A 110451-nucleotide genomic window follows, 5' to 3' on the forward strand; every position below is an offset into this window, starting at 1 on the left:
CCCTCCCACAGTTTGAATGTGTGAATACATTCAAACTGTGGGAGGGGGCTTGCCCCCGATGGCGCTAGACCAGCCACCGCCAAACTCAGGGATAACCCAGAACCCGCTTGATCTGGTCGAGATTCACCTCGATCCACCCCCGATCAATCGCGCCCCAGTCGCGAATCCGATAGTGCCCGGCATGGTTGCGGGCGCCGTCTTCCTGTTCGAATTCACACACGATATCCAGGTCAGCCAACGCCGCAATCGTGTCCTGCGCCGTTCGCCGGGGCATACCGGTGACGTCGGTCAGCGCCGGCACACTGCTGGCGAGCCCGCTGTCGATCAGGTACGCCACGTACAGGCGGCGGTAGAAGCTGCTTTTGGTCTTGCTCACATCCATGGTCAGTCGCCTTGTGCGGTCAGGGCTTGCCCTGCAGGTCGCGATACGTGAGGTACACCCGCAGGTCGAATTCCACCTGGTGGTAGCCCGGCATCATGTAATCGCAGAGTTTATAGAACGCCTTGTTGTGGTCCGATTCCTTAAAGTGCGCCAGCTCGTGCACCACGATCATGCGCAGAAATTCCGGAGCGGCGTCCTTGAACAGCGAAGCAATGCGGATCTCTTTCTTGGATTTGAGGTTGCCGCCCTGCACCCGCGAAATCGTGGTGTGCAGCCCGAGGGCGCGGTGGGTCAGATCCAGGCGGTTATCGAACAGCACTTTGTCGATCGCTGGCGCATTGCGCAGGTGTTCCTGCTTCAACGCCAGTGCGTAGGCGTACAGGGCTTTGTCGCTCTGCACCGCATGACGCTCGGGATAACGCTGCTCCAGGTAAGCGCCCAACTGGTCCTTGGCGATCAGTTGACGTACTTGCTCCTGGAGGGCTGCGGGGTAAGCCTGGAGGTATTTCAGCGCGGTCATTGAGGTCTGCAACAGGGTTCGAATGGGCGCCAGTGTAGCGAATTCAGCGCAGGCGGGCGCGTGACCAGTCGACCACTTCGTCGGCCATCAGTGGGTGCGCCGCCCACGGTCCCTGGATAAATGGGCAGCCATGGGCTTTGAGCCACTGAGCTTGCACCTGGGTTTCCACACCCTCGGCCACCACCAGTACGTCAAAATGCCCGCACAGTTCGATAATGCTGCGTGCCATCGCTGCGTCCCTCACCGACCCCGGCAGGCGCGCGACTAATTGCGGATCGAGTTTGAGGGTGTCGAACTCCAAGTCACGCAGATGCGCCAGGGAGCATTGTCCCGAACCAAAGTCATCCAAAGCGATGCGCACCCCGATTCGGCGCAGTAACTTGAGCTGCTTGGTGGCCTCTTCCAAGCTACTCATCAGGCAATCCTCGCCGATTTCCACCTCCAACTGCCCAACCTGAAGCCCATGTCGCTCCATCACCTGCTGCAACTGGTTAGCCAGGTTGGGCATATTGAACTGGCTGCTACTCAGGCTGACGCTCAGCACCAATTCATCGTCGAAGGTGCTTTGCCACACCTGACGCTGGGCAGCGACCTGTTGATAAATCCACGCGCTCAGCTGGCTGATCAGTCGCGCTTCCTCCAGCAGCGGTAAAAACAGCCCAGGCGGTACATCGCCGACGCTGGGGTGTTGCCAACGCAATAACGCCTCGACACCGCGCAGGCGCCCATCAGCCAGAGAGACCTGAGGCTGGTAGACCAGGGTGAAATCCTTGTTTTGAATGGCCGTACGCACGCTGTCTTCGAGCATCAGCCGCGAGCGCGCGCGGCCGTTCATTTCCTGGTCGTAATAGCGATACTGCTGACGGCCCGCGCGCTTGGCTTCGTACATGGCGATGTCGGCCGCACGCAGCAAACCATTCAAGTCCGAACCGCAGTCCGGGAAGGTAGCAATGCCAATGCTCACGCCGAGCATCACATCCAAACCGTCAACCTGCTGACAAACAGAGACTCGTTCGATCAGTTTTTCCGAAATTTTTGCCGCCTGCTCTGGGAATTCCAACTCCAGCAGCGCAGTAAATTCATCACCGCCCATGCGGCCGATAATGTCGTAGGAGCGCAAGCCGCCCTGCAATTGCTCCGAAACCCAGCGTAAAACCCGGTCGCCCGCATCATGGCCCAAAGAATCGTTGACGCGCTTGAAACCGTCGAGGTCCAGGTACAGCAACACCAAGGACTGCTCTGTGCGCTCACTGCGCAACAGCGTGTTTTCCACAGCCTGGTGGAAGCCGCGTCGATTCAGCAGCCCGGTCAGCGGGTCGGTAACGGCTTGGAATTCCAACTGCTGATGCAGGTGGCGCACTTCGGACATATCCAGCACCGTCACCACCATGGCCTTCTGTTCGGCGGGCAGCGGCGCGCATGACAACGCCGCCGGCACCTGCTGGCCACGGCCGGTGCGCAGAAGCGCATCGTGCAGGCGCCAGGTTTCGCCCTTGCGGTAACCGGCGTACATCTGCGAATCCAGCCACGTGGGCACATGGGGCTTTTGCATGAAACTCAGGAATTCCTGGCCCTGCAACTCTTGGATCGGGGCATTGAGCAGGCGCGAGATCGCCGGGTTGGCGTATTCGATCACGCCCTCCTCACTCACCACCAGGATGCCCTCGGCGGCGTTATCCAACACCGAGGCATTAAAGGCCCGGGCTGACTCCAGATCATGGCTCAGGCGCTGCAAGGCCCGGCGAATGCGCTGGTGCTCCAGCAACGCCTGGACCTTGGGCTTGAGAATATGCGGGTCGAAGGGTTTGAACAGGTAGTCGATGGCGCCACTGGCATAGCCTTCCAGCACGGCGGCGGGCGACTGGGCGTTGGCACTCAGGAAGATAATAGGGGTCATGCGTGTGCGCTGGTTGCCACGCATCAGGCGGGCGACTTCAAAGCCGTCCATGCCGGGCATCATTACATCCAGCAATACCAGGTCCACTTCATGCTGCAGCAGCACCTCCAGAGCTTCCAACCCGGATTCCGCGGTGACCACCTGCCAGTCATCACGTTGTAGCAGCGCACGCATGCTGATCAGGTTTTCCGGGTAGTCATCGACGACCAGAAGAACCGAACTGCCATCGCCATGAGGTGGAGCGCATTCCATGCTGGGTCTCTTCCTTAGGTCTACTCCGGTCACTTCTGAGAGAAAACGCGGATAAACATTGAGGGCTCACTCTAGCCCTGGATACTGAAAATCAGAAGTGACGTGGATGCCATCATTGCGCCAAAGTTCACTCAGCCGACTAACGGTCAACCTCTACAGCCCACGGTTCATGGGAAACATGGCTTTTTGGCATTCATTTGGCGCCAATAAATTGCCAGCAAATGTTTAACAACAGGCCGGCCACCGCCTATAAAGAACCTGTAAGGCCCACGGGCCAAAGCCTTCACCCCCTGTAAAAGGCCAACGCCATGATCGACCTCTCCACTTGGAACCTGAGCATTCCGGTCGGCTCGCCCCCCGCGACTATCGACACCCCAAAGCTGCTCAGCGGCTTCAACGACCAGTACTTCCAGGCCGAAGGCAGCAACGTGCAGTTCTGGACACCCGTCACCGGCACCCGCACCGAAAACGCCATCTACCCACGCAGTGAGCTGCGCGAAACTTACGCCGACGGGCGCTTGCGTAACTGGACCTACCCCGAAGCCGACAACTTCCTGCGCGCCACCTTGGCCGTGAACCAAGTACCGTCCAGCGGCAAGATCGTCATCGGCCAGATCCACGCCTATGACAGCCAAAAACCGCTGATCAAGCTCGAATACCAGTTCAAGGAAAAGACCCAGACCGGCAACATCGTCGCCAAAGTGCGCATGCGCCCGGATGAAGGTGAAAGCCGCGTGGTCATCGTCGCGTCCAATGTGCCGCTGGAGAAAAGCTTTACCTACGTGATCAACCTCAACAAAGCCGGGCTGCTGAGCGTGTACGCCGCCGACAGTGAGTGGAACGAGCGCATTGGCGCAGCGTGGGGCAGCAAGCCGCTGTACTTCAAGGCCGGCGCGTATGTGCAGGACAACAGCGGGGACAGCAAGGAAGGCGCGAAGGTGACGTTTGCGAAGTTGGATATTGATCACGAGTGAGGCGTGACCCAACGTTTTCGCGATATCACGCATAGCCAAATCATCTTGAAAACTGTCAGGCCTCACAGTCGCCAAGATTAACCTATTGGGGGAATCTAACGCCCATAACCGTGGGCCTCCCCCATGGATCTGGAGTCTTGAGATGCGCATCTCAATGAATGACATCCGTAAAAAACTTCAATCGACGAAGAAATTCAAAATAGACGTCCGCCTGAGCGATAGCTCCGACGAGACCGATGAAGGAGAAGACCCAAGGTTCGACGATAAAAAAGCAGAGCTGACTTACTATCGCTCAGCAGGCGTGTACCGGACCGTCAACCTCAGGACATAAAGACCATTGAGCCGATCAGCGATAACACAAAGTCATCGAACCCTTTGGATTACTGAGCCCGGCATAAACTCGGCAGGTGTTTTCTGTTGCCCCAAGGATGATTCACTGACATCCCCAGCCTCTTAAACAATGCACCAGCTCCTGCGGTAAGGGCACTTGCTACCGCCGGAAGCCGCTGCGCAGTCCAACCGAAGCGCCCTTCCCACACGCAGTTTTCTGTTCGCTCTCTCGATTGACAGCCAACTAATCCGGCCCTTTTTGAATCGATAGCCCATCCGCTATTAACGACCTGCATCTCCCGCTACCTGGACCATCAAGGCGTGGCTGCCTTATAACAGGTGGAGGGCTGGAATTCGCACTAACATACATAGCAAAAAGTCATAAAAAACTGTTAATTATTACAGGTTTCAAAACCATTATTTCAATCCAAACTAATTATCACAAGATGGAAAAAAGGTTTATGCAGCGAACACGCCATCCTGACAAACCATGGCGTCCACCCACTAGTTAGAGCAACATTAAATATCACTTACCCGTACAACTTTGTTGTTCGAAAAAACAAGGAGCATTCAAATGAGCGTCATTACCCCTATCATCGAAAAAATAAACGGCTCTACAGTATCGCCAAGCGCTACAACTATCGTTAACCGCTCTTTCGAAGTCGAAGGCATTGGCTTTCCAAATGGGGAACTAGCGGTACGACTGGGCGCTGCCAGCAGCACGCCAGTGAAAACGATAAAAATCTCAGCGAATGGAACATTTTCAGATAGTGTAATGGCCTCAATCTCAGGCCCTGTTACTTTGACGCTCACTGAAACTGATGCGACCCCGAAACAAGTCTCGATAAATCTTGATATTCAGAAAAAAATCATTGAGAACTTAGTCAATGAAGAATTGAGATTCGCCCTTAATCAAGAATTTGTTACCAATAACAACTTTAAATTCATACACGAGGGCAACATTGAGCGATCTTTCAGCAAATCCATAGAAGCCATGACCACGACTAACCTTAGAAAACATGTAATTAGTGACATTCAGCGCGAAGCACTCTTCGGGCCTAAAGTCTATGTTTTTAGATCAGAGCAGGCCGTGGCCGCATCGGTAAAAATTTCTTTGCGAGGAACAGATGATGTCCCTCTCAATTTCAACAAAATGAGTTTTTCATATATCGCTGTTGGCCCTTTGTCATTCGAATGGTCGGATGGCAAAACCACTACCCCCATAAAAGCAGCAACAGAGGGTTTGGACCGGTTTACCTTCAGCACTTTAAACATGGAGCATATTGTTATAAGGAGCAAGCCAACGGCCTCATTCTATTTTGTAGCAGGAAACTTTGAAGCGGAGCCTGTATAACGTCCAAAATCAGCTAAATATAACAACCCGTCTCACGACGGGTTGTTATATTGCACAACTACAGGACACCGTAAATTTCATGCCCGCGAGCGAGGCTCCAACGAACATTACGCTTGGTCATCAAAAACCCGCATCGCCACGGGTTTATTCACGCCTGAGGCTCAATTCACCTTAGCGTTCAACTCACCTTTCAGGTAACGCTGGTACATCGCTTCCAGCGAGATCGGCTTGATCTTCGAGCCGTTGCCGGCAGTGCCGAAGGCTTCGTAGCGAGCGATACACACATCACGCATCGCGGTTACGGTGGCGCCGAAGAATTTACGTGGGTCGAATTCGCTCGGGTTGGTGGCCATCAGGCGACGCATTGCGCCGGTGGACGCCAGGCGCAGGTCGGTGTCGATGTTGACCTTGCGCACGCCGTGCTTGATGCCTTCAACGATTTCTTCAACCGGTACGCCGTAGGTTTCTTTGATGTCGCCGCCGTACTGGTTGATGATCGCCAGCCACTCTTGCGGGACCGAGGAAGAACCGTGCATCACCAAGTGGGTGTTAGGGATGCGCTTATGGATTTCCTTGATGCGGTCGATGGCCAGTACGTCGCCGGTAGGCGGCTTGGTGAACTTGTAGGCGCCGTGGCTGGTGCCGATGGCGATGGCCAGGGCATCGACCTGGGTCTTCTTGACGAAGTCAGCGGCTTCTTCCGGATCGGTCAGCATTTGGCTGTGATCAAGCACGCCTTCGGCGCCGATGCCGTCTTCTTCGCCGGCCATACCGGTCTCCAGAGAACCCAGGCAGCCCAGTTCGCCTTCAACCGAGACGCCGCAGGCGTGAGCCAGGGCTACGGTTTGCTGGGTTACGCGCACGTTGTATTCGTAGTCGGTTGGGGTCTTGCCGTCTTCGCCGAGGGAGCCGTCCATCATCACCGAGCTGAAGCCCAGTTGGATGGAGCGCTGGCACACGTCAGGGCTGGTGCCGTGGTCCTGGTGCATGCACACCGGGATGTGCGGAAACTCTTCGATTGCGGCGAGGATCAGGTGACGCAGGAATGGAGCACCGGCGTATTTGCGGGCACCGGCCGAAGCCTGGACGATCACTGGGGAGTCGGTCTTGTCAGCGGCTTCCATGATGGCGCGCATCTGCTCAAGGTTGTTGACGTTAAAGGCTGGGACGCCGTAGCCGAACTCGGCTGCGTGGTCCAGCATTTGACGCATGCTGATAAGTGCCATTGTGTTGTCTCTCCCGGTCGAGGGTCGTTAATCGTGCAAGCCTGCCGTAGCGGCGGCTGCTATTCAAGTTATTGCCGGTCAGGTTTTGCATGCCTGGCCTGCTGAATCGTTATTGCAGTGTCCGGCTCGCCATTTGGAACCGAATCAATGTGGGAGGGGGCTTGCTCCCGATAGCGATCTATCAGTCGCTGACTTCGGTGACTGACCCACCGCAATCGGGAGCAAGCCCCCTCCCACATTTGGATCTCAATACATTCGAGACCGTGTTCTGTTTACTGGGCCTTGCAGCCCCGCCCGATCAAATCGTCGGTGGCAACCCAGTAAACCAGGCCTTCCTCACCTTTGGTGTGAAACGCCAACTGGTCGTTGCTGTACAGCACGCCCGAAGCGGCAACGTCCTGTTTAAGGCGGTAAACCTGGTCGGAACCGCCGAGGCGTACATCCACCTCGCTACGGGCCTGGTTGGCAAATCGCCAGTTGACCTCGGCCTTGCTGTTGCAGGTCCAAGTGGTCCACTTATCGGCAGGCTCTGCCTTGTTGAACATGTTCATGCTGCTGCAACCGGCCAATAGGGCCAGGGCTGCCAGGGCGAAAACGCCTTTCATTGCCAATCCTCGCAGCGGCGCCAGAGGCCGCCGATGCTGTCGGTTAGTTGATCAGACCCGTCAAGGGCAACCCTGTTCCTGACCGTTGGGCGCGGAGTCGTATTTCTCCAGCCGTTCGTTGCCGATGCGCTTGTTGATCACCGGCATGGTCTCGGCTTGCCAGTCAGCCTGGTAGCAGCTCTTTTTCTGCACAGGCAACGGCTTTCCAGCCTCCTGCGCCGCGCTTGGCGTGCTGCCGCAGCCGGCCAGAAGGCCCGCTGCGATCAACAGTGCCAACGACTTGATCATGGGAATGCTCCTTTTCCTGATCACGGGCCTTAGCCTTTGGCTCGAGCTTCCAACACTTCAACGGCGGGCAGCACTTTGCCTTCGACGAATTCAAGGAACGCGCCGCCACCGGTAGAAATGTAGGAGATACGGTCAGCCACACCATATTTATCGATGGCCGCCAGGGTGTCGCCACCGCCGGCGATGGAGAACGCCGAGCTTTCAGCGATGGCATTGGCCAGCACTTTGGTGCCGTTGCCGAACTGGTCAAACTCGAACACGCCGACCGGGCCGTTCCACAGAATGGTCTGGGAAGCTTTCAGCAGTTCGGCGAAGTTGGCTGCGGTTTGCGGCCCGATGTCCAGGATCATGTCGTCGGCAGCCACGTCAGCGATGAGCTTGACGGTGGCGGCGGCGCTTTCAGCGAATTCCTTGGCAACCACCACGTCTACCGGCAACGGCACACTGACCTTGGCAGCGATGGCGCGAGCGGTATCCAGCAGGTCCGGTTCATACAGGGACTTGCCCACCGGGTGGCCGGCTGCGGCCAGGAAGGTGTTGGCGATGCCACCACCGACGATCAATTGGTTGCAGATCTGGCTGAGGCTGTTGAGCACGTCCAGCTTGGTGGACACCTTGGAGCCAGCCACGATGGCAGCCATCGGCTGAGCCGGTGCGCCGAGGGCCTTGCCCAGTGCATCCAGTTCAGCAGCCAGCAGCGGGCCAGCAGCCGCAACCTTGGCGAACTTGGCCACGCCGTGGGTGGAACCCTCAGCACGGTGAGCCGTACCGAACGCATCCATCACAAATACGTCGCACAGGGCTGCGTATTGCTGGGCCAGTTCGTCGCTGTTCTTTTTCTCGCCTTTGTTGAAGCGCACGTTTTCGAACAGCACGATGTCGCCGGCCTTGACGTCAACGCCACCCAAGTAGTCAGACACCAACGGCACTGTGCGGCCCAGGGCCTCACTCAGGTAATCGGCCACAGGCTTGAGGCTGTTTTCTTCCGAGAACTCACCTTCGGTCGGACGACCCAGGTGGGAGCAGACCATTACGGCCGCGCCTTTTTCCAGGGCCAGCTTGATGGTCGGCAGCGAAGCCCGGATTCGCGCATCGCTGGTGACAACACCGTCCTTGACTGGGACGTTGAGGTCTTCGCGAATCAGTACGCGCTTACCTTGCAGATCGAGGTCGGTCATCTTCAACACGGTCATGGGTCGCAGTTCCTGAATTGACTTATTTAAAGGGCAGGTTTTGATGAGGCAACGTGCAGATAGTGTTCTGCAACATCCAGCATGCGGTTGGCAAAACCCCATTCGTTATCGAACCAGGCCAGGATATTCACCAGCCTCGGGCCGGAAACGCGGGTCTGGCTGGCATCGACAATTGCCGAATGCGGGTCATGGTTGAAGTCACAACTGGCGTGGGGCAACTCGGTGTAGGCCAGTAAGCCTTTGAGCGGGCCGCTGGTGGCGGCATCGCGCAGAATCCGGTTGACCTCCACCGCATCGGTGTCGCTGACGGTTTGCATGGTGATGTCCAGACAAGACACGTTTACCGTCGGCACCCGTACGGCTTTGGCCTGAATTCGCCCGGCAAGTTCCGGCAGCAGGCGTTCGATGCCACGGGCCAGGCCGGTGGACACAGGAATTACCGACTGGAACGCCGAACGCGTACGGCGCAGGTCTTCGTGGTGATAGGCGTCGATCACTGGCTGGTCGTTCATCGCCGAGTGGATGGTGGTGATCGATACGTAATCGATGCCAATCGCCTGATCCAACAGGCGTAACAGCGGCACGCTGCAGTTGGTGGTGCAGGAGGCGTTGGACACCAGCAGCTCATGGCCGGTCAGGCAATCCTGGTTGATGCCGTAGACGATGGTGGCGTCGACATCCGCCTCGCTGGCCATTGGCTGGGAAAACAGCACACGCGGCGCGCCGGCGTCGAGAAAACGCTGGCCATCGGCGCGGGTGTTATAGGCACCGGAGCATTCCAACACCAGGTCGACGCCCAGCGCCGTCCAGTCGATGCCCTCGGGGGTGGCACTGCGCAGTACTTTTACGCAGTCGCCTTTGATATGCAGACAATCGCCCTCAACCCGCACTTCGCCGGGGAAGCGGCCGTGGGTGGAGTCAAAGCGTGTCAGGTATTCGATGCTGGCCATGTCGGCCAAATCGTTGATCGCGACAATTTCAAACCCGGCTGCCGCCCCTCGCTCGAACAGAGCACGCAAGACGCAACGACCAATGCGGCCGTAGCCGTTGAGTGCAACTTTGTAGGGACGCGGTTGGGGCATGGGGTTCTCGATCAAGGTTAGTTCGGTGCTGAATGCACTATCGCCATCGCGGGCAAGCCCGCTCCCACATTAGACCGCGATCCAAATGTGGGAGCGGGCTTGCCCGCGATAGCGCCAGTTCAGACAACGCAGACTGACTTAGTCTTCCAGCAGCTCTTCAGCCTGACCCAGGATGTTTTCCAGGGTGAAACCGAACTCTTCGAACAAGGCTGGAGCCGGCGCCGACTCACCGTAGGTGGTCATGCCGATCACGCGACCTTCCAGGCCCACGTACTTGTACCAGTAGTCGGCGTGAGCCGCTTCGATGGCGATACGCGCGCTGACCTGCAACGGCAGGACCGATTGCTTGTAGCCGGCATCCTGGGCTTCGAACACGCTGGTGCACGGCATGGACACAACGCGCACGTTACGGCCTTGGGCAGTCAGCTTGTCGTAGGCCTGAACGGTCAGGCCCACTTCGGAACCGGTGGAGATCAGGATCAGCTCCGGCTCACCCACGCAGTCTTTGAGCACGTAGCCGCCACGGCTGATGTCGGCGATCTGTGCGTCGGTACGCACTTGGTGCTGCAGGTTCTGACGGGAGAAGATCAGCGCCGAAGGGCCGTCTTTACGCTCGATGGCGTGCTTCCATGCCACGGCGGATTCCACCGCGTCGGCTGGGCGCCAGCAATCCAGGTTCGGCGTGGTGCGCAGGCTGGTCAGTTGCTCGACCGGCTGGTGCGTCGGGCCGTCTTCGCCCAGACCGATGGAGTCGTGGGTGTAGACATGGATCACACGCTTCTTCATCAGCGCAGCCATACGTACCGCGTTGCGCGCATATTCCATGAACATCAGGAAGGTTGCGCCGTAAGGCACCAGGCCGCCGTGCAGGGACACGCCGTTCATGATGGCGCTCATGCCGAACTCGCGCACGCCGTAGTACATGTAGTTGCCGCTGGCGTCTTCGGCCGAGACACCTTTGCAACCTTTCCACAGGGTCAGGTTGGAACCGGCCAGGTCAGCCGAACCGCCGAGGAACTCAGGCAGCAGTGGGCCAAAGGCGTTCAGGGTGTTCTGGCTGGCTTTACGGCTGGCGATGGTCTCGCCCTTGGCCGCGACTTCGGCGATGTAGGCCGAGGCTTTTTCCGAGAAGTCGGCAGGCAGGTCGCCAGCGAGGCGGCGAACCAGCTCATTGGCCAGCTCTGGGAATTCGGCGGAGTAGGCAGCAAAACGCTGGTCCCACTCGGCTTCGGCCGCCAGGCCTTTTTCCTTGGCGTTCCATTCGGCGTAGATGTCGGCCGGAATTTCGAACGGGCCGTGGTTCCACTTCAGCGCTTCACGGGTCAAGGCGATTTCCGCGTCACCCAGTGGGGCGCCGTGGCAGTCTTCTTTACCTTGCTTGTTCGGCGAACCGAAGCCGATGGTGGTCTTGCAGCAGATCAGGGTCGGCTGCGCGCTCTTGCGAGCGGTGTCGATGGCAGTCTTGATCTCTTCCGGATCGTGGCCGTCGACATTGCGGATCACCTGCCAGTTGTAGGCTTCGAAACGCTTAGGGGTGTCGTCGGTGAACCAGCCTTCGACTTCGCCGTCGATGGAGATGCCGTTGTCATCGTAGAAGGCGATCAGCTTGCCCAGGCCCAGCGTGCCGGCCAGCGAAGCGACTTCGTGGGAAATGCCTTCCATCATGCAGCCATCACCCAGGAACACGTAGGTGTGGTGATCGACGATGTCGTGGCCAGGACGGTTGAATTGCGCGCCCAGGACTTTTTCAGCCAGTGCGAAACCTACAGCGTTGGCCAGGCCTTGGCCCAGGGGACCGGTGGTGGTCTCGACGCCTGGGGTGTAGCCGAACTCAGGGTGACCCGGAGTGCGGCTATGCAGCTGGCGGAAGCTCTTGAGGTCATCGATGGTGACGTCGTAGCCGGTCAGGTGCAGCAGCGAGTAGATCAGCATCGAGCCGTGGCCGTTGGACAGCACGAAGCGGTCACGGTCGGCGAAGGACGGGTTGCTCGGGTTGTGTTTCAGGTAATCACGCCAAAGTACCTCGGCGATATCCGCCATGCCCATCGGGGCACCGGGATGGCCGCTGTTGGCTTTTTGCACGGCATCCATGCTGAGGGCACGAATGGCGTTGGCACGCTCACGACGGCTGGGCATCGCTGTTCTCCTAAGGATTTTGAAGAGTGAATGATTAAAAGAAACGGAAAAAAGGACCGGCATTTTCCCTCAGCCACCGCCTGCGGGCAATGACAGATAGTCACTTGTGGCTGTTTTTCCTGTGCTTTGCGCGGCAATCGCCTGCATTGACCGCCTACTTGTTCGTCTAAAAGTTATAGCGGCTGCTTATAACCGCCACTTATCGATCAATATCAAAACTTTTTGATATTGACCTTGCGAGGATATCCACCCGTCACTAGACTGCTGCCCTTATGAATCTACCCGTGCCCTCACTGCGTCCCGACGACGGCGATGAACTGGCAGCCTTGTGCAAGGCCGCTGGCGACCCGTTGCGTCTGAACGTCTTGCGCGCACTGGCAAACGATTCCTTCGGCGTACTGGAACTGGCGCAGATCTTCGCCATCGGCCAGTCCGGCATGAGCCACCATTTGAAGGTGCTGTCCCAGGCCGACCTAGTGGCCACACGCCGCGAAGGCAATGCAATTTTTTACCGCCGCGCCCTGCCCCACACCGACCTGCTCGGCGGCAAGCTGCACGCCTCCCTGCTCGAAGAAGTCGACAACCTGAGCCTGCCAACCGACGTACAGTCGCGTATCGGCCAGGTTCACGGGCAACGCGCAGCGGCGAGTCAGGATTTTTTCGCACGGGTGGCTGAGAAGTTTCGCGCGCAGCAAGACTTGATCGCCGGCCTGCCGCAGTACCGCGACAGCGTGCTGGCGCTATTGGACAAGCTGAGCTTCAGTGATGAGGCGACCGCGTTGGAAGTCGGGCCTGGGGACGGCGGTTTTCTGCCGGAGTTGGCGCGCCGCTTTCATCAGGTAACCGCGCTGGACAACAGCCCGGCGATGCTCGAACTGGCGCGCCAGTTGTGCGAGCGTGAATCGCTGCGCAATGTGACCCTGCAACTGGCTGACGCTTTGAGCGGCACACAGATCAAAGCCGACTGCGTGGTGCTGAACATGGTCTTGCACCATTTCGCCGCCCCCGCCGACGCGTTAAAGCAAATGGCCGGGTTGCTGCACCCCGGCGGTAGCCTGTTGGTTACGGATTTATGCAGCCACAACCAGAATTGGGCCAGGGAGGCCTGCGGTGATCTCTGGTTGGGTTTTGAACAGGACGATCTGGCCCGTTGGGCCACCGCTGCGGGGCTCGTTCCCGGGGAAAGCCTCTATGTAGGCTTACGTAATGGTTTCCAGATCCAGGTTCGCCATTTTCAGCGACCGGCTGGCGACACTCACCATCGGTAATATCAGGAAAACATCGAGATGAGCGAATACTCCCTTTTCACCTCCGAGTCCGTGTCTGAAGGGCATCCGGACAAAATCGCCGACCAGATTTCTGATGCGGTGCTGGACGCCATCATTGCTGAAGACAAGTTCGCCCGTGTGGCGTGCGAGACTCTGGTGAAAACCGGTGTAGCGATCATCGCTGGCGAAGTGACCACCACCGCCTGGGTTGACCTGGAGCAGATCGTCCGTGACGTGATCACCGACATCGGCTACACCAGCTCAGACGTCGGCTTCGACGGCGCGACCTGCGGCGTGATGAACATCATCGGCAAGCAGTCCCCAGACATCAACCAGGGTGTCGACCGTGCCAAGCCGGAAGACCAGGGTGCCGGCGACCAAGGCCTGATGTTCGGCTATGCCAGCAACGAAACCGACGTGCTGATGCCTGCACCGATCACTTTCTCGCACCAGTTGGTACAGCGCCAGGCAGAAGCCCGCAAATCCGGCCTGCTGCCATGGCTGCGCCCGGACGCCAAGTCCCAGGTGACCTGCCGCTATGAAGGCGGCAAAGTCGTCGGTATCGACGCTGTCGTATTGTCGACCCAGCACAACCCGGACGTGTCCTACGCCGACCTGCGTGAAGGCGTGATGGAGCTGATCGTCAAGCACGTACTGCCGGCCGAGTTGCTGAGCAAAGACACCCAGTTCCACATCAACCCGACAGGCCAGTTCATCATCGGTGGCCCGGTGGGCGACTGTGGCCTGACCGGTCGCAAGATCATCGTCGACAGCTACGGCGGCATGGCTCGTCACGGCGGCGGCGCGTTCTCCGGTAAAGATCCGTCCAAGGTTGACCGTTCGGCCGCTTACGCAGGTCGTTATGTGGCCAAGAACATCGTTGCTGCCGGCTTGGCCGAACGTTGCGAGATCCAGGTGTCCTACGCCATTGGTGTGGCCCAGCCTACGTCGATCTCGCTGAATACCTTCGGTACCGGCAAGATCAGCGACGACAAGATCGTTAAGCTGGTGCGTGAGATCTTCGACCTGCGCCCTTACGCGATCACCACCATGCTCGACCTGCTGCACCCGATGTACCAGGAAACCGCAGCCTACGGCCACTTCGGCCGCACCCCGGAGCAGAAGACCGTCGGCGACGACACCTTCACCACCTTCACGTGGGAAAAAACCGACCGCGCCAACGACCTGCGCACCGCCGCCGGCCTGTAAGCACGCGTTGCACCCAAAAGCCCTGCCGGGTTCGCCCGGCAGGGTTTTTTATTGCCTGCGCGATCACCTTCACATTTTTTGGATCCAAACCTTGCAGGCCCAATGATGGCCCTCTAGAATCCGCGCCCTCTCGGGCCCTCTACCTTATTTGGATATTGCCCTGCGCCAGCCCGGGATAGACACGCGCGCAGGCAATCGAACATTGAGGTTTTTCATGCGCATCTCCACGCTCGCCCCTGCTGCCCTTCTGCTCAGCCTGTTCGCCTTGCCGGCCCACGCCGCCGACCTGAGCGCACTGAGTGGCGCCCTGAGCTCCCAGTTGGGTGGCGGTAACTCCGGCGACTGCCAGAAGCAAGCCGCAGACCTGCAAACCAAGATCGATGCGGCCGAAGCCAGCAAAGACACCTTCAAAGTGAAGGCCTTCAAAGCGGCGCAAGACCAGATCAACAAAGGTTGTGACAAACTGTCTGAAGCCCAGGCCAAAGCCGATGCCAAGCAGCAAACCCAGGAAGCCAAGGCTGACAAGCCGGATGCCGTGAAAGCCTTGGGCGGTTTGTTCAAGTAAGCAGAAACACCCGGTAAAAAGCCCCGCACTGTCGGGGCTTTTTTGTGGCCGGGAGGTTCATTTAGGCTGGGCACCCTTTCCGAGCAAGGATGCTCATGATGCGTTTACTGATTGCTCTGTCACTCAGCGCGTTGCCCTTTTTTGCATGGGCCGAAGCCTGTACCGATGAGGCCAGAACCCAGGTCGACACCCTGGCCGAACAGGTCCGTCTGTGGGACGACAGCTACCACCGCCTCGGCCAATCACCCGTCCACGATGAACTCTACGACCAAGCCCGCCAGCGCCTGGCCCATTGGCGCCAGTGCTTCCCTCAAACCCTCGCAAAACCTGACAACCCGCTGGCCGGCGCTCGGGGCACCTTCCGGCATCCCGTTGCTCATACCGGCCTGGAAAAACTGCTGGATGAACAGGCCGTCGGTGCCTGGCTCGATAGCCGACAAGACGTGTGGATTCAACCCAAGGTCGACGGGGTTGCAGTGACGCTGGTGTATCGTCAGGGCCGGCTGGAGCAAGTGATCAGCCGCGGCGATGGCGCACTTGGTCAGGACTGGTCCGCTTCCGCCCGCAGGATCCCCGGCATTGTCCAGCAACTGCCGGAGCCTATCGACGTGGTACTGCAAGGCGAGCTCTATTGGCGCTTGGACGACCACGTGCAATCGACCACTGGTGGGCTCAATGCCCGCAGCAAGGTGGCTGGCCTGATGAACCGTCGACAGCTGAGTGACGCCGACGCCGCTGGTATAGGCCTGTTTGTCTGGGCCTGGCCGGACGGCCCAAGCGTATTTACCGAGCGCCTGGCCACCCTGGCACGATGGGGTTTCACCGACAGCCTGCGTTACAGCCAGCCCATCCGAACTCTCACCGAAGCCGCGCACTGGCGCATGTATTGGTACAACCACTCACTGCCCTTCGCCAGTGATGGAGTGGTGCTGCACCAAACATCACGAGCGCCCGGCAAACGCTGGCAAGTCAGCGCCCCCTACTGGGCGGTCGCCTGGAAGTACCCGACTTCCAAGGCGTTGGCTCTGGTACGCAAGGTGCAGTTCAAGATCGGCCGCACGGGGCGCATCACCCCCATTCTGGAGTTGGAGCCGGTGCGGCTGGACGATCGGCAGATCCGCCGGGTCAGCGTCGGCTCCTTGAAACACTGGCAAGCGCTGGATATTCGCCCTGGCGACCAAGTATCCATCAGCCTGGCGGGCCAGGTGATCCCTCGGTTGGACCACGTGATCCTGCGCAATCCCACGCGGATCGACCTGCCAGTGCCCGACCCGCGAGACTTTCACGCCCTGAGTTGCTGGCAACTGGACCCAGGCTGCGAAGAACAGTTGCTCGCACGCCTGACCTGGCTGAGCAGCAACCAGGGCCTGGCGTTACCGCACATGGGGCGCGAGACGTGGAACGTATTGATCCAGGCCGGTCTAATCGCAGGCTTTCTCGATTGGTTAACCCTGGATGCGGCAGAGCTTGCTAACATTGATGGCTTGGGTGAGCGCAGCCGCACCCGACTGCTCGACAGCCTTCACAGCGCTCGGCAACGACCCTTTGCACAATGGCTAAAAGCCTTGGGTGTGCCGCCTGCGGCCCGCAGCAACCTGGAAGGAAACTGGCAGACACTGGTTGCCAGAGACACCCAGGCCTGGTTGGAGATCGATGGCATAGGTCCGGCTCGTGCAGCGCAACTGAGCGCTTTTTTTCGCGACCCGCAGGTACAGTCCTTAGCTGAAACATTACGTGTGGCCGGAATAGACGGGTTTTGAACGCGCCCCCAGCCACCTTTAAACCACCGCAGAATTCACCCTGCCCTTTGCGAATCTGGAGCCCCACATGAAATTCCTCGCCCCTTTTGCCCTGCTGACCGTCGCAAGCTTCATGGCCACGCCGCTGCTGGCCGCCGAAGAAGCCACCCAACTCACCGGCTGCGCCGCTAAGCGCCAAGCCATCAGTACCCAGATCGAACAAGCCAAGGCCCATGGCAACAGCGACCAACAAGCCGGCCTGGAAAAAGCCCTGAGCGAAGTCACCGCCAATTGCACCGACGCCTCGCTGAGGAAGGAGCGGGAAAACAAGGTGCTTGACGCCAAGCACGACGTCAGCCGCCGTCAGGCGGACCTCGACAAGGCAATGAAAAAGGGCGACGCGGAGAAGATCAACAAGCGTAAGGACAAACTTGCCGAGTCCCGCAAGGAACTGCAGGACGCCGTGGAAGAACTTGACCAGTAAAACCGGTCAGTGGTCCCGAAACTGTTTATGGCAGGCACTGCAGGCATCTTCGACTTTCTGTACGGCAGGGGAAAGGTTACTGGCCTTGTAGGGCTGCACTTGGCTGGCGATCACCAATTCACCGGTGGCCGCCTCCAGGTCGCGGGCCAACTGCTGGAATTGCGCTTGTTTTTGCCACACGTCATCCTTGGCGCTGGTGTGATCTTCCTCGCGCACGCTCGGAAAGTGTTTCCAAGGTTCATGGGACAACGCATCGAGCTTGACCGCGCCCTCAGCGAATTTCGCGCCGTCGAACGCAATGCGTCCGCGCAACATGCCGCCCAGGTCTTCGCCGGTCTTGAGCATCTGCTTGAAGATCGCCTTGCGCTGGCCCAAGGGCGAATTCGGATCAACACCGCCGCAGGCAGACACTGCCAGGCAGGCCAACAATACAACCGTCAATTTTTTAAAAGTCATGGTGGCTCAGGGTCACGGGAAACGGCGGCCAGTATCCTCGCCCCACCCGCAAAGACCAATAGCCCTATTAATAATAAGGGTTGCCCAACGGCGCTACGGCGCGGGCAACCGTTTCAGGAATTACATGTATGAGTCTCACATTGAAACCCTGGAGCCGCCGCCTGGCATGGGCTCTGCCGATGATTGCGCTGCTGGCCGGCTGCGACGCGGGCAAGGACACCGGCAAAGACACGGCCAAAGATGAAGTTGCCAAACCCCACGCCGTCGCCACCTATGTAAACGCACCTTGGGAAGCACTGCCGGCGGTGTCCGACAGCGACCTGCTGGCCGGCTTTGAGTCCTGGCGCAGTGCTTGCCAGCGCCTGAAGACCGACCCTGTATGGGGCGCGACCTGCGCGGCAGCGGCCAGTGTGCCGGGCAATGCTGTGGCGGTGCGAGGTTTTCTCAAGGAGCGTCTGGATGTGTTCGGCTTGCGCTCGTCCGACAACACCCCTAACGGTTTGATCACCGGCTACTACGAACCGGTCTACCCCGGCAGCCTGACCAAGACTGCCACCGCCCACGTGCCGGTGTATGGCGTGCCGGATGACCTGATCATCGTCAACCTGGAAAGCATTTATCCTGAACTGAAAGGCAAGCGCCTGCGCGGTCGTCTTGAAGGTCGCGTGCTCAAGCCTTATGACGATGCCAGCGCCATCAACGGCCAAGGCTCCACAGCTAAGCCGATCGCCTGGCTGACCAACCCGATGGACCTGCAATTTCTGCAAATCCAGGGTTCAGGCCGCATTCAATTGAAAGACGGGCGCCAACTGCGCGTCGGTTACGGCGACCAGAACGGCTATCCCTACCGCCCTATCGGCCGCTGGCTGGTGGAGCAAGGCGAGTTGAAAAAAGAAGACGTGACCATGGGCGCCATCAGCGCCTGGGCGAAGGCGCACCCGGAGCGAATCCCGGAACTGCTGGCGAGCAACCCCAGCTACGTATTCTTCAGTGCTCGCCCCGACAGCAACGAAGGCCCACGTGGCTCGCTGAACGTGCCGTTGACCGCTGGCTACAGCGTGGCGGTGGATCGCAAAGTCATCCCGCTGGGCAGCCTGCTGTGGCTGTCGACGACAAAGCCCGATGGTTCGCCGATCGTTCGACCGGTCGCGGCCCAGGACACCGGCGGTGCAATTACCGGTGAGGTGCGTGCGGATTTGTTCTGGGGCACCGGCGATGCGGCAGGTGAGCTGGCGGGAAACATGAAGCAGCAAGGGCAAATCTGGATGCTATGGCCCAAGGGCGCAGCGTTGCCGCAGGTGCCGGAGATACTCTAGATCAACTGTGGGGGCGGTTGGACTTGCCGCCCCTCACAAGTGGATCTGCGTCACGGCTCAGATCGAGACAAAGAAGAAACTCGCAATCAACGCCATGCCCACGAACCACACTAGTGAACGCAGGATCGCCCAATCGGCCACGTAGCAAATGATGTACAAGAGGCGGCTGGTGATAAACAGCACGGCCAGTACATTGATGGTCACCAGTTCGGCCGTACCCGCCAGGTGCGCGATAATCACCGCCGCCGCAAATGCCGGGGTGACTTCAAAGCTGTTGAGCTGGGCGTTGTGGGCGCGCCGAGCGAACCCATCGAGAGTCTCCAGAAAAGCGCGAGGGTCATGGTTCTGCCGAGGCCCGAACTTGCCCTGACTGAACTTGGCCAACCCTGTGCACAGGTAAGGCAAGAAAATTGCGATCAACACACACCAGAAAGCTACCGTCATCACTGATTCCCTTTTAGTTTTCTATTTTTAATTTGAAACAGAAATTAGAGTTTTAGCACCAATTCTGGCAAGCCGCACCCACCGCTATGAGCCGCCACACGCCAAAAGGTTCTACCGGTGTTTTGCGCCCTGCCTGCAACCTCAGGCCGCTGCGGCGGTCCATCCACCCACTCATGACTGATCTTTCCCACTCCAAGGACCCCGGATGCTTGAACTTGTCGCCGCCTTCATTTGCCTCACCACCCTGCTCACCTATGTGAACTTCCGTTTTATCGGACTGCCGCCCACCATCGGGGTGATGGTCACAGCCCTGCTATTTTCCCTGATCCTGCAAGGCTTGAGCGTGCTCGGCTACCCAGGCCTTGAGGAGCGTATCCAGCAACTGATCGGCCAGATCGACTTCGGCGACTTGCTGATGAACTGGATGCTGTCATTCCTGCTGTTCGCCGGCGCTTTGCACGTCAACCTCAACGATCTGCGCAGCTACCGCTGGCCCATCGGCCTGCTGGCAACCTTCGGCGTGTTGATCGCCACCGTAGTGATCGGCAGTCTGGCGTACTACATTTTTGCCCTGTTCGGCTGGCACGTGAGCTTCCTCTACTGCTTGCTGTTCGGCGCACTCATCTCGCCCACGGACCCGATTGCGGTACTCGGTGTATTGCGAACCGCCAATGCGTCGAAACCGCTGAAAACCACCATCGTCGGCGAGTCGCTGTTCAACGACGGTACAGCGGTGGTGGTATTTACCGTGCTGCTGGGCATCGCACAATTGGGCGAGACGCCTACCGTGGGCGCCACAGCCATGTTGTTTGTCCATGAAGCCGTTGGCGGCGTGGCGTTCGGGGGGCTGATCGGCTATCTGGTCTACCTGATGATCAAGAGCATCGAACAGCACCAGATCGAAGTCATGCTGACCCTCGCCCTGGTGATCGGCGGCTCAGCGATGGCCACCGAGCTGCACGTCTCCGCCCCGATTGCGATGGTGGTGGCCGGGCTGATCATCGGTAACCTCGGGCGCAAGCTGGCGATGAACGACATGACCCGTCGCTACCTGGACGGTTTCTGGGAATTGCTCGACGACATGCTCAACGCTCTGCTGTTTGCGCTGATCGGCATGGAATTGCTGCTGTTGCCGTTCAATTGGCTGCACGTATTCGCGGCCAGTTTGCTGGCAGTGGCGATCCTGCTCTCACGCCTGCTAACTGTGGCCCCGGCGATCCTGCTGCTGCGCCGCTGGCGTACCGTGCCGCGCGGCACCATCCGTATCCTCACCTGGGGCGGCTTGCGCGGCGGGGTTTCGGTGGCACTGGCGCTGGCCCTGCCACTGGGGCCGGAGCGCGATCTGCTGCTGAGCATCACCTACATCGTGGTGCTGTCGTCGATCCTGCTGCAGGGTTTGAGCATCGGCAAACTGGTCAAACGCGTGACCCGGGACGACCCCCAGGCCACGCCTGACGCTCACTGATCCTTGTCGATAGGTTGCGGATGCCTTGGGTCCGCAGCCTTCTTACCCGGCAAGCTGCCTTCACTGCGAATCTGCGCATGGCTGATCAAGGCAAAGATAAAGCTGCCACCGATGATATTGCCGGCCAGAGTCGGGCCGGCAAACACCAGCCAGAAATCCTTCCACGGCAACTCGCCGGCGAATACCAGATAAGACACTTCCGCAGACCCCACCACGATATGGGTGAAATCCCCCAGCGCCATCAGGTAGGTGATCAGGATAATGATCCACATCTTGGCGCTTTCCATCGACGGGATCATCCACACCATGGTGGCGATCATCCAGCCGGAGACGATGCCTTTGGCAAACATCTGGCCGGTGTCGTTCTCCATGATCTTGCGCCCGATTTCCAGGAAGGCCTGGTCGGTCTTTGTGTCGAAGATCGGCAAGTGCAGCATCACATACGCCACCAACAGGGTGCCGCAAAGATTACCCACCAGCACCACCGACCACAGCCGTAACAGGCGCCCGGCATTGCCAAAGGTCGGCTTGCTCATCACCGGCAGCACCGCGGTCAGGGTGTTTTCGGTGAACAGTTGCTGCCGCGCAAGGATTACCGCGAGGAATCCCGCGCAGTAGCCGAAGCTGGCAATCACCTTGAAGGCTTCACCCTCGGGAAGACGTGAATTGAGCAATCCCATGGCCATCAGCGACAGGCCCATGGTCAGTCCGGCCGCCAGTGCCGACCACCACAAAGCGGCAACACTGCGCTCCAGCTCCTGATCTCCCTGGGTGCGGATAATTTCATGCAGGACCGCAGCGCGGGGCGGCTGGTTGTCGTCGACGTCCTGTTGCTCTTCCTGGGATAAGTTGGGGGTCTTGCCGTCTTGTTGCGTGGCCATGGCGATACCTGAACGGGGGGGCGGTGTTCAGGTACGACCTATGGCCGATCAATAGCGTTCACTGGTCCGACGCAGGATTATTCGCTGACGCCGTCGTCCTGGAACTGGTCTTTGACGTACTTGATCTCGGTACGCCCGTGAGGCGCCGGCAATCCGTCTTCGCCGAGGTTGACGAAGACCATTTTCTCAACCGTGAGGATGCTCTTGCGGGTGATCTTGTTGCGCACTTCACAGGTCAAGGTGATGGAGGTGCGGCCGAACTCGGTGGCGGTGATGCCCAGTTCGATGATGTCACCCTGGCGCGAGGCACTGACGAAGTTGATTTCGGAGATGTACTTGGTCACCACCCGTTGGTTGCCCAGTTGGACAATGGCGTAGATGGCTGCTTCTTCGTCGATCCAGCGCAGCAGGCTGCCACCGAACAGGGTGCCGTTGGGGTTGAGGTCTTCAGGTTTTACCCATTTGCGGGTGTGGAAGTTCATGGTCACTCCAAAGCGTCTTGCCGAATGATGGGCGACATCATGGCAGAGCCCAGGCCCAAGCTCTATGAGCCATTGCCTATCAAGCCCATGAACGATCTTCATGCCGCCGACAGAAAGGCTTGGGAAGTCTGGCGCACACGGCTATAATCGCCCCCGTTTCAAAACGGTCATCTTCGATTGATACCGTTCTCCCGCCACCTGTCCGAGGGGCGCTGCAGCAGGCTAGGCCTGTCAGGCTCGGATGGGGCGTTGTCCGGCCTGATTCCCCTGGCCTGATACTAAACGCACAACGGCGCCCATTCGCACACTACGAATGGAGGCTCTTCATGAGCGCTGTCAACACGCCTGCAGATTTCACCGACTACAAAGTCGCCGACATGTCCCTCGCTGCCTGGGGCCGTCGCGAAACCTTTATCGCCGAATCCGAAATGCCAGCCCTGATGGGTCTGCGCCGCAAGTACGCCGCTGAGCAACCACTCAAAGGCGCGAAGATCCTCGGCTGCATCCACATGACCATCCAGACTGCCGTGCTGATCGAAACCCTGGTTGCCCTGGGTGCCGAAGTACGCTGGTCGTCCTGCAATATCTTCTCGACTCAAGACCAGGCCGCCGCAGCTATCGCCGCTGCCGGTATCGCGGTTTATGCCTGGAAAGGCGAGACCGAAGAAGAGTACGAGTGGTGCCTGGAGCAAACCATCCTCAAAGATGGCGCGCCTTGGGACGCCAACATGATCCTCGACGACGGCGGCGACCTGACCGAGCTGCTGCACAAGAAATACCCGGCGATCCTGGACCGTGTCCACGGCGTCACCGAAGAAACCACCACCGGCGTACACCGCCTGCTGGACATGCTGGCCAAGGGCGAGCTGAAGATCCCGGCCATCAACGTCAACGACTCGGTGACCAAGAGCAAGAACGACAACAAGTACGGCTGCCGTCACAGCCTGAACGACGCCATCAAGCGCGGCACCGACCACCTGCTGTCGGGCAAGCAAGCGCTGGTGATCGGCTACGGTGACGTGGGTAAGGGTTCTTCCCAGTCCCTGCGCCAGGAAGGCATGATCGTTAAGGTCTCCGAAGTCGACCCGATCTGCGCCATGCAAGCCTGCATGGACGGTTTCGAAGTGGTTTCGCCGTTCATCGACGGCGTCAATGACGGCACCGAAGCGAGCATCGACAAAGCCCTGCTGGGCAAGATCGACCTGATCGTGACCACCACCGGTAACGTGAATGTTTGCGACGCGAACATGCTCAAAGCCCTGAAGAAGCGCGCCGTTGTCTGCAACATCGGTCACTTCGACAACGAGATCGACACCGCTTTCATGCGCAAGAACTGGGCATGGGAAGAAGTGAAGCCGCAGGTACACAAGGTTCACCGTACCGGCGCTGGCGATTTCGACCCGCAGAACGATGACTACCTGATCCTGCTGGCCGAAGGCCGTCTGGTTAACCTGGGCAACGCAACCGGCCACCCGAGCCGCATCATGGATGGTTCATTCGCCAACCAGGTACTGGCCCAGATCTTCCTGTTCGGCCAGAAGTACGCCGACCTGTCGCCAGCCCAGAAAGCCGAGCGCCTGACCGTGGAAGTACTGCCGAAGAAACTCGACGAAGAAGTGGCCCTGGAAATGGTCCGCGGCTTCGGCGGCGTAGTGACTCAACTGACCAAGACCCAGGCCGACTACATCGGCGTGACCGTCGAAGGCCCGTTCAAGCCGCACGCTTACCGCTACTGATTTGCCTGTGCCCGCTCTCTATCTTAAGGGGAGCGGGCTTTATGTGGGAGCGGGCTTGCTCGCGAATGCGGTGTTTCAGTCAACTTATTCTTCACTGACATACCGCATTCGCGAGCAAGCCCGCTCCCACATTGGCGGTGTACACACTCCGGCTTCTGAGTTTCAAAGGGTATGACCATGTCCCAAGACCGTCGCTACAGCTTCGAGTTCTTTCCCACCAAGACCGATGCTGGGCATGAAAAACTGATGGCGACTGCCAAACAGTTGGCAAGCTACAACCCCGACTTCTTCTCCTGCACCTACGGCGCTGGCGGCTCGACCCGTGATCGCACGATCAACACCGTGTTGCAGCTGGAAAGCGAAGTCAAAGTTCCCGCCGCGCCGCACTTGTCGTGCGTGGGCGACAGCAAGGACGACCTGCGCGGCCTGCTGACCCAATACAAACAAGCCGGCATTCAGCGCATCGTCGCCCTGCGCGGCGACTTGCCCTCCGGCATGGGCATGGCCAGCGGTGAGCTGCGCTACGCCAATGACCTGGTGAGCTTCATCCGTGAAGAAAGCGGCGATCACTTCCATATCGAAGTGGCGGCTTATCCGGAGATGCATCCTCAGGCGCGCAATTTCGAAGACGATCTGCAGAATTTCGTGCGCAAGGCCAACGCTGGCGCCGACAGCGCGATCACTCAGTACTTCTTCAACGCCGACAGCTACTTCTATTTCGTCGAGCGCGTACGGGCCATGGGTGTGAACATCCCGATCGTGCCGGGCATCATGCCGATCACCAACTACAGCAAGCTGGCACGTTTCTCGGACGCCTGCGGTGCCGAAATCCCACGCTGGGTGCGCAAGCAATTGGAAGCCTATGGCGACGACGTCAAGAGCATCCAGGCGTTCGGCGAACAGGTCATCAGCGAAATGTGTGAACGTTTGTTACAAGGTGGCGCGCCAGGGTTGCACTTCTATACCCTGAACCAGGCTGAGCCGAGCCTCGCTATCTGGAACAACCTTAAACTGCCACGCTAAGCCGGTTTAATAGCAGTTCCCGGCCCTCGTTATCACGGGGGCTTTTTTCGTCTACATGTCCCCGGAAAGGAAGCCAGCAGTAAATGAATACAGCGTCCCCGACTCCTCGCCCCCAGCTGATTTACCTGGTATTCGGCGCCGAGACCTACCATCAGGAAGCCGTATTCAGCATCGCCAGTGCCGTTGCCCAACTGGGCGGGCCTCAGGATATGCCGTTAGACATCCAAGTGTTCAGCGACAACCCGGCCCCGTACCGTGGCTTGCCAGTACAGGTCCACACATTGGACAGCGCCACGCGACAACGCTGGAGCGAACCCCACGGCTACCATTTCCGTACCAAACATGTGCTGTTGCGTCAGGTGCTGGAAACGGCGGAACTGGCGCTGCTGATCGACACCGATACATTTTTCCACGACTCGCCCATGGCATTGTTCGAGCGCGTAACACCGGGCACCGTGCTGTGCAACGCCTTCCAGGCCAAGTATGGCGACAACCGCGAAAGCGTACTGTATGAAGCCCTGGCCAAATACCTGACCGACAAAGGCCTCGCCGACGATGATATGTGGCTGCTCAACTCAGGCGTGATGGGCTTGACCCGGCAAGACGCGCACATTCTGGACCGTTCGATCGAGTTGATGGATGAGCTGTTCCCCATGGCCCACGGCGCCTACACCCTCGAAGAGTTCTGCCTGTCAGTAGCCGCGTACCGCACGCTCAACGTGCGCCAGTGCCCGGACCTGATCCATCACTATTGGAGCCGCAAGCAGTTGTTCCGGGCCAAGGTCAAGGCGTGGGTAACCAAGCATGCCGCCGACCCTCTCTGCACCCAGGCCCTGGCCGATACACGCAAGGTCTCCGCACACCTGCCCCGCCCACCACGCTTGCAGCGCCTGATGTACAAACTGATCACCCTGGCGCTGCCCAAGCGCAAGCAGCAGTTCATCCGTGAGATTCTCTACGGCTGCTACGAGCACGAAAATGAATTCGACAAGGCCTGCGGCCCAGTTTGGTGGGAAAAAGCCCTTCAAAACCAGGAAGAACGCCAGAAATGCCCGGTGGACGCACACCAACTCGAACACTGGTTCGCCAACCCCGTGGTGCGCCTGATTCTGGGGGAGCGACGCGCAGCCATCTATGAACACTTGATGACCTCGCCCACAAAATAGAGCGGCCCGCAGAAGCTTAAGCCAGAGCTTCTCTTTAACGCACGGGCGTCGTAACCTCAGGGCATGCCTGTCATTCTGAAGCTGTTGATCGCCGCGTTTTTCACTTGCCTGAGCCTGGCCGCTTACGGCGAGAAACTGCGCATTGTCACCGAGCCCTGGGCGCCTTATGTGTATGAAGAAGACGGCGCCATGCACGGGCTGGATTACGAAACGACGGTGATCGTATTCCAGCGCCTGGGGGTCGAAGTGCAATGGCAGTTCCTGCCCTGGAAGCGCTGTCTGGCCATGCTTGATCAAGGCCATGCGGATGGCGCGCTGGATATTTTCCACAGCCACGACCGCGACGCCCTGCTGCTGTACCCCAGCGAACCGCTGTCGGAAGTGGAGTTCGTAATGTTCTACGCCAACGACCGTCCGCATCCGGTCCAAAGCCTCGACGACTTGCGTGGCCTCACAGTCGGCACGTCGCCAGGCTACCTGTACGGATTACCCTTCAGCGACTCCACCTTATTCAACCGCGAGCCGGCCCCCAGCCATGAAGCCAACTTCGGCAAATTATTGCTGGGGCGCATCGACCTTGTGATCACCGACCGCCGGGTTGGCCAGCACGTGATCAAGACACTGGGCCTGGAAGGCAAGGTCAGCCAGGCCCCCGTTGTCGTCAGCCGCCAGCAGCAGTACCTCGCCGTACGTCGTGGCGCAGGCATGGACCTGCTGGTGCAACGCTTTGCCGCCGAGCTCAAACGCTTCAAACAGGAGCCGGCCTACACGGCATTGAGCGCCAAATATGGTGGATTCGAAGCGATTACGGCGTCCGGACACACCGTTGAGCAGCAGGAAAGCGGCGCACCGTGATTGCTCTGCTATACTCCGGCCTTCCCGCCAGGCTTACGCCCGGCCGCTGAGGTCTTGAAAAAGGCACCCAACCCCGCTACTGCGCAGCTTTCAGCCCGCGCGAGCCGGTGGAGTGCCCGCCAGACGCAGCAGGACCGGACGGGATTGCGCTCCCCTAAGCGCCATTCACGCCCGGCAAGATTATCCCTTTGGGCCAAGCCCTAACTAAAACAGGATTACTCATGTCCTTTGCTTCCCTCGGTCTCTCCGAGGCTTTAGTCCGCGCCATCGAGGCAGCGGGCTATACCGAGCCTACTCCGGTGCAACAGCGGGCCATTCCCGCCGTGTTGCAAGGTCGCGACCTGATGGTTGCGGCTCAGACAGGTACTGGTAAAACCGGCGGCTTCGCCCTCCCGATTCTGGAGCGGTTGTTCCCCAACGGTCACCCGGACAAATCCCAGCGTCACGGCCCGCGCCAACCACGCGTACTGGTTCTGACCCCTACCCGCGAACTCGCCGCCCAAGTGCACGACAGCTTCAAGCTGTATGCCCGCGACTTGAAGTTCGTCAGCGCCTGCATCTTCGGCGGCGTCGGCATGAACCCACAGGTTCAGGCCATGTCCCGTGGTGTTGACGTGCTGGTGGCATGCCCTGGTCGCTTGCTCGACCTGTGCGGCCAAGGCAGCGTCGATTTGTCCCACGTGGAAATCCTCGTGCTGGACGAAGCCGACCGCATGCTCGACATGGGCTTTGTCCATGACGTGAAAAAAGTCCTCGCCCGCCTACCGGCCAAACGTCAGAACCTGCTGTTCTCGGCAACGTTCTCCCAAGACATCACCGCCCTGGCCGGCAAGCTGCTGCACAACCCGGAGCGCATCGAAGTCACGCCGCCGAACACCACGGTCGAGCGTATCGAGCAACGCGTCTTCCGCTTGGCCGCCAGCCATAAGCGCTCGCTGCTGGCCCACCTGATCACCCACGGTGCGTGGGAGCAGGTGCTGGTGTTCACCCGTACCAAACACGGCGCCAACCGCCTGGCTGAATACCTGGACAAGCACGGCCTCACCGCCGTCGCCATCCACGGGAACAAGAGCCAAAACGCTCGCACCAAAGCCCTGGCTGACTTCAAGGCTGGCAGCGTACGCATCCTGGTAGCGACCGATATCGCCGCACGCGGCCTGGATATCGACCAGTTGCCACACGTGGTCAACTTCGAGCTGCCAAACGTCGATGAAGACTATGTGCACCGTATCGGCCGTACTGGCCGTGCCGGTCGTTCGGGTGAAGCCATTTCCCTGGTTGCACCGGACGAAGAAAAACTGCTGAAAAGCATCGAGCGCATGACCAAGCAGAAAATCGCCGACGGCGACCTGATGGGCTTTGATGCCAGCGCTGTAGAGGCCGAAAAGCCTGAAGTGCGCGAACGTCCTGACGTGCGTAACCCACGCAACCCACGCGGTCCGAAGGGCGATGGCCCGAACGGCGGCGGTGGTGGCGGTGGTCGTCGCGACAAAGGCAAAGACAAAGGCGGCAAGGAAAAAGCGCCAACCAACGGCCGTGGCGAACGCCCAGCCCGTGAGCAGAAGCCTCGTGAAGGTACCCCGGCCCGTGAACAGCGTCAGCCGAGCCAACCGCCGCGCGCTGCAGCCGACCGTGCCCCGGACGAGTTCCTCGACGACGACGTGGATAACTTCGGTAACCGCGTCGACTACGTGCCACAGGCCAAACCGGCCCAAGGCCGTGGCCGTCGTCCAGGTGCCCCAGCACAGGGCGCCGGCGCCGGCACTGGCGCACCCCGTGGCGGCCAGCCACAGGGCGCGCGCCAGAACGGTCCGCGCAACAGCAGCGGCGGCACCACCGGCACCCCGCCTGCCAAACGCAGCGGCCCGCGTAGCGGTGCACCGCGAGACGGCCAGGCCCGCCGCGAAGATTCGCGCAGCAACAACCGCCGCCCAGCCCGTGACGACCAGCCTCGTTCGTCCGAGCCAGCCGTGCAAAACCCGCGCGGTGGCCCAGCGCCGAAGATCATCCACAAGGAGTCGAAAGCTGACCGCTTCCCGACACCTGAGCAGTTGGATCAACTGCCAGGCCGCCCTCGTGGTGAAAAACCAGCGCTGCTGACTCGCAACCGCTGAGTTTCAAAGCTCCATAAAAAATGCCCCGCCTCTTTCGAGACGGGGCATTTTTTTGGACTCAACAAAAACGAATGAGCCCTGCTGTGGGCAGAAATTACTTCTGCTTAACACCTTCCAGCGAGATGTCCAGGTTAACAGTCTGCGAAGACGGGCCCGGGCCTTTGATGCCAAAGTCGTTCAGGTCCAGCGTAGTGGTGGCGTTGAAGCCCGCACGCTCGCCGCCCCATGGATCCTTGCCTTCACCGTTGAAGGTAGCCTTGAAGGTCACAGGCTTGGTCACGCCGTGGAACGTCAGGTCGCCGGTCACGTCAGCAGTTTTTTCGCCGGTGGATTTAACAGCGGTAGATACGAACTTGGCGTCAGCAAACTTGGCAACGTCCAGGAAATCCTTGCTGGCGATGTGCTTGTCACGCTCAGCGTGGTTGGACCAAAGGCTGGCGGTTTTCACGTCGACGGCGATTTTGCTGGCCTCAGGCTTGGCGGAATCCCAGCTGAACGTACCGTCCCAGTCCTTGAAGGTACCGTGGATGTAGCTGTAGCCCAGGTGGCTGATTTTCCAGTCGATGAAGGCGTGTTGGCCTTCCTTGTCGATTTTGTAGTCAGCGGCCATCACCTGACCTGCAGACAGCAGCGCTGTACCGATTGCCAGAGCGGCGAGGGTCTTCTTCAACATGCTTTATATTCCTTGTGAGTCGAGGTTGAACATCAGGCTTTGCGCCCCAGCATTCGCGTGAGGGTCGCATCACGATCGATAAAGTGGTGTTTCAACGCAGCCACGCCGTGCAAGCCGGCGAAAACCACGAGCACCCAGGCCAGGTACAAATGCACCAAGCCCGCGTTGTCTGCCTGGTCCGGTAGACCGGAAACCACGGCAGGAATTTCAAACAGGCCAAACACCGGGATACCGACACCATCGGCGGTGGAAATCAGGTATCCGGCAATCATCACGGCAAACAGCCCGAGATAAAGGAACGCGTGGCCGAACGCGGCACCGATGCGGGTCAAGCGGCTGTAACTGGCCAACGGCGGTGGTGGCGGGCTGATCAGGCGCCAGACGATACGCACCAGCATGATGGCGAACAGCGTGATGCCAATGCTCTTGTGCAGGTCCGGCGCGTCTTTACGCCAGGCGCTGTAGTAGTCGAGCCCAACCATCCACAAACCCAGGGCGAACAGACCGAACACAACCAGGGCCACACCCCAGTGCAAAATCATACTGACCCAGCCATAACGGGCCGGTGAGTTACGTAGCTGCATATACTTAATCCCGTAAGAGCTGCGCCCAAGACTAGAGATTTACCTATCGAATTAAAGCGGAAAATTTTGCTTTGAAATATCGAGAAATACGATCTAGAGCGTATGCACAATAAGTTAACCAAGGATTAAGGACTATCCCTAACAAACGTGACAGTCCGTCCCGCGTTTACTCCGAATTCCCCACAATGGCTTGTGACCCAGGCCTCCATTGCATAGGCTTGCGCGATTGTTTCGCCTGCGCCGTTCGCAGGACCGCTTCGAGGAGATCACCGATGGGCTTGAACAACCAGTGGATGCAACGCGACCTCGCCGTGCTGTGGCATCCCTGCACCCAGATGAAAGACCACCAGCAGCTGCCGCTGATCCCGATCAAGCGCGGGGAAGGCGTCTGGCTGGAAGACTTCGAAGGCAAGCGCTACCTCGACGCTGTCAGCTCCTGGTGGGTCAACGTGTTCGGCCACGCCAACCCACGCATCAACCAACGCATCAAGGACCAGGTCGACCAACTGGAACACGTGATCCTCGCCGGCTTCAGCCACCAGCCGGTGATCGAACTGTCCGAACGCCTGGTCGCGATGACCCCCGAAGGCCTGACCCGCTGCTTCTATGCCGATAACGGTTCGTCGTGCATCGAAGTTGCGCTGAAGATGAGCTTCCACTATTGGCTCAACCGCGGTTTGCCGAACAAAAAGCGCTTCGTCACCCTGACCAACAGTTACCACGGCGAAACCATCGCCGCGATGTCAGTGGGCGACGTGCCGCTGTTTACCGAAACCTACAAGGCGCTGCTGCTCGACACCATTAAGGTGCCAAGCCCGGACTGCTACCTGCGCCCCGAGGGCATGAGCTGGGAAGAGCACTCGCGCACTATGTTCCTGGCCATGGAACAGACCCTGGCCGACAACCATGACACCGTCGCCGCCGTGATCGTCGAGCCGCTGATCCAGGGCGCAGGCGGCATGCGCATGTACCACCCGGTGTATCTGAAGCTGCTGCGCGAAGCCTGCGACCGCTACGGCGTGCACCTGATCCACGACGAAATCGCCGTGGGCTTCGGCCGTACCGGCACGATGTTCGCCTGTGAACAGGCCGGCATCCGTCCGGACTTCCTGTGCTTGTCCAAGGCCCTCACCGGCGGTTACCTGCCGCTGGCGGCGGTGGTCACCACAGATGATGTCTACGACGCCTTCTACGACGACTACCCGACCCTGCGCGCGTTCCTGCACTCCCATAGCTACACCGGCAACCCGCTGGCGTGCGCGGCGGCCCTGGCGACCCTGGATATATTCGAAGAAGACAACGTCATCGAAAACAACAAGGCCCTGGCCCAGCGTATGGCAACCGCCACTGCCCACCTGGTCGATCATCCCCATGTGTCGGAAGTGCGCCAGACCGGCATGGTATTGGCCATCGAAATGGTCCAGGACAAGGCCACCAAAACCGCCTATCCGTGGCAGGAGCGCCGTGGTTTGAAGGTGTTCGAGCATGCCCTGGAACGTGGTGCGCTGCTGCGGCCATTGGGCAGCGTGGTGTATTTCCTGCCGCCGTATGTGATTACGCCGGAGCAGATCGACTTCCTCGCCACCGTTGCCAGCGAAGGCATCGATATCGCGACCAATAGCAAGGTCAGCGTCGCCGTGCCAAAAGACTTCCACCCAGGCTTTCGCGACCCGGGCTGATGGTTCCTACCTAAATTCTTCAGAGAACAGACATGAGACTGTCCCGCTTTTTCACCGACACCCCGCTGAGCCTCGGTGACCATGAACTGCCAGAAGCCCAGGCGCATTACATCAGCCGCGTGCTGCGCATGGTCGAGGGCGACGCCGTGCAATTGTTCGACGGCTCCGGCCTGGAGTTTAGCGGCACATTGCTGGAGGTCGGGAAAAAACGCGTCACCGTACAACTCACCGAAAGCTTCACGGGCCAGACCGAATCGCCACTGCACATCCACCTTGGCCAGGGCCTTTCCCGGGGCGAGCGCATGGATTGGGCAATCCAGAAAGCCACTGAACTGGGGGTCAACGAAATCACCCCGATTTTCAGCGACCGCTGCGAAGTGCGACTCAAGGACGAGCGCGCTGACAAACGCCTGCTGCACTGGCGCCAGGTGGCGATCAGTGCGTGCGAGCAATGCGGGCGTTCGACGGTGCCGGTGATTCACCCACCGCTGTTGCTGGCGGACTGGCTGAAGCAGGTCGAGGCGGATCTGAAGCTGGTGCTACACCCGGTGGCAGAGCCGATGGTCAGCCATGCCAAGCCTGCGAGCCTGGCGTTTCTGATCGGGCCGGAAGGCGGGTTGACTGACAATGAAGTCGACACCGCCCAAGCGGCCGGCTTCCATGCCGCCCGTCTCGGCCCACGGGTGCTACGTACCGAGACCGCGCCAGTGGTAGCGCTGGCCGTCGCCCAACAACTCTGGGGCGACTTCTAGCCCACAGCTGCAAAAACGATCGTAATGCGGGAGGGACTTGCTCCCTCCCACATTTAGATTCGGTTACCCCTTCTTACTCCACCGGATCACTCACCGGCTTGGCAATAATCGCCTTCAACTCGCTGGTCATCGGGAATTCCAGGTTCAAGCCCTTGGGCGGAATCGGCTGTTCAAACCAGCGCTGGTAAATCCCGTTGATCTCCCCCGAGCGGTACAGGTCGCCGAGGGTCTCGTTGACCACCGCAAGAAACTGCGGATCGTCCTTGCGCACCATGCAGCTGTAGATCTCCCGCGACTGCTCCTCGCCAACCACCACCCATTTGTGCGGGTCCTTGGCTTTGGCGCGTTCGCCGTAGAGGAGCGCGTCATCCATATAAAACGCCACGGCGCGGCCCGTCTCCAGCATCTTGAACGCTTCGCCATGATCCTTTGCGCTGATCACGAACATATTGGTTTTGTGCTCGGCGTTGTAGCTCTTGAGAAAACGTTCGTTGGTGGTGCCGGCAGTGGTCACCACGTTCTTGCCGGCAAGGTCGGTGAAGCCTTTGATGCCGCTGTCTTTAGCCGTCAGCAACTGGCCTTTCACATAAATAAACCCATAGGAAAATGCCACCTGTTTCTGGCGCTCAGCGGTCACTCCGGTGGAACCGCATTCCAAGTCAACGGTGCCGTTCTGCACCAGCGGAATTCGCGTCTGGGACGTCACGAGGTTGTACTTCACCTTGAGGTCGGCCACTCCGGTTTTCTGCTGGATGCGCTCGACAATCTTGCTCGACAGGTCCACCGAATAACCCATGGGTTTGCCGCTGTGATCCCCCACATAGGAAAACGGCACCGACGCATCGCGATAGCCCAGGGTGATGGACTTGGCGTTGGCGATCTTGCTCAACGTGCCGTTCAGCGCCGGTTCATTTGCCTGAACCTGAGCCCCAAACAACAGCCCCACGGTACAACCGGTCAACAGAATTTTTTTCATTGTTCTGCTCCGTTGGTTATTTACGTACAGCGATGACACTGATTTCCACCAACACACTCGGTCGCGCCAGCTCCGCCTGCAGGGTGGTTCGCGTGGGCGCCATCCCCTGCGACAGCCACGCCGACCACACCTCGTTCATCGGCGCAAAACCGGTGCCGATGTCTTTGAGGTAAATGGTCGCATTGAGCAGATGGTCCTTGTCGCTGCCCGCCTGGGCCAGCAACCCGTCGATTTTGGCCAGCACTTCGCGGGTTTGTGTCGCGACATCCTGACCGTCACCCGGTACCTGACCCGACAAGAACACCAAGTCCTTGAAAGTCACGGCACCAGAAAGACGCTCGTTGCTGCTGATTCGATTGATGGTCATGGTTACATCCTCAAGCGGCGCGGGGCGTCAGGCCCTGCATATCAATGGAAAGGGCGTGCCGACCGATCAGCTCGGCCAACAGTTGGCCGCTGCCGCATGCCAGGGTAAACCCCAGGGCGCCGTGGCCCAGGTTCAGCCACAGGTTGCGATAAACGCTGGCGCCAATCAGCGGCACACCGGTAGGCGTGGCCGGGCGCATGCCGGCCCATTCGACCGCACGGGCATAGTCGCCGCCCAGAGGGAACGTCTCGACCGCCTGGCGCTTGATCAGGGCCAGACGCTTGGGCTCCAGGCCCGCGTCGAAACCGACGATATCCACCATCGCCGCCACCCGCAGTTGTTCGCCGATGCGCGCGTAGACGATCTTGCGGTCGTAGTCGGTGATGCTCACATTCGGCGCCTGGTGCTGCGGGCCAATCGGCACGCTCAGGCTGTAGCCCTTCAGCGGATACAGCGGCAGCGAAAGCCCCGGCAGCCCCAACTCGGCGCTGCGATACCCCGCGGCCAATACCAGGTGCTGGACCGGCATCACTTCATCCGCCAATTCGATGGCTTGTACCGCGCCGTCCGCGTGACGAATCCCGGCCACCTTGCGCCCCAGCAAAAATCGGCAGCGCCCAGAGGCCTCAAGCCGCGCCGCCAATCGTTGGCAGAACGCGTGACAGTCCGCGACTTCCTCGTTCGGCGTGTAGATGCCGCCGACAAACCCATCGCCCGCCAGCGCAGGCTCCAGCCGCGCGCAATCGGCGGCGGACCATACCTGCTGCTGCAAAATATCCGTGACCTTGCTGCGCGCATGCGCGAATGAACGGCTATCGCGGAAAGTCACCAGCTTGCCATTGCGCCGCCAGTCGAAACCGTCCAGGTGGTCATCCTCGCGCCATTGCTGCAACGTGCGTTGGCTCAAGGAGGCCAAGCGCAGCAGGTGCTCCGCATTACGCTTATTCACCGAACCTCGGCATGCGCCGATAAACGCCGCCATCCAACGCCATTGCTGGGGATCGAGGCGTGGGCGCAATTTCAACGGAGAGTCACCGCGCACCAGCCAGCCAAGCGCTTGCAGCGGCACTCCGGCATCAGCCAACGGCGCGACATAGCGGTAGGACAGTTGCCCGCCGTTGGCGAAACTGGTTTCGCTGCCCAGTCGGTCGCGAGCGTCGATCACCGTCACTTCATGGCCGGCACGCACCAGCGCATACGCGCTCGCCAAGCCAATGACTCCACCGCCAATGATGCAAACCTGCCTGGCCATCCCCGCCCCCTCGCCGTCGATTAAGTAGGCTCAAGCGTAGGGGCAGGTGACAGGCCGCCGACAATGAATAAAGATGGCTCACCTATAAACAAAGGTTATGGACTTGCCATGCGCCTGCGTCATATCGAAATCTTCCAGGCAATCCGCCAGACCGGCTCCGTCAGCGCCGCCGCGCAATTGCTGCACGTGTCGCAGCCGGCGGTAACCAAAGTGTTGCAGCACGCAGAGCTGCAGCTGGGCTTCCCACTGTTCCTGCGCGTACGCGGCAAGTTGCAGCCCACGCCGGAAGCACTGGCGCTGGAGAGTGAAGTGGAGAAAGTCACCGCGAGCCTGCAAGGGGTGCGGCGTCTGGCCAAGAGCTTGCGTCGTGCGCCGGGGCAAAGTGTGCGCATCGGCGCAACCCCCGCGCTGGCGCTGTCGCTGCTGCCGCCGGCGATTCTGGAATGGAAGCGAGACTACCTGGACATGGCCTGTGAACTGTCCAGCGACCACAGCCGCGAACTGGTGCAAAAGTTGTTGATGCGCGAGATTGATCTGGCGCTGACGCTCAACTTCTCCGGCCATCCAGGGTTGACCACCCAGGTGTTGGCCAACGGTGTGCTGGTGGCGTTGGCATCCAAAGGCTATTGGCCGGAGACTGAGCTGCATCAGCCCCTGCCATTGGCCGACTTGGCGGGCGCGCCGCTGATTGGCCTGTCCAGCGCCGACCCGCTGGCGGCAAAACTCGACAGCTACCTGGAGAATGTCGACCCTGCGCCCCGGGTGACGATCTCGGTGCAAACCTATTCGCTGGCGCGCGCGATGGTGGAGTCCGGCGCGGGGTTAACGGTGATCGACCCGTTCACCGCGCTGGGCGCCTCGACGGACACCACTTGCATCCGCACGCTCACCCCGCCGCTGCCGATCACCCTGTATGCCCTGACCCGCGCCGACGGACCGCCGCCGCATATGCTGGCCAATCTGCTGGAGATCTTGGGCAAGCGGTCATGCGAGTTGTTGGGACGCCTCTAAGGACATCGCCCCTCTCATTCAAAGCACGTAATGCATGATCGCCACAAAGTGCAGCAGGCTGCCGCCGATCACAAACAGATGCCAGATCCCATGGGAATGCCGCAGGCGGTCCTCCAGGGCAAAGAAAATGATGCCCACGGTGTACAACACCCCGCCCGCCGCCAGCCAGGTAAACCCCGCCGTCCCCAGCGCGGCGATCAGCGGCTTGACTGCCACCAGCACGATCCAACCCATCACCGCATAAATCACAATGGACAGGATGCGCGCCTCAGAGCGCGGCTTGATCTCTTGCAGGATGCCAATCACCGCCAGCCCCCACACGAGGCCGAACAGCGTCCAGCCCCACGGGCCGCGCAGGGTCACCAGGCAAAACGGCGTGTAGCTGCCGGCGATCAACAGGTAGATCGAAAAGTGATCGACCTTCTGCATGATCTCTTTTCGCCGACCTTGCACGCTGTGGTACACGGTCGACGCGCTGTACAGCACCATCAACGTAAAGCCGTAAATCGCCACGCTGACGATCTTCCAGGGGCTGCCGTCCAGGCTCGCCACCACCAACATCCACACGGCGCCAATACACGCCGCGACTGCACCGAGCAAATGGCTCCAGGCGTTGAATCGTTCCCCGTGGTACATGTGTCACCGACCTCCTGTAACCGTTAACAGCTGGCGGCAAGCCTCCCGCCTTGGGCATAAGAGTGCAAGCGTCGCATGACGTTCCGGCGACGCCGCGCGGTTTTGCGGGCACAATCGACGGCATTCGAACAAGAGCCCACGGCCATGCTGATCGACGAAGAATTCACCCTCAAAAAGCTGGAAATCTTCCTGGCGTTCATGCGCACCGGCAACCTGGCCCGTGCCGCTGCCGAACTGCAAACCAGCAATGTCAGCGTGCACCGCGCCATCCACTCGCTGGAAAATGCACTGCGCTGCCCGCTGTTCAAACACGAGGGCCGCAACCTCACCCCGCTGGAAAGCGCCTACGTCCTCGAAGAGCGCGCACAGAAACTGGTGGCCGATGTGGTCGACAGCGTGCGCCTGACCCGCGAAGCCGCCGGTTTCTCGGCCGAGCGCTTCAAGTTGGGCTCGCTGTATTCGCTGACGGTCAAGACCGTGCCGCAACTGATCATGGGCCTGAAGATTCGTCGCAGCGAGCTCAATATCGACCTGATCCTGGGCTCCAACTTCGACCTGCTCTACAAGCTCAAGAACATGGAAGTGGACGCGATCCTGATCTCCCTCGATGAACAGGCCAACGACCCCGACTGCGAGCAGATCGCGCTGTTCTCCGACGACATCTTCCTCGCCACTCCGGCGGATTCACCTTTCGACCGTGATCACGAAATCGACCTGGCCGACGTGCGCGACGCGACCTTCATCACCCTCACCCAAGGCTTCGCCACCCACCAGGATGGCAACCGAGTGTTCAAGCAAGCGGGGTTCGAGCCGAAGGTGGCGATGCAGGTCAATGACATCTTCACACTGTTGAGCATGGTCAGCTCAGGCGTGGGCTATGCGTTGTTGCCGGGACGGATTGCGGCGGTGTATGAAAACCGCGTGAAGCTGATACCGCTGCAAGCCAGGTATCGGTTGCAGCAGCAGATCGGCGTGGTGTTTCTGAAGGCCAAGGAACGTGACCCAAATTTGCTGGCATTGTTGGCGGAGTGTCGGATGTACGCCAATCGGCAGGCTTGAGATAGCCATCGGGGGCAAGCCCCCTCCCACACTTGAATGTGTTCGCAATTCAAAATGTGGGAGGGGGCTTGCCCCCGATGAGGCCCAACCAGACAACACAACTTCCAAAGCTAGCCAACCAACCCACGCACAATGAAGTACAGCAGCGAAGGCCCAAGCAAACACCCAAGTCCGGTGTGGAACGTGGCCGTCAATGCACCATAAGGCACCAACCGTCGGTCCGTTGCCGCCAGCCCAGCCGTCACGCCGCTCACGGTGCCGGCCAAGCCACCAAACACCATCGCCGAACGCGGGTTATCCAAGCCCATCCAACGCGCCGCCACCGGTGTACCGACCATCACCAGGATCGCCTTGATCAACCCGGTCGCGATGGACAGCGCCATCACATCCGAGGTCGCGCCAATCGCCGCACCGGTCACCGGGCCGACGATGTAGGTCACGGCACCCGCGCCGATGGTGGTCATGCTGATCGCGTCGCGATAGCCAAACACCCAGGCCATGCTGGCGCCGACGATAAACGGCAGGATCGTGCCCAGCAGCAGCGCAATCACACCGATCATCCCGGCCTTGCGCGCTTCGGTGGCTTGCACCTCAAACGCCGTGGCAACGATGGCGAAGTCGCGCAGCATCGCGCCGCCCATGAGGCCGATACCGGAGAACAGCGCCAGGTCCGCCAGGCCTTTTTGCCCGCCGGTAATGGTGCCGCCGACCCAGGCCAGGATCAGGCCGATGACGATGGCAATCGCCGAGCCATGGATACGCCCGAACGTCAGGCGCTTGGACAGCACCACAGAAATCCACATCACCACGCCAACAAAGGCAAACGCGGTGATTAGGCCGTTATGTTCCAAACCTTTTTCGATGAGATCCCACATATCAGCGACCTCCCGCAGGCACGATCAACGGCTCTTCGGCGGGCAGAGGCGCGCCCTTGTGGGTACGGCTGATCAAGGCAATGGTGCAACCACAGACCACCACCGAACCAATGGCCGCCAGCACCGCGACCGGGCCGCCGTGCAAGGCGGTCACGACGTTTTGTTGCGCGGCCATCGCCACCACCACAGGGATATACATCGCGCCCCAAAAGCCGACGCCCATCTCGCATTCCTTGGTCATGCCGCCGCGTTTTTGCATCCACAGGCGGGCGCAGATCAGCAGGATCATGGCGATGCCCACCCCGCCCACGTTGGATTTGACGCCAAGCAACACGCCGAGCATGTCGCCCATGATCACACCTGCAAGCGTGCAGATCGCCAGCAATGCCACACCGTAAATAATCATTATTGTTGTCCTCGAAGTGCTCGATCGAAATTGTTGTTTTTGTGATTCGACAGCCTTGGGTAGTGCTTTATCGGTGGCGGCGCTCCTCCTCTTCCAGCAGGGCCTGCAAGGTATCCAGGCGTGCGCCTTCACAGGCGATCACCGTGCCTTGTTCGAACACGCGGCGTGACAGGCCGGTGAGCACGGCGCCCGGGGGCAGTTCGATTTGCAGGCGCACGCCGCGCTCATAGGCGCTTTGCACGGTGCCGCGCCAGTCGACAACGCGGCACATGTTGAAGGCCAGGTCGTCGCAAAGGTGTTCGGGGTTGTGGATCGGCCGCGCGCGGGTGCTGCTCAGGTAGGTGATGCGCGGCGCCTTGAGCGGGACAAACGCCTGGGCCAGGGCCTCGGCCGGTTGCTCCAGCAGCGCGCAATGGGACGGCACACTGACGGCCAGGCGCTTGGCGATGCCGTTGCCCTTGATGCGCGCGGCAACACGCTTCATGGCCTCGTCGCTGCCGGCGATCACGCTCTGGTTATCGGCGTTGATATTGGCCAGGTATACCGGGGTTTCGGGGCTGTGGATGTCGGCGAGGATGTTTTCGACGGTGGATAACTCCACGCCGATGATCGCAGTCATGCCGTAGCCGTGTGGATAAGCGCTTTGCATCAGTTGGCCGCGCAGGCTCACAAGCTTTACCGCATCGGGAAAATCCAGGGCACCAGCGATGACCGCAGCCGGATAGGCACCGATGGACAGGCCCGCCACGTAATCCGGGGTGCGATCCAACAGACGGGCGTGGGCAACGCCGGCAATCAACAGGCACAGCTGCACGGCGCGGGTACTGGCCAGGGCTTGCGCGGAATCGAGCAGGCGCGCGTCTTCGCCCAGGGCATCGCTGGCTTCGGCCAGGATGTCGGCAGGCAGCGCCTGGAGCATGCCCGTGCGCTGGGCGCCCTGCCCCGGAAACACCAGCAGGCTGCTCATGCCACATCCTGCCAGGGGTCGATTACAAGGTGCGCACCGCTGGTGGTTTTGAGTAATACGCGGCGGGATGGCCCGGCCCACTCGCGCAAAGCGACGGCGCCGAACGGGGTTTGTATTTGCAGGTCTACGCTACACACCGCCTTATCCAGTCGTTCCAGAAGAGCCCGCGCGTCATTGCGATCCAGCGGCTCAGGCGCGCGCAGGATCAAATCCAGATCACTCTCAGCATGCAGCGCCTCAATGCCGGTCGCCAACTCAAAACCCGCACTGCCGCTGACGCCCCAGCTTGTCTGGGCCAGCACCGGGCGCAACTGCTGCAATGCCTGCAACGCAGGTAAATCCCGCGTCGAGATCACGGCGCGCAACGCCTCCGGCACCACACGCCGACGCACCGCTGCAATCGGCATCACGGCGGCAAAACGCTGTTCGCGCAAACGTCCACGCACGCCGACCGCCACCTGGCCCGGCTTGGCGAGCGCGCGACGCACCACTACCGGGTGACCGGCGCTGATCGCGTCCACCGCCCAGGCCGGTGCGTCGATGGGCAGATGCGCCGGGCTCATGCCCCAGAGCAGGTCGTGCGCGTTCACCATTGCTCCCGCAACAACTCGCGCACGTGGCTGGAAGCGGTGCGATTAGTGGCGCCGAGGCGTCCGCTCAAATCGGGTGTGCCAATGTCCTTGATTGCACTCACCAGACATTCACTGACCCGCACCACATCGTCCGCTGTCGGTTGTTCAATCTGGCTCACCGACAAGGTCTCCCACAGCAATCCGAGGCTGGCATAGCTGTCGATGTCATAGGCCATGGGCGGCACGCTGGCGGCCAGGGCTTCCAGCTCTTCGACACTGCGCAGGGTCACCCGCGCAGCCGAGGCCTTGCCCATGGCGTGCACCATCACACCAGGATCGCGCAAGGCGATCAGGCGGTTGGCTTGGTAACCGTGGGCCAGGAACGCACCGGACATGGCCTTGCCCACCAGCAGCGCAATCACCGGGTGGCCGGCGAGGCGAGCGCGGGCATAGCTGTCGGCGGCAGCGGCCAGGGCCTGATGGATGCCGAGGGCCTCTTCGCGACGGCCGTAGGCTTGGCTGGGCACATCGACGATGGCGATGATCGGGCGCTTGTCGCCGCGGGCGATGGCTTCATCGACGGCCTTGGCCAGGCCCCAGCCTTCGAGCAGGCCGACTTCGCCATTGCGCGCCCGAGGGAAGCGGTTTTGCGCGTCAGTCACCACGGCGACAAAGCGCACCTCTTGCTCACCCAATACACCGTCGGCAACCCTCAGCGACGCGGGCAAACCGTCTACAGGTGGAGCGCCGGCGCTCAATGCGTTGAACCACTGCAAACCTCTCATGAGCGTTCTCCTTGATACAGCTCGCGCACCGTCGCCGGGTCGATTTGCGGTACAGCGTCCAGCTCGGCCAAGCGTGTGAGGTAATAATCAGCCTGGCGACTGCGTTGTTGGGCGGGCACGCCTTGCTGCAGCAACGCGCTGACCGTCTGTTGGATCTGCGCCACATCGTCGGCCACGTAACGGTCGGCCAGGCCACTGTTAAAGCGCTGCTCGCCACCCGTGAGGCTCCAGATAAAGGGACGGTCGCGGGAGTCGTATTCTTCCAACCCGGCTTCCTGTTCGATCACCTGCGGACCATTGAGGCCCAGGCGCGCTTCGCGGGTCACGACGAGGTAGCTGCACAGCCCGGCCGCGATGGACATGCCGCCGAAACAGCCAACGCTGCCCGCCACCACGCCGATCACCGGCTGGTACTGGCGCAGGTCGACAATCGCCGCGTGTATATCAGCAATTGCGGCCAGGCCGAGGTTGGCTTCCTGCAAGCGCACGCCGCCGGTTTCCAGGAGCAGCACCGCGCGGGTCGGGATGCCCTTGCGGTTGTCCTCAGCTGCCAACTCCAGGGCGCCAGCGATTTTCGCACCGCCCACTTCACCGAGGCTGCCGCCCTGGAAGTTGCCCTCAATGGCTGCAATCACCACAGGCAAGTCGCCGATGCTGCCCTTGGCGATCACCACCCCGTCATCGGCCTGGGGCACCACACCTTGGCGGCTGAGCCAGGGCGACATGATCCGCTGGAACGGGTCGATCAGTTCGCGAAAGGTGCCGGCATCCAACAAGGCCTTGGCCCGCTGCCGCGCACCCAGTTCCACGAAGCTGTGTTTAGCGAGCAAGTCAGTCATGGCCGATCTCCTCGAAACCCTGCTCCAGGCGCAAACGCACCACGCCGGGGGTGGCGCCGAAATCATGAATATCAATGTTCAGGGCGGGTGGCGTCTGCTCTTGGAAGATGCGTTCGAACAGGTGCTGCCAGCGTTGTTCGGCGCCATTCACCGAGGTCTGTACCTGAATGGTCAACGTGCCGGCCGTGCCCGGTTCCAGCAGCACTTCCAGGTCGCCCGAGCCGACGCAACCCACCAGCGCACGGCCTTTTGGCGGCTGCCCGGCGGGGAATTCAAAGGATAAGGTTTCCATCACAACGCTCCGTCGAGGCGGTCGATAAACAGGCAGGCGGCCAACAGGTCGGCGGCGCCACCGGGGGAGGCATTCAGGGCCAGCAGTTGGTGGTCCAGCTCATGCAGTTGGCGGCGCCCGGCGAGGCTTGCGCTGCCGCCGGCGTCGAGCACGGCCTGGGCGCCGCGCTGCATGGCATGCAGGCCTTCCAGGCCGGCGCGATAGAGCACGCAGGTGTCGGCCAGATCGGTCATGATCGCGAGCAAGGCGTCCAGGCGTGCGTTCTGTTCGCCGGCGTTTTGGCGGCGACTTTTGTGCAGTTGCGGCAGGCCGCGCTGCATCACCGAGGGGAAGCCAAACTGCGCTTCTTCACGGGCACCGCGCGCGCCGTAGCGTTGCGCGACCTGGGCGCCGTGGCTCAGTGGCTGTGGGGCGTAGCGGTCGTTGAGCAGGGCTAATCTGGCCGCGTTCAGCGTTATAGCGCGGGGCTCCAAGGCTGCCGCAGCAGTGAGCAAGCCGAGCGCCCAGATCGCGCCGCGATGGGTATTCACACCCTGAGTGGTGGTGAGCATCGCTTGCTCACCCTCACGGCCAATACGACCGAGGGCTTCGCGCAGAGGCAAGCCGACCTCACCGATTTCAATCGCCGCTTCGGCCATTTCCTTGAACATCGGCCATAACGACAGCGCCGAGGCGTGCATCAGCCCCAAGTGCAAATCACTGTGGGCGCCGTTGCCGCGACGGTCCACCAGGGCGGGTTTAGGCGACAGGTCCGCTTCATCGATCAGCGCATCGACGGCCATATCCGCCAGGCGATCCGCAAGACTGAGTTCATGCAGTTTGAGAGCGCGCATTTACCAGCTCCTGAATTTGGCGGGCGGGTTGTACAGGCCACCGGACCACTCCACCAGGTCGGCCACGCTCTTGGCGGCCAACAGCTCGCGGGTGGCGTCGGTGCGGCGGATGCCCAAGTCTTCGGGCAAGGCGATCAGGCCTTCGCGACGCATGCGTGCGGTGTCTTTCGGGTTATGGCGCATGCCGATGGCGGTCACCCCGGCGACGGCGGCGATCATCGCCTGGCGTTCTTCCAGGGAGCGCGCCTTGTACAGGTAGGCGATGCCTTCTTCGGTGAGCAGGTGGGTGACGTCGTCACCGTAAATCATGATCGGCGCCAGGGGCATGCCGCTTTTGCGTGCCACTTCCACGGCGTCGAGGGTGTCGACGAAGGTGGGTTTGCCGCCTTCCTGGAAGGTCTCGACCATCTGCACCACGAGCTTTTTGCCACGTTCCAGCAGCGCGACCGGCGCATCGTCGTGGCGCATATCCAGCCACGCCGGGGTGCCATGGCGGCGACCGCGCGGGTCGTGGCCCATGTTCGGCGCCCCTCCGAAACCGGCGAGGCGGCCACGGGTAACGGTGCTGGAATGGCCGTCGCCGTCGACTTGCAGGGTGGCGCCGATAAACAGGTCCACTGCGTACTGGCCGGCCAATTGGCAGAACATGCGGTTGGAGCGCATCGAACCGTCGCGGCCGGTGAAGAACACATCCGGGCGGGCGGCGATGTAGTTCTCCATGCCCAGTTCGGTGCCAAAGCAATGCACGCTTTCGACCCAACCGCTTTCAATCGCGGGGATCAGCGTGGGGTGCGGGTTGAGGGTCCAGTTGCGGCAGATCTTGCCCTTAAGTCCCAGGGATTCGCCGTAGGTGGGCAGGATCAATTCGATGGCGGCGGTGTTGAAACCGATGCCATGGTTGAGCGATTGCACATTGTGTTTTTCGTAGATGCCACGGATCGCCATCATCGCCATCAACACATGCACCGGTTTGATATGGCGCGGGTCGCGGGTGAACAGCGGCTCGATGTAGAACGGCTTGTCGGCCACCACCACAAAATCCACCCAACTGGCAGGAATGTCGACGCGAGGCAAATCGGTGACCTCATCCACCAACTGGTTGACCTGCACGATCACGATGCCATCGCTGAACGCGGCGGGTTCGATAAGCGCCGGAGTGTCTTCGGTGCTGGCGCCGGTGTAGATATTGCCGGCGCGGTCGGCCATGAAACCGGCGGAGAGCACCACGTTGGGGATCAGGTCCACCACCAGCCGTGCATAGAGTTCGATGTAGGTGTGGATCGCGCCGATTTCCAGCAGGCCGTCTTCCAGCAACTGGCTGATGCGCAGGGATTGGGTGCCGGCGAAGGAGAAATCCAGCTTGCGGGCGATGCCCTTTTCAAACAGGTCCAGGTGCTCGGACCGCCCGACACTGGGCATGATCATGTGCAAATCGTGAAGCTTGGCCGGGTCGGCCTTGGCCAGCGAGCGCGAGAGGAAGTCGGCTTGCTTCTGGTTGTTGCCTTCCAGCACCACGCGGTCGCCGGGGAGGATCAGCGCCTCAAGCGCCTCGACAATCTTGTCGCTGGGCAGCACCGCGCCGTCTGCGTACTTTTTGACCAGCCCGAGCCGCCGCTGCTTCTCGTCGCGCCGCCGCGTCCAGCGCGAGTCGGGGGTTATTGTTGTTGTCATGGTCGCTCCACGAGGTTAGCTGTCGTGAGGCTTACCTTAGGAGTGAATCCGGGAGCCATCAATCAAGCTTAGCGATTGATCGTTACGGTTAGAGTAATGAAACATCAGCAAACACTGACCTGAGCCCAAAGAAGATCAACATGTGGGAGGGGGCTTGCTCCCGATGGCGGTGGGTCAGCTAAGTGATGTTTCAACTGACACTCAGCCATCGGGGGCAAGCCCCCTCCCACATTTGCTCACTGGTGTCTGTGAGAATGCGGTCCCAAAAAGGGACTGATCAGTCCCTGCTTGGGACCTTTTCCAGCGAAGGGCTGACCTGTTCCAGCGCCCGATCCACCAACAACTGCCCCAACTCGGCCATTTGCTGGATCCCGAGCAAGATGGCGCGCTGGGAAGTGTCCAGGTCGAAGGCCAGGTTGCAGGTGAGTGCGTTGAGGGAGGACAGGGTTTCGCTGGCGTTGAACAGCAGGGTTTCGGTGTTTTGGTGGGGGTTTACGGTGAAGAGGTTTGCGGGAGGATTGGGGGTAGGTTTGACCATGATTTACAACGCCGATATGTGATGGAGGCTGCGCTCTTTCGCTTGCACGCGAATTAAGGTGGCAGCGGTGCGCCGGTGTGCAAGACCGGGCATATCGGACCCCGGCAGACCCCGAAGGATCTCCCACGCACAGCCGCCATAACAAATACAGCAGGCATAAAAAACACCCATTGAATGGCTATGGGCGTTGGTGCGCCGAAGACTAGGCGCGCGGACTGCACGCGACAAGTTCATGCACGGCCCAAAATCGTGCAGGAAAAATCCGAAGCCAGCAGGCCTACAACCTCATGTCGATGCTCACAGCCCCCAAAGCTTCAAGCGGGTAGCTGCGGTACTCATAAACCTCCCCACGGACAATGAGGTGGATGACTCCATCCACCTGGTTCACTTGCACATCAGGCTCTTTGGTTTTTAGAAATGGATGTGCCGAGACCAGTGACGTGAGTATTTCGTGATCATTACGCAGGTCCTTATGCACGTAGTACCTGTAGGAAAAGCCCACCGTCGCGCCGCCCTGCCCGTCACGCGCACCATAAATTGAGCTGCCATTGCCCAAGGAGTGCTTCAAAACCACTTCGTCCAGGTCAGGCGTACCGGATGAAATGATCCAATTGCCCCCGATGTATATCAGGCAGGCCACCAGAAGACAGTTACGCAGGACCGGCAAGAGCCCCTTAGTAGCCCTGAGAAATTGCATACTCAATCCCCCTCTTTATCCAATATTGATCTCGGGGATCATCGCCAAAAGGGTCACCGCCCCACCATGATCCAAACTCCGGCTTGGTGGTTTTTGCGAATGTTTGAGCGACGCCGGCTGCCCGCAACAGAACATGCTCGGGAATGCCGAGTACCGTACCTGTAGCACCATAATTGAAATTACCAAAAGCTTCGTACTGACGCCCTCGCTTCTTGTAGTTCCATGGACCGGCTGCACGAACCTGGGAATAAAACCACGAATAGGCGAATGCCGAACCGGGCTTGAGATGAGTGCCCTTGCACTTGGCTGTCGCCATGTTTTCAAGTATTGAAACACCAGGCGGCATTAACGGTACGATCATTTTCGGGGCCTTGGTGGCAGTGAGGAGCGTAGAACTTAGCCACCGCGCTCAGGCCTGGAAACCCGATAAATCCAAATGCAGAACTCGCCGACAATAACCGCACTCCATTCCTACAAGATGTTCAGGTTGTTGCTCGGAACCTGTCTCTCTAGCCTTTTTTCGTCCAAGCCCACCACGGGCGACCATCGTGAATCCGAACTCTAAACCCAATCTGCGTATGCATAACCCACCTCACCCAGGCGAAATTCTGCTTGAGGATGTAGTCCCGGCCCTCGGTATTGCTATCACCGAAATGGCCAGGCGCCTTGGCTTCGCCCGCGATACTTTTTCAAGGATCTTGCATGGCCACGCCCCCGTAAGCCCGGACCTTGCCGTCCGGTTGGAGCGAGTCGGCGTAAGTACTGCGCAGTTATGGTTATCGATGCAAAGCGCCTACGACTTGTGGCAGGCCGAGCATCGGGAGCAGCCGATGCTTGAGCCGTTTGCGCGGATTGATTAAGGAAAAATCCGACCGGACGCTCAACGTGCCATGACGTTAACCACCACATGCAAAATGAACGCAGGCCCGTAACAAGGTTTCCCCTGCTCATCCTCGATTCTCCAGACTGAAGCCACCGTACAAGTCTCCCTGGGTGCTGCAAATTCCACACTGATATGCACCGGCTGGCCCGGCAGCGTATCGGCAATCGGGAGCTCGCTGTGCAGGCTGCGCAGATGAATATCCATCACTACCTCCAACTGGCCTTGTGGATCTGCGCGGCGGGCAATAACGTATTCCCCATCAACACGCACCAGTCGTCGCCCGCGCCAGGGTCGTGTGCCCAGGTTCTGAATCTCCCAGGTTTTCTGAAAAACTTCCCCCGGCAACACGACGGTTTGATCAGGCGTCGTGACATCGGCATTGAACACCGCAACGTCCTCCGGATCATCAATACCTGCAGCCCGATTGGTGGTAGCCATTGAGCACGCATTACCGGGCGCACCTGTCAGGTCAGCGAAGTAGCGAAACAGCAGCAAGGGAGAAACCTGCAATGCCTTCGCCAGCTTGATCAGCGTGCGCACCGACGGGTCCCTGGAAGCTCCAGCCGATAGACCGTACAGGTAGGTTCTGGAAATTCCCGCCTCCTTGGCCAGCGCAGTCAGGGGCTTGCCCAACTCTCGGCTGCGCCGTGCAACCAGCGACCTGAGGGTATCTCGCGTTCTTATATTCATACGAAGTTTGCGGTTCCCATTTTTAGGTGAACGTCATTTCTTTGTCCGCCAAAAAAGACAACCTGTCCGCCGCCACGTGTCTTGAACCATGCACACTCGCCGCCTGCTGGCGAAGTTGTGAAGGACATGGATGGGGCCCTTTTAGTCAGTCATATCCAGTGTCGTAGTTTCTCGCCTGCTTGCGAACCCAGTGTTTGTTGCATTCCTTTACATCTACCTTTGGATATAGCCATGAACCACATCAAAGCGTGCTGTAAATCCGTTGCTCAAACAGGCTTTGGCACCCTGCAAATATCAGAAGCGATGCTGCTGGATTACAAAAAAATCGTTGAGGGATACTCCGCAATATCGCCAGCCACCAAGGCCTCGTTTTCCTTCGCGAAAGACACCGATGGATTTTTCCCCTTTGGCGCTGAGTACTCGAGCCTTGAGGATCAGCCAGACCTGTGTGAGCGATTTTGTTACTGGCCTGCGCATTCATCAAAACGAAGAGCGTTTGAATTCACACGAAGTGAATTTTTTGCCGCCGTTAATGCTTTTGAACAACAGATCAGCGAGCTTGCCCAAGAATTGATGGACGGAATTTGCGCGGAGTTTGGAGCCACTTCGTTGAACTCTTTGCGTGCAACGTCCTATCTGCAACTGTGTGTCTATGGAGCTAATTCCGGGTCGGGTCAGCGCCAGTTTGCTCAGGACCCTCATGAGGATGGTCATCTGTTGTCATTTATCAAGCCGACTCGTGATGGCCTCGTCCTGGTTCGAGGCAGCTCGCTGGAGCCGGTACGCCTCTTGGAGAACGAGGTTGCAATCTTGGCCGGATCGTTACTGACTGACCTCTCAGACTATGCAATTCCCGCTGCATACCACGCGGTTCTGACTCCTCGGAGACCAATGCCACGCAGCTCTCTCATTTACTTCGTCAACCCTGATGCAGAGCAGGAACTGAGAGGCTTTTTCCGCCACCAGCCGATCGACTTGAAAAGCGCCGCCAACGCGCGCCATACCGGTTTCGGTAATCAACCCCTTCAATTGAACTGATACCCAGGCGGTCGAGCACTTCATGACTCCAGACCTCAACGTCTTTTATCTCGAAGGTCTTCTACTGGGCATCGGACTGTTCGCCGCTCCTGGACCGAAGGACACCCTGGTTATTCGCCAGGGTGTCAGTCGCAGCCCTGTCTGGGGTGTGGTGGCGGTATGCGTGTTCGCCGATATCATCCTCATCGCTCTTGGGGTCATGGGCTTGGGCTCGTTGCTCGGCAGCAAGCCAGGTTTGGTGGCGTTACTGCTGCTGTCGGGAGCGGCCTATCTGTTGTGGTTTGGCTGGCAGCGGTTATTGGCTTGTGTGCGTAACCAGTCGATGCCAGATACTCAAAGCAACCTCACCTCACAGCGCGGATTACTGCGCACGGCGGTGATACTTGGATTCGCCAATCCGTATGCTTGGCTGGATACCGTGGTGCTAATTGGCTCTATTGGTGCGGCAAAGCCCGTCAGCCAACAAGCGTTCTTTGCCGGCGGAGCAATGACCGCGTCGCTGGTATGGTTTGTGGTTTTGGCGTTGGGATGCCAAAGGTTGACGGGGCTATTTCGTTCGGCAAAGGTCTGGCGTTTGTTGGACGCCGGCGTGGTGATTTTGATGGTGTACCTCGCGGGTATGCTGATTGCTGATTTTCATCTGCTGCAGCGTCTCTGAACGGGAAAGCGCCCTCACCACAGGGGCCTTTCATTTCTCATGGAGAATGCGCCACTCAGGCCAACCCGGACTCCACCAGCAGCGCCTCAAGTCCCATCAAATCCGGCACCTTCGCCACATGCTCTCCCACCTGCACCGCTGCCAGTTCCAGCGGGCACAGCGGCACGTCCACATAGCTCAACTCGCTATCGAGCTTGTACGACCGCGGAATACCCTGGATCACCAGCGCAATAAACTTCAACGTCGGCCGCCCGCCCAGCGCATTCAACACCACGATCCGCGAGCGTTCGCCGGTCACGCTGGCCTCGCCGCACACGGCTTCGAAACTGATCAACGGAATCTGCCGATCCCGCCACGTCACTTGCCGCAGATACCACGGCGGTGCGTCGCTGGCCGGTTCGCCGCGTTGGAAGTCGATCAACTCGGCGATGGCGACGTTGGGCAGTACCAGGTGACGGTCGGCCAGGGGCAGCAGCAGGCCGGTGAGTTGGCTGGTGCGGTGGTCAAGCATGGGACTTGCTCCAATAGGCGATGCTTTCCAGCAGCACCGACTCTTGATACGGCTTGCCGAGGTATTCGTTGACGCCGATCGCCATGGCGCGGTCGCGGTGTTTCTGGCCGGTGCGGGAGGTGATCATGATGATCGGCAGGCGCATCAAGCGCGGGTCGTTGCGCACTTGCGTGGCCACTTCAAAGCCGTCCATGCGCGGCATTTCGATGTCGAGCAGCATCAAGTCCGGGGTGTGTTCTTCAAGCACAGCCAGGGCGTCGATGCCGTCTTTGGCAGTGAGCACGTTCATGCCGTTGCGCTCCAGCAGCCGGCTGGTGACTTTGCGCACGGTAACCGAGTCGTCCACTACCAGCACCAGCAAGGGGCGTTTTTTCAGCGGGTCGTTGAGGATCAGTGGCGCATCCACCGACTGCGCCGGCAAGGCCGGTTGGCGGGCGCGGATATGCGCCAGCAAGTCGATAATCAGCACCACGCGGCCGTCGCCGAGGATGGTCGCGCCGGACAAGCCTTGCACCCCCGCGAACTGCGGCCCCAGGCCCTTGACCACGATTTCCCGCGTGCCGGCCATGGCATCCACATGCACCGCCACACGCCGCTCATTGCACTGCACCAAGAGCACCGGCACCGGCTGGTACTGGCCCAGCAGTTTCGGACGGGCCACGGTATGCAGCAGGTCGCCGAGGTAAAACAGTTCGTAGCGCTGACCTGCGTATTCATAACGCGGCGGATCTTGCTGGTAGTGCCCCGCCAGCTCATGGGGCAGCACACGCACCAGCCCTTCGATGGTGTTGAGCGGGATTGCGTATTGGTCGTCGGCGCACTGCACCATCAGTGCGCGGTTGACCGACACGGTGAACGGCAGACGAATCCGAAAATGCACGCCCTCGCCCGGCGTCGATTCAATGAACATCGAACCGCCGAGCTGCCGCACTTCTTCATGCACAACGTCCATGCCCACGCCACGCCCGGAAATCTGCGTGATCTTTTCCGCAGTGGAAAACCCCGGCTGCAAGATGAACTGCAACACGTCGCGGTCGCTGATCTCTTGATGAGGGGCGAGCAACCCGCGCTTGATCGCCTTGCGCCGCACCGCTTCGAGGGGCACGCCGGCGCCGTCGTCGCGCATGTCGAAAACGATATCGCCGCCTTCGTGGGTCAGGTCCAGGGTGATGCGGCCCTTTTCCGGCTTACCGGCCAGCAGCCGCACATCGCGGGACTCCAGGCCATGGTCGACGGCGTTGCGCAGCATGTGCTCCAAGGGCGCCGCCATGCGTTCAAGCACGTTGCGGTCCATCTCACCCTCGGCATTGCCGACGATGAATTCCACGTCCTTGCCCAACTCGCCCGCCACCTGGCGCACGATGCGTTTGAGGCGCGGCAACATACGCTCGAACGGCACCATGCGCGTGCGCATCAGGCCTTCCTGCAACTCGGTGTTGATGCGTGCCTGTTGCTGCAACAGGTCGTGCGCATCCTCGTTGCGAAGGTCGAGGGTGTCCTTCAGGTCGAGCAGGTCGGAGGCGGATTCGGACAACGCGCGGGACAGTTGCTGCAACTGCGAATGGCGGTCCATCTCCAACGGATCGAAGTCTTCGTAGCCCAGGCGTTCGGCCTCGGCCTGTTGGCGGCTGAGAATGCGACCTTGGGTTTCGGTGTCGAGGCGGCGCAGTTGATCGCGCATTCGCTCAATGGTGGTTTCCACCTCGTTCAACGCAATGCGCGCGTCGTTGACCTGCTGTTCGATGCGGCCACGGAAGATCGAGGTTTCACCCGCCAGGTTGACCAGGTCGTCCAGCAGGTCGGCGGAGATTTTCACCATGTCGGCGGTAGGATCAGCGACCGCTTCGGCCTTGCCTGCGGGCAACGCCACCGGCACCACTGGCTCTACGCTGGGGTGCACCAGGCTTTTGATGCGTTCGATGAGCTTGTCCACGGAGCCCACCGGCATCCCATCCGTCACGGCGTCGATCATCTGCGCCAGGCGGTCATGGCAGCCTTGCAGCAGCGCGAACAGCTCAGCCGACGGCGCGAGCAAACCGGCGGACAGCCCTTCGTACAGAAACTCAAGCTCATGGGCCAAGTCACCAATCGGCCCGATCTCGACCATGCGCGCGCCGCCCTTTAGGGTGTGCAGGTCGCGCAACAGGGTTTCGACTTCCTGGCGATTGTTCGGCTCGGCCTGCCAGCGCAGCAACGCGCTGCCCGAGCTGTCGAGAATGTCGGCCGCTTCTTCGAGGAAGATATCCAGCAATTCCGGGTCGGCGCCCGCCGTTTCAGGCGCTGGCGCCTGGGTCGCGGGCGTACTGCTCTGTCGCAGCTCACGAAGCTTGGCAACCAGCTCGACGCTGTCGCTCAAGGGCTGGTGGTGGTGCAGTTCTTCCAGCTGCAAGGCCAGGTGTTCATGGCTGGCCATCAGCACTTGAGACAACTCGGCGCTGTAGCTGTAGCGACGGTCAACCAGGCCTTCGTAAAAGCATTCCAACTCATAGGCCAGATCGCCCACCGGGCCGATTTCAGCCATGCGCGCGCCGCCCTTGAGGGTGTGCAGGTCGCGCTGCAACGAGGACAACGGTGCAGCGTTTTCGGGCTCCAGCAGCCAGCGCTTGAGGGACTGCCCGGCGCTGTCGAGAATGTCCACGGCTTCTTCGAGGAAGATCTCGACGATCTCATCGTCCATCGCCGTTTCATGCTCCAACTGCGCGGTGGCGGCACCGAGTTCAGCGATGCTCAGGGCGCGGTTACCGTCGCTTTTGATCAGGCCGGTGGCGGACGGGTCCAGGGCTCCGTCCAGCAATTCGCGCAGGGCCTCGACCCGTGCCGGGGCCAGGCTGATTTCCTGCCCGGCGGCCAGTTGGTCAAGCATGTTGATCAGCGCTTCATGGGCCTGTTCGGCCTCCCGGAAAAACCGCTCGCTGACGGCCAGACTGCTCTCTTCCACCGCGCCATAGAGGTCAAGCAAGGCTTCGCACAGTTCGTCGATAGGGTGCAGGTCGGCGATGTGTGCCCCTTCTCCCAGCGTGGTCAGTTCATCCAGCAACGCCGTGAGTTCCTGGCGCTCGCCAGGGTGCTGTTGCCAACGACGCAGCAGGCTTTCGGCGTCGAGCAGGATATCCATGCCCTGGGCCAGGAAGTTGGTGATCAGTTGCGGGTCACGCTTGATGCGCAAGCCGGTGTTGGGCGCGTCGAGCAGCGTTGCCAACTGATGGTCAAGCAGGGCTTGGGTGCGGCCAATCAAGTCGGCCGCGCCCCTGATCGGCACCAGAGGGTCGCGATCCAGTTGGCGTAAGCCACGCTGGAACAGAGCTTCGGCTTCCAGCAGTAACTCCACCTCGTCCAGGTCCAGCGGCAGACGATGGGCCTTGTATTCGCGTGTCAGGTGATCCAGTGGGCGCACCAGCTCGGCAATCGGCAACACGCCGGCCATGTACGCACTGCCCTTGAGAGTGTGCAGCGCGCGTTGCAGCTCATCGCTGACCTGCAGCGGCACATGCTCGGCGGCCTGTTGCAGGAAGTGGTTGAGGCTGTCCAGATGGCTCTGGGCTTCGTTGCGGAAAATTTCCAGCAGCATCGGGTCGTGGGGTTCGCCAGCAGATAGGGCGCCGCAGCTGGCATAGGCGTGGGCGCGAGCGGCCAAGGCGTCGACCTCGTCGCGTTGGTGTTGGTCGTCCGTCGCAAAGTCGGAGATCAACTCCGGCAGCAGGGCCACGGCGTCATCCAGCACCTGCTGGATCTCGGGGCCTAGGGCCACACTGCGTTCCAGCACACGGTTCAGCAGGTTTTCAACAGCCCAGGCCAACTCGGCCAGGACCAGGGCGCGTACCATGCGGCCACTGCCTTTCAACGTGTGGAAAGCGCGGCGCATTTCGCCTTGGGCGGTTTTGTTCGCGCTGTTGGGCAGGTGGCGGTGCAGCACTTCGAGAACTTCGTCAGTCTCTTCAAGGAAGACTTCGCGTAGTTCATCGTCGATAGGCGCTTCATCGGCTGGCGGCGGCAGCAGACTACCGGGGCGTTGCAGGGCCGGCGGGTTGAGGCGCGAGGTAGGGTTGGCCAGTGCGTCGAACTGCGACTGGCTGGGCGTGACCTCGCTCGACAACGCACCATCGGGAGCGACCAGCGCCTGGCGCCAGGGTTTCTCGGCGGGCAGGTAGCCCAGCGTCGCCAGGCTTTGGGTGGCCAGCTCCAATACCCGCTCGCCAGCAGCGTCGGGGTCCTGGAGCATGCGTTCGAGGTAGTACTCCAAGCTGCTGATCACATCGGCAAAATGCTCCAGTTGCGCCTCTGCCGGCGGGCCTTCGTTGACCATCAACTGCTCATCGACATAGTCGGTGCAGCCGCGCATCAGGCTCGCTGCACGCGGTAGCGGAATCATCGCCAACGCGCCACGCACCTGGCTCAGCAACTCCGGCAGCGATTCCAGGCGCTGACGGTCCCAGTCGGCTTCCATGCAGTCGATCACCAGCTCTTTAGCCTGCTTCAGGCACTGGCAGCACTCACGGATCACCAACTGGTGAATCTGGGTTAGGTCGGTAGTGGGCAGGCGGCTTTCTTCGCGGCTTTCCGGCTCGACGGTGCCGGCCATTCCCGCCAAGGTGGCTTCGACGTAGAGCAGCGCGCCAGCGACATCCATCAGCACGGCGTCGTTGGGTTCGCGTTGGCCTTGGGCCAGGCTCAGTACTACCGCAAGCTGGTCGATGATGACTTTGCGCGGCTGACCGAACCCCAGCACCGCCAAGGTATCGGCGATCTGCCGCAGCGGCGCCAGCAGCGCATCAAGGTCGCTGGTGTGTTGGCGGTCGCTGCGCACGAACAGGTCGAGGCGTTCCTTGACCCGCACGAGTTCCTCGCACAACGCACCGAGCACTGAGCCCATGGCATTGCGGTCCGGCCCGGCCAGGCGGGCGCGCTCGGCGTCGACCACCGTGCTGTCGGGCAAGGCTTCATCCAGGCCGTATCGCTCTTTCAGGCTTTGCATGCGCGGCGTTGGCCGGGTGACTTTAGCGACGTAGAACAACAGGCTCTTGAGCAACTCATCCGGCGCAGATTGGTTGATGCCGCCTATGCCCTGGGCGAGCAGGCGCTTGAGTTGTTTGTCACTGGCCTTGAGCAAGCTGCGCAAAGCCGGGCTGTTGGCGACCACACCGGTGAGCATGCCCTCGACCAGCGCCGAAGCCACTTGCCACAACGGCAACAACGGCGCGCCCTGGCAGAGGGCTTCGAGGCGTGCGAACACCCGCGCCATGTCTTCCAGATTGCTCGGGCCGTGGTCTTCACGCAGCAGTCCGGCCAACGCCTGTTGCAGCAACTGGTGCCATTGACGCAGTTGCTCATGCAGCTCAGGCGGCGCGCGCTGGATCAGGGTTTCATCGGGCAGCGGCGCGATCGACAGCAATTGTGGGCTGAACAGACTGGTTTCCGAGAGCAGGCTTTCACCCCGTGCGCTGCGTAGGTCGTTGAGCAGCGGCAGCACCACCAACGGCAGATCGCGGCGGGCGCTGTGCACGCGGTCGAGGTACAGCGGCAGTTGGCCGAGGGCCTGTTGCAGAAGACGGATGCTTTCATCGCGCTGACTGACCCGCCCGGCCTTTAGCGCAAGGGCCAGTTCTTCGATCTCTTCGGCCAGCAGCGCTGCGCCGTAGAACTCGACCATTTGCAGCGCACCATGCACTTGGTGGATACCGGACAGGCATTGGCTGATCACGTCATCGTCATGGGTTTCGACAAACGCATCCAGTGCCGAACGGGCCTGTTTCAGGGTTTCGGCAATGTCGCCCTTGACCCATTCGAGGGCCACGTAGTCGTGCCGATCAACCATAACTGCTCCGCTTAGAATTCGTGGGTTGCCTGGATCTCCAGACAGATGGAGATCACATGCGGGAGGGGCGGTGCGACGATTCGACTTGCCCCCTCCCACACTTTGACTGCATTTCAATCATCAACCTGTTTGGCCGCAGGCAAGGTGAAACCCGAGACCGACCTGCGCAACTGGCTCGCCATCTTCGCCAAATTGCCGATGCTTTCGGCAGTGGCGGTGGAACCCGACGACGTCTGCGTAGTGATTTGCTGGATCACGTTCATGGTCAGGGAGATCTGCCCTGCCGACGACGTCTGTTGCTGCGCCGCATTGGAGATGCTCTGGATCAGCGCCGCCAAGGTCTTCGATACGCCTTCGATCTCTTCCAGTGCCACGCCCGCGTCTTGGGCCAGCCGTGCACCGCGCACCACTTCGGTGGTGGTCTGTTCCATGGAAATGACCGCCTCGTTGGTGTCGGTCTGGATCGCCCGCACCAGGGTTTCGATCTGGCGCGTGGCAGCCGATGAGCGCTCGGCCAGTCGCTGCACTTCATCGGCCACCACCGCAAAACCGCGCCCGGCATCCCCGGCCATGCTCGCCTGGATGGCGGCGTTGAGGGCGAGGATGTTGGTCTGGTCGGCGATGTCGTCAATCAGGCTGACGATGTCGCCAATCTCCTGGGACGATTCACCCAAACGCTTAATGCGCTTGGCGGTGTCCTGGATCTGTTCGCGGATGTTGTCCATGCCGTGGATGGTGTTGTGCACCACCTCATTGCCCTTGTTGGCGATCTCTACCGAGCGCTCCGCCACTGCCGAAGATTCGGCGGCGTTGGCCGACACTTGGTCGATGGATTGGGCCATCTGGTTGATCGCGGTGGAGGCTTCGGCGATCTGCTGGGCCTGATGCTCGGAGGCCTGGGCCAGGTGCATGGCAGTGGCCTGGGTGTCTTGCACAGCACCGGCGACCTGGCCGGCGGTAAGGTTGATCGTCGCGACCAAATCGCGCAGTTGGTCCACGGAATAGTTGATCGAGTCGGCGATGGTGCCGGTGAAGTCTTCGGTCACCGAAGCCGTCACAGTGAGGTCACCGTCGGCCAGGTCTTCGATTTCGTCCAGCAAGCGCATGATCGCGTTTTGGTTGCGCTCGTTCTTCTCGGCGGTCTCGTGCAGTTGGCGGTTGGTCTCACGCACCATCACCAGGCCAATCAGGATGATCGAGGCCAGTGCCAACAGACCCAGCACATAACCGCCGATGGTGTCGAAACTGCGCCCGCTGGCGAGGTTTTCGAACCCGATAGCCAGGTGCGACGCTTCATCAAGCAGGGTTTGCGACAGGTTGAAAATATTGCTCGCCGAGGCGCGCACCTGGAACAGCTGCGGCGAGGTTTCGAGGATTTCATCCACGGAGCCGGAAACAAACTCGAACAGCTCGGCAATGTCCGCCAGCCGCGCGCGGGCATCGTGGTCTTCGACTTGGGTGATGCGCAGCCCAGGGTTGCCGTTGAGCATGCCATTGAGGACCTGACCAAAGCGGGCGGCATCACGGCCAAAGGTGTCGGCGGCCTGCGCGGCGGTTTCGTCGCCGGCCAGCACGGTGTTGACCGCACCCAAGATACGTTCGGCCAGCAGCGACTGGCGTTGAGCCAAGGCCACCTGGCTGGCCGGGGCGCCACGTTGCAGCAGGATGTCGACGACCTTCTCCGACTCCATCTGCAATTGCGGCACGGTTTCAGCGAGGGTCGCAGCCACTTGATGCAGGGACAGCACGGTCTGCTCGCTGGCGAGGATCGCGTCGGTATTTTTCAGCAGCGCTTCCCAATCGGTCTGCACAGCACGCATCTCGGCACGGACCGCACTGGGTGCCGCGGGCAAGCCGGTTTGCGGGTCGCCTTTTTTCAGGTAGCCCCAGCGCTGGGCAAAATCGTTTCGCGCATCTCCCAACAGCTTGAAAGCAGCGGCCTTGCCAGCGGCGGCTTCGGTGGCGTTCTTGGCAATGCGTTGGGACAGCACTCGCAGTTCACCGGCGTGGCCGATGTACTGTTTGTCGTAGGTAGACTGGGTGTTGAGGTACGCGAAGTTGGCGAACAGCAGCATGATGAACACGATCAGTGCGATAAACAGCACGATGATCTGTGAACGGCTGCGCGAGCCGGCCTGGGGTTTGGGCGTGGTAGCGGTGGTCATGCGGCGACATCCATGAAGCCTGGGGCCTGGGCCAGGGCGAAGGGGCTGAAGACCTGCCACAGTGGATCACCCTCGAAGTGACCCTGGATAAACGGCGCGCCAGGGCTGGTGTTCGCCAGCAAGGCGTCTTGTGCAAAATGCTGCATCCCCACCACCTCATCCACCAGCAGCCCGACAAACAGATCGTTGTACTCCACCACCAGCACCCGCCGTTGCTTGCGCGCCTTGGACAGCGCAAGGCCGAGGAAGCCACCCAGGTCCATCACCGGCAGCAGGCGCCCGCGCAGGTTAGCAACCCCTTTGACCCAGGCCTTGACCCCAGGCATTAAAGTGCAACGTGGTTCATGCAGGACTTCGGCGACTTCGCCCATGGGCGCCACATACCAATGTTGCCCCAGGCGAAAGCCGATACCGCTCCAGCGTTGCAGGCGGGTTTCCTGGGACGGCAGGTCGGCGGCCAGCAGGCGGCAGCGGCGGTCGATGTCCAGCAGCAGCTCAAAGGCGGTTTGCGACTCGGTCATGATGGCGTGCCGTCAGCCGGCCAACACCTTGTTCAGGGTGGCGATCAAGGTTTCTTCGTCCACAGGCTTGGTCAGGTAGTCCTTTGCACCCTGGCGCGCGCCCCAGATCTTGTCGGTTTCCTGATCCTTGGTGGTGATGATGATGATCGGGATGCCGTTGGTTTCCGGCTCCTTGGACAGTTGGCGAGTAGCCTGAAAGCCATTGAGGCCAGGCATCACGATGTCCATCAGCACTGCGTCGGGCTTTTCCTGGCGAGCCAGGGCCACGCCGTCCGCACCGTTCTCGGCCTTGAGGACTTGGTGGCCGTGCTTTTCCAGCATGCCGGTGAGTTTGTACATTTCGGTCGGCGAATCGTCGACGATCAGAACACGTGCCATGGTTTTCCCCACTACATTGGTCGGCGCCGGCCCTCGTGGGGCGGCGTCAGTGTGCTTGTTCTACTGCGGCGAACCCCGGCACATAGGCCTTGATTGCACCCAGCAGTTCTTCCTTGCTGAAAGGCTTGGTCAAAAACTGATCGACACCCACGATGCGCCCCTTGGCCTTGTCGAACAGACCGTCCTTGGAGGACAACATGATCACCGGAATCGACTTGAACGCCGGGTTGTTCTTCACCAGGGCGCAGGTCTGATAACCATCCAGGCGCGGCATCATGATGTCTACAAAGATAATGTGCGGGTGATGATCAACAATCCGCGCCAGGGCATCGAAACCGTCGATGGCCGTAATGACCTCGCACCCCGAGTTCTTCAACAGCGTCTCGGCGGTGCGGCGGATCGTTTTCGAATCGTCGATCACCATCACTCTCAAGGCGTTGGAATGCTGTTCCATATCTGCTCTACCATCGCCACAGCGAGTCGGTTTTCGGTGTGTACTGCCTGATGTTGCACAGGATGATCGCCGCAGGCCTTGGATTTCAAGGGCTGCTGCGCTGTGGCAGTCTTTTTAGCACAGTCTCGGAGAGCAATCTATCGAGGCACCCGCCAGGTGGTTTTTCCTTGACCCACAACAGCCGCAGCGCCACTCTGACGCCACTTTTATGCGCCCAATTTGCTAGAGGAAATCCCCCATGAGCGTTCGCGTCGGCATTGTCATGGACCCTATCGCCAGCATTTCCTATAAAAAGGACAGCTCGCTGGCCATGCTTCTGGCCGCCCAGGCCCGCGGCTGGACCCTGTTCTATATGGAGCAGCGCGATCTGTACCAGGGCGACGGCGAGGCCCGTGCGCGCATGCGCCCGCTGCAGGTGTTCGCCAACCCGGAAAAATGGTTCGAGCTTTCGGACGAAATCGACAGCCCCCTGAGCGACCTGGACGTGATCCTGATGCGCAAGGATCCGCCGTTCGACATGGAATTCGTCTACTCCACCTATCTGCTGGAGCAGGCCGAGCGCGCCGGCGTGCTGATCGTCAACAAGCCGCAAAGTCTGCGCGACTGCAATGAAAAGCTGTTCGCCACACTGTTCCCGCAGTGCACACCGCCGACCGTGGTCAGCCGCCGCGCCGATGTGCTGCGTGAATTCGCCGCCAAACACGGCGATGTGATTCTCAAGCCGTTGGACGGCATGGGCGGTACGTCGATCTTCCGTCACCGCGCTGGCGACCCGAACCTGTCGGTGATCCTGGAAACCCTGACCGCCCTGGGCACCCAGCAGATCATGGGCCAGGCTTACCTGCCAGCGATCAAGGACGGCGACAAGCGCATTCTGATGATCGACGGCGAACCGGTGGACTACTGCCTCGCGCGTATCCCGGCGGCAGGCGAGACCCGAGGCAACCTGGCGGCAGGTGGGCGCGGTGAAGCACGGCCTTTATCGGATAAGGATCGCTGGATCGCTAGCCAAGTTGGCCCGACCTTGCGGGAAAAAGGCCTGCTGTTTGTAGGCCTTGACGTAATTGGTGAAAATCTCACCGAAATCAACGTCACCAGCCCGACCTGTATTCGCGAGATAGACAATGCATTTGGCACGAACATCGGCGAAATGCTGATGGCCGCCATTGAGCGCAAGCTCGCAGCCAAGTGATATAGAACAGCCGGACACACACCAACATTGCGTTATCATGCGCCACCTGTGAAACGCGCGATGTTGGTTCTTTTGTCATGACACTCCCGTCCGATCTGCCCCCCGAACTCTCCCACAGCGGCGTGCGCCCGGCTGATCGGCTCGGATTTACCCTGTTTCTGGCTGCCTTGATTCATTTGGCCTTGCTCCTTGGCGTGGGCTTCACCATGGTCGAACCCAAGCAGATCACCAAGACCCTGGAAATCACCCTCGCCACGTTCAAGAGTGAAAAGAAGCCCGAGAAGGCAGATTTTCTAGCCCAGGACAATCAACAGGGCAGCGGCACCCTCGACAAGAAAGCCATCCCCAAAACCACCGAACTGGCGCCGTTCCAGGACAACAAGGTCAATAAAGTCACGCCACCTCCTGCGCCGAAGCCCGAGGTCAAGCAGGCTACGCCCAAGCCTACGGTGGCCACCATCGCACCCAAACCGCAAAAAGCCCCGGTCCAACGCGAAAAGACCAAGACCGAGCCGCAGCCGGAGCCCGTAAAACCGGCGCCTACCTTCGACAGCTCGACCCTGTCCGACGAAATCTCCAGCCTGGAAGCCGAACTGGCTAACGAGCAGCAGTTGTACGCCAAGCGCCCACGCATCTACCGCTTGAATGCCGCCTCGACCATGCGCGACAAAGGCGCCTGGTATAAAGACGAGTGGCGTAAGAAGGTCGAGCGCATCGGTAACCTCAACTACCCGGAAGAAGCGCGGCGCCAGCAGATCTACGGCAACTTGCGTCTATTGGTATCGATCAACCGCGACGGCACCTTATATGAAGTGCAGGTGTTGGAGTCCTCCGGCCAACCACTGCTGGACCAGGCCGCCCAACGCATCGTGCGCCTGGCCGCGCCCTTTGCCCCGTTTACCGGCGACCTGAATGACGTGGACCGCCTGGAAATCATCCGTACCTGGAAGTTTGCCAAGGGCGATCGGCTCTCCAGCAACTGATCAGACATGTCCTGCCACAGATAACTCCAGCTTGTCAGTTCGCCCCTCCAACGCCACACTAGCGGACATGAAAAATGTCAGCCCGACCTACCTCAAGCACCAATTCCTGATCGCCATGCCCCATATGGCCGACCCGAACTTTGCGCAGACCTTGACCTACATCGTCGAGCACACGGCCAATGGTGCCATGGGGTTGGTGGTGAACCGCCCTCAAGCGCTGAACCTCGCCGATATCCTTGAGCAACTGCGTCCGGAGATCGATCCGCCGGCCCGTTGCCAAGCGGTGCCGATCTACATCGGCGGGCCGGTACAAACTGATCGCGGCTTTGTGCTGCACCCGACCGGGCCGACGTTCCAGGCCACGGTGGACCTGGACGGTGTGTCGCTGTCCACCTCCCAGGACGTGTTGTTCGCCATCGCCGACGGTGTAGGCCCAGAGCAAAGCGTGATCACCTTGGGGTACGCCGGTTGGGAAGCAGGGCAACTGGAGGCCGAACTGGCCAGCAATGCCTGGCTGACCTGCCCCTTCGACGCCGACATCCTGTTCAACACGGCCAGTGAACTGCGCCTGGAAGCGGCCGCCGCCAAGTTGCGGGTCAACCTCAGCCTGCTGACCAGCCAGGCGGGGCACGCCTGATGGCCTTGCGTCTGATCCTCGGTTTTGACTACGGCACCAAACAGATCGGCGTAGCGGTCGGCCAGGTGATCACCGGCCAGGCCCGCGAGTTGTGCACCCTCAAGGCCCAGAACGGCATACCGGACTGGAATCAGGTCGAAGCCCTGATCAAGGAATGGAAGCCCGACGCGGTGGTGGTCGGCCTGCCCCTGAACATGGACGGCACCCCCAGCGACATGTGCCTGCGCGCCGAAAAATTCGCCCGTCGCCTCAATGGTCGTTACAACATCCCCTTCTATACCCACGATGAACGCCTGACCACCTTTGAAGCCAAGGGTGAACGCCGCGACCGTGGCGGCCAGAAGGGCAGTTACCGCGACAACCCCGTAGACGCCATCGCCGCCGCCTTGCTGTTGCAGGGCTGGCTGGACGAAAACACCGCTTTATTTGAATCCTGACTGACGCGGCTTGCCGCGTCTTCTTACGTTTGAGCCCGGAACTTGCCTACAGCAAGGCCTTGAAGGAGCCACCATGAGCCTGCCCAATCCCGCCGAACTGATCAGCCAGATGGCATTACGCCTCAAAGCGCACCTGGAACACCGCGGAATCAGCGAACCGCGCTTTATCGGTATTCGCACCGGCGGTGTGTGGGTCGCTCAGGCGTTACTGGACGAACTGGGCAGCGACTCGCCACTGGGCACCCTCGACGTGTCCTTCTACCGTGATGACTTCAGCCAGAACGGCCTGCACCCGCAAGTGCAGCCCTCGGCCCTGCCGTTCGAAGTCGAAGGCCAGCACCTGGTGTTGATCGACGACGTGCTGATGAGCGGCCGTACCATCCGCGCCGCCATGAACGAACTGTTCGACTACGGCCGCCCGGCCAGCATCACGCTGGTCTGCCTGCTGGATCTGGACGCCGGCGAGTTGCCTATCAGCCCGGATGTGGTTGGCGCGACCCTGTCGCTGCAAGCCCAGCAACGGGTAAAATTGTCCGGTCCAACGCCGCTCGAACTCGAACTGCAAGACCTCGCCCTTTAAACCGCCTTGTAAAGAGTCCCCGCGATGACGCCTCTAGATGCCAAGCGCCCGCTGCAGCTCAATGCTCAGGGCCAGTTGCAACACTTTTTGTCCCTCGACGGTTTGCCCCGCGAACTGCTCACCGAAATCCTCGACACCGCCGACTCATTCCTCGAAGTCGGTGGCCGGGCGGTGAAGAAAGTCCCGTTGCTGCGCGGCAAAACCATCTGCAACGTGTTCTTCGAAAACTCCACCCGCACTCGCACCACCTTTGAACTGGCGGCCCAGCGGCTGTCGGCCGACGTGATCACGCTGAACGTGTCCACTTCGTCGGCGAGCAAGGGCGAAACCCTGCTCGACACCCTGCGTAACCTGGAAGCCATGGCCGCCGATATGTTCGTGGTGCGCCACGGCGACTCCGGCGCCGCGCATTTCATCGCCGAGCACGTGTGCCCGCAGGTAGCGATCATCAACGGCGGCGACGGCCGTCACGCCCACCCGACCCAAGGCATGCTCGACATGCTCACCATCCGTCGGCACAAGGGCAGCTTTGAAAACCTATCGGTGGCCATCGTCGGCGACATCCTGCACTCGCGGGTAGCACGCTCGAACATGCTGGCCCTGAAAACCCTGGGTTGCCCGGACATCCGCGTGATCGCGCCGAAAACCCTGCTCCCCATCGGCATTGAGCAGTACGGCGTGAAGGTCTACACCGACATGGCCGAAGGCCTCAAGGATGTAGACGTGGTGATCATGTTGCGCCTGCAACGCGAGCGTATGTCCGGTGGTTTGCTGCCGAGCGAGGGTGAGTTCTACCGCTTGTTCGGCCTGACCACCGCGCGCCTGGCCGGCGCCAAACCGGATGCCATCGTGATGCACCCGGGTCCGATCAACCGAGGGGTGGAGATTGAGTCAGCGGTGGCCGATGGCAATCAGTCAGTAATTCTCAACCAGGTGACCTACGGCATCGCCGTGCGCATGGCGGTGTTGTCCATGGCCATGAGCGGGCAAACCGCGCAACGTCAATTCGAGCAGGAGAACGCCCAGTGAAGCTCAGCATTCTTGGCGCTCGCGTTATCGACCCGGCCAGTGGCCTGGATCAAGTCACCGATCTTCATCTGGAAGCCGGCAAGATCATCGCCATCGGCGCCGCCCCCAGCGATTTCAGCCCCAGCCAGACCATCGACGCCAAAGGCCTGGTGGCCGCGCCTGGGCTGGTGGACCTGAACGTCGCCCTGCGCGAGCCGGGTTACAGCCGTAAAGGCAGCATCGCCAGCGAAACCCGCGCCGCTGCGGCCGGTGGCGTGACCAGCCTGTGCTGCCCGCCGCACACCAAGCCGATCCTCGATACGTCGGCCGTGACCGAGCTGATCCTCGACCGTGCCCGCGAAGCTGGCAATTGCAAAGTGTTCCCCATCGGCGCCCTGAGCAAAGGTCTGGAAGGCGAACAACTCGCCGAATTGATCGCCCTGCGCGACGCTGGTTGCGTGGCCTTCGGCAACGGTCTTGAGAGCTTCCGCAGTACCCGCACCTTGTGCCGCGCCCTGGAATACGCGGCCACCTTCGATCTGACGGTGATCTTCCACTCCCAGGACCGCGACCTGGCCGAAGGCGGCTTGGCCCATGAAGGCGCCGTCGCCAGTTTCCTCGGCCTGCCGGGTATTCCGGAAACCGCCGAAACCGTCGCTCTTGCCCGTGACCTGCTGCTGGTGGAACAAAGCGGCGTACGCGCGCACTTCAGCCAACTCACCAGTGCCCGGGGCGTGGCCCTGATTGCACAGGCCCAGGCTCGCGGTCTGCCGGTGACTGCGGATGTGGCGCTGTACCAATTGATCCTCACGGATGAAGCGCTGATCGACTTCTCCAGCCTGTACCACGTGCAACCGCCCCTGCGCACCCTGGCCGACCGTGACGGTTTGCGTGCCGCGGTCAAATCCGGTGTGGTTTCGGCGATTTCCAGCCACCACCAGCCACACGAGCGCGATGCCAAGCTGGCACCGTTTGGCGCGACCGAGCCGGGGATCAGCAGTGTGGAGCTGTTGCTGCCACTGGCGATGACGCTGGTGGAGGATGGCCTGCTCGACTTGCCGACGCTGCTCCAGCGCCTGAGCGCTGGCCCGGCCGAAGCCTTGCGCCTGCCGGCCGGCAAATTGGCCGTGGGTGCCGCAGCGGATCTGGTGCTGTTTGACACGGCCAGCTCCACGGTTGCCGGGGAGCACTGGCTGTCCAAGGGTGAAAACTGCCCGTTCATCGGCCATAGCCTGCCGGCGAGCGTGCGCTACACCTTGGTGGATGGGCGCATCAGCTACCAGGCCTAAAGCGGGCACGCAAAAAAAGTGGGAGGGGGCTTGCCCCCGATTGCAGTGGGTCAGCAATAAATGAGCTGACTGATCCACCGCTATCGGGGACAAGCCCCCTCCCACATTTAGTTCTCTATAGAGCCTGAGAAATCAGCGTCCCCCGTTGCGCTCTGCATTGCGGATCGAAACCTGGGTATTCAACGTCCAGAAGTCATACAGCACCCCCACCAGGAACAAGCCACCGGTCAGCAGGTAGATCAGGCCGGTGATCCATTTGCCCTGGTACATGCGGTGCACGCCGAACACCCCCAGAAACGCCAACAGAATCCACGCCACGTTGTATTCGATGGGACCGGCGGTAAAGCGCAGGTCGGCTTCACGGTCCATGGCCGGGATCAGGAACAGGTCGATCAGCCAGCCGATACCCAGCAGGCCAAGGGTAAAAAACCAGATCGTCCCGGTGACAGGTTTGCCGTAATAAAAACGATGCGCGCCGGTAAACCCGAAAATCCAGAGCAGGTAACCGATCACCTTGCTGTGGGTGTCTTGTTGCGGCCCAACCTGTTGATAGGTGTTCATGACGTACCTCTTTTGCTTCGATAGATAAATTTTTTCATTTTCTTTGTGACTTTTTTACGGGCGCCCGACGTACGGCAAATGGTATCTTCACTGCCCTGAAAGCCTTATGCCACCTGACTTGTGTAGGACAATTGCGGCGAATCGTCGCGTATTTCCTGATTTTGACGTCAAGGTTCAGTCGACAAACGGCCTGAGAACGACACAAAAAGCTGTTATAAAGTTGCGCGCAAACCCATAAGAGCCACGCCTAATGCGACCATTTTTAAAGACATGGCTAACCATTTGCCTATTAATGCCATTGGCCGCCCACGCCACCAATCGTGAGCAACGACTTCCGAACGTTAACGGTTTCACCCCTAAAGTCCACAGCACGCCAAGCACTGCCAAATCGGTAAAGCCGACCGTCAGCCGCCCGACTCAATTGAGCAAGGCGCACGGTAAAGCAGTTCCCGGCCTCGTGGCAGTCAACACCAAGCAAAGCAGCAACGTCCTCAGCCGCGCCGTAAACGTGCTCGGTACACCTTATCGTTGGGGCGGCAGCAGCCCAAGTAAAGGGTTCGACTGCAGCGGCCTGGTGAAATATGCGTTCAACGACGTAGCCGCCGTGGATCTGCCGCGCACTTCCAATGCCATGGCCGCCGGCCACGGGCAGAAGGTTGATCGCAAGGACCTGAAACCAGGTGATCTGCTGTTCTTCAAATTGAAGAGCCGCCAGGTCAATCACGTTGCCATCTACTTGGGCAATGACCGTTTTATCCACGCACCGCGTCGTGGCAAGTCGGTCAGCATCGACACGTTGAAAAAGCCGTTTTGGGACAAGAACTACGTGATTGCCAAGCGGGTTCTGCCGAAAGAGCAGAACACCTTGCGAGTGGTTCAACGCTGATTTCAAGCTGAAATGCAGTCGTCAATGTGAGAGGGGGCTTGCTCCCGATAGCGGTGGATCAGTCAGTTTATCTGTACCTGACTCACTGCAATCGGGAGCAAGCCCCCTCCCACATTTGGATCTCCTTATATCTCCCGATCTTAGATATCCCCAGGCACCCTCGCCTTCTCCAGCGCCTCTTCCCGGGTGATCACGCCCTGCGTGACCAACGCCTTCAAACTCATATCCAATGTCTTCATCCCCAACGCCCCGCCGGTCTGGATAGCCGAGACCATCTGCGCCACCTTGTCCTCACGAATCAGATTACGAATGGCTGGCGTGCCCAACATGATTTCATGGGCCGCCACGCGCCCGCCGCCGAGCTTCTTCACCAGCACCTGTGACACCACCGCCTGCAACGACTCCGACAACATTGAGCGGACCATGGCCTTTTCGCCGGCCGGGAACACGTCGACCAGCCGATCCACGGTCTTTGCCGCGGAGGTAGTGTGCAAGGTGCCAAATACCAGATGCCCGGTTTCAGCCGCCGTCAGGGCCAGGCGGATGGTTTCCAGGTCACGCAGTTCGCCCACCAGGATCACATCGGGGTCTTCACGCAGCGCCGAACGCAGGGCTACCGAAAAACTGTGGGTGTCGCGGTGCACCTGGCGCTGGTTGATCAGCGCGATTTTCGGCCTGTGGATAAATTCGATGGGGTCTTCGAGCGTAAGGATGTGCTGGCGCCGATGCTGATTGAGGTAATCGATCATTGCCGCCAGAGTGGTGGACTTGCCGGAGCCAGTGGGTCCGGTCACCAGCACCAGGCCACGTGGCAATTGGGCGATGCGTTGGAACACCGCCCCGAGACCCAGGCTATCCAGGCTCTGGACTTCGGCCGGAATAGTACGAAACACCGCGCCCATGCCGCGATCCTGTTGGAATACGTTGGCCCGGAAGCGCGCTACACCCGGCAGCTCGAAGGCAAAATCCGTTTCAAGAGATGTTTCGAAATCCTTTTGCTGGTATTGATTGAGCAAAGGGCTCAATAAATCCGCGACTTGCGGGGCAGAAAGCACCGGCCAATCCATCGGCCAGACTTCGCCATCGATTCGCCACATCGGCGCCAGCCCCGCCGACAGGTGCAGGTCGGAGGCGCCACGGCGCACGCCGGCCACCAGTAATTCAGTGATATCCATAGGGCTTTCCATTTCCAGTAGAATGCCGCGGACTCCATATCCACGGGCGCATCTTGAATGTCGACGATAGCAGACAACATCGGCCTGGTTAGCCAGCGCATCCGCGCCGCAGCCGACGCCGTGCAACGTGACGCAAGCAGCATCCACCTGCTGGCCGTGAGCAAGACCAAACCCGCCCAAGCAGTGCGCGAAGCCTATGCCGCCGGGCAGCTCGAATTCGGCGAAAACTATCTGCAGGAAGCCCTGGGCAAACAGGCTGAATTAACCGACCTGCCCTTGAGTTGGCACTTCATCGGCCCCATTCAATCGAACAAGACGCGCGCTATCGCCGAGAACTTCGCTTGGGTGCATTCCGTGGACCGCCTCAAAATTGCACAACGCCTGTCCGAACAACGCCCGGCCGACCTGCCGCCGCTGAACATCTGTATCCAGGTCAATGTCAGCGGCGAAGCCAGCAAGTCCGGCTGCACGCCCGCCGACTTGCCGGCCCTGGCCAATGCCATCAGCGCCCTGCCGCGCTTGACGCTGCGTGGCCTGATGGCAATCCCCGAGCCGACTGAAGATCGGACCGAGCAAGATGCAGCGTTCGCTACCGTTCGCGACCTGCAAAACAGCCTGAACCTGCCGCTCGACACGCTTTCCATGGGCATGAGCCACGACCTTGAGTCGGCCATCGCCCAAGGCGCCACCTGGGTGCGGATCGGTACCGCCCTATTTGGCGCCCGTGATTACGGCCAGCCGTGAAATGGCTGACCTCCCTCTGAATAAGGACCTGTCATGAGCAACACGCGTATTGCCTTTATCGGCGCCGGTAACATGGCGGCCAGCCTGATCGGCGGCCTACGGGCCAAGGGCCTGGACGCCGCGCAGATCCGCGCCAGCGACCCGGGCGCCGACACCCGTGCGCGCGTCAGCGCCGAGCACGGTATCGACACCTTTGCCGACAATGCCGAGGCCATCCAAGGCGTCGACGTGATCGTGCTGGCGGTCAAGCCACAAGCCATGAAGGCCGTGTGCGAAAGCCTGCGCCCAAATCTGCAACCGCATCAGTTGGTGGTGTCCATCGCTGCCGGCATAACCTGCGCCAGCATGAAGAAGTGGCTGGGGGCCCAGCCCATCGTACGTTGCATGCCCAACACTCCGGCTCTGCTGCGCCAAGGCGTCAGCGGTTTGTATGCCACCGCCGAGGTCAGCACCGAACAACGTGACCAGGCCCAAGAGCTGCTGTCCGCCGTGGGCATTGCTCTGTGGCTGGATCAGGAACAACAACTGGACGCGGTCACCGCCGTCTCCGGCAGCGGCCCGGCATACTTCTTCCTGCTGATTGAAGCCATGACCGCCGCCGGCGTGAAACTCGGCCTGCCACGGGAAGTCGCTGAGCAACTGTCCGAGCAGACCGCCTTGGGCGCCGCGAAGATGGCCGTGTCCAGCGATGCGGATGCCGCCGAGCTGCGCCGTCGCGTGACCTCACCAGGCGGCACGACGCAGGCCGCCATTGAATCGTTCCAGGCCGGGGGCTTTGAAGCCCTGGTGGAAAAAGCATTGGGTGCCGCTGCGCACCGATCGGCTGAAATGGCCGAACAACTGGGCAACTAAGGAGCCAATATGATTGGTTTGAACACCGCAGCCGTCTACGTGCTGCAAACCCTCGGCAGCCTCTACTTGCTGATCGTGCTGTTGCGTTTCGTGCTGCAACTGGTACGTGCCAACTTCTACAACCCGCTCTGCCAGTTCATCGTCAAGGCGACCCAGCCGCTGCTCAAGCCGTTGCGCCGGGTGATCCCGAGCCTGTTCGGCCTGGATATGTCGTCGCTGGTGCTGGCGATCCTGGTGCAGTTGGCCTTGATGGCGCTGACACTGCTGCTGACGTACGGCACCACCGGCAATTTCATACAGTTGCTGATTTGGGCAATCATCGGCGTGACCGCGCTGTTCCTGAAGATTTTCTTCTTCGCCTTGATCATCAGCGTGATCCTGTCCTGGGTCGCCCCGGGTAGCCACAACCCTGGCGCCGAACTGGTGAACCAGATCTGCGAGCCCGCCCTGGCGCCATTCCGCCGCCTGCTGCCGAACCTGGGCGGCCTGGATATCTCGCCGATTCTGGCGTTCATGGTGCTCAAGCTGCTGGACATGCTGGTGATCAACAACCTGGCCACCATGACCGGGATGCCTGAGATTCTGCGCCTGCTGATCTGACGCAAACAAATGAGGGCGGGGCTTGCTCCCTCCCTCATTTCGCAGCGCGCAGGCCTTTGCTTGCCGCTGGGTGCAGTGGTCTTTAGACTTACGCCTCATTTAAACGAGAGCAGGGTCGATGCCAGCTGCCTTTCCCCCCGATTCTGTTGGTCTGGTCGTGCCCCAAGTGGCGCACTTCAGCGAACCCCTGGCCCTGGCCTGCGGCCGTTCTCTGCCCGCCTACGACCTGATCTACGAAACCTATGGCCAACTGAACGCCACGGCGAGCAACGCCGTGCTGATCTGCCACGCCTTGTCCGGTCATCACCACGCAGCAGGCTTCCACAGTGCCGACGAGCGCAAGCCCGGCTGGTGGGACAGCTGTATCGGTCCCGGCAAGCCCATCGACACCAACAAATTCTTCGTGGTCAGCCTGAACAACCTCGGCGGCTGCAACGGCTCCACTGGCCCCAGCAGTATCAACCCGGAAACCGGCAAGCCGTTCGGCGCCGACTTCCCGGTGCTGACCGTGGAAGACTGGGTACACAGCCAAGCGCGTCTTGCCGATTTGTTGGGTATCAACCAGTGGGCCGCCGTGATCGGTGGCAGCCTGGGCGGGATGCAGGCACTGCAATGGACCATCACCTACCCTGATCGCGTACGCCATTGTCTGGCTATCGCCTCGGCCCCCAAGTTGTCGGCGCAAAACATCGCCTTCAACGAAGTGGCGCGCCAGGCGATCCTCACCGACCCCGAGTTCCACGGCGGTTCGTTCCAGGAAGCGGGCGTGATTCCCAAGCGCGGCTTGATGCTGGCGCGGATGGTCGGGCATATCACCTACCTGTCCGATGACTCCATGGGCGAAAAATTCGGCCGTGGCCTCAAGAGCGAGAAGCTCAACTACGATTTCCACAGCGTCGAATTCCAGGTCGAAAGCTACCTGCGTTATCAGGGCGAGGAGTTCTCCGGGCGTTTCGATGCCAACACCTATCTGCTGATGACCAAGGCCCTGGACTATTTCGACCCGGCGGCCAACCACGACGATGACCTGGCGAAAACCTTCGAAGGCGCCACGGCCAAGTTCTGCGTGATGTCGTTCACCACCGACTGGCGCTTCTCCCCGGCCCGCTCCCGCGAGCTGGTGGATGCACTGATGGCCGCACGCAAAGACGTGTGCTACCTGGAAATCGATGCGCCGCAAGGCCACGACGCCTTCCTGATTCCGATCCCGCGTTACTTGCAGGCGTTCGGCAATTACATGAACCGGATTACAGTGTGAGAACGCCATGAGAGCCGACCTGGAAATCATCCAAGAATGGATCCCCGCAGGCAGCCGCGTGCTTGACCTGGGCTGCGGCGATGGCGAACTGCTGAGCTGGCTGCGCGACAACAAGCAAGTCACCGGCTATGGCCTGGAAAACGACCCGGACAACATCGCCCAGTGCGTGGCCAAGGGCATCAACGTGATCGAGCAGGACTTGGACAAGGGCCTGGGTAACTTTGCCAGCAACAGCTTCGACATCGTGGTGATGACCCAAGCCCTGCAAGCAGTGCACTACCCTGACCGCATCCTCGACGAAATGCTGCGCGTGGGTCGCCAGTGCATCATCACCTTCCCTAACTTCGGCCACTGGCGCTGCCGCTGGTACCTGGCGACCAAGGGTCGCATGCCGGTGTCGGATTTCCTGCCTTACACGTGGTACAACACGCCGAACATCCACTTCTGCACCTTCGAAGACTTCGAAGCGCTGTGTGGCGAGCGTGAAGCCAAAGTGATTAACCGACTTGCCGTCGATCAACAGCACCGTCACGGCTGGGCGAGTAAACTATGGCCCAACCTGTTGGGCGAAATCGGTATCTACCGGGTCAGCAGTCCTGGCCTGACCGACCACAAAATTGCCGTCTAATCATTTTCCAGAGGGGCGCTCATGAGTCGCTTGGCTATTTTTCTACTGACCGCTTGCCTGGGTGCCAACGCCTTGGCAGCCGACGCTATCGATGCAAATCGCAAGAAAGACTTCGGCGATATCACCGTTCACTACAACACCTTCACCTCCAGCTTCCTGCAACCGGAAACCGCCCAGAAAGTCGGCGTGGTACGCAGTAAGGAAAAGGGCTTGATCAATGTGACCGTGATCAAGGGCGTGACCCCCGTGGCCGCACAAGTAACGGGCACCATCAAGGATCTGGGCGGCAAGAGCGAGATCCTCACCTTCAAGCAAATCAACGAAAAAGGCGGGATCAATTATCTCGCGCCCTACGCCGTGACCCAGCGGGAATACAAGACGTTTACCATCAACGTTGAAACCGGCGGCAAAGCCCATAGCTTCCAATTCAACCAGGAACTGTTTCCGGCGGAATGATGAACCTTACCCAGCTCGTACTCGCCAGCCATAACGCCGGCAAACTCAAAGAACTGCAGGCCATGCTCGGCGACTCCGTGCAACTGCGCTCGATTGGCGAGTTCAGCCAGGTCGAGCCGGAAGAGACAGGCCTGTCGTTCGTCGAGAACGCCATCCTCAAGGCGCGCAATGCGGCGCGTATCTCGGGCCTTCCGGCGCTGGCGGATGACTCTGGCCTGGCGGTGAATTTTCTCGGCGGAGCCCCTGGCATCTATTCGGCGCGCTACGCCGATGGCAAAGGTGACGCGGCCAACAACGCCAAGTTGCTGGACGCCCTCAAGGACGTGCCGGACGCCGAACGCGGCGCGCAGTTCGTCTGCGTGCTGGCCCTGGTGCGCCATGCGGACGACCCGTTGCCGATCCTTTGCGAAGGCCTGTGGCACGGGCGCATCCTGCATGCGGCCAGCGGTGAGCATGGTTTTGGCTATGACCCGCTGTTCTGGGTGCCAGAGCGCAATGTCTCCAGCGCCGAACTGAGCCCGGCCGACAAGAACCAGATCAGCCACCGCGCCCGCGCAATGGATTTGCTGCGCCAACGCCTGAGCCTGAAATGACCCAAGACACCCAGGCGCTGCCGCTGATCCACGGCGGCGCGCAAACACCTCGGGCGGCCTTGCCCGTGCTGCCGCCCCTGGCGCTGTATATCCACATCCCGTGGTGCGTACGTAAATGCCCGTATTGCGACTTCAACTCTCACACCGCAAGCAAAGTGCTGCCGGAAGAAGAGTACGTGGACGCACTGTTGGCCGACCTCGATCAGGACCTGCATGCCGTTTACGGCCGGGAACTGAGTTCGATCTTCTTCGGCGGTGGCACCCCAAGCCTGTTCAGCGCTGCAGCACTGGGTCGCCTGCTCAAAGGCGTGGAAGCGCGCATCCCGTTTGCCGGCGATATCGAGATCACCTTGGAAGCCAACCCCGGCACGTTCGAACAAGAGAAGTTCGTGGCGTACCGCAAGCTGGGGATCAACCGCCTGTCCATCGGTATCCAGAGCTTCCAGCAGGAAAAACTTCAGGCCCTGGGCCGTATCCACAATGGCGACGAAGCTGTGCGCGCTGCCGGGATGGCGCGCCAGGCCGGATTTGATAACTTCAACTTGGACCTGATGCACGGTTTGCCCGATCAGTCCCTGGACGACGCCCTCAGCGACCTGCGCCAGGCCATCGCGCTCAAACCCACGCATTTGTCCTGGTATCAATTGACCCTGGAACCCAACACGGTGTTCTGGAACCAGCCGCCGGCGCTGCCAGAAGACGACACCCTCTGGGACATCCAGGAAGCAGGCCAGGCACTGCTGGCCGAGCACGGTTACGCCCAATACGAAGTGTCAGCCTATGCCCAACCGGGCCGCCCGGCGCGGCATAACCTGAATTACTGGAGCTTCGGCGACTTTATCGGCATCGGCGCCGGCGCCCACGGCAAGCTCAGCCATCCGGACGGGCGCATCGTGCGCACCTGGAAGACCCGCGCGCCAAAGGACTACCTGAACCCGGCCAAAAGCTTCCAGGCTGGGGCGAAGGAGCTGACCAATGACGAGCTACCTTTCGAGTTTCTGATGAACGCTCTGCGCCTCACCGACGGCGTCGACGCCAGGCTCTACGCCGAGCGCACGGGCCTCGACCTGGCGAGCCTCGACGAGGCACGTCGCGAGGCAGAACAAAGTGGCTTAATGCAGGTCGAACCGTCACGCCTGGCGGCCACTGATCGCGGGCAACTCTTTCTCAATGACCTGTTGCAGAAGTTTTTGAGCTGACGCTCTAAGGAATTCGAATGGATTTGGTACTCGACCTGCTCGCCACCGTATCCCGCTGGAGCCGCAGCAACCTGTCGGAAATCTCCCTAGCGCTCGTGGGCTGTTTGCTGGTGCTGTTCGGCGCAGATATCAAGGGCTGGGTCGAAGCACGCCTGGGCAGCATCGCCGGCGCCTTGCGGGTCCCGCTGATGGCATTGGTGTGCATGGTCGGCAGCGGCGCTGCATTGATCTACGCCACACCGTGGATTGTGCGGGGCTTGAGCCAGTTCAATAACTACAGCCTGGCGCCGGTGTTGGTGGTGGTGCTGGTGTTGATTGGCGTCGTCGCCGATCGCCGCTGACCTCAAATCCAACACAAAACAACTGTGGGAGGGGGCTTGCCCCGATAGCGGTGGATCAGTCACTTTGATGTCGACTGACACTCCGCTATCGGGGGCAAGCCCCCTCCCACATTGAATTGCATTTCAAGCCAGTGGCGAGTTACGCCAACTTCTCAAACTTCAAATCCCAAACCCCATGCCCCAACCGCTCGCCGCGACGTTCGAACTTGGTGATCGGACGCTCAGCCGGGCGCGGCACGCATTTGCCATCTTCGGCCAGGTTGCGGTAGCCAGGGGCAACGTCCATCACTTCCAGCATGTATTCGGCATACGGCTCCCAGTCGGTGGCCATGTGCAGGATGCCGCCAACCTTGAGCTTGCTGCGCACCAGTTCCGCGAAGGAAGCCTGGACGATGCGGCGTTTGTGGTGGCGGGATTTATGCCATGGGTCCGGGAAGAACAGCATCAGGCGGTCAAGGCTGTTGTCGGCGATGCAACGGTTAAGCACTTCAATCGCGTCGCAGTCGTAGACCCGCAGGTTAGTCAGGCCTTGAGTCAGGACGCCGTTAAGCAGTGCGCCGACGCCTGGGCGGTGTACTTCCACGCCAATGAAGTCCTGGTCCGGCGCGGCAGCGGCCATTTCCAGCAGGGAGTGGCCCATGCCGAAGCCGATTTCCAGTGAGCGCGGGGCCGAACGGCCAAACACTTGGTCGTAGTCCACGGGCGCATCGGCCAAGGGCAATACGAACAGCGGCGTGCCCTGCTCCAGACCCTTTTGCTGGCCTTCGGTCATACGACCGGCGCGCATCACAAAGCTCTTGATGCGGCGATGCTTGGACTCGTCGCCTGCTTCTTCCACGGTGTTCGGCGTTTCGTTTGATTCAGTCATCAATGGCTCTTACTTGATCAGACCATCCAGCGGCGAAGAGGCGCTGGCGTAGAGTTTTTTCGGCATGCGCCCGGCGAGGTAAGCCAGGCGGCCTGCGACGATGGCGTGTTTCATGGCTTCGGCCATCATGATCGGTTGCTGAGCATGGGCGATGGCGGAGTTCATCAGCACAGCGTCGCAACCCAGCTCCATGGCGATGGTCGCGTCGGAGGCAGTGCCTACGCCCGCATCCACCAGTACGGGAATCTTGGCTTCTTCGAGGATGATCTGCAGGTTGTACGGATTGCAGATACCCAGGCCGGAACCGATCAGACCGGCAAGCGGCATCACGGCGATGCAGCCGATTTCCGCCAATTGACGGGCGATGATCGGGTCATCACTGGTGTAGACCATCACGTCGAAGCCTTCCTTGACCAGCGTCTCAGCGGCCTTGAGGGTTTCGATCACGTTGGGGAACAGGGTTTTCTGGTCGGCCAGCACTTCCAGCTTCACCAGGTTGTGACCATCAAGCAGCTCACGGGCCAGGCGGCAGGTGCGCACGGCTTCAATGGCGTCATAGCAACCGGCTGTGTTCGGCAAGAAGGTGTAGCGATCCGGCGACAGCACTTCGAGCAGATTCGGCTCGCCCTCGATCTGACCGAGGTTGGTGCGGCGTACGGCGAAGGTCACGATTTCAGCACCCGAGGCTTCGATGGCCAGGCGGGTTTCTTCCATGTCGCGGTACTTGCCGGTGCCGACCAGCAAGCGGGACTGGTAGGTACGACCGGCCAGGACGAAGGGCTTGTCGCTACGAACGATGCTCATGGGAAATCCTCGAAATGGGGTGAGGTTCTGCAGAATTCGGGCAGGCGACTAGCCGCCGCCGATGGCGTGGACCACTTCAACCTGATCACCTTCGGTGAGCGCAGTCTCGGCGTGGAGGCTACGCGGAACGATATCCAGGTTGAGCTCCACTGCGACGCGACGCCCGGTCAGGTCCAGACGGGTCAGCAGGGCCGAAACGGTTTCACCGTCGGGCAGTTCAAAGGATTCGCCGTTCAACAGAATGCGCATGCCGCGGGCCGCCATCGTTTTTAGGGGCCAGCATTCTAGCTTGATTGGCGTTGCCGGCCCAAGTCCCTTGGTCAGACGACCTGCAAGCGCCAGGCAAACAAACCGAGGAAGAACCAGCCGAGCAAGAACGCCAGGCCACCGAACGGCGTGATGATGCCGAGCTTGCTGATACCGGTCATGGTCAGCGCGTAGAGGCTGCCGGAAAACAGCAGGATACCGATGACAAACGAGATACCGGCCCAAGTCACCAGGCGGCCGGGAAGATGGGCGGCCAGCAACGCCACGCCGAACAGCGCCAGTGTGTGCACCAGTTGGTAGGTCACTCCGGTATGGAAGATCGCCAGGTACTCGGCGCTCAGACGGTTTTTCAGGCCGTGGGCGGCAAACGCGCCCAAGGCCACACCGGTGAAGCCGAAAAACGCGGCCAGCATCAGAAAGCTACGCAGCATAGGGAACTCCAGTCAGACTCATCGGGCAGGGTCTGTATAATGGCCCGCTCAACGGGTTCGGCCAAGCCATCTCTATGCTGCGTCTCCTATTCAAACGCTTTCTCAACGTCGTGAAATGGTTTGCCATCGGCAGTGTTTTGCTGGTGCTGCTGTTTCGTGTCGTCCCGCCGCCCTTCACCGCCCTGATGGTGGAGCGCAAGGTCGAATCCTGGTTCGACGGCGAACCCATTGACCTACAGCGCACCTGGGTGCCGTGGGACGAGATCTCCGATGAGCTCAAAGTGGCGGTGATGGCCGGTGAAGACCAGCGCTTCCCGCAGCATTGGGGCTTTGATTTCGGCGCGATCCAGGCGGCGATCCTGCACAACGAGCGCGGCGGTTCGATTCGCGGCGCCAGTACGTTGAGTCAGCAGGTGTCGAAGAATCTGTTCCTGTGGGCTGGCCGCAGTTATTTGCGCAAAGGGCTGGAGGCCTGGTTTACCGGGTTGATCGAGGTGCTGTGGCCCAAGCAACGGATTCTTGAGGTGTACCTCAATAGCGTGGAATGGGATGAAGGCGTATTCGGCGCGGAGGCGGCGGCGCGGCATCACTTCGGCGTAAGCGCCAAGGGCTTGTCCCGGCAGCAGGCCAGCTATTTAGCGGCGGTGTTGCCTAACCCACGGGTATGGAGTGCCAGCCACCCGACCGCTTATGTGGCGCGGCGGGCGGCGTGGATTCGCCAGCAGATGAGCCAGCTAGGCGGAGATGGTTATCTGGTGGAACTGAACAACTCGCGCAAAGCGCCTTGGTCCGACTGATACAACACAAAAAAATGTGGGAGGACGCTTGCTCCCGATAGCGTTGGATCAGTCATTTTGATGTCGACTGACACTCTGCTATCGGGGGCAAGCCCCCTCCCACATTTTTAAGCGGCGCTTTTAAGCGGCGATCGACAACTTCAGCTTGTTCATCGCGCTTTTCTCAAGCTGACGAATTCGCTCGGCCGACACGTTGTACTTCTGCGCCAAGTCGTGCAGCGTGGCTTTTTCTTCCGCCAGCCAGCGCTGGTAGAGGATGTCACGACTGCGGTCGTCCAACACTTCCAGCGCTTCGTGCAGGTTGTGGTTGGAATTGTCGCTCCAGTCGGCGTCTTCCAGTTGACGCGCCGGGTCGTACCGGTGGTCTTCCAGATAGTTGGCCGGCGATTGGAAGGCGCTGTCGTCGTCCGCTTCGGCGGCCGGATCGAAGGCCATGTCATGGCCGGTCAGGCGACTTTCCATTTCGCGCACTTCACGGGGCTCCACACCGAGGCTTTCGGCCACGCGGTGGACTTCCTCGTTGTTCAGCCATGCCAGGCGTTTCTTCTGGCTACGCAGGTTGAAGAACAGCTTGCGCTGGGCCTTGGTGGTCGCGACTTTCACAATGCGCCAGTTGCGCAGGATGAACTCGTGGATTTCCGCCTTGATCCAGTGCACGGCAAACGACACCAGGCGCACGCCCATCTCAGGGTTGAAGCGCTTTACAGCCTTCATCAGGCCGACGTTGCCTTCCTGAATCAGGTCAGCCTGGGCCAACCCGTAGCCGCTATAGCTACGGGCGATATGTACGACAAAACGCAGGTGGGCGAGCACCATCTGCCGAGCCGCCCCCAAATCCTGCTCATAGTAGAGACTCTCGGCCAGTTCACGCTCCTGCTCGGGCGTCAGCAATGGAATGCTGTTGACCGTGTGCACATAGGCTTCCAGGTTCGCACCAGGGACCAAGGCATAAGCAGGTTGCAAAGAAGTGGTCATACGAAAAAACCTCCGACTCACATAACTCGTGCAGTTCAGCACTGCGAAAATTGACCGGGAACCGTAGGACAAGTTCCCTAAACCACTGATACGGTCAATACAAACGAAACCACATTAATCTGACATTAACTACTTCGGTGCCAGCTCACGTAAATGCCGTGCGACCGCAATCCAGGCACCGATATAACCCAACAATACCGCGCCAAGCAAGAGCGACAGACCATCGGCCACCGGTACCCCGGCCAGGGCAAAATCACTGCCGTACAAGCCGGCAAGCCCAACGACTGCGTCGTTCAGCCAGTTCAGGCCGAACGCCAGCACGCCCCAGGACAAAATCCCCGCACCCAGGCCATAAAGCGCGCCCATGTACAGAAAAGGCCGACGCACATAGCTGTCCGTGCCGCCGACCAGTTTAATCACTTCTATCTCGATGCGACGGTTTTCAATATGAAGACGAATGGTATTACCTATCACCAAAAGTAATGCAGACACCAACAGCACCGTCAGGCCGAACACAAAACGGTCGCCAAGCTTGAGGATCGCCGCCAGGCGCTCTACCCAGACTAGATCAAGTTGCGCCTGTTGCACCTTCGGCATCTCTGCGAGTTTTTGCCGCAGGGCTTCAAGGGCCGGCTTGTCGACTTCATTCGGGGTCACCAGCACCACGCCGGGCAGTGGGTTCTGCGGCAGCTCTTTAAGCGCCTCGCCCAGGCCGGACTGCTGTTGGAACTCCTCAAGGGCCTGGTCGCGGCTAACGTACTCGGCGTCCGCGACGCCCGGCATATTCTTGATATCGTCCCGTAGCGCTTCGCCTTCCTTGGTACTGGCATCCAGGTTCAAGTACAGCGAAATCTGCGCCGCACGCTGCCAGGAACCGCCCAAACGCTCCACATTATTAAGCAGCAGCGACAAGCCCATTGGCAGGCTCAAGGCCACAGCCATCACCAGGCAGGTGAAAAAGCTGCCGATCGGCTGTTTGCCCAGACGGCGCAAGCTGTCCAGCAGGCTGGCGCGGTGGCTTTCGATCCAGGCGCTCAGCAAGGTGCTGAAGTCCGGGCCGTCGTCATCGTCGTGTTTTTTCTTTTTCGGTTGCGGGTCGGCCGGTTTTGGCGCAACGCGCTCGGAAACCTTAGGGCTACGTGTGGCACTCATACGCCAGCCTCCCCGTCACCGATCAGGCGACCGCGCTGCAGGGTCAGCATGCGGTGGCGCATGCGGGCGATCAACGCCAGGTCGTGGCTGGCGATCAATACGCTGGTGCCCAGGCGGTTGATGTCTTCGAACACCCCCATGATCTCGGCCGCCAGACGCGGGTCGAGGTTACCGGTAGGTTCGTCCGCCAGCAGCAAGGCCGGGCGATGGACGATGGCGCGGGCGATGCCGACGCGCTGCTGCTGACCAGTCGAGAGGTCGCCGGGGTAGAGGTCGGTCTTGTCCGACAGCGCCACGCGCTCCAGGGCCGAATCCACACGCTTGACGATTTCGGCCTTGGATAACCCAAGAATCTGCAGCGGCAGCGCAATGTTGTTGAACACCGTGCGATCGAACAGTAACTGGTGGTTCTGGAACACTACGCCGATCTGGCGGCGCAGGAACGGGATCTGCGCATTACTGATGGTGGCCAGGTCCTGGCCGGCGAGCAGCAACTTGCCGGTAGTCGGGCGTTCCATGGCCAGCAGCAGGCGCAACAGCGTGCTTTTGCCGGCCCCCGAGTGACCGGTGACAAACAAGAACTCGCCGCGACGCACTCGAAAGCTCAGCTCATGCAAGCCGACATGCCCGTTGGCATAGCGTTTACCGACCTGTTCGAATCGAATCATGAACGCTCCCGCTCGGCAAACAGTGCCTGTACAAAGGGTTCGGCCTCAAAGGTGCGCAGGTCGTCGATGCCTTCACCGACGCCGATATAACGAATCGGCAACCCGAACTGCTTGGCCAAGGCGAAGATCACACCGCCTTTGGCCGTGCCGTCGAGCTTAGTCAACGCCAGGCCGGTCAGTTGGACCGTCTGGTTGAATTGTTTGGCCTGGCTGATAGCGTTCTGGCCGGTACCGGCGTCCAGCACCAGCAGCACTTCGTGCGGCGCGTCAGCATCGAGCTTGCCGATAACGCGGCGGACTTTCTTCAGCTCTTCCATCAGGTTGTCTTTGGTGTGCAGACGACCAGCGGTATCCGCGATCAGCACATCGATGTTACGAGCCTTGGCGGCTTGCACGGCGTCGAAGATCACCGAGGCGGAATCGGCACCCGTGTGCTGGGCGATGACCGGAATCTTGTTGCGCTCACCCCAGACCTGCAATTGCTCAACGGCGGCGGCGCGGAAGGTGTCGCCGGCAGCGAGCATGACTTTCTTGCCTTCCGATTGCAGTTTCTTGGCCAATTTGCCGATGGTGGTGGTCTTGCCGGCGCCGTTGACGCCCACTACCAGGATCACGAACGGCTTGTTCGGGGTGATCACCAGCGGTGCTTCCACGGGTTTGAGCATCGCAGCCAGTTCGGCCTGCAAGGATTTGTAGAGTGCATCGGCATCGGTCAGCTGCTTGCGCGCGACTTTTTGGGTCAGGCTCTGGATGATCACCGCGGTGGCTTCGACGCCCACGTCGGCGGTCAGCAGACGGGTTTCAATGTCTTCCAGCAGTTCGTCATCGATGACCTTCTTGCCCAGGAACAGGCTGGCCATGCCTTCGCCGATGCTGGCGCTGGTCTTGCTCAGGCCTTGCTTGAGACGAGCGAAGAAGCCGGTCTTGCTTGTTTCGGCGGGTGGGGTGATCGGCTCTGGCTCTACAACCTCGATAACTTGGGCAGGCTCAGCGGCCACAACAGGCGCAGGAACCGGGACTTCCACGGCGAGTGGCGCTTCGGCCACCACCTCGACCGGCTCAACCACCGCAGGAATCGGCGGGGCCACGTGCTCAGCCTGTATGTCTTCGACCAACGCCACGGGCTCTTCGGCCACTGGCAACTCAGGCCACGGCTTGTGCTCAGGCTCAGGCTCGGCCTCAACCACTGGCTGCAACACCGGCTCAGCCATCGGCAACACCACCGGCGCAGGCACTTCGGCAACCGGCTCGGCTTCTACTATAGGTTCGGGGATCGGCTCAGCTTGAACCTGTGGCTGTTCGACAACGGTTTCCTGCGGCTTTTTGCGCAGCCATCCGAACAGGCCTTTCTTCTCGCCAGCCGCAGCTGGGGTCTTCTTGTCGTCGTTGGAACCAAACATGGAGACGGCTATCTCAAGGTAGCGAAGTGCCAGAGCGGCACGTCGGTAAATAAAATTCGATGCGTAACAGACTGTTTTTTAGCCAGCTCGTTCATGCGCAACATTTTGTAAGGCCTAAATAGGGCCTCAACAAGACTGCCGCAGTGGCCGTCCGTATATTCGACCAGTATCCTAGCACCTCCTCGCCCGCTGACGCTAAGACCAAGCGGGCAGCCCAACAGGTTTAAAAACGAATGAATGCTCTAGCCCGCCGCGCCGCAGGCCTGCTGTTCAGCACAGTTTGTCTGCCTCTTACAGCCTTGGCTGCCGACCCACAACCCACCCATGAATTCACCCTGGACAACGGCCTCAAGGTCGTCGTGCGCGAAGATCATCGCGCCCCTGTGGTGGTTTCCCAGGTTTGGTACAAAGTGGGTTCGAGCTACGAAACCCCGGGCCAGACTGGTTTGTCCCACGCCTTGGAACACATGATGTTCAAGGGCAGCGCCAAAGTCGGCCCCGGCGAAGCCTCGCTGATCCTGCGCGACCTGGGTGCCGAAGAAAACGCGTTCACCAGCGATGACTACACCGCTTATTACCAAGTCCTGGCCCGTGACCGCCTGGGCGTGGCCTTCGAACTTGAAGCCGACCGCATGGCAAGCCTGCGTCTACCGGCCGACGAGTTCAGCCGCGAAATCGAGGTTATTAAAGAAGAACGTCGCCTGCGCACCGACGACAACCCGATGTCCAAGGCCTACGAGCGCTTCAAGGCCATGGCCTTCCCGGCCAGCGGCTACCACACGCCGACCATCGGCTGGATGGCCGATCTGGACCGCATGAAGGTCGAAGAACTGCGCCACTGGTACCAATCCTGGTACGTGCCGAACAACGCCACCCTGGTGGTAGTCGGCGACGTAACTCCGGACGAGGTGAAGAACCTGGCCCAACGCTACTTTGGCCCGATCCCCAAGCGTGACGTACCGCCCGCGAAGATCCCGATGGAGCTGGCCGAACCCGGCGAGCGCCTGCTGACGATGCACGTGCAGACCCAATTGCCGAGCGTGATGCTCGGTTTCAACGTTCCTGCCCTGGCGACTGCCGAAGATAAACGCTCGGTGCAAGCCCTGCGCCTGATTTCGGCCCTGTTGGATGGCGGCTACAGTGCGCGCATCTCGGAGCAGTTGGAGCGCGGTGAAGAGCTGGTTTCGGCCGCTTCCACCAATTACGACGCTTATACCCGCGGCGACACCCTGTTCATGCTGTCGGCCACCCCAAACCAGCAGAAGAAAAAGACCGTTGCCCAAGCCGAAGCCGGCCTGTGGCGACTGCTCGAAGAACTCAAAGCCAAGCCGCCAACCGCCGAAGAACTGGAACGCATCCGCGCTCAGGTCATCGCCGGCCTGGTCTATCAGCGTGACTCCATCACCAGCCAGGCCACGGCCATCGGCTCCCTGGAAACTGTCGGCCTGTCCTGGAAGCTGATGGACAGCGAACTCGCCGACCTGCAAAGCGTGACGCCTGAAGATATCCAGAAAGCCGCGCGTACTTATTTCACCCGCGAGCGTCTGAGCGTCGCCCATGTTCTGCCTGAGGAGACTGCTCATGAGTGATCGCAAAAGCCTGATCCTGCCTGGCCTGATCGCCGTTACCCTGATCGCGGCGAGCGCCGTGTATTTCCTGCGCCCAAGTGAATCGGTCGCGAGCCCGGCGCTTGAAAAAGCCCAGTCAGCCAACAAACTGCAATCCTTGGCGGAGTTGGACGGCAAGGCACCCACCAACCGCAAGCTCGACGTGCAAACCTGGACCACCGCCGAAGGCGCCAAGGTGCTGTTTGTTGAGGCGCATGAACTGCCGATGTTCGACATGCGCATCCTGTTCGCCGCCGGCAGCAGCCAGGATGGCGATGTGCAGGGCCTGGCGTTGATGACCAACGCCATGCTCAACGAAGGCATACCGGGCAAGGACGTCAGCCAGATCGCCAGTGGTTTTGAAGGCCTGGGCGCCGACTTCGGCAATGGCGCTTACCGCGACATGGCACTGGTATCCCTACGCAGCCTGAGTGCCAGCGATAAACGCGACGCCGCCCTGGCGCTGTTTGACGACGTGATCGGCAAGCCGACCTTTCCGGCCGACTCCCTGGCCCGCATCAAGAATCAGATCCTCGCCGGCTTCGAATATCAGAAGCAAAACCCCGGCAAACTCGCCAGCCTGGAGCTGTTCAAGCGCTTGTACGGCGATCACCCTTATGCGCACCCGAGCGAAGGCACACCTGAAAGCGTGCCGAAAATTAACCTGGCGCAGTTGCAGGCGTTCCACGCCAAGGCGTACGCCGCCGGTAATGCGGTGATTGCGGTGGTAGGCGACCTGACCCGCGCCGAAGCTGAAGCCATGACCGCAAAGGTGTCCGCATCGCTGCCTAAAGGCCCGGCCCTGGCGAAGATTGCCCAGCCGACTGAACCAAAGGCCGGCCTGAGCCATATCGAGTTCCCATCCAAGCAGACGCACTTGCTGTTCGCCCAACTCGGCATCGACCGCGCCGACCCGGACTACGCGGCCTTGTCCCTGGGTAACCAGATCCTCGGCGGCGGTGGTTTCGGCACCCGTTTGATGAGCGAAGTACGTGAAAAGCGTGGCCTGACCTACGGTGTTTACTCCGGTTTCTCACCGATGCAGGTACGCGGTCCGTTCATGATCAACCTGCAGACACGCGCCGAAATGAGCGGCGGCACCCTGCGCCTGGTCGAAGACGTCGTGGCCGATTACCTCAAGAACGGTCCGACGCAAAAAGAGCTGGATGACGCCAAGCGCGAGCTGGCCGGCAGCTTCCCGCTGTCTACCGCCAGCAACGCCGATATCGTCGGTCAGCTGGGCGCCATGGGTTTCTACAACCTGCCGCTGAGCTATCTGGAAGATTTCATGAAACAATCCCAGGCCCTGACCGTAGAGCAGGTCAAGGCTGCAATGAATAAACACTTGAGCGCCGATAAGATGGTCATCGTGACCGCCGGCCCGACGATTGCGCAAAAGCCACTACCGCCCCCCACTGATAAACCCGCCGAGCAGCCGCTCGGGGTTCCGGAGCATTAATGGCCAGTTCATCTCGCCCGAAAAAACCTGTCCACAACGTACACAACGGTGTGGGCCAACTGCGCATCATTGGCGGTGAATGGGGCAGCCGCAAGCTGAGCTTCCCCGATGTCGTGGGCCTGCGCCCAACGCCGGATCGCGTGCGTGAAACCCTGTTCAACTGGCTCGCGCCGTATATCGCGGGCGCTAAGGTCTTGGACCCGTTCGCCGGCAGTGGCGCACTGTTCCTGGAGGCGTTGTCCCGTGGCGCGTCTCAGGCACAGGCACTGGATGCCAGCAATGTGGCGGTCTCCAGCCTCAAGGAACACCTGGGCACCCTGCGTTGCACCAATGGCCAGGTACAAACTGCCGATGCTCTGCGCTACCTGGAAACCCAGGCGGCCAGCGAGTACGACGTAGTGTTCCTCGACCCGCCGTTTAACCAGAACCTCTTGCCGACCGTGTGCACGCTGCTGGAAGAACGCCAATGGCTGGCGCCCGACGCTTGGATCTACACTGAAAGCGAGACTGCGCCATCTTCCTTGGGACTGCCGGGCGCGTGGCGACTGCACCGGGAGCAGAAATCCGGGCGGGTGTATTACGCGTTGTGGCATCGGTTGGTCGAGAACTGAGAGTAATCTAGCTTTTGTAGTGCGCGGGCTTGCCCCGCGCTGGGCTGCGGAGCAGCCCCAATAAAAACACCGCGCACCATCAGCTAGAACTCGGTCGCTTGGTCTGGGGCCGCTCCGCAGCCCCGCGCGGGGCCAGCCCGCTCACCACAGAAGCCTGCTCACCACAGCAAACGCGCTTGCCACAGAGATCTGCATGACCCCTTCCTCTGAAAAATTCACCCCCGCCTTCGGCCTCGGCAACCCTCACCTGCAAACCCTGTGGGGGCCGCTGTGGCGCCCTACCACCCATATCGAACGCCAACGCGAACGCCTGTGGCTGGAAGACGGCGACTTTCTCGACCTCGACTGGCATGGCCCGCATGACGCGCAGGCGCCGTTGGTGCTGGTGCTGCATGGGCTGACCGGCTCGTCCAATTCCCCCTATGTAGCCGGCCTGCAAAAAGTCCTCGCAGCGCAAGGCTGGGCCAGTGCGGCCTTGAACTGGCGTGGTTGCTCGGGCGAGCCCAACCTGTTGGCCCGCAGCTATCACTCGGGCGCCAGCGAAGACCTGGCCGCCGCCATTGCGCATCTACGCGCCAAGCGGCCGCTGGCGCCGCTGTATGCGGTGGGTTATTCGCTGGGTGGCAATGTGCTGCTTAAGCACCTGGGGGAAACCGGCGAGGCATCCGGGCTGCAAGGCGCGGCGGCGGTGTCGGTGCCGTTTCGCCTGGACCAGTGTGCGGACCGCATCGGGATAGGCTTCTCGCGCGTTTACCAGAAGCACTTCATGCGCGAGATGCTCGCGTATATCCGCGTCAAGCAGCGTCAGTTTTTGCAGGATGGTCGGGAGGACGGGTTGAAAACCCTGGAAGCGCTCGGCTCACTGGAGAAGATGCGCACCTTCTGGGACTTCGATGGCCGGGTCACCGCGCCGCTGCACGGGTTCTTGAGTGCCGAGGACTATTACCGCCGCGCGTCGAGTCGCTACTACCTGGGTGCTATACGCACGCCGACGTTGATTATCCAAGCTGCCGACGACCCGTTCGTATTCGCCCACAGCTTGCCCGAGGCCAGCGAGCTGTCGGCGTGCACCGAGTTTGAGCTGACGGCCAAAGGTGGGCACGTGGGCTTCGTCGATGGCTCACTGAAACGCCCCAGCTACTACTTGGAGCGGCGCATTCCCCAATGGTTACTGTCAAAACACGGTTAAACATGTGGGAGGGGGCTCGCCCCCGATTGCGGTGGAACAGTCAATAATGTGTCGACTGATACTCCGTAATCGGGGGCAAGCCCCCTCCCACATTTGGACTGGGTTTACACGACCGGTAAATCAGTCGCCAGTCGCAATTGCCCGCGCAGGATCGGTAATCCACTCGCTCCACGACCCCGCATACAACTTGCCCAACGGATAACCCGCCAGACTCAGGGCGAACAGGTTGTGGCAGGCCGTCACACCCGAGCCGCAGTACGCCACCAGATCTTCCGGCGAGCGGCCTTGCAACTGCGCGGCGAAGCGTTGCCTGAGTTGGTCGGCCGGCAGGAAACGTCCATCGCTGCCCAGGTTTTCGTTGAACGCCGCACATTGCGCACCGGGGATATGCCCGGCAATCGGATCAATAGGTTCAACGTCACCGCGAAAACGCGCTTGGGCACGGGCATCGATCAAAGTCAGGCCGGGTTGGCCCAAGCGTTTTTGCAGGTGTTCGGCGTCCAGCAACAGATGATTGTCCGGCGTACCCGCGAAGGTGCCAGGCTCTGTCACCGGCGCGTCCAGGCTCAACGGGAAACCAGCTACATGCCAGGCCTTGAGGCCGCCATCCAGGATAAACACGCCATCGCGCTTGCCCAGCCAGGCCAGCAGCCACCAGGCGCGGGCGGCAAATGCGCCGGGGCCGTCGTCATAGAGCACCACGTCGGTAGTGGCATGGATGCCCCAGGCCCGCAATTGCTCGGCAAAAGTGTCCGCCGCCGGCAATGGGTGGCGACCGGTCACGCCCTTGATAACCGGGCCGCTGAGATGGCGTTCCAGGTCGGCATATTGCGCGCCGTCGATATGCCCTTCGGCGTAGCTGCAAAGTCCGTAATCCGGGTCTTCCAGGGCAAAACGACAGTCCAGGATCACCAGCCCGGTCGACTTCTGGCGCTCGGCCAATTGCTGGGGACTGATCAGTTGGGCAAGCGGCATGACGAACTCCTACGAATGCAGTGGGAAAGGCCTACTTCACTTCTTCCAGTGCCTGGTTCAGCGGCACGTAAAATTCTTTGAACAGCGCATCCACGGCCTCTTTCGCCTGAGGCGTGACAAAACCGGCCTCCAGCACCAGCACCTGATACACCCCGCGCTTGATGGCTTCGGCACTCAAATGGGCAGAATTTTCATTGGTGGTGCACAGAAAACGCACCCACGACGTGAGGATGATCCAGGCGTTGAGGGTCAGTGCTTCGGTTTGAACAGGGTCCATATTGAGGATGCCAGCGTCGACGAACCCCCGGTAGATCGCATTGCCTTGGGTCAGGCAACGCTGGGAAAAGCGCCGATAACCGGTGGCGAGCTCGGGATCGCTCTCCAGCAGATGTTCAAGGTCGCGATGCAGGAAGCGATAGCGCCACATCCCGGCCAGCAGGGCCTGCAGGTAGAAACGTTTGTCTTGAACCGTCGCGGCGCGCCCCTGTGGCGGACGCAGAAAACTGTCTACCAGCGCTTCGTATTCACGGAACAGCACGGCGATGATCGCCTGCTTGTTGGGGAAGTGGTAGTACAGGTTGCCCGGCGAAATTTCCATATGGGCGGCGATATGGTTGGTGCTGATACTGCGCTCACCCTGCTGGTTAAAAAGCTCCAGGCTGGTTTGCACAATGCGCTCGCTGGTCTTTACTCGTGGTGCCATAGGGGAATCAGCTTCTATACACGTGATGGCGCATCTTACGACCTATCCTTGCCAGGATAAATCTGCATGTTGCCGCAATGTTATTTGACAATTTAGAGCAATGACTCTAAAAATCCAGGCAGACCAATAACAATCGGTGCTGCGCCATGTCTGCCAACGTTGCCTACCTGCAAGATTCCCAGGTGCTGGATCAGCTCCAGGGCCTGTTCGACGCTCAACGTCGCGCCTACGCCGCCAACCCCATGCCGCCGGCAGCACAACGCCAGCAATGGCTCAAGGCCCTGCGCGACCTGCTCAGCGACGAGCGTCAGGCGCTGATCAACGCAATCAGCCAGGACTTCAGCCACCGCAGCGCCGACGAGACCCTTTTCGCCGAATTGATGCCAAGCCTGCATGGCATTCACTACGCCAGCAAACACCTCAAAGGTTGGATGAAACCTTCCCGCCGTGCTGTAGGCATTGCCTTTCAACCGGCCTCAGCCAAGGTCATTTACCAACCGCTGGGCGTGGTCGGGGTGATCGTGCCGTGGAACTACCCGCTGTACCTGGCCATCGGGCCGTTGGTCGGCGCGTTGGCGGCAGGTAACCGGGTGATGCTCAAGCTCAGCGAGTCCACTCCCGCCACCGGCGAACTACTCAAAACCCTGTTGGCGAAAATCTTCCCCGAGGATCTGGTGTGCGTGGTGTTGGGGGAAGCCGACGTGGGCATGGCGTTTTCCAAGCTGCGCTTCGACCACCTGCTGTTCACCGGCGCCACCAGTATCGGCAAACACGTGATGCGCGCAGCGGCCGAGCACCTCACGCCGGTCACCCTGGAGCTGGGCGGCAAGTCGCCAGCCATCGTTTCCGCCGATGTACCGCTCAAGGACGCCGCCGAACGCATCGCCTTCGGCAAAGCCTTGAATGCCGGGCAAACCTGTGTGGCGCCGGATTACGTGCTGGTGCCAGAAGACCGTGTCGAGGGCTTCGTCGAGGCTTACAGCAAAGCCGTTCGCGGATTTTATCCGACCCTGGCAGACAACCCGGACTACACCGCAATCATCAATGAACGGCAATTGGCTCGGCTCAACAGCTACGTCAAGGACGCCACCGACAAAGGCGCGACGCTGATTCCGCTGTACGAGCAAGGCCAGGCGCGCCGCATGGCCCACAGCCTGCTGCTGGATGTCAGCGACGACATGACTGTGATGCAGGACGAGATCTTCGGCCCAGTGCTGCCGATCGTGCCGTATCGCGGTATCGACCAGGCGTTTGCCTACATCAACCAACGCCCTCGCCCGCTTGCTCTGTATTACTTCGGCTACGACAAGGGCGAACAGAACAGAGTGCTGCACGAGACCCATTCCGGCGGCGTGTGCCTGAACGACACCCTGCTGCACGTGGCCCAGGACGACATGCCATTTGGCGGCATCGGCCCTTCGGGCATGGGCCATTACCACGGGCATGAAGGTTTCCTGACCTTCAGCAAGGCTAAGGGTGTGCTGGTGAAGCAGCGCCTGAACGCCGCTAAGTTGATCTACCCGCCTTATGGCAAGGCTATTCAGAAGTTGATCCAGAAGCTGTTCGTTCGCTGACACCGCCACCCACGGGATAACAATAACAATGAACCCTAGCCTGACTGATTCACCCGCGCTGTCGCGGCGCGGCGTCTTGAAAATCGGCCTGTGCGCCAGCGCCTTCCTCGCCACCGCCGGGCTTGGCGCCAGCCTCAGCGGCTGTTCCAGCAGCACACCGGCCAGCGGCTTTGCCCTGTTGCGCAGCAGCGATCTGCCGTTTTTACGCGCGGTCATTCCGGTATTGCTGGAAGGTGTAGCCAGCGCCCAGGAGGTGGCCAACGGCGTCGAAGACACCCTGAAAAAACTCGATTTCAGCCTGCAGCGCCTGTCGCCCGAGATGTTCAAGCTCACCCAGCAGCTGTTCGACGTATTGGGCATGGCCATCACCCGAGGTCCGTTGACCGGTATCTGGGGCCGCTGGGAGAACGCCAGCACAGAGCAGATCCACAACTTCCTGCACCGCTGGGAAAACAGCTACCTGAACCTGCTGCGCATGGGCCAGGGCTCATTGCTCAAGCTGGTGATCATGGCCTGGTACTTCCAGCCCGCATCCTGGGCCCATTGCGGCTATCCCGGCCCGCCGAAGATCTGATCCGCATCCCCCCAACAATAAAAACAAGAGACGATCCTGATGCCCGTACCCGATCTGTTCCGCGAAGGCCTGGCCCGTGGCTGGAAAACCCACAACGGCGCCGCCCTCGACAATGACCTGACGCTGGAAGCCGACGTCGCCATCATCGGCAGCGGCGCCGGTGGCGGCACCACGGCCGAGATCCTCAGCGCTGCCGGCTATAAAGTGCTGCTGATCGAGGAAGGCCCACTCAAGACCAGCAGCGACTTCAAGTTGCTGGAGGACGAGGCCTACACCAGCCTGTATCAGGAAGGCATCGGCCGCATGAGCAAGGACGGCGCGATTACTATCCTGCAGGGTCGGGCAGTGGGCGGCACCACGTTGATCAACTGGACCTCCAGCTTCCGCACCCCGGACGCCACCCTCTCTCACTGGGCCAGTGAATACGCGGTCAAAGGCCACAGCAGCGCCGAGATGGCGCCGTGGTTCGAAAAAATGGAACAACGCCTGGGCATCGCGCCTTGGGCCATGCCGCCGAACGCCAACAATGACGTGATCCGCAAAGGCTGCGAAAAACTTGGCTACAGCTGGCATGTAATCCCGCGCAATGTGCGTGGCTGTTTCAACCTGGGCTATTGCGGCATGGGTTGTCCGGTCAATGCCAAGCAATCGATGCTGGTGACCACCATACCGTCCACCCTGGAGAAAGGCGGCGAGTTGCTCTACCTGGCCCGCGCCGAACACCTCAAATACAGCGGCGACAGGATCAGCAGCCTGGAATGCGTGGCCATGGATGAGCGCTGCGTATCGCCGACCGGGCGCAAGATCACAGTCAAGGCAAAACACTACGTGCTGTCGGGCGGCGGTATCAACAGCCCGGCGTTGCTGATGCGCTCGGACGCACCCGACCCGCACTCGCGCTTGGGCAAGCGCACCTTTTTGCACCTTGTGAATTTCTCCGCCGGGTTGTTCGACGAGGTGATCAACCCGTTCTACGGTGCACCGCAGTCGATCTACTCCGATCACTTCCAATGGCAGGACGGCACGACCGGCAAAATGTCCTACAAGCTGGAAGCGCCGCCCTTACACCCAGGATTGGCCAGCACGCTGTTCGGCGGCTACGGCACCGGGAATGCGCTGGACATGAGCCAATTGCCGAATACTCACGCCATGCTCGCCCTTTTGCGCGACGGTTTTCACCCCGACAGCCCTGGTGGAACGGTAGATTTGCGCGGCGACGGCACTCCCGTTCTCGATTATCAAGTTTCACCCTACGCCTGGGACGGCCTGCGCCGGGCCTTTCACAGCATGGCCGAAATTCAGTTTGCAGCGGGCGCCAAGTCGGTCAAGCCGCTGCATCACGATGCGCGCTACGTAAACACCTTGGCGCAAGCCCGCGAACTGATTGACGGTTTGAACTTGGAACTGCATCGCACGACCCTGGGCAGCGCCCATGTGATGGGCGGTTGCGCGATGGGTGAAGACCCGAAAAACGCCGTGGCCGACAGCCTGGGTCGCCATCACCAATTACGTAATCTGTCGATCCACGATGGCTCGTTATTCCCCACCAGCATTGGGGCCAACCCCCAATTGTCGGTGTACGGATTGACCGCCCAACTGGCCACAGCATTGGCCGAACGTCTGAAAACAGCATGAAAAAACGCTCGATCAGCGGCATGTATCTACATAAGTCGACTTGGCCGACCGGGATGGCTGCGATACCATCCGGTTCCCCAACGGACTCCGCCAGGACGACGCGATGAACCGAGTGTTGTACCCAGGAACCTTCGACCCGATTACCAAAGGCCATGGCGATCTGGTCGAACGCGCCTCTCGCTTGTTCGACCATGTGATCATCGCGGTCGCGGCCAGCCCCAAGAAAAACCCGCTGTTTCCCCTGGAACAGCGCGTGGAGCTGGCGCGTGAGGTCACCAAGCACCTGCCTAACGTCGAAGTCGTGGGCTTTTCGACGCTGCTGGCGCACTTTGCCAAAGAGCAGAACGCCAATGTGTTCCTGCGCGGCCTACGTGCGGTATCGGACTTCGAATACGAATTCCAACTGGCCAACATGAACCGCCAACTGGCGCCGGACGTTGAGAGCCTGTTCCTCACGCCTTCGGAACGTTACTCGTTCATTTCCTCGACGTTAGTCCGTGAAATCGCCGCTTTGGGCGGAGATATCACCAAGTTTGTGCACCCTGCCGTGGCGGACGCGCTGACGCTGCGCTTCAAGAAGTAGCCGAGGTTTGCCGGTTTACCTGTAGTGAGCCGGCTTGCCCCGCGCCGGGCTGCGAAGCCCCCAATAAGAGCACTGCGTAGTTTTAGGTGAACCCCGGTCGCCTGGATTGGGGCCGCTTCGCAGCCCAGCGAGGGGCAAGCCCGCTCACCACAAAAATCAAAAGCCACAAGTCAGACCGGCTCGCACTGCGGGCGCCAATGCGGCACAATTGCGCGCATTAGTTTTCAGATGCCCTGGCTGACAGCCCTGGCAGGAGTTTCCATGTCCCTGATCATCACCGACGATTGCATCAATTGCGACGTCTGCGAACCCGAGTGCCCGAACGCTGCCATTTCCCAAGGTGAGGAGATCTACGTGATCGATCCGAACCTGTGCACCCAGTGTGTCGGCCACTATGACGAACCTCAGTGCCAACAGGTGTGCCCGGTGGATTGCATTCCGCTGGATGAGGCGCGTCCGGAGACTGAAGAGGAACTGATGGAGAAGTACCGGAAGATTACCGGTAAGGCCTGAGGTTCTTCACCGCCTGTCAGGGCCTTATCGGGGGCAAGCCCCCTCCCACACTTGTAATGTATTTCAAATGTGGGAGGGGGCTTGCCCCCGATGGTTTTATCCGACATCACACAACAATCAGCTCTGGCACTTGGGGCAAAACACACTCGCCCGCTGCCCCAGCACCACGTTGCGCAACTCAGTCCCACAGACCTTGCACGCCTCGCCACCCCGGCCGTAGACGAACAACTCCTGCTGGAAATACCCCGGCTGCCCATCCCCGCCGATAAAGTCCCGCAGCGTGGTGCCGCCCCGCTCAATGGCAGCCGCCAGCACGCGTTTGATCTCAATCGCCAGCTTCAAATACCGCCCGCGTGAAATGCCACCCGCCTCACGACGCGGATCAATCCCCGCCGCAAACAGCGCTTCCGTCGCATAGATATTGCCCACGCCCACCACCACCGCGTTGTCCATGATGAACGGCTTAACCGCCATCGACCGCCTGCGGGACAGTTGAAACAAGCGCTCGCCATCAAACAGATCGGTCAACGGCTCCGGCCCCAGACGGATCAGCAACTCATGGTTGTGCGGGTCCTGGCTCCAGAGCATCGCGCCAAAGCGCCGTGGGTCGGTGTAGCGAAGGGCCATGCCCGATTCCAGCTCGATATCCACATGCTCATGCTTGGCCGCTGGCATACCGACTTCCACCAGGCGCAAATTGCCTGACATGCCCAAGTGGCTGATCAAGGTGCCCACCTCGGCATTGATCAACAGGTACTTGGCCCGCCGCTCTACCAGCACGATGCGCTGCCCGGACAGGCGCACGTCCAAGTCTTCCGGGATTGGCCAGCGCAGGCGCCGCTCACGTACCACTACGCGGCTGACGCGCTGGCCTTCCAGGTGCGGCGCAATCCCGCGCCGGGTGGTTTCGACTTCTGGTAACTCGGGCATGTGTACCTCTTGAAGGGGGGAGTCAGTGCGCGCCCAGTTCGCGGATCGACAACTTCATACTCTCGAAGTCGTAATCCGACAGGCCCACGTAGTCCAGCACCAAAGGGCCGATGGCGTTCCACTCATGGTCAACCGACTGGTTGCCCAGCACCCGGTAGGACGAGCAGATGTGCTCGGCCATCTTCAGGATTGCCAGCAGGTTCTTCACCTGCGGGTTGCGCGACGACTCATCGCTGAAAACCGCCAGGGCGTTGTGGTGGTTGGCGATGGCATCGGTCACATGTTCCGGCAGGCGCCAGGACTTGGCGGTGTAGTAGCCAACCACCGCATGGTTGGTGTTGAACGCATTGTTCTCGGTGTCGACCACGCGGCAGTCAGGGCCGGCATTGGCGTAGGCCTGCTCCAGCACGGTCATATAGTTGGGGAAGCGCTTGAGCATCAACGGCACCCCGCAATCGTGGAACAAGCCCAAGGCATAGGCCTCGTCTACGGTCTGGGAACCCGTGCGCTTGGCCAGTGTGAGGCAGGTCATGGCCACATCCTGGGCGGTGTCCCAGAAGCGGTTGAGGGTGACGATGGTGTCGTCGCTCATCTCGCCCCTGATCGACTGCGCGTTGATCAGGTTGATGATCGACCGGCTGCCCAACAGGTTCACTGCGCGCTGGATCGAGGCAATCTTGTTGCTCAGGCCGTAATACGGTGAGTTGACAATCTTCAGCAACGCGCCGGACAGGCCGGGATCCTGGGAGATCAACCGTGCGATCACTTCCAGGTCCGGGTCAGGCATGTACTGCTCCATTTGCAAATCCACCATGATTTGCGGTTGGGGCGGTACGCTGATGCCTTGCAGGGCCTGCTGGATCTGTTCGGCGGAAAGCTCTTGGGACATAAGTACACACTCTGGGCTAGGCGAGGATTCTACCCCCTAAGCAAAGCTGACCGACACCTCAAAAACCGGATGGAGCCGGACCAAATTTGGGTGCTGGCCACATGTCCGGCGGCGCCGCGATTTCCTACGCAACAAGGTATACTCCCGCTCTTTTTTCCGGAGCGACGTCATGTCCCTGCCAAGCCTGCGTCTCAAAGCCAACGCCGATCGTCGTTTGCGCAACGGCCACCTGTGGGTCTACAGCAACGAAATCGATGTGGCCGCCACACCTCTTCACGGCTTCCAGGCAGGCGACCAGGCTATCCTGGAAGCGGCCGGCGGCAAGACCCTGGGCATCGTGGCCATGAGCCCGAACAACCTGATCTGCGCACGCCTGCTGTCGCGCGATATCAAGTTGCCGCTGGACAAGTCGCTGCTGGTGCACCGCATCAACGTTGCCCTGTCCCTGCGTGACCGCCTGTTCGACAAGCCGTTCTACCGCCTGGTCTACGGCGATTCCGACCTGCTGCCGGGCCTGGTAGTCGACCGTTTCGGCGACATCCTGGTGGTGCAGATCGCTTCGGCGACCATGGAAGCCCATAAGGAAGACGTGATCGCCGCACTGACCCAAGTGCTCAAGCCGAGCGGCATCCTGTTCAAGAACGACTCCGCCGCGCGCGACGCCGAAGGCCTCAACCGCTACGTCGAAACCGTGTTCGGCCTGGTGCCTGAGTGGGTCGCGCTGGAAGAAAACGGCGTGAAATTCGAAGCCCCGGTGATCCAAGGCCAGAAAACCGGCTGGTTCTACGACCACCGCATGAACCGCGCACGCCTGGCCCCATACGCCAAAGGCAAACGCGTACTTGACCTGTACAGCTACATCGGCGGCTGGGGCGTGCAAGCAGCAGCCTTTGGCGCCAGTGAAGTGTTCTGCGTCGACGCTTCCGCCTTCGCCCTCGACGGCGTAGAGCGCAACGCTGCGCTGAACGGCGTTGCCGAAAAAATGACCTGCATCGAAGGCGACGTCTTCGAAGCGCTGAAAGAACTGAAAGCCAGCGAAGAGCGTTTCGACGTGATCGTCGCCGACCCACCGGCCTTCATCAAACGCAAAAAAGACATGAAGAACGGCGAAGGCGCCTACCGCCGCCTGAACGAGCAAGCCATGCGTCTGCTCAGCAAGGACGGCATCCTGGTCAGCGCCTCGTGCTCCATGCACCTGCCGGAAGACGACCTGCAGAACATTCTGCTGACCAGCGCCCGTCATCTGGACCGCAATATCCAGATGCTTGAGCGTGGCGGCCAGGGTCCGGATCACCCGGTGCACCCGGCAATTGTCGAGACGCGGTACATCAAGAGCATTACGTGCCGGTTGTTGCCGAATAGCTAACAGGCAAGCACAGATAAAAATGTGGGAGGGGGCTTGCTCCCGATAGCCGTGTGTCAGCCAGCTAATAGGGGGCTGACACTACGCAATCGGGGGCAAGCCCCCTCCCACATTTGTTTTGTGGTTGCCGTGAAAACTTTTCCTACCCAAGCAAGCCACGTCTACTCAGGAAATTTCTCTCAACGCTTTTGATTGAATTCCACTTTTCGCAGACTAGTATCGGTTTCTGGTTTTACTCCGGAAAACAAAAACAATGTCTGGGCCGTCTCTCTCCCGCTTCATCCTAATCACCTGCATTTCCCTGATCAGCTTCTTCCCGATCAATATCCTGCTGCCCTCTTTTCCCGCCCTGTCTGCCCAGTTCGATACGCCCAGCGCAGACATCGCACTGTCCATCAGCCTGTTCACTTTGGTGTTTTCGATCTCCCAACTGGTCACTGGCCCGCTGTCGGATAAATGGGGCCGCAAGGAAGTGCTGCTCGGCTGCATCACGCTGTCGATCCTCGGGGCGATAGGCTGCGCAATGGCCCCGGATTACCTGACGTTCCTGCTGTTTCGCACGGTGCAGGCCATGGGCTGCGGCTTCTTCGTGTTGGGCCATGCACTGGTGGAAGACCTGTTCGATGAACAGGACCGAGCCCGGGTACGCCTCTATTACATGACCCTGAGCGGCTCGTTTGTCGCCCTAGCGCCACTGATCGGCTCCTGGCTGCAAACCACCTTCGACTGGCAAGGGAGCTTCTATGGGTTTGCGCTCATGGCATTGGGCATGTTGATCCATGCGTTCTGCATTCTGCCTTCCCAGGCTGCCAGCCCGCACCGCGTACCCGTTTCGATCCTGGGCACGCTCAAAGCAGTCGCCGCCAATCGCGACTTTCTGCGCTATTGGTGGATCGCCGCCCTGGTGTTTGCCTGCTATTTCGCCTTGATCAGCGTGACACCGCTGATTTTCATGGATGCGCTGAAGCTGTCCGAGTACCAATATGCGTTGGTGCTGATGGTGTATGGCGTGGCCTACCTGCTCGGGGGCGTCGCAGCCTCGCACCTGCAAAAACGCATGACGCTGTCCCGGCAAATCAACATCGGTCTCGGACTACTGCTCGTTGCTGGCGCACTGTTAACCCTGATCGTGAGCCTGAAAGCCATCAGCACCGTGACCTTGCTCATCCCAATGCTGATCAGCGCCCTGGCCGTGACCCTGGTTCGGCCTGCTGCGATTTCCGCAGCGATGCTGTTGTTCTCAAGCAGTGCGGGCACCGCGGCATCGGCCGGGAACAGCATCATGTTTCTCACGGCGGCCATCAGCAGCGCCGCACTGGCACAGGCCGGCGATTATCTGCTCATCACCATCGCCATCGGGTTCATTGTGCTCAGCCTGTGGGGGCTGATGACCAACAGCCGTGCGGGCCGCTAAGGCTCCCGAATCACCGGCGTAAGCAGCATATCGCTGGTCTGCAACTGCAAATAACGGGGTTTGACCAGCGAAACCTTTCCTTCGCGGATATCGTGGATCAGCGTCTCCGTGTCGACATAACCGTCCGGCAGCTGCGTCCACAACAACGGACCACGATCGTCCCATTCGCCCTTCTCATCCAGCACGAAAATGCGTGGCGGCTTGGAGTCGTGACGATAACTGGTGCTCGGCATTGCCAGCACTTCGGGTTGGCCATCCTGATCCAGGTCGACCGCCCACAGCACGCAACCCAACTCGCAAGGGGAGTCCGTGCTCAGGCTGAGCTCGGCAAATTGCTCGCTACCTTTGGGCTCCGGGCCGATCCATTCCAGTTCGGGCTTGGGCCGCTCCGCCTGTTCCTTTGCATAACGCTCGGTGAAACTCAGCGCCGTGTCGTCCATCCGCTCACGCAAGGCGCGGCGTGAATCCGGGTCCAGAATGCGTTCCTGATCCAAGTCGACCTGCAACTTTGCAAACGCCTCCTCGCCTGCTTTCTCCAGGCCAAACCGCAAGTAGTCCGCATCGAACGCTTCAGCCTTGGTGCGCCCGTCGAGCAAACGCCGGACCTGATCGTCGACGCTCAAACGTACCGGATCGAGGATCGGCGTATTGACCAACACCACCAGCCCACAAAACAGCAACGCCAGGGCCGGGTTGGTCACCCGCAAGTTGGCGAGCCAGATCGGCGAACGCAACACCACCGCCCAAACGGCCGCCAGGCCATACAAGCCACACAATAGCGCCGCCGCCAGCGCAATGAAACGTTGTGGCGACAAGGCATATTGCTCCACCCGCAGCCAGCTCGAATAAAACGCGATGCCGGCGAGAATCGGCAGACACAGCAGGCTCAACTCGATAAAACGCGTTAACCATTTGGGGTACGGCCGAGGCTGAATACCCTCCTGAAAAACACCGTTGAGCAAGAACAGTTGCGCACCTGCCAGCACCAGAAGAATGGGCGTTGAATAACCCGTCGCCCAAATTCGTTGGAGCCCGGTGAACGGTAAAGTCAGGGTAAACAGCAAACTGATCAGGGCGATCAACGGCAACAACAAGCCACAGGCGCTGAACAGCATGCCGCGCATCTGGCCGATGACTTTCTCGCTGCGCGCCGCCAGGTACATGCCCAGGGCGAACACCAACGGCAAGCTGATGCACAGGAATCGCTGGCTCCAGAAGTGATGCTCAAAAAATTCGATGCCCAGCATCAGGAACAGTCGGCCCCATAGCTTGAGCAACAACATGAACACCCCCACCAGGATCAGGGCGTACAGCACGATGAACACGCTGTTCCAGGCCTGCTGAAACAGGTCCTCATAACGCCAGCGCTGCCCTTTTTCGGCGGGCCAGGCGAACAAAAACGTGGCACAGACATAACTCAACAACATCACGCTGATAAACCAGGAATTGATCGCCCAACGGCTATTGCCGACATGGTCGAGGCCGTAACAGACCCACAGCGTCATGCCGCCCATCAACAGGGTGAACGCCAGCGTAGGTAGCAGCGACCGCCACCGCAGAGCTTTTTCCCCCAGCAACTGCAAGGTGGTACCGCCGACCAACACAACGGTGTAGGTGACAAAAAACAGAGTTTCGCTCAAGCGATAGAGCTGATCGGAGTAATTGAAGACGATTCCCTGGATCAGACCGATCAGCAGGTAAAACCCAAGAAAACGATGGATACCGGGCATTCCAATTCCTTTGGAGAGGGGTGGGGGGCAAAGGGTCGCTAGTCTAAACAAAGCCCACGGACATGAGTATTGCCCCGTTCCCTCCAGCCGCCAGCGGTGTAGAATCGGCCCTATTCATCGCCAGTCATCCCCCGGCGGGTTTATGAGCTCAAGGCCAATGCGCACGGCGATCCCGTCACGTTTGCGGCAACTTCCGGACACCAGGGCCATTTTTCGGGTGTTCCAGACGTCACTAGAAGCTCACTCCCCTTTGATACCGATTAGCCGCCCGGAGTGCTCCAATGCCTGATTACCGCTCGAAAACATCCACCCACGGCCGCAACATGGCCGGCGCGCGCGCACTGTGGCGTGCCACGGGGATGAAAGATGACGACTTCAAGAAGCCGATCATCGCGATTGCCAACTCTTTTACCCAGTTCGTACCGGGCCACGTCCACCTCAAGGACCTGGGCCAACTGGTCGCCCGCGAGATTGAACGCGCTGGCGGCGTAGCAAAAGAATTCAACACCATCGCCGTGGATGACGGCATCGCCATGGGCCATGACGGCATGCTGTACTCGCTGCCAAGCCGCGAGATCATCGCCGACTCCGTGGAGTACATGGTCAACGCGCACTGCGCCGACGCCATCGTCTGCATCTCCAACTGCGACAAGATCACCCCCGGCATGCTGATGGCCTCCCTGCGCCTGAACATCCCGGTGATCTTCGTCTCCGGCGGCCCGATGGAAGCCGGCAAGACCAAGCTCGCCTCCCATGGCCTGGACCTGGTCGACGCCATGGTCATCGCCGCCGATTCCAGCGCTTCTGACGAGAAGGTTGCGGAATACGAGCGCAGCGCCTGCCCGACCTGCGGTTCGTGCTCCGGCATGTTTACCGCCAACTCGATGAACTGCCTGGTCGAAGCCCTGGGCCTGGCGTTGCCGGGCAACGGTTCGACCCTGGCGACCCACAGCGACCGCGAGCAGCTGTTCCTGCAGGCCGGCCGCACCATCGTCGAGCTGTGCAAGCGTTACTACACCGAGAACGATGACTCGGTATTGCCGCGCAACATCGCCAACTTCAAGGCGTTCGAAAACGCCATGACCCTGGACATCGCCATGGGCGGTTCCACCAACACCATCCTGCACTTGCTGGCCGCCGCCCAGGAAGCCGAGATCGATTTCGACCTGCGCGACATCGACCGCCTGTCCCGTCACGTGCCGCAACTGTGCAAAGTCGCGCCGAACATCCAGAAGTACCACATGGAAGACGTGCACCGCGCCGGCGGGATCTTCTCGATCTTAGGCTCTCTGGCCCGTGGCGGCCTGCTGCACACCGACCTGCCGACCGTGCACAGCAAGTCCCTCGCCGAAGGCATCGCCAAGTGGGACATTACCCAGACTGACGATGAAGCCGTGCATACCTTCTTCAAGGCCGGCCCGGCGGGCATCCCGACTCAGACTGCGTTCAGCCAGTCGACCCGTTGGGACACCCTGGACGACGATCGTGAAAACGGCTGCATCCGCAGTGTCGAACACGCCTACTCCCAAGAAGGCGGCCTGGCCGTGCTCTACGGCAACATCGCCCTCGATGGCTGTGTGGTGAAAACCGCCGGTGTGGATGAGTCCATCCACGTCTTCGAAGGTCGCGCCAAGATCTACGAAAGCCAGGACAGCTCGGTTCGCGGCATCCTCGCCGACGAAGTGAAAGAAGGCGACATCGTGATCATCCGCTACGAAGGCCCGAAAGGCGGCCCGGGTATGCAGGAGATGCTCTACCCGACGTCCTACCTGAAATCCAAAGGCCTGGGCAAAGCCTGCGCCCTGCTGACCGACGGCCGCTTCTCCGGCGGCACCTCGGGCCTGTCCATCGGCCATGCTTCGCCAGAAGCCGCTGCCGGTGGCGCGATTGGCCTGGTGCAGGATGGCGACAAGGTGCTGATCGACATTCCGAACCGTTCGATCAACCTGTTGATCAGCGATGAAGAACTGGCTGCACGCCGCGTCGAGCAGGACAAGAAAGGCTGGAAGCCGGTTGAAAAACGTCCACGTAAAGTGACCACCGCGCTGAAGGCTTATGCCCTGCTGGCCACCAGCGCCGATAAGGGTGCTGTGCGTAACAAGGCGATGCTCGACGGCCTGTAAGCCTCGCCCCAATAAAAATGCCCCGCCAAGTGCGGGGCATTTTTTTGCCTGGAGCAATTCTCCAAAACACTGAGGATCACAATGTGGGAGGGAGCTTGCTCCCGATATAGATGGGTCAGTCAACACATGCACCGACTGGCACCCTGCTATCGGGAGCAAGCCCCCTCCCACATTTACCGGCGTAGAGCCGTGGTTATTGAATCTCATCCGGCTTGACGATCACCCAGTTCTTATCCGCCGTCACCGGCAACCCTTCCTTGGCCTGCGCCGCAGCATGCTTGGCCATCATGCCGTTGAGTTGAGTCATGTATTTGTCTTTGCGGTTGATCCACAGGTGCACGCCGCCCTTGGCGACGTCTACATCGTGGAACAGCATGTAGCCGTCGCTGGTCGGCGTGTCGCCACCGACGATCACCGGTTTTTTCCATTCGTCGATGTAGGTGAGGATCGCCGCGTGTTTACCGGCCATCCAGGTCGCCGGGGTCCACAGGTAAGGGGTCAGCTCCAGGCCGAGGTTGGCTTTCTCATCGTATTTGCCGGCGGTGATCTGCTTGCGGGCGGTGGTCAGCTCGCCGGTCTTGCGGTCCTTGAGCAGGGTGGTCACGCCGATGACGTTTTCAGGTTTGACGTTGTAGCCGTACTTCGGATCCGCCGCGACCATGCGCACCAGTTCCTCGGAAGCGGCCGTCATCACGTACACCTCGATGCCGTTTTCCATCAGCTTGTTGTACAGCTCGGTCTGGCCGGTGAAGACTTTCGGCGGCTGCACCTCGGACTTCTTCACCACGTCGCCTTCGAAATAGCTGACCGGCACGGGCTTGCCGGACGCCATCAGCTCATCCACCTGAACCTTGAGTTCCTTGAGGGTGAAGCCGGAAAACACCTGGGCGACCCAGGGGTAGCAGACCATGTCGTCCACTTCGCACAGGCGATAGTAGTAACTGAACAGGCTTTCCTTATGGTCGGCCGTGTCTTTGAACGGCATCAGCTTGAGCGAAGGATCAAGGCTGTCGCGAGTGATCAGGCCCTTGTTTTCCATGTAGGGCAGCAGGGACTCTTCGAGGTCGTAGCGGTAGCTGGTGTTGTCCATGTCGAACACCGCGTAGTTACCCTTGTTGGCGTTGGCGGCGATCATGTCGTTCAGTTGCTTGGCCGCAGGTGCGGGCCAGTGTTTCAACTCCGTGGCGGCAAACGCCTGGCTGGCGAGTCCCAGGCAAAGTGCGGCGGATACCAGTAGTTTCGGCGCGAGCTTCATAGACGTTGTCTCCCTGAGTGAAAGACATCGACGCTAACAAATCCTCGTGACAGTTCCCATGTTGAGCGCGACCGCGCGCGTCCTGATCCCGCCAACGGCATACGCCTGAGCGTCAAAGGCTTATTCCAAAAACGACAGTCACCATTCCATATTGGTATTAAATCAATATATTTCAAGCTGTTAGGATTTCCGGTTCGCAATCGCAGGCTCACGCGATTGGCTGCCTTCTCAACGGAGCTTCAATGAATCTGCCCCTGATTCTCAACTTACTCGTGTTCGTGGCCCTGCTATTGGGCCTGGCACAAACACGTCGCACAAACTGGAGCCTCGCCAAGAAGGTCCTGTTCGCCCTGGTCCTGGGCGTGGCGTTTGGTGTGGCGCTGCACAGCATTTACGGTGCCGGCAACCCGGTGCTCAAGGCCTCCATCGGCTGGTTCGACCTAGTCGGTAACGGCTACGTGCAGTTGCTGCAAATGATCGTGATCCCGCTGGTATTTGCCTCGATCCTCAGCGCTGTGGCGCGCCTGCATAACGCGGCGTCCTTGGGCAAGATCAGCTTCCTGACCATCGGCACGCTGCTGTTCACCACCGCGATTGCGGCATTGATCGGTATCGGTTTGACCAACCTGTTCGGCCTCACCGCCGAGGGCCTGGTGGCCGGCACCCAGGAAATGGCGCGCCTGCAAGTGATCCAGAGTGATTACGCGGGTAAGGTCGCCGACCTGAACATCCCTCAATTGCTGCTCTCGTTTGTGCCGTCAAACCCGTTTGCCGACTTGGCCCGCGCCAAGCCAACGTCAATCATCAGCGTGGTGATCTTCGCTGCATTCCTGGGGGTTGCCGCGCTGCAACTGCTCAAGGATGACGTGGAAAAAGGCCAGAAAGTGCTCAACGCCATCGACACCCTGCAAGCCTGGGTGATGCGTCTGGTGCGCCTGGTGATGAAACTGACCCCGTACGGCGTATTGGCGCTGATGACCAAAGTGGTCGCCGGTTCCAACCTGCAAGACATCATCAAGCTCGGCAGTTTCGTGCTGGTGTCGTACCTGGCCCTGGGCCTGATGTTCGTGGTGCATGGCCTGCTGCTGTCGCTGGCCGGGATCAACCCGCTGCGCTTCTTCCGCAAGGTCTGGCCAGTGCTGACGTTTGCCTTCACCAGCCGTTCCAGCGCGGCGGCTATCCCACTGAGCATTGAGGCGCAGACTCGCCGCCTCGGCATTCCGCAATCCATCGCCGGTTTCGCTGCTTCGTTCGGCGCGACCATCGGCCAGAACGGTTGCGCCGGCCTCTACCCGGCCATGTTGGCGGTGATGGTGGCGCCGACCGTGGGCATCAACCCATTGGACCCGCTATGGATCGCGACCCTGGTGGCGATTGTGACCCTGAGTTCGGCCGGTGTTGCTGGCGTGGGTGGCGGTGCGACGTTTGCCGCGCTGATCGTGCTGCCGGCCATGGGCTTGCCGGTCTCACTGGTGGCGCTGCTGATTTCCGTGGAGCCGCTGATCGACATGGGCCGTACGGCGTTGAACGTGAATGGTTCGATGACGGCAGGGGCAATTACCAGCCAGATCATGGGGCAGACGGACAAGGCGTTGTTGGATGCAGATGAGCATGCGGAGTTAGCGCAGGCCTGATAGACCGCCATCGGGGGCAAGCCCCCTCCCACATTTGGACTGCACTTCAATGTGGGAGGGGGCTTGCCCCCGATGCTTTTAGACTTTTTCCCAGACTTCGAAGTTGTAAGCCGGCTTATCACCTTCGGCTGGGTTTGGCAGATTGGAAACCAACGTCCACTGGTTCGCATCAAACTCCGGAAACCACGCATCCCCTTCCGGACTCAGCGCCACGCGCGTGAGATATAACCGATCCGCCTGCTCCAGCCCCTGCGCATACAGCTGCGCGCCACCGATCAGCATCAACTCATCCACGCCCTGCTCCAGCGCCCAGGCTTCAGCCCGCGCCACGGCGGCATCGAGTGACGGAAAAACTTCCGCACCTTCAAGCTTAAGATCGGTCTGACGGCTGACCACCAGGTTCAAGCGCCCAGGCAGCGGTCGCCCCAGAGAATCCCAGGTCTTGCGCCCCATGATGATTGGCTTGCCAAGAGTGGTGGCCTTGAAATATTTGAAATCCCCCGGCAAATGCCAGGGCATGCTGTTATCGACGCCGATCACGCGGTTTTCACCGAGGGCTGCGATCAGGCTTAAAGGGAGAGTTTTTTTCATGGCGACGAGAATACCAGAGCCAAGACCTAGCGGTTATGCTCCAACCTCACTTGCTCAACAGGACGGCGCGTGACTGCACTGAACCCGCTGCAAAAACTCTGGCTGACAGAAACCGTGCGCCTGCGTGAAGAACACGCAGGCGCCCTGGAGGACTTGGAAGCCAACCGCCTGGCCCGCACGGCCGGCGGCGATCTGTCGACGCGCATCCAGCATCGCGCCTTGCATCTGGCCGAGCGCGATGGGCTGACTGCCGCCCTCACCCGCTGGCTGCAAGGTGCGCGTTTGGCACTGGTGCTGCTGGCGCTAGTCGCCGTTATCAGCGGCGCCGGGCTGGCCTTCGCGGCACTGGGCAACGGCTTGACCCCGGTGAATGTGTTCTGGGCCCTGGGCAGCCTGCTCGGTTTGAACCTGATCCTGTTGATAAGCTGGGCACTGGGCCTGCTGTTTGCTGGAGAGCACAGCGCCAGCCTTGGTCGCTTATGGCTGTGGCTCAGTGAAAAACTCGCCCGTGACGCCAAGGCCGCGCAATTGGCCCCGGCGTTATTGCTGTTGTTGCAGCGCCAGAAACTCAATCGCTGGGCAGTCGGTGTGCTGGTCAACGGACTGTGGCTGCTGGCATTGCTCAGCGCGCTGGTCATTCTGCTGACACTGCTCGCCACAAGGCGCTACGGCTTTGTGTGGGAAACCACCATTCTCGGTGCCGACACCTTCGTCGCCGTCACCCAGGCCCTCGGTGCCCTGCCCGCTGTGCTTGGTTTCAATGTACCGACCGTCGAGATGATCCGCGCCAGCGGCGACTCCGCCCTCAATATCGAAAGCGCCCGCCAAGCCTGGGCCGCTTGGTTGGTGGGCGTGTTGCTGGTCTACGGCCTGCTGCCCCGACTCATCCTCGCCCTGTTGTGCCTGTGGCGTTGGAAAGCAGGACGCGCGGCCTTGCGTCTGGACCTGAACCTACCGGGCTATAGCCAACTGCGTGAACGCCTGATGCCAAGCAGTGAACGCCTCGGCGTCAACGACGCCGCGCCCGAGCAACTGCACCACGTTACCGGCGGCGTCAGCGAGCTTGAAAGCGACGGCGCCCTGCTGGTGGCCATCGAGCTGGACGACCAACACCCCTGGCCGCCCAAGCTACCAGCCCAAGTGAAAAACGCCGGCATCCTCGACAGCCGTGAATCGCGCAACAAGCTGTTGGAACAGCTCACCCGCTTCCCGCCCGCGCGCCTGGCCATCGCCTGCGACCCGCGCCGTTCGCCGGATCGCGGCAGCCTCGCGCTGATCGCCGAACTCGCGCGCAGCGCCGCAGCCACCCGCGTCTGGCTGCTGCAAGCGCCGCCCGGCCAAGCGCTGGATGCCGAACGCCTCGGCGATTGGCACACCGCGCTGCATCAGCTGGAGCTGCCCTTCGCCGACTGCGCGCCGTTGAACTGGCTGGAGACCGGTCATGACTAAACCGCTGAAACTCGCCGTGGTCGGCCACACCAACGTGGGCAAAACTTCGCTGCTGCGCACCCTGACCCGGGATGTGGGCTTCGGTGAAGTCTCCCATCGTCCCAGCACCACGCGGCATGTAGAAGGCGCGCGCCTGTCGGTGGACGGCGAAGCCCTGCTGGAGCTGTACGACACACCCGGCCTGGAAGATGCCATCGCCCTGCTTGATTACCTGGAACGTCTCGACCGACCTGGCGAACGCTTGGACGGCCCGGCGCGCCTGGCGCGGTTCCTCGAAGGCAGCGAAGCGCGCCAGCGTTTCGAGCAGGAAGCCAAAGTGCTGCGCCAACTGCTGGCCTCGGACGCCGGTCTGTATGTGATTGATGCCCGCGAGCCGGTGCTGGCCAAGTACCGCGATGAGCTGCAAGTACTGGCCAGTTGCGGCAAACCCTTGCTGCCGGTGCTCAATTTCGTCAGCAGCAGCGACCACCGCGAACCGGACTGGCGCGAAGCCCTAGCCCGCCTCGGCCTGCATGCGCTGGTGCGTTTCGACAGCGTCGCGCCGCCGGAAGACGGCGAGCGTCGTCTGTATGAAAGTCTGGCCCTGCTGCTGGAAAACGCACGACCGCAGTTGGAACGCTTGGTCCTTGATCAGCAAGCCCAACGCCAGGCCCGCCAGCAAAGCGCGGCGCGGTTGATCGCCGAATTATTGATCGACTGCGCCGCGTGCAGGCGCAGCGTGGTCACTGAAGATGAGCAGCAAGCCATCGGCGATTTGCGCAAGGCCGTACGCCAGCGCGAACAAAAATGTGTGGAAGCCCTGCTCAAGCTGTTCGGTTTCCGCCCACAAGACGCGGCCGCCAGCGACTTGCCGCTGCTGGATGGCCGCTGGGGCGACGACCTGTTCAACCCGGAAACCCTCAAGCAACTCGGCGTGCGCGTGGGTGGCGGGATCGCTGCCGGCGCGGCGGCGGGTGCCGGCGTGGATCTGCTGGTTGGCGGGCTGACGCTGGGCGCCGCTGCCCTGGCCGGAGCCATCGCCGGGGGCGCGCTGCAAACCGCGCGCAGCTATGGCAGCCGCCTGCTGGGCAAGATCAAGGGCCAACGCGAGTTGACCGTCGATGATAGCGTCCTGCGCCTGCTCGCCCTGCGCCAACGCCAGTTGCTCAAGGCCCTGAGCCTGCGCGGCCACGCGGCGATGCACAGCATCAAGGTCGATACGCCCCAGGACAAAACCTGGCGCGAAGGCAAGTTGCCGGAGGCGCTGCACAAAGCCCGTGCCCATCCGCAATGGTCGTCGCTCAACCCCCACGCCAAGCTGAGCCAGGCTGAACGCCAAGAGCAAATCGAGGCCCTCGCCCAACGCCTCGACGAGACCTAAGCTGCCAGCACCTTGCGAGCCTTGGCCTTGAGCACTTCAAGGTCGAGCAGCGGCACGTGCATGTCCTTGGCTTGTTCGTCCCAGTGGCGCATGCGCAGGCTGACGTGACAGAGCGGGTCTTGCTCGAAGGCCCGTGCCTCATCGGCCGTCATCACGCCGCCCTGATACGCCAAGGTTCGACGGCTGGCTTCGCTCAGGCGCGCGTAGTAATCCGGCTGGCTGAAGGTCAGGTAGCGCTTGGCCTGCACGTGATATTCCACAAGCCTGGCCATGCGTTCGCTGAACCCTGCCCGACGCAGGTAATCCGCCCCCAACCGCTCATGGCTGACCACGCCATAACCGCCCATGTTCGCGCCGCCCTGGCCGCAGAGATGGCCGATGTCGTGGAAGAACGCTGCCAATACCACTTCATCATCGAAACCTTCTGCCATGGCCAACTGCGCGGTCTGGGACATGTGTTCGATCTGCGACACCGGCTCGCCGATGTAGTCCGCCGTGCCGTGCTGTTCGTACAAACCGAAGACGTCGGTAATCACCTGTTCCCGGTTCATCACGCCTCCCCACACAACGCGCGGATATTGCGCTCGGCCATCGCTGGTCCCACGCTCATGCCCACGCCGGTGTGCATCAACGCTGCACTCACGCCTGGCGCCGCCCGCAAGAACGAAAACGGCGCCGGTCCACGCGAGCCATAAATGCCCTGCCAACGCTCCACCACCTGGATCTTGCAGCCCAGGGTCTGCTGGGCCAGTTCGATCAGCCAGTCGTCGACCTGTTCGGCGTTGAAGGGCGACGCATCGCTGCCGTACTCGTGGGAATCGCCGATGATCAGTTCGCCGTGAGGCGTCGGGCTGATCAGCAAGTGAATGCCATGCTCATGCAGGTACGGTGCTTCGCGAAGGATCTGCGCCTGCACCGGCGCGGCTTCCGGCAAGTCGGCGAAGGCACCGTAATGCACGCAACTGAGGCCGGTGAGCAAGGCGTGTTGCAGGTTCAGGTTGAGCACCGGCCGGGCGCGCAGCATTTGCAGGCGACAGACCTGCGGGTTGAGCGGCGCAATCGATTCGGCCAGCAGGGTTTGGTAATCGTGGCCGGAGCAGACGATGATCTGCTCGCCACGAAAGCTCCCCGCCGTGCTGTGCAGTTGCCCCGGCTCCACGTCGCGCACGAGCGTGGAGAAATGAAACTCCACGTTCAGCGCTTGCGTCAGGTAGTTGATCAGCGCCGGAATCGCCTCGCGCGAATACAGCTGTTGATCGTCCTTGCCGTGCAGCGCGGCGCGGTGGTGGCGGAACTGGCCGCCGTACAGATCCTTCATTGCTGCGCCTTGCAGCAACTCGACGTTATAGCCGTACTCCTGCGCGCGGCCGGCGCAGAAGGCTTCCAGCAGGTGTTCTTCAGCTTCGGTGCGGGCAAACAAGTACGAGCCGTTGCGCTTAAGTTGCAGCCCGGCGACTTGCGCCCACTGCCCCCAGATCTCACGGCTTTCGCGC

The 110451-nt window shown here is 60.5% G+C and carries 112 protein-coding genes and 1 riboswitch (1 of these 113 only partly in view); of the genes, 55 read left to right on the forward strand and 57 right to left on the reverse strand.

The features are described 5' to 3' along the window. Positions 1-85 precede the first annotated feature (85 nt). From ACEN2T_RS23655 to ACEN2T_RS23665, 3 genes are read right to left on the reverse strand one after another with little or no spacing between them, the layout of a single operon-like run. Positions 86-382, reverse strand: coding sequence for a winged helix-turn-helix domain-containing protein (locus tag ACEN2T_RS23655; protein WP_032884042.1), 297 nt, complete (start codon positions 380-382; stop codon positions 86-88). Positions 383-401: 19 nt separating this feature from the next. Then, positions 402-902 (reverse strand): M48 metallopeptidase family protein, encoded by a 501-nt coding sequence (locus ACEN2T_RS23660; protein ID WP_032884043.1) that lies wholly within the window; start codon positions 900-902, stop codon positions 402-404. A 43-nt stretch (positions 903-945) separates the two neighbouring features. Beyond that, the gene (locus ACEN2T_RS23665; protein ID WP_442117666.1) at positions 946-3051 is read right to left on the reverse strand and encodes a putative bifunctional diguanylate cyclase/phosphodiesterase; all 2106 of its coding nucleotides are present in this window, start codon (positions 3049-3051) and stop codon (positions 946-948) included. 308 nt (positions 3052-3359) lie between these two features. Between ACEN2T_RS23665 and ACEN2T_RS23670 the strand changes: the two genes are divergently transcribed. From ACEN2T_RS23670 to ACEN2T_RS23680, 3 genes are all read left to right on the forward strand, one after another. Next, positions 3360-4025: a polysaccharide lyase family 7 protein gene (locus ACEN2T_RS23670; protein ID WP_032884045.1), complete on the forward strand. Its 666-nt coding sequence runs from the start codon at positions 3360-3362 to the stop codon at positions 4023-4025. Between the two features lie 142 nt (positions 4026-4167). Then, positions 4168-4356, forward strand: a complete 189-nt coding sequence (locus ACEN2T_RS23675; RefSeq protein ID WP_122681993.1) for a hypothetical protein — start codon at positions 4168-4170, stop codon at positions 4354-4356. Positions 4357-4929: 573 nt separating this feature from the next. Then, positions 4930-5709, forward strand: a complete 780-nt coding sequence (locus ACEN2T_RS23680) for a hypothetical protein (protein ID WP_442117667.1) — start codon at positions 4930-4932, stop codon at positions 5707-5709. 161 nt (positions 5710-5870) lie between these two features. Here the strand turns inward: ACEN2T_RS23680 and fba are convergent, their stop codons facing one another. From fba to tkt, 6 genes are all read right to left on the reverse strand, one after another. Next, entirely contained in the window at positions 5871-6935 is a 1065-nt protein-coding gene (gene fba / locus ACEN2T_RS23685) for a class II fructose-bisphosphate aldolase (protein WP_032884050.1), read from the reverse strand. A 272-nt stretch (positions 6936-7207) separates the two neighbouring features. Continuing rightward, a complete protein-coding gene (locus ACEN2T_RS23690; RefSeq protein WP_122681991.1) occupies positions 7208-7540 on the reverse strand; it encodes an MliC family protein in 333 nt (110 codons plus the stop codon). A 60-nt stretch (positions 7541-7600) separates the two neighbouring features. Beyond that, positions 7601-7828: a hypothetical protein gene (locus tag ACEN2T_RS23695; protein WP_032884051.1), complete on the reverse strand. Its 228-nt coding sequence runs from the start codon at positions 7826-7828 to the stop codon at positions 7601-7603. Between the two features lie 29 nt (positions 7829-7857). Then, a complete protein-coding gene (locus ACEN2T_RS23700; RefSeq protein WP_032884052.1) occupies positions 7858-9021 on the reverse strand; it encodes a phosphoglycerate kinase in 1164 nt (387 codons plus the stop codon). Between the two features lie 26 nt (positions 9022-9047). Further along, entirely contained in the window at positions 9048-10103 is a 1056-nt protein-coding gene (epd, locus tag ACEN2T_RS23705; protein WP_442117668.1) for an erythrose-4-phosphate dehydrogenase, read from the reverse strand. A gap of 138 nt (positions 10104-10241) precedes the next feature. Next, positions 10242-12239 carry a transketolase gene (tkt, locus tag ACEN2T_RS23710; protein ID WP_095185105.1) on the reverse strand — a complete coding sequence of 666 codons (1998 nt, stop codon included), beginning with the start codon at positions 12237-12239 and terminating at the stop codon, positions 10242-10244. 272 nt (positions 12240-12511) lie between these two features. Here tkt and ACEN2T_RS23715 point away from each other — a divergent pair, with 272 nt between their 5' ends. The 5 genes from ACEN2T_RS23715 to ACEN2T_RS23735 all read left to right on the forward strand — a co-directional run bounded on the left by ACEN2T_RS23715 (position 12512) and on the right by ACEN2T_RS23735 (position 17504). Then, positions 12512-13507 carry an ArsR/SmtB family transcription factor gene (locus ACEN2T_RS23715; RefSeq protein WP_032884056.1) on the forward strand — a complete coding sequence of 332 codons (996 nt, stop codon included), beginning with the start codon at positions 12512-12514 and terminating at the stop codon, positions 13505-13507. An 18-nt stretch (positions 13508-13525) separates the two neighbouring features. Further along, the gene (gene metK, locus ACEN2T_RS23720) at positions 13526-14716 is read left to right on the forward strand and encodes a methionine adenosyltransferase (RefSeq protein WP_032884058.1); all 1191 of its coding nucleotides are present in this window, start codon (positions 13526-13528) and stop codon (positions 14714-14716) included. Between the two features lie 214 nt (positions 14717-14930). After that, positions 14931-15281 (forward strand): DUF1090 family protein, encoded by a 351-nt coding sequence (locus ACEN2T_RS23725; RefSeq protein ID WP_032884059.1) that lies wholly within the window; start codon positions 14931-14933, stop codon positions 15279-15281. Between the two features lie 95 nt (positions 15282-15376). Continuing rightward, positions 15377-17041 carry an NAD-dependent DNA ligase LigB gene (gene ligB / locus ACEN2T_RS23730; protein ID WP_442117669.1) on the forward strand — a complete coding sequence of 555 codons (1665 nt, stop codon included), beginning with the start codon at positions 15377-15379 and terminating at the stop codon, positions 17039-17041. A gap of 67 nt (positions 17042-17108) precedes the next feature. Continuing rightward, the gene (locus tag ACEN2T_RS23735; RefSeq protein ID WP_095185109.1) at positions 17109-17504 is read left to right on the forward strand and encodes a DUF1090 domain-containing protein; all 396 of its coding nucleotides are present in this window, start codon (positions 17109-17111) and stop codon (positions 17502-17504) included. A gap of 6 nt (positions 17505-17510) precedes the next feature. Here the strand turns inward: ACEN2T_RS23735 and ACEN2T_RS23740 are convergent, their stop codons facing one another. Further along, entirely contained in the window at positions 17511-17960 is a 450-nt protein-coding gene (locus tag ACEN2T_RS23740; protein ID WP_032884063.1) for a c-type cytochrome, read from the reverse strand. 128 nt (positions 17961-18088) lie between these two features. On the opposite strand from ACEN2T_RS23740, the gene mltA reads away from it, so the two are divergent. Next, the gene (gene mltA, locus ACEN2T_RS23745; protein ID WP_179179789.1) at positions 18089-19276 is read left to right on the forward strand and encodes a murein transglycosylase A; all 1188 of its coding nucleotides are present in this window, start codon (positions 18089-18091) and stop codon (positions 19274-19276) included. A gap of 57 nt (positions 19277-19333) precedes the next feature. Here the strand turns inward: mltA and ACEN2T_RS23750 are convergent, their stop codons facing one another. Then, a complete protein-coding gene (locus tag ACEN2T_RS23750; RefSeq protein ID WP_032884065.1) occupies positions 19334-19720 on the reverse strand; it encodes an MAPEG family protein in 387 nt (128 codons plus the stop codon). A gap of 205 nt (positions 19721-19925) precedes the next feature. Here ACEN2T_RS23750 and ACEN2T_RS23755 point away from each other — a divergent pair, with 205 nt between their 5' ends. Beyond that, positions 19926-21185, forward strand: a complete 1260-nt coding sequence (locus tag ACEN2T_RS23755; protein ID WP_032884066.1) for a cation:proton antiporter — start codon at positions 19926-19928, stop codon at positions 21183-21185. Here ACEN2T_RS23755 and ACEN2T_RS23760 read toward each other — a convergent pair. Next, positions 21179-22066, reverse strand: a complete 888-nt coding sequence (locus ACEN2T_RS23760) for a formate/nitrite transporter family protein (protein WP_032884067.1) — start codon at positions 22064-22066, stop codon at positions 21179-21181. The genes ACEN2T_RS23755 and ACEN2T_RS23760 overlap by 7 nt on opposite strands. A 77-nt stretch (positions 22067-22143) precedes the next feature. Next, positions 22144-22548, reverse strand: coding sequence for an acyl-CoA thioesterase (locus tag ACEN2T_RS23765; protein ID WP_032884068.1), 405 nt, complete (start codon positions 22546-22548; stop codon positions 22144-22146). Positions 22549-22746: 198 nt separating this feature from the next. Then, a riboswitch (S-adenosyl-L-homocysteine riboswitch) is annotated at positions 22747-22853 on the forward strand. 21 nt (positions 22854-22874) lie between these two features. Between ACEN2T_RS23765 and ahcY the strand changes: the two genes are divergently transcribed. The 5 genes from ahcY (at position 22875) to ACEN2T_RS23790 (ending at position 29442) form a co-directional block, all read left to right on the forward strand. Then, positions 22875-24284 (forward strand): adenosylhomocysteinase, encoded by a 1410-nt coding sequence (gene ahcY, locus ACEN2T_RS23770; protein WP_032884071.1) that lies wholly within the window; start codon positions 22875-22877, stop codon positions 24282-24284. Positions 24285-24461: 177 nt separating this feature from the next. Beyond that, positions 24462-25307 carry a methylenetetrahydrofolate reductase [NAD(P)H] gene (gene metF, locus ACEN2T_RS23775; protein WP_032884515.1) on the forward strand — a complete coding sequence of 282 codons (846 nt, stop codon included), beginning with the start codon at positions 24462-24464 and terminating at the stop codon, positions 25305-25307. Positions 25308-25390: 83 nt separating this feature from the next. Beyond that, a complete protein-coding gene (locus ACEN2T_RS23780; RefSeq protein ID WP_442117670.1) occupies positions 25391-26473 on the forward strand; it encodes a hypothetical protein in 1083 nt (360 codons plus the stop codon). 63 nt (positions 26474-26536) lie between these two features. Continuing rightward, positions 26537-27328, forward strand: coding sequence for a substrate-binding periplasmic protein (locus tag ACEN2T_RS23785; protein WP_032884074.1), 792 nt, complete (start codon positions 26537-26539; stop codon positions 27326-27328). 221 nt (positions 27329-27549) lie between these two features. Then, the gene (locus ACEN2T_RS23790; RefSeq protein ID WP_032884076.1) at positions 27550-29442 is read left to right on the forward strand and encodes a DEAD/DEAH box helicase; all 1893 of its coding nucleotides are present in this window, start codon (positions 27550-27552) and stop codon (positions 29440-29442) included. Between the two features lie 94 nt (positions 29443-29536). On the opposite strand, the gene ACEN2T_RS23795 is transcribed toward ACEN2T_RS23790, so the two are convergent. Further along, positions 29537-30115 (reverse strand): YceI family protein, encoded by a 579-nt coding sequence (locus tag ACEN2T_RS23795; RefSeq protein WP_032884079.1) that lies wholly within the window; start codon positions 30113-30115, stop codon positions 29537-29539. A 32-nt stretch (positions 30116-30147) separates the two neighbouring features. Continuing rightward, entirely contained in the window at positions 30148-30699 is a 552-nt protein-coding gene (locus tag ACEN2T_RS23800; protein ID WP_032884081.1) for a cytochrome b, read from the reverse strand. Positions 30700-30971: 272 nt separating this feature from the next. Between ACEN2T_RS23800 and ACEN2T_RS23805 the strand changes: the two genes are divergently transcribed. Continuing rightward, on the forward strand, positions 30972-32378 hold the full coding sequence (locus tag ACEN2T_RS23805) for an adenosylmethionine--8-amino-7-oxononanoate transaminase (RefSeq protein WP_032884084.1): 1407 nt from the start codon (positions 30972-30974) through the stop codon (positions 32376-32378). 32 nt (positions 32379-32410) lie between these two features. Next, positions 32411-33130 (forward strand): 16S rRNA (uracil(1498)-N(3))-methyltransferase, encoded by a 720-nt coding sequence (locus ACEN2T_RS23810; protein ID WP_442117671.1) that lies wholly within the window; start codon positions 32411-32413, stop codon positions 33128-33130. A 73-nt stretch (positions 33131-33203) separates the two neighbouring features. Here ACEN2T_RS23810 and ACEN2T_RS23815 read toward each other — a convergent pair whose 3' ends face one another. From ACEN2T_RS23815 to ACEN2T_RS23825, 3 genes are read right to left on the reverse strand one after another with little or no spacing between them, the layout of a single operon-like run. Next, positions 33204-34106 carry a transporter substrate-binding domain-containing protein gene (locus ACEN2T_RS23815; protein WP_095185115.1) on the reverse strand — a complete coding sequence of 301 codons (903 nt, stop codon included), beginning with the start codon at positions 34104-34106 and terminating at the stop codon, positions 33204-33206. 16 nt (positions 34107-34122) lie between these two features. Continuing rightward, positions 34123-34473 (reverse strand): RidA family protein, encoded by a 351-nt coding sequence (locus ACEN2T_RS23820; protein ID WP_442117672.1) that lies wholly within the window; start codon positions 34471-34473, stop codon positions 34123-34125. A gap of 10 nt (positions 34474-34483) precedes the next feature. Continuing rightward, on the reverse strand, positions 34484-35725 hold the full coding sequence (locus ACEN2T_RS23825; RefSeq protein ID WP_442117673.1) for a D-amino acid dehydrogenase: 1242 nt from the start codon (positions 35723-35725) through the stop codon (positions 34484-34486). A gap of 108 nt (positions 35726-35833) precedes the next feature. Between ACEN2T_RS23825 and ACEN2T_RS23830 the strand changes: the two genes are divergently transcribed. Beyond that, on the forward strand, positions 35834-36736 hold the full coding sequence (locus ACEN2T_RS23830; protein ID WP_442117674.1) for a LysR family transcriptional regulator: 903 nt from the start codon (positions 35834-35836) through the stop codon (positions 36734-36736). A gap of 18 nt (positions 36737-36754) precedes the next feature. On the opposite strand, the gene trhA is transcribed toward ACEN2T_RS23830, so the two are convergent. Next, positions 36755-37372 carry a PAQR family membrane homeostasis protein TrhA gene (trhA, locus tag ACEN2T_RS23835; RefSeq protein ID WP_442117675.1) on the reverse strand — a complete coding sequence of 206 codons (618 nt, stop codon included), beginning with the start codon at positions 37370-37372 and terminating at the stop codon, positions 36755-36757. A 144-nt stretch (positions 37373-37516) separates the two neighbouring features. Here trhA and ACEN2T_RS23840 point away from each other — a divergent pair, with 144 nt between their 5' ends. Then, positions 37517-38431 carry a LysR family transcriptional regulator gene (locus tag ACEN2T_RS23840; RefSeq protein WP_032884099.1) on the forward strand — a complete coding sequence of 305 codons (915 nt, stop codon included), beginning with the start codon at positions 37517-37519 and terminating at the stop codon, positions 38429-38431. 110 nt (positions 38432-38541) lie between these two features. Here ACEN2T_RS23840 and madM read toward each other — a convergent pair whose 3' ends face one another. The 12 genes from madM to ACEN2T_RS23900 all read right to left on the reverse strand — a co-directional run bounded on the left by madM (position 38542) and on the right by ACEN2T_RS23900 (position 47267). After that, complete coding sequence (madM, locus tag ACEN2T_RS23845; RefSeq protein WP_032884101.1) at positions 38542-39306, reverse strand: malonate transporter subunit MadM; 765 nt, start codon at positions 39304-39306, stop codon at positions 38542-38544. Between the two features lies 1 nt (position 39307). Next, positions 39308-39712 (reverse strand): malonate transporter subunit MadL, encoded by a 405-nt coding sequence (madL, locus tag ACEN2T_RS23850; RefSeq protein ID WP_442117676.1) that lies wholly within the window; start codon positions 39710-39712, stop codon positions 39308-39310. A gap of 67 nt (positions 39713-39779) precedes the next feature. Next, positions 39780-40679, reverse strand: coding sequence for a malonate decarboxylase subunit epsilon (mdcH, locus tag ACEN2T_RS23855; protein WP_442117677.1), 900 nt, complete (start codon positions 40677-40679; stop codon positions 39780-39782). Further along, positions 40676-41272: a malonate decarboxylase holo-ACP synthase gene (locus ACEN2T_RS23860; RefSeq protein WP_442117678.1), complete on the reverse strand. Its 597-nt coding sequence runs from the start codon at positions 41270-41272 to the stop codon at positions 40676-40678. The genes mdcH and ACEN2T_RS23860 overlap by 4 nt, the downstream gene beginning before the upstream one ends. After that, a complete protein-coding gene (gene mdcE, locus ACEN2T_RS23865) occupies positions 41266-42036 on the reverse strand; it encodes a biotin-independent malonate decarboxylase subunit gamma (protein ID WP_401382941.1) in 771 nt (256 codons plus the stop codon). The genes ACEN2T_RS23860 and mdcE overlap by 7 nt, the downstream gene beginning before the upstream one ends. After that, the gene (locus tag ACEN2T_RS23870) at positions 42033-42875 is read right to left on the reverse strand and encodes a biotin-independent malonate decarboxylase subunit beta (protein WP_339482669.1); all 843 of its coding nucleotides are present in this window, start codon (positions 42873-42875) and stop codon (positions 42033-42035) included. The genes mdcE and ACEN2T_RS23870 overlap by 4 nt, the downstream gene beginning before the upstream one ends. Then, a complete protein-coding gene (locus ACEN2T_RS23875; protein WP_032884109.1) occupies positions 42868-43167 on the reverse strand; it encodes a malonate decarboxylase subunit delta in 300 nt (99 codons plus the stop codon). Before ACEN2T_RS23875 ends, ACEN2T_RS23870 begins: the two co-directional genes overlap by 8 nt. Beyond that, positions 43167-44000: a triphosphoribosyl-dephospho-CoA synthase gene (locus ACEN2T_RS23880; RefSeq protein ID WP_442117679.1), complete on the reverse strand. Its 834-nt coding sequence runs from the start codon at positions 43998-44000 to the stop codon at positions 43167-43169. Before ACEN2T_RS23880 ends, ACEN2T_RS23875 begins: the two co-directional genes overlap by 1 nt. Then, positions 44001-45671 (reverse strand): malonate decarboxylase subunit alpha, encoded by a 1671-nt coding sequence (gene mdcA, locus ACEN2T_RS23885; protein WP_442117680.1) that lies wholly within the window; start codon positions 45669-45671, stop codon positions 44001-44003. It abuts the gene before it with no gap. 277 nt (positions 45672-45948) lie between these two features. Further along, positions 45949-46209, reverse strand: coding sequence for a DUF6124 family protein (locus ACEN2T_RS23890; RefSeq protein WP_099601687.1), 261 nt, complete (start codon positions 46207-46209; stop codon positions 45949-45951). 277 nt (positions 46210-46486) lie between these two features. Then, on the reverse strand, positions 46487-46906 hold the full coding sequence (locus ACEN2T_RS23895; protein WP_442117681.1) for a hypothetical protein: 420 nt from the start codon (positions 46904-46906) through the stop codon (positions 46487-46489). Beyond that, a complete protein-coding gene (locus tag ACEN2T_RS23900; protein WP_233896912.1) occupies positions 46884-47267 on the reverse strand; it encodes a polymorphic toxin type 44 domain-containing protein in 384 nt (127 codons plus the stop codon). The genes ACEN2T_RS23895 and ACEN2T_RS23900 overlap by 23 nt, the downstream gene beginning before the upstream one ends. 211 nt (positions 47268-47478) lie before the next feature. Here ACEN2T_RS23900 and ACEN2T_RS23905 point away from each other — a divergent pair, with 211 nt between their 5' ends. After that, positions 47479-47766: a HigA family addiction module antitoxin gene (locus ACEN2T_RS23905; RefSeq protein WP_032884516.1), complete on the forward strand. Its 288-nt coding sequence runs from the start codon at positions 47479-47481 to the stop codon at positions 47764-47766. Between the two features lie 20 nt (positions 47767-47786). Here ACEN2T_RS23905 and ACEN2T_RS23910 read toward each other — a convergent pair whose 3' ends face one another. Next, positions 47787-48479, reverse strand: coding sequence for an NBR1-Ig-like domain-containing protein (locus ACEN2T_RS23910; RefSeq protein WP_032884114.1), 693 nt, complete (start codon positions 48477-48479; stop codon positions 47787-47789). A gap of 231 nt (positions 48480-48710) precedes the next feature. Here ACEN2T_RS23910 and ACEN2T_RS23915 point away from each other — a divergent pair, with 231 nt between their 5' ends. Both ACEN2T_RS23915 and ACEN2T_RS23920 read left to right on the forward strand, forming a co-directional pair. Further along, on the forward strand, positions 48711-49517 hold the full coding sequence (locus ACEN2T_RS23915) for a 2OG-Fe(II) oxygenase family protein (RefSeq protein ID WP_122763929.1): 807 nt from the start codon (positions 48711-48713) through the stop codon (positions 49515-49517). A gap of 22 nt (positions 49518-49539) precedes the next feature. Further along, a complete protein-coding gene (locus ACEN2T_RS23920; protein WP_032884116.1) occupies positions 49540-50175 on the forward strand; it encodes a LysE/ArgO family amino acid transporter in 636 nt (211 codons plus the stop codon). 55 nt (positions 50176-50230) lie between these two features. On the opposite strand, the gene ACEN2T_RS23925 is transcribed toward ACEN2T_RS23920, so the two are convergent. The 6 genes from ACEN2T_RS23925 to pilG form a co-directional block, all read right to left on the reverse strand. Further along, on the reverse strand, positions 50231-50686 hold the full coding sequence (locus tag ACEN2T_RS23925; RefSeq protein WP_010207210.1) for a chemotaxis protein CheW: 456 nt from the start codon (positions 50684-50686) through the stop codon (positions 50231-50233). After that, a complete protein-coding gene (locus ACEN2T_RS23930) occupies positions 50679-56498 on the reverse strand; it encodes an Hpt domain-containing protein (RefSeq protein WP_442117682.1) in 5820 nt (1939 codons plus the stop codon). The genes ACEN2T_RS23925 and ACEN2T_RS23930 overlap by 8 nt, the downstream gene beginning before the upstream one ends. 113 nt (positions 56499-56611) lie before the next feature. Next, positions 56612-58663 carry a methyl-accepting chemotaxis protein gene (locus ACEN2T_RS23935; protein ID WP_032884120.1) on the reverse strand — a complete coding sequence of 684 codons (2052 nt, stop codon included), beginning with the start codon at positions 58661-58663 and terminating at the stop codon, positions 56612-56614. Next, on the reverse strand, positions 58660-59184 hold the full coding sequence (locus tag ACEN2T_RS23940; protein ID WP_032884121.1) for a chemotaxis protein CheW: 525 nt from the start codon (positions 59182-59184) through the stop codon (positions 58660-58662). The genes ACEN2T_RS23935 and ACEN2T_RS23940 overlap by 4 nt, the downstream gene beginning before the upstream one ends. Before the next feature lie 12 nt (positions 59185-59196). Continuing rightward, positions 59197-59562, reverse strand: a complete 366-nt coding sequence (pilH, locus tag ACEN2T_RS23945; protein WP_014720320.1) for a twitching motility response regulator PilH — start codon at positions 59560-59562, stop codon at positions 59197-59199. Positions 59563-59608: 46 nt separating this feature from the next. After that, entirely contained in the window at positions 59609-60016 is a 408-nt protein-coding gene (gene pilG / locus ACEN2T_RS23950; RefSeq protein WP_095185125.1) for a twitching motility response regulator PilG, read from the reverse strand. A 238-nt stretch (positions 60017-60254) separates the two neighbouring features. Here pilG and gshB point away from each other — a divergent pair, with 238 nt between their 5' ends. The 7 genes from gshB (at position 60255) to ACEN2T_RS23985 (ending at position 66142) form a co-directional block, all read left to right on the forward strand. Beyond that, on the forward strand, positions 60255-61208 hold the full coding sequence (gene gshB / locus ACEN2T_RS23955; protein WP_032884123.1) for a glutathione synthase: 954 nt from the start codon (positions 60255-60257) through the stop codon (positions 61206-61208). 77 nt (positions 61209-61285) lie between these two features. Beyond that, complete coding sequence (locus ACEN2T_RS23960; protein ID WP_032884124.1) at positions 61286-62191, forward strand: energy transducer TonB; 906 nt, start codon at positions 61286-61288, stop codon at positions 62189-62191. A gap of 67 nt (positions 62192-62258) precedes the next feature. After that, positions 62259-62828 carry a YqgE/AlgH family protein gene (locus ACEN2T_RS23965; RefSeq protein ID WP_442117683.1) on the forward strand — a complete coding sequence of 190 codons (570 nt, stop codon included), beginning with the start codon at positions 62259-62261 and terminating at the stop codon, positions 62826-62828. Next, the gene (gene ruvX / locus ACEN2T_RS23970; RefSeq protein ID WP_003176676.1) at positions 62828-63265 is read left to right on the forward strand and encodes a Holliday junction resolvase RuvX; all 438 of its coding nucleotides are present in this window, start codon (positions 62828-62830) and stop codon (positions 63263-63265) included. Before ACEN2T_RS23965 ends, ruvX begins: the two co-directional genes overlap by 1 nt. 73 nt (positions 63266-63338) lie before the next feature. Continuing rightward, entirely contained in the window at positions 63339-63845 is a 507-nt protein-coding gene (gene pyrR, locus ACEN2T_RS23975) for a bifunctional pyr operon transcriptional regulator/uracil phosphoribosyltransferase PyrR (protein WP_095185129.1), read from the forward strand. 24 nt (positions 63846-63869) lie between these two features. Then, a complete protein-coding gene (locus ACEN2T_RS23980) occupies positions 63870-64874 on the forward strand; it encodes an aspartate carbamoyltransferase catalytic subunit (RefSeq protein ID WP_015886339.1) in 1005 nt (334 codons plus the stop codon). Then, positions 64871-66142 carry a dihydroorotase gene (locus ACEN2T_RS23985; protein WP_032884129.1) on the forward strand — a complete coding sequence of 424 codons (1272 nt, stop codon included), beginning with the start codon at positions 64871-64873 and terminating at the stop codon, positions 66140-66142. The genes ACEN2T_RS23980 and ACEN2T_RS23985 overlap by 4 nt, the downstream gene beginning before the upstream one ends. Positions 66143-66274: 132 nt before the next feature. Here ACEN2T_RS23985 and ACEN2T_RS23990 read toward each other — a convergent pair whose 3' ends face one another. Next, on the reverse strand, positions 66275-66703 hold the full coding sequence (locus ACEN2T_RS23990) for an NINE protein (protein WP_027606088.1): 429 nt from the start codon (positions 66701-66703) through the stop codon (positions 66275-66277). A gap of 250 nt (positions 66704-66953) precedes the next feature. Here ACEN2T_RS23990 and ACEN2T_RS23995 point away from each other — a divergent pair, with 250 nt between their 5' ends. Beyond that, entirely contained in the window at positions 66954-67589 is a 636-nt protein-coding gene (locus ACEN2T_RS23995) for a C40 family peptidase (protein ID WP_032884130.1), read from the forward strand. A gap of 140 nt (positions 67590-67729) precedes the next feature. Here the strand turns inward: ACEN2T_RS23995 and ACEN2T_RS24000 are convergent, their stop codons facing one another. Beyond that, positions 67730-68764 (reverse strand): type IV pilus twitching motility protein PilT, encoded by a 1035-nt coding sequence (locus ACEN2T_RS24000; protein ID WP_122681973.1) that lies wholly within the window; start codon positions 68762-68764, stop codon positions 67730-67732. A 57-nt stretch (positions 68765-68821) separates the two neighbouring features. Between ACEN2T_RS24000 and ACEN2T_RS24005 the strand changes: the two genes are divergently transcribed. From ACEN2T_RS24005 to ACEN2T_RS24045, 9 genes are all read left to right on the forward strand, one after another. After that, complete coding sequence (locus tag ACEN2T_RS24005; RefSeq protein ID WP_032884134.1) at positions 68822-69508, forward strand: YggS family pyridoxal phosphate-dependent enzyme; 687 nt, start codon at positions 68822-68824, stop codon at positions 69506-69508. A 33-nt stretch (positions 69509-69541) separates the two neighbouring features. After that, positions 69542-70360, forward strand: a complete 819-nt coding sequence (proC, locus tag ACEN2T_RS24010) for a pyrroline-5-carboxylate reductase (protein WP_032884136.1) — start codon at positions 69542-69544, stop codon at positions 70358-70360. A 9-nt stretch (positions 70361-70369) separates the two neighbouring features. Next, positions 70370-70960 carry a YggT family protein gene (locus tag ACEN2T_RS24015; RefSeq protein ID WP_032884137.1) on the forward strand — a complete coding sequence of 197 codons (591 nt, stop codon included), beginning with the start codon at positions 70370-70372 and terminating at the stop codon, positions 70958-70960. Positions 70961-71078: 118 nt separating this feature from the next. Beyond that, complete coding sequence (gene metX, locus ACEN2T_RS24020) at positions 71079-72218, forward strand: homoserine O-succinyltransferase MetX (RefSeq protein ID WP_095185132.1); 1140 nt, start codon at positions 71079-71081, stop codon at positions 72216-72218. Between the two features lie 7 nt (positions 72219-72225). Further along, entirely contained in the window at positions 72226-72846 is a 621-nt protein-coding gene (metW, locus tag ACEN2T_RS24025; RefSeq protein WP_010207236.1) for a methionine biosynthesis protein MetW, read from the forward strand. A gap of 21 nt (positions 72847-72867) precedes the next feature. Beyond that, entirely contained in the window at positions 72868-73302 is a 435-nt protein-coding gene (locus ACEN2T_RS24030; protein WP_032884139.1) for a DUF4426 domain-containing protein, read from the forward strand. Further along, positions 73299-73895 carry an RdgB/HAM1 family non-canonical purine NTP pyrophosphatase gene (gene rdgB, locus ACEN2T_RS24035; protein WP_442117684.1) on the forward strand — a complete coding sequence of 199 codons (597 nt, stop codon included), beginning with the start codon at positions 73299-73301 and terminating at the stop codon, positions 73893-73895. The genes ACEN2T_RS24030 and rdgB overlap by 4 nt, the downstream gene beginning before the upstream one ends. Then, complete coding sequence (gene hemW, locus ACEN2T_RS24040; RefSeq protein ID WP_122754233.1) at positions 73892-75094, forward strand: radical SAM family heme chaperone HemW; 1203 nt, start codon at positions 73892-73894, stop codon at positions 75092-75094. Before rdgB ends, hemW begins: the two co-directional genes overlap by 4 nt. A gap of 17 nt (positions 75095-75111) precedes the next feature. Next, positions 75112-75435 carry a DUF3392 domain-containing protein gene (locus ACEN2T_RS24045; RefSeq protein WP_032884141.1) on the forward strand — a complete coding sequence of 108 codons (324 nt, stop codon included), beginning with the start codon at positions 75112-75114 and terminating at the stop codon, positions 75433-75435. Between the two features lie 139 nt (positions 75436-75574). On the opposite strand, the gene trmB is transcribed toward ACEN2T_RS24045, so the two are convergent. From trmB to ACEN2T_RS24065, 4 genes are all read right to left on the reverse strand, one after another. Further along, positions 75575-76303, reverse strand: a complete 729-nt coding sequence (trmB, locus tag ACEN2T_RS24050) for a tRNA (guanosine(46)-N7)-methyltransferase TrmB (protein WP_032884142.1) — start codon at positions 76301-76303, stop codon at positions 75575-75577. A 9-nt stretch (positions 76304-76312) separates the two neighbouring features. Then, positions 76313-77107: a thiazole synthase gene (locus tag ACEN2T_RS24055; RefSeq protein ID WP_032884143.1), complete on the reverse strand. Its 795-nt coding sequence runs from the start codon at positions 77105-77107 to the stop codon at positions 76313-76315. A gap of 48 nt (positions 77108-77155) precedes the next feature. After that, positions 77156-77356 (reverse strand): sulfur carrier protein ThiS, encoded by a 201-nt coding sequence (gene thiS / locus ACEN2T_RS24060; RefSeq protein WP_032884144.1) that lies wholly within the window; start codon positions 77354-77356, stop codon positions 77156-77158. 71 nt (positions 77357-77427) lie between these two features. Then, on the reverse strand, positions 77428-77805 hold the full coding sequence (locus ACEN2T_RS24065) for a DUF423 domain-containing protein (RefSeq protein ID WP_032884146.1): 378 nt from the start codon (positions 77803-77805) through the stop codon (positions 77428-77430). A 74-nt stretch (positions 77806-77879) separates the two neighbouring features. Between ACEN2T_RS24065 and mtgA the strand changes: the two genes are divergently transcribed. Beyond that, positions 77880-78602: a monofunctional biosynthetic peptidoglycan transglycosylase gene (gene mtgA, locus ACEN2T_RS24070; protein WP_032884148.1), complete on the forward strand. Its 723-nt coding sequence runs from the start codon at positions 77880-77882 to the stop codon at positions 78600-78602. 120 nt (positions 78603-78722) lie between these two features. On the opposite strand, the gene rpoH is transcribed toward mtgA, so the two are convergent. From rpoH to ftsY, 4 genes are all read right to left on the reverse strand, one after another. Further along, complete coding sequence (gene rpoH, locus ACEN2T_RS24075) at positions 78723-79577, reverse strand: RNA polymerase sigma factor RpoH (RefSeq protein WP_003176698.1); 855 nt, start codon at positions 79575-79577, stop codon at positions 78723-78725. A 129-nt stretch (positions 79578-79706) separates the two neighbouring features. Then, entirely contained in the window at positions 79707-80729 is a 1023-nt protein-coding gene (gene ftsX, locus ACEN2T_RS24080) for a permease-like cell division protein FtsX (protein ID WP_442117685.1), read from the reverse strand. Next, positions 80726-81397, reverse strand: coding sequence for a cell division ATP-binding protein FtsE (gene ftsE / locus ACEN2T_RS24085; RefSeq protein ID WP_003213784.1), 672 nt, complete (start codon positions 81395-81397; stop codon positions 80726-80728). The genes ftsX and ftsE overlap by 4 nt, the downstream gene beginning before the upstream one ends. Beyond that, a complete protein-coding gene (gene ftsY, locus ACEN2T_RS24090; protein WP_442117686.1) occupies positions 81394-82797 on the reverse strand; it encodes a signal recognition particle-docking protein FtsY in 1404 nt (467 codons plus the stop codon). The genes ftsE and ftsY overlap by 4 nt, the downstream gene beginning before the upstream one ends. 233 nt (positions 82798-83030) lie before the next feature. On the opposite strand from ftsY, the gene ACEN2T_RS24095 reads away from it, so the two are divergent. From ACEN2T_RS24095 to ACEN2T_RS24110, 4 genes are all read left to right on the forward strand, one after another. Continuing rightward, the gene (locus tag ACEN2T_RS24095) at positions 83031-84386 is read left to right on the forward strand and encodes a M16 family metallopeptidase (RefSeq protein WP_442117687.1); all 1356 of its coding nucleotides are present in this window, start codon (positions 83031-83033) and stop codon (positions 84384-84386) included. Then, positions 84379-85863, forward strand: a complete 1485-nt coding sequence (locus ACEN2T_RS24100; RefSeq protein ID WP_095185136.1) for a M16 family metallopeptidase — start codon at positions 84379-84381, stop codon at positions 85861-85863. The genes ACEN2T_RS24095 and ACEN2T_RS24100 overlap by 8 nt, the downstream gene beginning before the upstream one ends. Beyond that, complete coding sequence (rsmD, locus tag ACEN2T_RS24105; RefSeq protein ID WP_032884156.1) at positions 85863-86474, forward strand: 16S rRNA (guanine(966)-N(2))-methyltransferase RsmD; 612 nt, start codon at positions 85863-85865, stop codon at positions 86472-86474. The genes ACEN2T_RS24100 and rsmD overlap by 1 nt, the downstream gene beginning before the upstream one ends. A 193-nt stretch (positions 86475-86667) precedes the next feature. Further along, the gene (locus ACEN2T_RS24110) at positions 86668-87663 is read left to right on the forward strand and encodes a hydrolase (protein ID WP_032884157.1); all 996 of its coding nucleotides are present in this window, start codon (positions 86668-86670) and stop codon (positions 87661-87663) included. Between the two features lie 120 nt (positions 87664-87783). Here the strand turns inward: ACEN2T_RS24110 and ACEN2T_RS24115 are convergent, their stop codons facing one another. Both ACEN2T_RS24115 and ACEN2T_RS24120 read right to left on the reverse strand, forming a co-directional pair. Next, a complete protein-coding gene (locus ACEN2T_RS24115; protein ID WP_095185137.1) occupies positions 87784-88638 on the reverse strand; it encodes a sulfurtransferase in 855 nt (284 codons plus the stop codon). Positions 88639-88669: 31 nt separating this feature from the next. Beyond that, positions 88670-89341 carry a TetR/AcrR family transcriptional regulator gene (locus ACEN2T_RS24120; protein ID WP_032884162.1) on the reverse strand — a complete coding sequence of 224 codons (672 nt, stop codon included), beginning with the start codon at positions 89339-89341 and terminating at the stop codon, positions 88670-88672. A 146-nt stretch (positions 89342-89487) separates the two neighbouring features. On the opposite strand from ACEN2T_RS24120, the gene ACEN2T_RS24125 reads away from it, so the two are divergent. From ACEN2T_RS24125 to ACEN2T_RS24145, 5 genes are all read left to right on the forward strand, one after another. Further along, a complete protein-coding gene (locus ACEN2T_RS24125) occupies positions 89488-90915 on the forward strand; it encodes a coniferyl aldehyde dehydrogenase (RefSeq protein ID WP_032884164.1) in 1428 nt (475 codons plus the stop codon). A 28-nt stretch (positions 90916-90943) separates the two neighbouring features. Then, on the forward strand, positions 90944-91489 hold the full coding sequence (locus tag ACEN2T_RS24130) for a twin-arginine translocation pathway signal protein (RefSeq protein WP_442117688.1): 546 nt from the start codon (positions 90944-90946) through the stop codon (positions 91487-91489). A 39-nt stretch (positions 91490-91528) separates the two neighbouring features. After that, on the forward strand, positions 91529-93124 hold the full coding sequence (locus ACEN2T_RS24135) for a GMC family oxidoreductase N-terminal domain-containing protein (RefSeq protein ID WP_442117689.1): 1596 nt from the start codon (positions 91529-91531) through the stop codon (positions 93122-93124). A 103-nt stretch (positions 93125-93227) separates the two neighbouring features. Further along, positions 93228-93707, forward strand: coding sequence for a pantetheine-phosphate adenylyltransferase (coaD, locus tag ACEN2T_RS24140; protein ID WP_003176711.1), 480 nt, complete (start codon positions 93228-93230; stop codon positions 93705-93707). Positions 93708-93968: 261 nt separating this feature from the next. Continuing rightward, a complete protein-coding gene (locus tag ACEN2T_RS24145) occupies positions 93969-94220 on the forward strand; it encodes a YfhL family 4Fe-4S dicluster ferredoxin (protein ID WP_032884168.1) in 252 nt (83 codons plus the stop codon). A gap of 117 nt (positions 94221-94337) precedes the next feature. Here ACEN2T_RS24145 and mutM read toward each other — a convergent pair whose 3' ends face one another. Further along, the gene (gene mutM, locus ACEN2T_RS24150; protein ID WP_095185142.1) at positions 94338-95150 is read right to left on the reverse strand and encodes a bifunctional DNA-formamidopyrimidine glycosylase/DNA-(apurinic or apyrimidinic site) lyase; all 813 of its coding nucleotides are present in this window, start codon (positions 95148-95150) and stop codon (positions 94338-94340) included. A gap of 22 nt (positions 95151-95172) precedes the next feature. After that, positions 95173-96039 carry an HDOD domain-containing protein gene (locus ACEN2T_RS24155; RefSeq protein WP_032884170.1) on the reverse strand — a complete coding sequence of 289 codons (867 nt, stop codon included), beginning with the start codon at positions 96037-96039 and terminating at the stop codon, positions 95173-95175. Between the two features lie 169 nt (positions 96040-96208). On the opposite strand from ACEN2T_RS24155, the gene ACEN2T_RS24160 reads away from it, so the two are divergent. Continuing rightward, on the forward strand, positions 96209-97405 hold the full coding sequence (locus tag ACEN2T_RS24160) for a class I SAM-dependent rRNA methyltransferase (protein ID WP_053127951.1): 1197 nt from the start codon (positions 96209-96211) through the stop codon (positions 97403-97405). 250 nt (positions 97406-97655) lie between these two features. Beyond that, entirely contained in the window at positions 97656-98816 is a 1161-nt protein-coding gene (locus tag ACEN2T_RS24165; protein WP_442117690.1) for an MFS transporter, read from the forward strand. On the opposite strand, the gene ACEN2T_RS24170 is transcribed toward ACEN2T_RS24165, so the two are convergent. Further along, positions 98813-100546, reverse strand: a complete 1734-nt coding sequence (locus ACEN2T_RS24170; protein ID WP_122754227.1) for a DUF4153 domain-containing protein — start codon at positions 100544-100546, stop codon at positions 98813-98815. The two genes, ACEN2T_RS24165 and ACEN2T_RS24170, sit on opposite strands and share 4 nt — an antisense overlap. Positions 100547-100827: 281 nt before the next feature. On the opposite strand from ACEN2T_RS24170, the gene ilvD reads away from it, so the two are divergent. Continuing rightward, positions 100828-102669: a dihydroxy-acid dehydratase gene (ilvD, locus tag ACEN2T_RS24175; RefSeq protein WP_032884175.1), complete on the forward strand. Its 1842-nt coding sequence runs from the start codon at positions 100828-100830 to the stop codon at positions 102667-102669. 193 nt (positions 102670-102862) lie between these two features. Here ilvD and ACEN2T_RS24180 read toward each other — a convergent pair whose 3' ends face one another. Next, positions 102863-103924 (reverse strand): phosphorylcholine phosphatase, encoded by a 1062-nt coding sequence (locus ACEN2T_RS24180; RefSeq protein ID WP_095185144.1) that lies wholly within the window; start codon positions 103922-103924, stop codon positions 102863-102865. Positions 103925-104166: 242 nt separating this feature from the next. On the opposite strand from ACEN2T_RS24180, the gene ACEN2T_RS24185 reads away from it, so the two are divergent. Beyond that, the gene (locus ACEN2T_RS24185) at positions 104167-105558 is read left to right on the forward strand and encodes an L-cystine transporter (protein ID WP_032884179.1); all 1392 of its coding nucleotides are present in this window, start codon (positions 104167-104169) and stop codon (positions 105556-105558) included. Between the two features lie 78 nt (positions 105559-105636). On the opposite strand, the gene ACEN2T_RS24190 is transcribed toward ACEN2T_RS24185, so the two are convergent. Then, a complete protein-coding gene (locus ACEN2T_RS24190; RefSeq protein ID WP_095185145.1) occupies positions 105637-106149 on the reverse strand; it encodes a dihydrofolate reductase in 513 nt (170 codons plus the stop codon). Positions 106150-106218: 69 nt separating this feature from the next. On the opposite strand from ACEN2T_RS24190, the gene ACEN2T_RS24195 reads away from it, so the two are divergent. Both ACEN2T_RS24195 and ACEN2T_RS24200 read left to right on the forward strand, forming a co-directional pair. Further along, entirely contained in the window at positions 106219-107598 is a 1380-nt protein-coding gene (locus ACEN2T_RS24195; protein ID WP_442117691.1) for a DUF2868 domain-containing protein, read from the forward strand. Continuing rightward, on the forward strand, positions 107591-108958 hold the full coding sequence (locus tag ACEN2T_RS24200; protein WP_442117692.1) for a DUF3482 domain-containing protein: 1368 nt from the start codon (positions 107591-107593) through the stop codon (positions 108956-108958). Before ACEN2T_RS24195 ends, ACEN2T_RS24200 begins: the two co-directional genes overlap by 8 nt. Here the strand turns inward: ACEN2T_RS24200 and ACEN2T_RS24205 are convergent. After that, on the reverse strand, positions 108955-109509 hold the full coding sequence (locus ACEN2T_RS24205) for a phosphonate degradation HD-domain oxygenase (protein ID WP_179179773.1): 555 nt from the start codon (positions 109507-109509) through the stop codon (positions 108955-108957). The genes ACEN2T_RS24200 and ACEN2T_RS24205 overlap by 4 nt on opposite strands. Next, positions 109509-110451, reverse strand: the 3' portion of a protein-coding gene (locus ACEN2T_RS24210) for a TIGR03364 family FAD-dependent oxidoreductase (protein ID WP_442117693.1). It continues 191 nt past the right edge of the window; only the last 943 of its 1134 coding nucleotides appear in the window; its start codon lies beyond the right edge, outside the window; the stop codon is at positions 109509-109511. The genes ACEN2T_RS24205 and ACEN2T_RS24210 overlap by 1 nt, the downstream gene beginning before the upstream one ends.

It is taken from the genome of Pseudomonas sp. W22_MBD1_FP4 (assembly GCF_052113765.1).
GTDB classification, from domain to species: Bacteria; Pseudomonadota; Gammaproteobacteria; order Pseudomonadales; family Pseudomonadaceae; genus Aquipseudomonas; species Aquipseudomonas sivasensis.

Bases quoted from the DNA above. Each gene is read 5' to 3' on its own strand.
- ACEN2T_RS23655 (WP_032884042.1), bottom strand. From the start codon at position 382: ATGGATGTGAGCAAGACCAAAAGCAGCTTCTACCGCCGCCTGTACGTG.
- ACEN2T_RS23660 (WP_032884043.1), bottom strand. From the start codon at position 902: ATGACCGCGCTGAAATACCTCCAGGCTTACCCCGCAGCCCTCCAGGAG.
- ACEN2T_RS23665 (WP_442117666.1), bottom strand. From the start codon at position 3,051: ATGGAATGCGCTCCACCTCATGGCGATGGCAGTTCGGTTCTTCTGGTC.
- ACEN2T_RS23670 (WP_032884045.1), top strand. From the start codon at position 3,360: ATGATCGACCTCTCCACTTGGAACCTGAGCATTCCGGTCGGCTCGCCC.
- ACEN2T_RS23675 (WP_122681993.1), top strand. From the start codon at position 4,168: ATGCGCATCTCAATGAATGACATCCGTAAAAAACTTCAATCGACGAAG.
- ACEN2T_RS23680 (WP_442117667.1), top strand. From the start codon at position 4,930: ATGAGCGTCATTACCCCTATCATCGAAAAAATAAACGGCTCTACAGTA.
- fba (WP_032884050.1), bottom strand. From the start codon at position 6,935: ATGGCACTTATCAGCATGCGTCAAATGCTGGACCACGCAGCCGAGTTC.
- ACEN2T_RS23690 (WP_122681991.1), bottom strand. From the start codon at position 7,540: ATGAAAGGCGTTTTCGCCCTGGCAGCCCTGGCCCTATTGGCCGGTTGC.
- ACEN2T_RS23695 (WP_032884051.1), bottom strand. From the start codon at position 7,828: ATGATCAAGTCGTTGGCACTGTTGATCGCAGCGGGCCTTCTGGCCGGC.
- ACEN2T_RS23700 (WP_032884052.1), bottom strand. From the start codon at position 9,021: ATGACCGTGTTGAAGATGACCGACCTCGATCTGCAAGGTAAGCGCGTA.
- epd (WP_442117668.1), bottom strand. From the start codon at position 10,103: ATGCCCCAACCGCGTCCCTACAAAGTTGCACTCAACGGCTACGGCCGC.
- tkt (WP_095185105.1), bottom strand. From the start codon at position 12,239: ATGCCCAGCCGTCGTGAGCGTGCCAACGCCATTCGTGCCCTCAGCATG.
- ACEN2T_RS23715 (WP_032884056.1), top strand. From the start codon at position 12,512: ATGAATCTACCCGTGCCCTCACTGCGTCCCGACGACGGCGATGAACTG.
- metK (WP_032884058.1), top strand. From the start codon at position 13,526: ATGAGCGAATACTCCCTTTTCACCTCCGAGTCCGTGTCTGAAGGGCAT.
- ACEN2T_RS23725 (WP_032884059.1), top strand. From the start codon at position 14,931: ATGCGCATCTCCACGCTCGCCCCTGCTGCCCTTCTGCTCAGCCTGTTC.
- ligB (WP_442117669.1), top strand. From the start codon at position 15,377: ATGATGCGTTTACTGATTGCTCTGTCACTCAGCGCGTTGCCCTTTTTT.
- ACEN2T_RS23735 (WP_095185109.1), top strand. From the start codon at position 17,109: ATGAAATTCCTCGCCCCTTTTGCCCTGCTGACCGTCGCAAGCTTCATG.
- ACEN2T_RS23740 (WP_032884063.1), bottom strand. From the start codon at position 17,960: ATGACTTTTAAAAAATTGACGGTTGTATTGTTGGCCTGCCTGGCAGTG.
- mltA (WP_179179789.1), top strand. From the start codon at position 18,089: ATGAGTCTCACATTGAAACCCTGGAGCCGCCGCCTGGCATGGGCTCTG.
- ACEN2T_RS23750 (WP_032884065.1), bottom strand. From the start codon at position 19,720: ATGACGGTAGCTTTCTGGTGTGTGTTGATCGCAATTTTCTTGCCTTAC.
- ACEN2T_RS23755 (WP_032884066.1), top strand. From the start codon at position 19,926: ATGCTTGAACTTGTCGCCGCCTTCATTTGCCTCACCACCCTGCTCACC.
- ACEN2T_RS23760 (WP_032884067.1), bottom strand. From the start codon at position 22,066: ATGGCCACGCAACAAGACGGCAAGACCCCCAACTTATCCCAGGAAGAG.
- ACEN2T_RS23765 (WP_032884068.1), bottom strand. From the start codon at position 22,548: ATGAACTTCCACACCCGCAAATGGGTAAAACCTGAAGACCTCAACCCC.
- ahcY (WP_032884071.1), top strand. From the start codon at position 22,875: ATGAGCGCTGTCAACACGCCTGCAGATTTCACCGACTACAAAGTCGCC.
- metF (WP_032884515.1), top strand. From the start codon at position 24,462: ATGTCCCAAGACCGTCGCTACAGCTTCGAGTTCTTTCCCACCAAGACC.
- ACEN2T_RS23780 (WP_442117670.1), top strand. From the start codon at position 25,391: ATGAATACAGCGTCCCCGACTCCTCGCCCCCAGCTGATTTACCTGGTA.
- ACEN2T_RS23785 (WP_032884074.1), top strand. From the start codon at position 26,537: ATGCCTGTCATTCTGAAGCTGTTGATCGCCGCGTTTTTCACTTGCCTG.
- ACEN2T_RS23790 (WP_032884076.1), top strand. From the start codon at position 27,550: ATGTCCTTTGCTTCCCTCGGTCTCTCCGAGGCTTTAGTCCGCGCCATC.
- ACEN2T_RS23795 (WP_032884079.1), bottom strand. From the start codon at position 30,115: ATGTTGAAGAAGACCCTCGCCGCTCTGGCAATCGGTACAGCGCTGCTG.
- ACEN2T_RS23800 (WP_032884081.1), bottom strand. From the start codon at position 30,699: ATGCAGCTACGTAACTCACCGGCCCGTTATGGCTGGGTCAGTATGATT.
- ACEN2T_RS23805 (WP_032884084.1), top strand. From the start codon at position 30,972: ATGGGCTTGAACAACCAGTGGATGCAACGCGACCTCGCCGTGCTGTGG.
- ACEN2T_RS23810 (WP_442117671.1), top strand. From the start codon at position 32,411: ATGAGACTGTCCCGCTTTTTCACCGACACCCCGCTGAGCCTCGGTGAC.
- ACEN2T_RS23815 (WP_095185115.1), bottom strand. From the start codon at position 34,106: ATGAAAAAAATTCTGTTGACCGGTTGTACCGTGGGGCTGTTGTTTGGG.
- ACEN2T_RS23820 (WP_442117672.1), bottom strand. From the start codon at position 34,473: ATGACCATCAATCGAATCAGCAGCAACGAGCGTCTTTCTGGTGCCGTG.
- ACEN2T_RS23825 (WP_442117673.1), bottom strand. From the start codon at position 35,725: ATGGCCAGGCAGGTTTGCATCATTGGCGGTGGAGTCATTGGCTTGGCG.
- ACEN2T_RS23830 (WP_442117674.1), top strand. From the start codon at position 35,834: ATGCGCCTGCGTCATATCGAAATCTTCCAGGCAATCCGCCAGACCGGC.
- trhA (WP_442117675.1), bottom strand. From the start codon at position 37,372: ATGTACCACGGGGAACGATTCAACGCCTGGAGCCATTTGCTCGGTGCA.
- ACEN2T_RS23840 (WP_032884099.1), top strand. From the start codon at position 37,517: ATGCTGATCGACGAAGAATTCACCCTCAAAAAGCTGGAAATCTTCCTG.
- madM (WP_032884101.1), bottom strand. From the start codon at position 39,306: ATGTGGGATCTCATCGAAAAAGGTTTGGAACATAACGGCCTAATCACC.
- madL (WP_442117676.1), bottom strand. From the start codon at position 39,712: ATGATTATTTACGGTGTGGCATTGCTGGCGATCTGCACGCTTGCAGGT.
- mdcH (WP_442117677.1), bottom strand. From the start codon at position 40,679: ATGAGCAGCCTGCTGGTGTTTCCGGGGCAGGGCGCCCAGCGCACGGGC.
- ACEN2T_RS23860 (WP_442117678.1), bottom strand. From the start codon at position 41,272: ATGGTGAACGCGCACGACCTGCTCTGGGGCATGAGCCCGGCGCATCTG.
- mdcE (WP_401382941.1), bottom strand. From the start codon at position 42,036: ATGAGAGGTTTGCAGTGGTTCAACGCATTGAGCGCCGGCGCTCCACCT.
- ACEN2T_RS23870 (WP_339482669.1), bottom strand. From the start codon at position 42,875: ATGACTGACTTGCTCGCTAAACACAGCTTCGTGGAACTGGGTGCGCGG.
- ACEN2T_RS23875 (WP_032884109.1), bottom strand. From the start codon at position 43,167: ATGGAAACCTTATCCTTTGAATTCCCCGCCGGGCAGCCGCCAAAAGGC.
- ACEN2T_RS23880 (WP_442117679.1), bottom strand. From the start codon at position 44,000: ATGCGCGCTCTCAAACTGCATGAACTCAGTCTTGCGGATCGCCTGGCG.
- mdcA (WP_442117680.1), bottom strand. From the start codon at position 45,671: ATGACAACAACAATAACCCCCGACTCGCGCTGGACGCGGCGGCGCGAC.
- ACEN2T_RS23890 (WP_099601687.1), bottom strand. From the start codon at position 46,209: ATGGTCAAACCTACCCCCAATCCTCCCGCAAACCTCTTCACCGTAAAC.
- ACEN2T_RS23895 (WP_442117681.1), bottom strand. From the start codon at position 46,906: ATGCAATTTCTCAGGGCTACTAAGGGGCTCTTGCCGGTCCTGCGTAAC.
- ACEN2T_RS23900 (WP_233896912.1), bottom strand. From the start codon at position 47,267: ATGATCGTACCGTTAATGCCGCCTGGTGTTTCAATACTTGAAAACATG.
- ACEN2T_RS23910 (WP_032884114.1), bottom strand. From the start codon at position 48,479: ATGAATATAAGAACGCGAGATACCCTCAGGTCGCTGGTTGCACGGCGC.
- ACEN2T_RS23915 (WP_122763929.1), top strand. From the start codon at position 48,711: ATGAACCACATCAAAGCGTGCTGTAAATCCGTTGCTCAAACAGGCTTT.
- ACEN2T_RS23920 (WP_032884116.1), top strand. From the start codon at position 49,540: ATGACTCCAGACCTCAACGTCTTTTATCTCGAAGGTCTTCTACTGGGC.
- ACEN2T_RS23925 (WP_010207210.1), bottom strand. From the start codon at position 50,686: ATGCTTGACCACCGCACCAGCCAACTCACCGGCCTGCTGCTGCCCCTG.
- ACEN2T_RS23930 (WP_442117682.1), bottom strand. From the start codon at position 56,498: ATGGTTGATCGGCACGACTACGTGGCCCTCGAATGGGTCAAGGGCGAC.
- ACEN2T_RS23935 (WP_032884120.1), bottom strand. From the start codon at position 58,663: ATGACCACCGCTACCACGCCCAAACCCCAGGCCGGCTCGCGCAGCCGT.
- ACEN2T_RS23940 (WP_032884121.1), bottom strand. From the start codon at position 59,184: ATGACCGAGTCGCAAACCGCCTTTGAGCTGCTGCTGGACATCGACCGC.
- pilH (WP_014720320.1), bottom strand. From the start codon at position 59,562: ATGGCACGTGTTCTGATCGTCGACGATTCGCCGACCGAAATGTACAAA.
- pilG (WP_095185125.1), bottom strand. From the start codon at position 60,016: ATGGAACAGCATTCCAACGCCTTGAGAGTGATGGTGATCGACGATTCG.
- gshB (WP_032884123.1), top strand. From the start codon at position 60,255: ATGAGCGTTCGCGTCGGCATTGTCATGGACCCTATCGCCAGCATTTCC.
- ACEN2T_RS23960 (WP_032884124.1), top strand. From the start codon at position 61,286: ATGACACTCCCGTCCGATCTGCCCCCCGAACTCTCCCACAGCGGCGTG.
- ACEN2T_RS23965 (WP_442117683.1), top strand. From the start codon at position 62,259: ATGAAAAATGTCAGCCCGACCTACCTCAAGCACCAATTCCTGATCGCC.
- ruvX (WP_003176676.1), top strand. From the start codon at position 62,828: ATGGCCTTGCGTCTGATCCTCGGTTTTGACTACGGCACCAAACAGATC.
- pyrR (WP_095185129.1), top strand. From the start codon at position 63,339: ATGAGCCTGCCCAATCCCGCCGAACTGATCAGCCAGATGGCATTACGC.
- ACEN2T_RS23980 (WP_015886339.1), top strand. From the start codon at position 63,870: ATGACGCCTCTAGATGCCAAGCGCCCGCTGCAGCTCAATGCTCAGGGC.
- ACEN2T_RS23990 (WP_027606088.1), bottom strand. From the start codon at position 66,703: ATGAACACCTATCAACAGGTTGGGCCGCAACAAGACACCCACAGCAAG.
- ACEN2T_RS23995 (WP_032884130.1), top strand. From the start codon at position 66,954: ATGCGACCATTTTTAAAGACATGGCTAACCATTTGCCTATTAATGCCA.
- ACEN2T_RS24000 (WP_122681973.1), bottom strand. From the start codon at position 68,764: ATGGATATCACTGAATTACTGGTGGCCGGCGTGCGCCGTGGCGCCTCC.
- ACEN2T_RS24005 (WP_032884134.1), top strand. From the start codon at position 68,822: ATGTCGACGATAGCAGACAACATCGGCCTGGTTAGCCAGCGCATCCGC.
- proC (WP_032884136.1), top strand. From the start codon at position 69,542: ATGAGCAACACGCGTATTGCCTTTATCGGCGCCGGTAACATGGCGGCC.
- ACEN2T_RS24015 (WP_032884137.1), top strand. From the start codon at position 70,370: ATGATTGGTTTGAACACCGCAGCCGTCTACGTGCTGCAAACCCTCGGC.
- metX (WP_095185132.1), top strand. From the start codon at position 71,079: ATGCCAGCTGCCTTTCCCCCCGATTCTGTTGGTCTGGTCGTGCCCCAA.
- metW (WP_010207236.1), top strand. From the start codon at position 72,226: ATGAGAGCCGACCTGGAAATCATCCAAGAATGGATCCCCGCAGGCAGC.
- ACEN2T_RS24030 (WP_032884139.1), top strand. From the start codon at position 72,868: ATGAGTCGCTTGGCTATTTTTCTACTGACCGCTTGCCTGGGTGCCAAC.
- rdgB (WP_442117684.1), top strand. From the start codon at position 73,299: ATGATGAACCTTACCCAGCTCGTACTCGCCAGCCATAACGCCGGCAAA.
- hemW (WP_122754233.1), top strand. From the start codon at position 73,892: ATGACCCAAGACACCCAGGCGCTGCCGCTGATCCACGGCGGCGCGCAA.
- ACEN2T_RS24045 (WP_032884141.1), top strand. From the start codon at position 75,112: ATGGATTTGGTACTCGACCTGCTCGCCACCGTATCCCGCTGGAGCCGC.
- trmB (WP_032884142.1), bottom strand. From the start codon at position 76,303: ATGACTGAATCAAACGAAACGCCGAACACCGTGGAAGAAGCAGGCGAC.
- ACEN2T_RS24055 (WP_032884143.1), bottom strand. From the start codon at position 77,107: ATGAGCATCGTTCGTAGCGACAAGCCCTTCGTCCTGGCCGGTCGTACC.
- thiS (WP_032884144.1), bottom strand. From the start codon at position 77,356: ATGCGCATTCTGTTGAACGGCGAATCCTTTGAACTGCCCGACGGTGAA.
- ACEN2T_RS24065 (WP_032884146.1), bottom strand. From the start codon at position 77,805: ATGCTGCGTAGCTTTCTGATGCTGGCCGCGTTTTTCGGCTTCACCGGT.
- mtgA (WP_032884148.1), top strand. From the start codon at position 77,880: ATGCTGCGTCTCCTATTCAAACGCTTTCTCAACGTCGTGAAATGGTTT.
- rpoH (WP_003176698.1), bottom strand. From the start codon at position 79,577: ATGACCACTTCTTTGCAACCTGCTTATGCCTTGGTCCCTGGTGCGAAC.
- ftsX (WP_442117685.1), bottom strand. From the start codon at position 80,729: ATGAGTGCCACACGTAGCCCTAAGGTTTCCGAGCGCGTTGCGCCAAAA.
- ftsE (WP_003213784.1), bottom strand. From the start codon at position 81,397: ATGATTCGATTCGAACAGGTCGGTAAACGCTATGCCAACGGGCATGTC.
- ftsY (WP_442117686.1), bottom strand. From the start codon at position 82,797: ATGTTTGGTTCCAACGACGACAAGAAGACCCCAGCTGCGGCTGGCGAG.
- ACEN2T_RS24095 (WP_442117687.1), top strand. From the start codon at position 83,031: ATGAATGCTCTAGCCCGCCGCGCCGCAGGCCTGCTGTTCAGCACAGTT.
- ACEN2T_RS24100 (WP_095185136.1), top strand. From the start codon at position 84,379: ATGAGTGATCGCAAAAGCCTGATCCTGCCTGGCCTGATCGCCGTTACC.
- rsmD (WP_032884156.1), top strand. From the start codon at position 85,863: ATGGCCAGTTCATCTCGCCCGAAAAAACCTGTCCACAACGTACACAAC.
- ACEN2T_RS24110 (WP_032884157.1), top strand. From the start codon at position 86,668: ATGACCCCTTCCTCTGAAAAATTCACCCCCGCCTTCGGCCTCGGCAAC.
- ACEN2T_RS24115 (WP_095185137.1), bottom strand. From the start codon at position 88,638: ATGCCGCTTGCCCAACTGATCAGTCCCCAGCAATTGGCCGAGCGCCAG.
- ACEN2T_RS24120 (WP_032884162.1), bottom strand. From the start codon at position 89,341: ATGGCACCACGAGTAAAGACCAGCGAGCGCATTGTGCAAACCAGCCTG.
- ACEN2T_RS24125 (WP_032884164.1), top strand. From the start codon at position 89,488: ATGTCTGCCAACGTTGCCTACCTGCAAGATTCCCAGGTGCTGGATCAG.
- ACEN2T_RS24130 (WP_442117688.1), top strand. From the start codon at position 90,944: ATGAACCCTAGCCTGACTGATTCACCCGCGCTGTCGCGGCGCGGCGTC.
- ACEN2T_RS24135 (WP_442117689.1), top strand. From the start codon at position 91,529: ATGCCCGTACCCGATCTGTTCCGCGAAGGCCTGGCCCGTGGCTGGAAA.
- coaD (WP_003176711.1), top strand. From the start codon at position 93,228: ATGAACCGAGTGTTGTACCCAGGAACCTTCGACCCGATTACCAAAGGC.
- ACEN2T_RS24145 (WP_032884168.1), top strand. From the start codon at position 93,969: ATGTCCCTGATCATCACCGACGATTGCATCAATTGCGACGTCTGCGAA.
- mutM (WP_095185142.1), bottom strand. From the start codon at position 95,150: ATGCCCGAGTTACCAGAAGTCGAAACCACCCGGCGCGGGATTGCGCCG.
- ACEN2T_RS24155 (WP_032884170.1), bottom strand. From the start codon at position 96,039: ATGTCCCAAGAGCTTTCCGCCGAACAGATCCAGCAGGCCCTGCAAGGC.
- ACEN2T_RS24160 (WP_053127951.1), top strand. From the start codon at position 96,209: ATGTCCCTGCCAAGCCTGCGTCTCAAAGCCAACGCCGATCGTCGTTTG.
- ACEN2T_RS24165 (WP_442117690.1), top strand. From the start codon at position 97,656: ATGTCTGGGCCGTCTCTCTCCCGCTTCATCCTAATCACCTGCATTTCC.
- ACEN2T_RS24170 (WP_122754227.1), bottom strand. From the start codon at position 100,546: ATGCCCGGTATCCATCGTTTTCTTGGGTTTTACCTGCTGATCGGTCTG.
- ilvD (WP_032884175.1), top strand. From the start codon at position 100,828: ATGCCTGATTACCGCTCGAAAACATCCACCCACGGCCGCAACATGGCC.
- ACEN2T_RS24180 (WP_095185144.1), bottom strand. From the start codon at position 103,924: ATGAAGCTCGCGCCGAAACTACTGGTATCCGCCGCACTTTGCCTGGGA.
- ACEN2T_RS24185 (WP_032884179.1), top strand. From the start codon at position 104,167: ATGAATCTGCCCCTGATTCTCAACTTACTCGTGTTCGTGGCCCTGCTA.
- ACEN2T_RS24190 (WP_095185145.1), bottom strand. From the start codon at position 106,149: ATGAAAAAAACTCTCCCTTTAAGCCTGATCGCAGCCCTCGGTGAAAAC.
- ACEN2T_RS24200 (WP_442117692.1), top strand. From the start codon at position 107,591: ATGACTAAACCGCTGAAACTCGCCGTGGTCGGCCACACCAACGTGGGC.
- ACEN2T_RS24205 (WP_179179773.1), bottom strand. From the start codon at position 109,509: ATGAACCGGGAACAGGTGATTACCGACGTCTTCGGTTTGTACGAACAG.